This window comes from Aerococcus sp. Group 2, from assembly GCF_905125285.1.
Lineage (GTDB): Bacteria > Bacillota > Bacilli > Lactobacillales > Aerococcaceae > Aerococcus > Aerococcus urinae_E.
In genome coordinates this window covers 172750-288092 of the sequence record NZ_CAJHPA010000001.1, presented here as the reverse complement: position 1 = coordinate 288092, position 115343 = coordinate 172750, and the positions used below count along the sequence as shown (strand labels likewise).

The 115343-nt window shown below is 39.2% G+C and carries 109 protein-coding genes, 1 other RNA gene and 1 other annotated feature (2 of these 111 only partly in view); of the genes, 21 read left to right on the top strand and 89 right to left on the bottom strand.

Annotation, left to right across the window (positions count from 1 at the left end):
- The 3 genes from JFU01_RS01270 to folK all read left to right on the top strand — a co-directional run.
- Positions 1 to 121, top strand: the end of a protein-coding gene (locus tag JFU01_RS01270) for a GntP family permease (RefSeq protein WP_060778250.1). 1214 nt of this gene lie to the left of the window's left edge; 121 of the gene's 1335 nt are visible here — the last part of the coding sequence; its start codon lies off the left edge, out of view; the stop codon is at positions 119 to 121.
- A 246-nt stretch (positions 122 to 367) separates the two neighbouring features.
- A complete protein-coding gene (folP, locus tag JFU01_RS01265) occupies positions 368 to 1201 on the top strand; it encodes a dihydropteroate synthase (RefSeq protein WP_195855535.1) in 834 nt (277 codons plus the stop codon).
- Positions 1198 to 1671 (top strand): 2-amino-4-hydroxy-6-hydroxymethyldihydropteridine diphosphokinase, encoded by a 474-nt coding sequence (gene folK / locus JFU01_RS01260; protein WP_195855534.1) that lies wholly within the window; start codon positions 1198 to 1200, stop codon positions 1669 to 1671. The genes folP and folK overlap by 4 nt, the downstream gene beginning before the upstream one ends.
- Before the next feature lie 333 nt (positions 1672 to 2004).
- Here the strand turns inward: folK and JFU01_RS01255 are convergent, their stop codons facing one another.
- The 4 genes from JFU01_RS01255 to JFU01_RS01245 form a co-directional block, all read right to left on the bottom strand.
- Positions 2005 to 2421 carry a hypothetical protein gene (locus JFU01_RS01255; RefSeq protein ID WP_195855533.1) on the bottom strand — a complete coding sequence of 139 codons (417 nt, stop codon included), beginning with the start codon at positions 2419 to 2421 and terminating at the stop codon, positions 2005 to 2007.
- A 130-nt stretch (positions 2422 to 2551) separates the two neighbouring features.
- Positions 2552 to 3745, bottom strand: a complete 1194-nt coding sequence (locus JFU01_RS01250) for an ATP-binding cassette domain-containing protein (RefSeq protein ID WP_268016005.1) — start codon at positions 3743 to 3745, stop codon at positions 2552 to 2554.
- A gap of 30 nt (positions 3746 to 3775) precedes the next feature.
- The gene (locus tag JFU01_RS08860; RefSeq protein ID WP_230086922.1) at positions 3776 to 4141 is read right to left on the bottom strand and encodes a hypothetical protein; all 366 of its coding nucleotides are present in this window, start codon (positions 4139 to 4141) and stop codon (positions 3776 to 3778) included.
- 276 nt (positions 4142 to 4417) lie between these two features.
- Positions 4418 to 5287: an LD-carboxypeptidase gene (locus JFU01_RS01245; RefSeq protein WP_195855532.1), complete on the bottom strand. Its 870-nt coding sequence runs from the start codon at positions 5285 to 5287 to the stop codon at positions 4418 to 4420.
- A gap of 327 nt (positions 5288 to 5614) precedes the next feature.
- On the opposite strand from JFU01_RS01245, the gene JFU01_RS01240 reads away from it, so the two are divergent.
- Positions 5615 to 6154 carry a DUF924 family protein gene (locus tag JFU01_RS01240; protein WP_195855531.1) on the top strand — a complete coding sequence of 180 codons (540 nt, stop codon included), beginning with the start codon at positions 5615 to 5617 and terminating at the stop codon, positions 6152 to 6154.
- A gap of 446 nt (positions 6155 to 6600) precedes the next feature.
- Here the strand turns inward: JFU01_RS01240 and JFU01_RS01235 are convergent, their stop codons facing one another.
- From JFU01_RS01235 to JFU01_RS01175, 13 genes are all read right to left on the bottom strand, one after another.
- Positions 6601 to 7350 (bottom strand): alpha/beta fold hydrolase, encoded by a 750-nt coding sequence (locus JFU01_RS01235; protein WP_195855530.1) that lies wholly within the window; start codon positions 7348 to 7350, stop codon positions 6601 to 6603.
- A gap of 16 nt (positions 7351 to 7366) precedes the next feature.
- Positions 7367 to 8038, bottom strand: coding sequence for an ABC transporter permease (locus tag JFU01_RS01230; RefSeq protein ID WP_195855529.1), 672 nt, complete (start codon positions 8036 to 8038; stop codon positions 7367 to 7369).
- Positions 8039 to 8041: 3 nt separating this feature from the next.
- A complete protein-coding gene (locus JFU01_RS01225) occupies positions 8042 to 8998 on the bottom strand; it encodes an osmoprotectant ABC transporter substrate-binding protein (protein ID WP_195855528.1) in 957 nt (318 codons plus the stop codon).
- A gap of 2 nt (positions 8999 to 9000) precedes the next feature.
- Positions 9001 to 9642: an ABC transporter permease gene (locus JFU01_RS01220; protein WP_269775742.1), complete on the bottom strand. Its 642-nt coding sequence runs from the start codon at positions 9640 to 9642 to the stop codon at positions 9001 to 9003.
- 2 nt (positions 9643 to 9644) lie between these two features.
- The gene (locus tag JFU01_RS01215) at positions 9645 to 10820 is read right to left on the bottom strand and encodes an ABC transporter ATP-binding protein (RefSeq protein WP_195855526.1); all 1176 of its coding nucleotides are present in this window, start codon (positions 10818 to 10820) and stop codon (positions 9645 to 9647) included.
- 237 nt (positions 10821 to 11057) lie between these two features.
- Positions 11058 to 12194, bottom strand: coding sequence for a 5-methyltetrahydropteroyltriglutamate--homocysteine S-methyltransferase (locus JFU01_RS01210; RefSeq protein WP_195855525.1), 1137 nt, complete (start codon positions 12192 to 12194; stop codon positions 11058 to 11060).
- Positions 12195 to 12260: 66 nt separating this feature from the next.
- Positions 12261 to 12491, bottom strand: a binding site (T-box leader).
- Between the two features lie 238 nt (positions 12492 to 12729).
- A complete protein-coding gene (locus tag JFU01_RS01205; RefSeq protein WP_195855524.1) occupies positions 12730 to 13416 on the bottom strand; it encodes a hypothetical protein in 687 nt (228 codons plus the stop codon).
- 12 nt (positions 13417 to 13428) lie between these two features.
- Positions 13429 to 14163: a DUF5058 family protein gene (locus tag JFU01_RS01200; protein ID WP_195851163.1), complete on the bottom strand. Its 735-nt coding sequence runs from the start codon at positions 14161 to 14163 to the stop codon at positions 13429 to 13431.
- 34 nt (positions 14164 to 14197) lie between these two features.
- The gene (locus tag JFU01_RS01195) at positions 14198 to 15358 is read right to left on the bottom strand and encodes an ArgE/DapE family deacylase (RefSeq protein ID WP_195855523.1); all 1161 of its coding nucleotides are present in this window, start codon (positions 15356 to 15358) and stop codon (positions 14198 to 14200) included.
- 194 nt (positions 15359 to 15552) lie between these two features.
- The gene (locus JFU01_RS01190; RefSeq protein ID WP_195855522.1) at positions 15553 to 16023 is read right to left on the bottom strand and encodes a superoxide dismutase family protein; all 471 of its coding nucleotides are present in this window, start codon (positions 16021 to 16023) and stop codon (positions 15553 to 15555) included.
- A 75-nt stretch (positions 16024 to 16098) separates the two neighbouring features.
- Entirely contained in the window at positions 16099 to 16563 is a 465-nt protein-coding gene (locus JFU01_RS01185; protein ID WP_195855521.1) for a hypothetical protein, read from the bottom strand.
- Positions 16564 to 16598: 35 nt separating this feature from the next.
- On the bottom strand, positions 16599 to 18152 hold the full coding sequence (locus JFU01_RS01180) for a vWA domain-containing protein (protein WP_195855520.1): 1554 nt from the start codon (positions 18150 to 18152) through the stop codon (positions 16599 to 16601).
- A gap of 40 nt (positions 18153 to 18192) precedes the next feature.
- Positions 18193 to 19401 carry an ATP-binding protein gene (locus tag JFU01_RS01175; RefSeq protein WP_195855519.1) on the bottom strand — a complete coding sequence of 403 codons (1209 nt, stop codon included), beginning with the start codon at positions 19399 to 19401 and terminating at the stop codon, positions 18193 to 18195.
- Between the two features lie 177 nt (positions 19402 to 19578).
- On the opposite strand from JFU01_RS01175, the gene JFU01_RS01170 reads away from it, so the two are divergent.
- Together JFU01_RS01170 and JFU01_RS01165 are read left to right on the top strand one after the other, a co-directional pair.
- Positions 19579 to 20400 carry an HAD family hydrolase gene (locus tag JFU01_RS01170; protein WP_195855518.1) on the top strand — a complete coding sequence of 274 codons (822 nt, stop codon included), beginning with the start codon at positions 19579 to 19581 and terminating at the stop codon, positions 20398 to 20400.
- 67 nt (positions 20401 to 20467) lie between these two features.
- The gene (locus JFU01_RS01165) at positions 20468 to 21340 is read left to right on the top strand and encodes a fructosamine kinase family protein (RefSeq protein WP_198434172.1); all 873 of its coding nucleotides are present in this window, start codon (positions 20468 to 20470) and stop codon (positions 21338 to 21340) included.
- A gap of 4 nt (positions 21341 to 21344) precedes the next feature.
- Here JFU01_RS01165 and JFU01_RS01160 read toward each other — a convergent pair whose 3' ends face one another.
- Complete coding sequence (locus JFU01_RS01160; RefSeq protein WP_195855517.1) at positions 21345 to 21707, bottom strand: YbaN family protein; 363 nt, start codon at positions 21705 to 21707, stop codon at positions 21345 to 21347.
- A gap of 232 nt (positions 21708 to 21939) precedes the next feature.
- On the opposite strand from JFU01_RS01160, the gene JFU01_RS01155 reads away from it, so the two are divergent.
- Positions 21940 to 22491 carry an NADPH-dependent FMN reductase gene (locus tag JFU01_RS01155; RefSeq protein WP_195855516.1) on the top strand — a complete coding sequence of 184 codons (552 nt, stop codon included), beginning with the start codon at positions 21940 to 21942 and terminating at the stop codon, positions 22489 to 22491.
- 91 nt (positions 22492 to 22582) lie between these two features.
- Positions 22583 to 23221 carry an MBL fold metallo-hydrolase gene (locus JFU01_RS01150; protein ID WP_195855515.1) on the top strand — a complete coding sequence of 213 codons (639 nt, stop codon included), beginning with the start codon at positions 22583 to 22585 and terminating at the stop codon, positions 23219 to 23221.
- Between the two features lie 63 nt (positions 23222 to 23284).
- Here JFU01_RS01150 and pip read toward each other — a convergent pair whose 3' ends face one another.
- The 6 genes from pip to pnuC form a co-directional block, all read right to left on the bottom strand.
- On the bottom strand, positions 23285 to 24223 hold the full coding sequence (gene pip / locus JFU01_RS01145) for a prolyl aminopeptidase (RefSeq protein WP_195855514.1): 939 nt from the start codon (positions 24221 to 24223) through the stop codon (positions 23285 to 23287).
- A gap of 218 nt (positions 24224 to 24441) precedes the next feature.
- The gene (locus JFU01_RS01140; RefSeq protein WP_195855513.1) at positions 24442 to 26589 is read right to left on the bottom strand and encodes a PTS transporter subunit IIABC; all 2148 of its coding nucleotides are present in this window, start codon (positions 26587 to 26589) and stop codon (positions 24442 to 24444) included.
- A gap of 181 nt (positions 26590 to 26770) precedes the next feature.
- Positions 26771 to 27214, bottom strand: coding sequence for a hypothetical protein (locus tag JFU01_RS01135; protein WP_195855512.1), 444 nt, complete (start codon positions 27212 to 27214; stop codon positions 26771 to 26773).
- 65 nt (positions 27215 to 27279) lie between these two features.
- Positions 27280 to 29763, bottom strand: coding sequence for a bifunctional lysylphosphatidylglycerol flippase/synthetase MprF (mprF, locus tag JFU01_RS01130; RefSeq protein WP_198434171.1), 2484 nt, complete (start codon positions 29761 to 29763; stop codon positions 27280 to 27282).
- Positions 29764 to 29883: 120 nt separating this feature from the next.
- A complete protein-coding gene (locus JFU01_RS01125; RefSeq protein WP_230086921.1) occupies positions 29884 to 30777 on the bottom strand; it encodes a diacylglycerol/lipid kinase family protein in 894 nt (297 codons plus the stop codon).
- A 97-nt stretch (positions 30778 to 30874) separates the two neighbouring features.
- Entirely contained in the window at positions 30875 to 31501 is a 627-nt protein-coding gene (gene pnuC / locus JFU01_RS01120; RefSeq protein ID WP_195855509.1) for a nicotinamide riboside transporter PnuC, read from the bottom strand.
- Between the two features lie 178 nt (positions 31502 to 31679).
- Between pnuC and JFU01_RS01115 the strand changes: the two genes are divergently transcribed.
- From JFU01_RS01115 to JFU01_RS01100, 4 genes are all read left to right on the top strand, one after another.
- On the top strand, positions 31680 to 32108 hold the full coding sequence (locus JFU01_RS01115) for a universal stress protein (RefSeq protein WP_195855508.1): 429 nt from the start codon (positions 31680 to 31682) through the stop codon (positions 32106 to 32108).
- A gap of 15 nt (positions 32109 to 32123) precedes the next feature.
- Positions 32124 to 32558 (top strand): universal stress protein, encoded by a 435-nt coding sequence (locus JFU01_RS01110; protein ID WP_195855507.1) that lies wholly within the window; start codon positions 32124 to 32126, stop codon positions 32556 to 32558.
- Between the two features lie 86 nt (positions 32559 to 32644).
- Positions 32645 to 33292, top strand: a complete 648-nt coding sequence (gene nth, locus JFU01_RS01105; RefSeq protein WP_195855506.1) for an endonuclease III — start codon at positions 32645 to 32647, stop codon at positions 33290 to 33292.
- A complete protein-coding gene (locus JFU01_RS01100) occupies positions 33285 to 33884 on the top strand; it encodes a 5-formyltetrahydrofolate cyclo-ligase (protein ID WP_195855505.1) in 600 nt (199 codons plus the stop codon). The genes nth and JFU01_RS01100 overlap by 8 nt, the downstream gene beginning before the upstream one ends.
- On the opposite strand, the gene JFU01_RS01095 is transcribed toward JFU01_RS01100, so the two are convergent.
- From JFU01_RS01095 to JFU01_RS01070, 6 genes are all read right to left on the bottom strand, one after another.
- Positions 33850 to 34308, bottom strand: a complete 459-nt coding sequence (locus JFU01_RS01095; RefSeq protein WP_198434170.1) for an aminoacyl-tRNA deacylase — start codon at positions 34306 to 34308, stop codon at positions 33850 to 33852. The two genes, JFU01_RS01100 and JFU01_RS01095, sit on opposite strands and share 35 nt — an antisense overlap.
- Complete coding sequence (locus JFU01_RS01090) at positions 34301 to 35158, bottom strand: NAD(P)H-hydrate dehydratase (RefSeq protein ID WP_195855504.1); 858 nt, start codon at positions 35156 to 35158, stop codon at positions 34301 to 34303. Before JFU01_RS01090 ends, JFU01_RS01095 begins: the two co-directional genes overlap by 8 nt.
- Positions 35159 to 35255: 97 nt before the next feature.
- Positions 35256 to 36602: an NADP-specific glutamate dehydrogenase gene (gene gdhA, locus JFU01_RS01085; protein ID WP_195855503.1), complete on the bottom strand. Its 1347-nt coding sequence runs from the start codon at positions 36600 to 36602 to the stop codon at positions 35256 to 35258.
- Positions 36603 to 36721: 119 nt separating this feature from the next.
- Positions 36722 to 37234, bottom strand: a complete 513-nt coding sequence (locus tag JFU01_RS01080) for a ComE operon protein 2 (protein ID WP_195855502.1) — start codon at positions 37232 to 37234, stop codon at positions 36722 to 36724.
- 249 nt (positions 37235 to 37483) lie between these two features.
- Positions 37484 to 42118 (bottom strand): MucBP domain-containing protein, encoded by a 4635-nt coding sequence (locus tag JFU01_RS01075; protein ID WP_195855501.1) that lies wholly within the window; start codon positions 42116 to 42118, stop codon positions 37484 to 37486.
- Between the two features lie 586 nt (positions 42119 to 42704).
- Positions 42705 to 43127 carry a pyridoxamine 5'-phosphate oxidase family protein gene (locus JFU01_RS01070; protein WP_060778282.1) on the bottom strand — a complete coding sequence of 141 codons (423 nt, stop codon included), beginning with the start codon at positions 43125 to 43127 and terminating at the stop codon, positions 42705 to 42707.
- A 140-nt stretch (positions 43128 to 43267) separates the two neighbouring features.
- Between JFU01_RS01070 and JFU01_RS01065 the strand changes: the two genes are divergently transcribed.
- Together JFU01_RS01065 and lexA are read left to right on the top strand one after the other, a co-directional pair.
- Complete coding sequence (locus JFU01_RS01065; RefSeq protein ID WP_195855500.1) at positions 43268 to 44923, top strand: Rqc2 family fibronectin-binding protein; 1656 nt, start codon at positions 43268 to 43270, stop codon at positions 44921 to 44923.
- 148 nt (positions 44924 to 45071) lie between these two features.
- Positions 45072 to 45683, top strand: coding sequence for a transcriptional repressor LexA (lexA, locus tag JFU01_RS01060; RefSeq protein WP_013669601.1), 612 nt, complete (start codon positions 45072 to 45074; stop codon positions 45681 to 45683).
- Positions 45684 to 45767: 84 nt separating this feature from the next.
- Here the strand turns inward: lexA and JFU01_RS01055 are convergent, their stop codons facing one another.
- The 19 genes from JFU01_RS01055 to JFU01_RS00965 all read right to left on the bottom strand — a co-directional run bounded on the left by JFU01_RS01055 (position 45768) and on the right by JFU01_RS00965 (position 65212).
- Entirely contained in the window at positions 45768 to 46283 is a 516-nt protein-coding gene (locus JFU01_RS01055; RefSeq protein WP_195855499.1) for an adenine phosphoribosyltransferase, read from the bottom strand.
- Positions 46280 to 48598, bottom strand: a complete 2319-nt coding sequence (recJ, locus tag JFU01_RS01050) for a single-stranded-DNA-specific exonuclease RecJ (protein WP_195855498.1) — start codon at positions 48596 to 48598, stop codon at positions 46280 to 46282. Before recJ ends, JFU01_RS01055 begins: the two co-directional genes overlap by 4 nt.
- 39 nt (positions 48599 to 48637) lie before the next feature.
- On the bottom strand, positions 48638 to 49453 hold the full coding sequence (locus JFU01_RS01045; protein ID WP_195855497.1) for an SDR family NAD(P)-dependent oxidoreductase: 816 nt from the start codon (positions 49451 to 49453) through the stop codon (positions 48638 to 48640).
- The gene (gene rnz / locus JFU01_RS01040) at positions 49440 to 50363 is read right to left on the bottom strand and encodes a ribonuclease Z (protein ID WP_070560115.1); all 924 of its coding nucleotides are present in this window, start codon (positions 50361 to 50363) and stop codon (positions 49440 to 49442) included. Before rnz ends, JFU01_RS01045 begins: the two co-directional genes overlap by 14 nt.
- A 10-nt stretch (positions 50364 to 50373) precedes the next feature.
- Positions 50374 to 51708, bottom strand: a complete 1335-nt coding sequence (gene obgE, locus JFU01_RS01035) for a GTPase ObgE (protein WP_195855496.1) — start codon at positions 51706 to 51708, stop codon at positions 50374 to 50376.
- A gap of 30 nt (positions 51709 to 51738) precedes the next feature.
- On the bottom strand, positions 51739 to 53832 hold the full coding sequence (glyS, locus tag JFU01_RS01030; RefSeq protein ID WP_195855495.1) for a glycine--tRNA ligase subunit beta: 2094 nt from the start codon (positions 53830 to 53832) through the stop codon (positions 51739 to 51741).
- Positions 53825 to 54751 carry a glycine--tRNA ligase subunit alpha gene (glyQ, locus tag JFU01_RS01025; RefSeq protein ID WP_195855494.1) on the bottom strand — a complete coding sequence of 309 codons (927 nt, stop codon included), beginning with the start codon at positions 54749 to 54751 and terminating at the stop codon, positions 53825 to 53827. Before glyQ ends, glyS begins: the two co-directional genes overlap by 8 nt.
- 304 nt (positions 54752 to 55055) lie before the next feature.
- Positions 55056 to 55823, bottom strand: a complete 768-nt coding sequence (gene recO, locus JFU01_RS01020; protein ID WP_195855493.1) for a DNA repair protein RecO — start codon at positions 55821 to 55823, stop codon at positions 55056 to 55058.
- A 33-nt stretch (positions 55824 to 55856) separates the two neighbouring features.
- The gene (gene era, locus JFU01_RS01015) at positions 55857 to 56768 is read right to left on the bottom strand and encodes a GTPase Era (protein ID WP_195855492.1); all 912 of its coding nucleotides are present in this window, start codon (positions 56766 to 56768) and stop codon (positions 55857 to 55859) included.
- 18 nt (positions 56769 to 56786) lie between these two features.
- Complete coding sequence (locus tag JFU01_RS01010) at positions 56787 to 57212, bottom strand: diacylglycerol kinase family protein (protein WP_195855491.1); 426 nt, start codon at positions 57210 to 57212, stop codon at positions 56787 to 56789.
- On the bottom strand, positions 57187 to 57663 hold the full coding sequence (gene ybeY / locus JFU01_RS01005; RefSeq protein WP_064292488.1) for an rRNA maturation RNase YbeY: 477 nt from the start codon (positions 57661 to 57663) through the stop codon (positions 57187 to 57189). Before ybeY ends, JFU01_RS01010 begins: the two co-directional genes overlap by 26 nt.
- A 2-nt stretch (positions 57664 to 57665) precedes the next feature.
- A complete protein-coding gene (locus tag JFU01_RS01000; protein ID WP_146743578.1) occupies positions 57666 to 58655 on the bottom strand; it encodes a PhoH family protein in 990 nt (329 codons plus the stop codon).
- Between the two features lie 155 nt (positions 58656 to 58810).
- Positions 58811 to 59254 (bottom strand): GatB/YqeY domain-containing protein, encoded by a 444-nt coding sequence (locus JFU01_RS00995; RefSeq protein ID WP_013668809.1) that lies wholly within the window; start codon positions 59252 to 59254, stop codon positions 58811 to 58813.
- 36 nt (positions 59255 to 59290) lie between these two features.
- Positions 59291 to 59464 (bottom strand): 30S ribosomal protein S21, encoded by a 174-nt coding sequence (rpsU, locus tag JFU01_RS00990; protein ID WP_060778297.1) that lies wholly within the window; start codon positions 59462 to 59464, stop codon positions 59291 to 59293.
- Between the two features lie 157 nt (positions 59465 to 59621).
- Complete coding sequence (locus JFU01_RS00985; protein ID WP_195855490.1) at positions 59622 to 60554, bottom strand: nucleoside hydrolase; 933 nt, start codon at positions 60552 to 60554, stop codon at positions 59622 to 59624.
- A gap of 18 nt (positions 60555 to 60572) precedes the next feature.
- Positions 60573 to 61529, bottom strand: a complete 957-nt coding sequence (locus JFU01_RS00980; RefSeq protein WP_195851127.1) for an ABC transporter permease — start codon at positions 61527 to 61529, stop codon at positions 60573 to 60575.
- Between the two features lie 3 nt (positions 61530 to 61532).
- Positions 61533 to 62600 carry an ABC transporter permease gene (locus JFU01_RS00975; protein WP_230086920.1) on the bottom strand — a complete coding sequence of 356 codons (1068 nt, stop codon included), beginning with the start codon at positions 62598 to 62600 and terminating at the stop codon, positions 61533 to 61535.
- Positions 62593 to 64140 carry an ABC transporter ATP-binding protein gene (locus tag JFU01_RS00970; RefSeq protein WP_195855488.1) on the bottom strand — a complete coding sequence of 516 codons (1548 nt, stop codon included), beginning with the start codon at positions 64138 to 64140 and terminating at the stop codon, positions 62593 to 62595. Before JFU01_RS00970 ends, JFU01_RS00975 begins: the two co-directional genes overlap by 8 nt.
- A gap of 13 nt (positions 64141 to 64153) precedes the next feature.
- Positions 64154 to 65212, bottom strand: coding sequence for a BMP family lipoprotein (locus JFU01_RS00965; RefSeq protein WP_195855487.1), 1059 nt, complete (start codon positions 65210 to 65212; stop codon positions 64154 to 64156).
- Between the two features lie 265 nt (positions 65213 to 65477).
- Between JFU01_RS00965 and JFU01_RS00960 the strand changes: the two genes are divergently transcribed.
- A complete protein-coding gene (locus JFU01_RS00960) occupies positions 65478 to 66425 on the top strand; it encodes a 2-keto-3-deoxygluconate permease (protein ID WP_195855486.1) in 948 nt (315 codons plus the stop codon).
- Between the two features lie 117 nt (positions 66426 to 66542).
- Here the strand turns inward: JFU01_RS00960 and JFU01_RS00955 are convergent, their stop codons facing one another.
- On the bottom strand, positions 66543 to 66986 hold the full coding sequence (locus JFU01_RS00955) for a Fur family transcriptional regulator (protein ID WP_195855485.1): 444 nt from the start codon (positions 66984 to 66986) through the stop codon (positions 66543 to 66545).
- A 99-nt stretch (positions 66987 to 67085) separates the two neighbouring features.
- On the opposite strand from JFU01_RS00955, the gene JFU01_RS00950 reads away from it, so the two are divergent.
- Positions 67086 to 67913 (top strand): pyruvate, water dikinase regulatory protein, encoded by an 828-nt coding sequence (locus JFU01_RS00950; RefSeq protein ID WP_111822476.1) that lies wholly within the window; start codon positions 67086 to 67088, stop codon positions 67911 to 67913.
- A 145-nt stretch (positions 67914 to 68058) separates the two neighbouring features.
- Here JFU01_RS00950 and JFU01_RS00945 read toward each other — a convergent pair whose 3' ends face one another.
- The 4 genes from JFU01_RS00945 to hisS all read right to left on the bottom strand — a co-directional run bounded on the left by JFU01_RS00945 (position 68059) and on the right by hisS (position 72843).
- Positions 68059 to 68673 carry an RDD family protein gene (locus JFU01_RS00945; RefSeq protein ID WP_195855484.1) on the bottom strand — a complete coding sequence of 205 codons (615 nt, stop codon included), beginning with the start codon at positions 68671 to 68673 and terminating at the stop codon, positions 68059 to 68061.
- A 1-nt stretch (position 68674) separates the two neighbouring features.
- Entirely contained in the window at positions 68675 to 69700 is a 1026-nt protein-coding gene (gene sppA, locus JFU01_RS00940; protein ID WP_195855483.1) for a signal peptide peptidase SppA, read from the bottom strand.
- Positions 69701 to 69775: 75 nt separating this feature from the next.
- Positions 69776 to 71545 carry an aspartate--tRNA ligase gene (gene aspS, locus JFU01_RS00935; protein ID WP_195855482.1) on the bottom strand — a complete coding sequence of 590 codons (1770 nt, stop codon included), beginning with the start codon at positions 71543 to 71545 and terminating at the stop codon, positions 69776 to 69778.
- On the bottom strand, positions 71545 to 72843 hold the full coding sequence (gene hisS, locus JFU01_RS00930; protein ID WP_195855481.1) for a histidine--tRNA ligase: 1299 nt from the start codon (positions 72841 to 72843) through the stop codon (positions 71545 to 71547). The genes aspS and hisS overlap by 1 nt, the downstream gene beginning before the upstream one ends.
- Positions 72844 to 73282: 439 nt before the next feature.
- Here hisS and JFU01_RS00925 point away from each other — a divergent pair, with 439 nt between their 5' ends.
- Positions 73283 to 74665: an N-acetylmuramoyl-L-alanine amidase gene (locus JFU01_RS00925; RefSeq protein WP_230086919.1), complete on the top strand. Its 1383-nt coding sequence runs from the start codon at positions 73283 to 73285 to the stop codon at positions 74663 to 74665.
- A gap of 80 nt (positions 74666 to 74745) precedes the next feature.
- On the opposite strand, the gene dtd is transcribed toward JFU01_RS00925, so the two are convergent.
- The 4 genes from dtd to JFU01_RS00905 form a co-directional block, all read right to left on the bottom strand.
- Positions 74746 to 75192 carry a D-aminoacyl-tRNA deacylase gene (dtd, locus tag JFU01_RS00920; RefSeq protein WP_195855480.1) on the bottom strand — a complete coding sequence of 149 codons (447 nt, stop codon included), beginning with the start codon at positions 75190 to 75192 and terminating at the stop codon, positions 74746 to 74748.
- A gap of 73 nt (positions 75193 to 75265) precedes the next feature.
- Positions 75266 to 77512 carry a RelA/SpoT family protein gene (locus JFU01_RS00915; RefSeq protein ID WP_070560077.1) on the bottom strand — a complete coding sequence of 749 codons (2247 nt, stop codon included), beginning with the start codon at positions 77510 to 77512 and terminating at the stop codon, positions 75266 to 75268.
- 95 nt (positions 77513 to 77607) lie between these two features.
- Positions 77608 to 78558, bottom strand: coding sequence for a 50S ribosomal protein L11 methyltransferase (gene prmA / locus JFU01_RS00910; RefSeq protein WP_195855479.1), 951 nt, complete (start codon positions 78556 to 78558; stop codon positions 77608 to 77610).
- Positions 78559 to 78573: 15 nt separating this feature from the next.
- Positions 78574 to 79071 carry a hypothetical protein gene (locus tag JFU01_RS00905; RefSeq protein ID WP_195855478.1) on the bottom strand — a complete coding sequence of 166 codons (498 nt, stop codon included), beginning with the start codon at positions 79069 to 79071 and terminating at the stop codon, positions 78574 to 78576.
- Between the two features lie 218 nt (positions 79072 to 79289).
- Here JFU01_RS00905 and gpsB point away from each other — a divergent pair, with 218 nt between their 5' ends.
- The 3 genes from gpsB (at position 79290) to JFU01_RS00890 (ending at position 81322) form a co-directional block, all read left to right on the top strand.
- On the top strand, positions 79290 to 79655 hold the full coding sequence (gene gpsB, locus JFU01_RS00900; RefSeq protein ID WP_195855477.1) for a cell division regulator GpsB: 366 nt from the start codon (positions 79290 to 79292) through the stop codon (positions 79653 to 79655).
- A 65-nt stretch (positions 79656 to 79720) separates the two neighbouring features.
- Positions 79721 to 80076: RNase P RNA component class B (rnpB, locus tag JFU01_RS00895), an RNA gene on the top strand.
- Positions 80077 to 80179: 103 nt separating this feature from the next.
- On the top strand, positions 80180 to 81322 hold the full coding sequence (locus JFU01_RS00890; RefSeq protein WP_195855476.1) for a THUMP domain-containing class I SAM-dependent RNA methyltransferase: 1143 nt from the start codon (positions 80180 to 80182) through the stop codon (positions 81320 to 81322).
- A 139-nt stretch (positions 81323 to 81461) separates the two neighbouring features.
- Here the strand turns inward: JFU01_RS00890 and JFU01_RS00885 are convergent, their stop codons facing one another.
- The 6 genes from JFU01_RS00885 to JFU01_RS00860 all read right to left on the bottom strand — a co-directional run bounded on the left by JFU01_RS00885 (position 81462) and on the right by JFU01_RS00860 (position 88094).
- Positions 81462 to 81986: an AmiS/UreI family transporter gene (locus tag JFU01_RS00885; protein WP_060778315.1), complete on the bottom strand. Its 525-nt coding sequence runs from the start codon at positions 81984 to 81986 to the stop codon at positions 81462 to 81464.
- Between the two features lie 172 nt (positions 81987 to 82158).
- On the bottom strand, positions 82159 to 83004 hold the full coding sequence (locus JFU01_RS00880; protein ID WP_195855475.1) for an inositol monophosphatase family protein: 846 nt from the start codon (positions 83002 to 83004) through the stop codon (positions 82159 to 82161).
- Positions 83005 to 83046: 42 nt separating this feature from the next.
- Positions 83047 to 84309: a YkvI family membrane protein gene (locus tag JFU01_RS00875; protein WP_195855474.1), complete on the bottom strand. Its 1263-nt coding sequence runs from the start codon at positions 84307 to 84309 to the stop codon at positions 83047 to 83049.
- 188 nt (positions 84310 to 84497) lie between these two features.
- Positions 84498 to 86315 carry an FAD-dependent oxidoreductase gene (locus JFU01_RS00870; RefSeq protein WP_195855473.1) on the bottom strand — a complete coding sequence of 606 codons (1818 nt, stop codon included), beginning with the start codon at positions 86313 to 86315 and terminating at the stop codon, positions 84498 to 84500.
- A 113-nt stretch (positions 86316 to 86428) separates the two neighbouring features.
- Positions 86429 to 87313 (bottom strand): mechanosensitive ion channel family protein, encoded by an 885-nt coding sequence (locus tag JFU01_RS00865; protein ID WP_013669974.1) that lies wholly within the window; start codon positions 87311 to 87313, stop codon positions 86429 to 86431.
- 127 nt (positions 87314 to 87440) lie between these two features.
- Positions 87441 to 88094 carry a TetR/AcrR family transcriptional regulator C-terminal domain-containing protein gene (locus tag JFU01_RS00860; protein WP_195855472.1) on the bottom strand — a complete coding sequence of 218 codons (654 nt, stop codon included), beginning with the start codon at positions 88092 to 88094 and terminating at the stop codon, positions 87441 to 87443.
- A gap of 211 nt (positions 88095 to 88305) precedes the next feature.
- Here JFU01_RS00860 and JFU01_RS00855 point away from each other — a divergent pair, with 211 nt between their 5' ends.
- Complete coding sequence (locus JFU01_RS00855; protein WP_195855471.1) at positions 88306 to 89949, top strand: FMN-binding protein; 1644 nt, start codon at positions 88306 to 88308, stop codon at positions 89947 to 89949.
- A 125-nt stretch (positions 89950 to 90074) separates the two neighbouring features.
- On the opposite strand, the gene JFU01_RS00850 is transcribed toward JFU01_RS00855, so the two are convergent.
- The 25 genes from JFU01_RS00850 to mnmA all read right to left on the bottom strand — a co-directional run.
- The gene (locus JFU01_RS00850) at positions 90075 to 90482 is read right to left on the bottom strand and encodes a ribonuclease HI family protein (RefSeq protein WP_230086918.1); all 408 of its coding nucleotides are present in this window, start codon (positions 90480 to 90482) and stop codon (positions 90075 to 90077) included.
- Complete coding sequence (locus tag JFU01_RS00845; RefSeq protein ID WP_195855469.1) at positions 90463 to 91410, bottom strand: hypothetical protein; 948 nt, start codon at positions 91408 to 91410, stop codon at positions 90463 to 90465. The genes JFU01_RS00850 and JFU01_RS00845 overlap by 20 nt, the downstream gene beginning before the upstream one ends.
- 130 nt (positions 91411 to 91540) lie before the next feature.
- On the bottom strand, positions 91541 to 92350 hold the full coding sequence (gene accA, locus JFU01_RS00840) for an acetyl-CoA carboxylase carboxyltransferase subunit alpha (protein ID WP_195855468.1): 810 nt from the start codon (positions 92348 to 92350) through the stop codon (positions 91541 to 91543).
- Positions 92340 to 93221, bottom strand: coding sequence for an acetyl-CoA carboxylase, carboxyltransferase subunit beta (gene accD, locus JFU01_RS00835; RefSeq protein ID WP_195855467.1), 882 nt, complete (start codon positions 93219 to 93221; stop codon positions 92340 to 92342). Before accD ends, accA begins: the two co-directional genes overlap by 11 nt.
- Positions 93222 to 93233: 12 nt before the next feature.
- Positions 93234 to 94637, bottom strand: a complete 1404-nt coding sequence (gene accC / locus JFU01_RS00830; RefSeq protein WP_195855466.1) for an acetyl-CoA carboxylase biotin carboxylase subunit — start codon at positions 94635 to 94637, stop codon at positions 93234 to 93236.
- Between the two features lie 12 nt (positions 94638 to 94649).
- Entirely contained in the window at positions 94650 to 95108 is a 459-nt protein-coding gene (gene fabZ, locus JFU01_RS00825; protein WP_064292834.1) for a 3-hydroxyacyl-ACP dehydratase FabZ, read from the bottom strand.
- 99 nt (positions 95109 to 95207) lie between these two features.
- The gene (gene accB, locus JFU01_RS00820; protein ID WP_195855465.1) at positions 95208 to 95690 is read right to left on the bottom strand and encodes an acetyl-CoA carboxylase biotin carboxyl carrier protein; all 483 of its coding nucleotides are present in this window, start codon (positions 95688 to 95690) and stop codon (positions 95208 to 95210) included.
- Positions 95690 to 96934 carry a beta-ketoacyl-ACP synthase II gene (gene fabF, locus JFU01_RS00815; RefSeq protein WP_195855464.1) on the bottom strand — a complete coding sequence of 415 codons (1245 nt, stop codon included), beginning with the start codon at positions 96932 to 96934 and terminating at the stop codon, positions 95690 to 95692. Before fabF ends, accB begins: the two co-directional genes overlap by 1 nt.
- A 33-nt stretch (positions 96935 to 96967) precedes the next feature.
- Positions 96968 to 97699 carry a 3-oxoacyl-[acyl-carrier-protein] reductase gene (fabG, locus tag JFU01_RS00810; protein WP_195855463.1) on the bottom strand — a complete coding sequence of 244 codons (732 nt, stop codon included), beginning with the start codon at positions 97697 to 97699 and terminating at the stop codon, positions 96968 to 96970.
- 1 nt (position 97700) lies between these two features.
- Positions 97701 to 98645, bottom strand: a complete 945-nt coding sequence (fabD, locus tag JFU01_RS00805; protein WP_195855462.1) for an ACP S-malonyltransferase — start codon at positions 98643 to 98645, stop codon at positions 97701 to 97703.
- Positions 98646 to 98750: 105 nt separating this feature from the next.
- Entirely contained in the window at positions 98751 to 99704 is a 954-nt protein-coding gene (fabK, locus tag JFU01_RS00800) for an enoyl-[acyl-carrier-protein] reductase FabK (protein WP_256374787.1), read from the bottom strand.
- A gap of 41 nt (positions 99705 to 99745) precedes the next feature.
- Positions 99746 to 99973, bottom strand: coding sequence for an acyl carrier protein (locus JFU01_RS00795; RefSeq protein WP_013668481.1), 228 nt, complete (start codon positions 99971 to 99973; stop codon positions 99746 to 99748).
- Between the two features lie 54 nt (positions 99974 to 100027).
- Positions 100028 to 100996, bottom strand: a complete 969-nt coding sequence (locus JFU01_RS00790) for a beta-ketoacyl-ACP synthase III (protein ID WP_195855461.1) — start codon at positions 100994 to 100996, stop codon at positions 100028 to 100030.
- 255 nt (positions 100997 to 101251) lie between these two features.
- On the bottom strand, positions 101252 to 101614 hold the full coding sequence (locus JFU01_RS00785; RefSeq protein WP_064292829.1) for a DUF2187 domain-containing protein: 363 nt from the start codon (positions 101612 to 101614) through the stop codon (positions 101252 to 101254).
- Positions 101615 to 101863: 249 nt separating this feature from the next.
- Positions 101864 to 102916 carry a type III secretion system translocon subunit SctE gene (gene sctE / locus JFU01_RS00780; RefSeq protein ID WP_195855460.1) on the bottom strand — a complete coding sequence of 351 codons (1053 nt, stop codon included), beginning with the start codon at positions 102914 to 102916 and terminating at the stop codon, positions 101864 to 101866.
- Positions 102917 to 103122: 206 nt separating this feature from the next.
- Complete coding sequence (brnQ, locus tag JFU01_RS00775) at positions 103123 to 104448, bottom strand: branched-chain amino acid transport system II carrier protein (RefSeq protein ID WP_195855459.1); 1326 nt, start codon at positions 104446 to 104448, stop codon at positions 103123 to 103125.
- Between the two features lie 966 nt (positions 104449 to 105414).
- Positions 105415 to 105894: a transcription elongation factor GreA gene (gene greA, locus JFU01_RS00770; protein WP_060778338.1), complete on the bottom strand. Its 480-nt coding sequence runs from the start codon at positions 105892 to 105894 to the stop codon at positions 105415 to 105417.
- A gap of 82 nt (positions 105895 to 105976) precedes the next feature.
- Entirely contained in the window at positions 105977 to 107119 is a 1143-nt protein-coding gene (mltG, locus tag JFU01_RS00765; RefSeq protein WP_230086917.1) for an endolytic transglycosylase MltG, read from the bottom strand.
- A gap of 232 nt (positions 107120 to 107351) precedes the next feature.
- On the bottom strand, positions 107352 to 107648 hold the full coding sequence (locus tag JFU01_RS00760) for a DUF1292 domain-containing protein (protein ID WP_049776749.1): 297 nt from the start codon (positions 107646 to 107648) through the stop codon (positions 107352 to 107354).
- A gap of 1 nt (position 107649) precedes the next feature.
- The gene (gene ruvX / locus JFU01_RS00755) at positions 107650 to 108072 is read right to left on the bottom strand and encodes a Holliday junction resolvase RuvX (protein ID WP_060778339.1); all 423 of its coding nucleotides are present in this window, start codon (positions 108070 to 108072) and stop codon (positions 107650 to 107652) included.
- Between the two features lie 2 nt (positions 108073 to 108074).
- Complete coding sequence (locus JFU01_RS00750) at positions 108075 to 108338, bottom strand: IreB family regulatory phosphoprotein (RefSeq protein ID WP_013669229.1); 264 nt, start codon at positions 108336 to 108338, stop codon at positions 108075 to 108077.
- A 62-nt stretch (positions 108339 to 108400) separates the two neighbouring features.
- Entirely contained in the window at positions 108401 to 111052 is a 2652-nt protein-coding gene (gene alaS, locus JFU01_RS00745; protein WP_195855456.1) for an alanine--tRNA ligase, read from the bottom strand.
- Between the two features lie 317 nt (positions 111053 to 111369).
- Positions 111370 to 112188, bottom strand: coding sequence for a formate/nitrite transporter family protein (locus JFU01_RS00740; protein ID WP_195855455.1), 819 nt, complete (start codon positions 112186 to 112188; stop codon positions 111370 to 111372).
- A gap of 238 nt (positions 112189 to 112426) precedes the next feature.
- On the bottom strand, positions 112427 to 114892 hold the full coding sequence (recD2, locus tag JFU01_RS00735; RefSeq protein ID WP_195855454.1) for an SF1B family DNA helicase RecD2: 2466 nt from the start codon (positions 114890 to 114892) through the stop codon (positions 112427 to 112429).
- 280 nt (positions 114893 to 115172) lie between these two features.
- Positions 115173 to 115343, bottom strand: the 3' end of a protein-coding gene (mnmA, locus tag JFU01_RS00730) for a tRNA 2-thiouridine(34) synthase MnmA (RefSeq protein WP_195852855.1). Its footprint extends 954 nt past the window's final position; 171 of the gene's 1125 nt are visible here — the last part of the coding sequence; the start codon falls outside the window, past its right edge; its stop codon occupies positions 115173 to 115175.

The window sequence follows — 115343 nt, the reverse complement described above, 5'->3', positions numbered from 1 at the left end:
TAACAATATTAGTGGTTTAGACTTCAAACATGGTTTTAAAGAAGCATTTATAGTAAGTAACGGTGGCTTCTTATTATCCTTAATCGTTACTGTCATTGTGGCACAAATCTTCTACTTGTAAGATTTAACAAAATCAAATAGCCCCCAATTAAAGAACAGGATTAGAAAGTCCTGTTCTTTTTCTTTTTCTAAGGTGCGCCTGGTATGGGGGGACATCTCAGTGGTGAAATTCTAGCTTTTCGATCACACTATAAAAGTATTCCAAACGATATGCTTTATATGCTATTATTTTATAATACCTAGAAGTCAGTAGTTATTCAAAAAATGCTGAGTTAATGGTGAATATGCTAGTTAAGAGAGGGAAATTATGCATAGTTTTGTTTTAAGAGATGGTAGAAAAATCGATTTTCAACAAACTGAAATTATGGGGATTATTAATATTACTAAAAATTCATTTTACAAAGAATCTCGTGTTTCAGAAGAAAATTTAATGCAAAGGGTAGATCAGTTTATTCAAGAAGGTGCCCTTATTTTAGATATTGGTGCAGAATCAACACGTCCCGGCATTGATCCAGTCGACGAAGATACTGAAATTGAAAATATCCAAAGAGCAGTAAGTATGATTAGAGAAAAATATCCTAACATCTTATTGTCTATTGACACTTATCGGGCCACAACGGCGGAAGCAGCTATATTAGCTGGTGCGGATATTATTAATGATATTTCTGGGCTCACTTTTGATGAAAGAATGGCTGATGTAGTTGCTAAATATCAAGTGCCTATAATTATTATGCATATAAAAGGCAAACCTAAAGACATGCAAAATGATCCGCATTACGATGACTTAATTACTGAAGTAGAAGAATTTTTCGATCGCCAAATTCAATTAGCCCTTGATCACGGCGTTCAAAAAAATAAGATTATTCTAGACCCTGGTATTGGTTTTGGAAAAAATTATGAGCACAATGTTAGTTTAATTAAGAATATCGACTTTATGAAAAAATATCAGCTTCCTATCCTTCTGGCAGTATCCAGAAAGACCTTTATTGGTCAACGTCTGGGGGGATTAAAACCCGGTCAGCGTTTGGAAGGGACAATTGCTGTTTCCTGTTTTGCAGCCATGAAAGGAATAGAAATGGTGCGGGTTCACGATGTTAAAGAAAATTTACGCGCGATTCGCGTGATGGAGTTATTTAAATGAAAACAACAGTGTATTTAGCGATTGGTTCTAATATAGGAGAGCTCAGCAAGAATCTAGATCAAGCTGTGCAAGCCGTTGATGCCCTGGAAGGCACAAAAGTCACTAAAAGATCAGCCAATTTATCTAATGCCGCTTACGGGGTAACTGATCAAGATGATTTTCTCAATGGGGTTATCGAAATCATAACGGATTTAGCTCCTTTGGATTTATTAAAAGCTATAAAGCAGATTGAAAAAGAAATGGGGCGGACAGAGACTTATCGCTGGGGACCGCGTCTGATAGATATTGATATTATCTTTTACGGAGACATAGTCATGGATAGCCAAGAATTGACGATTCCACATATTGACATGGTCAATCGCGACTTTGTCTTAGGGCCTTTAAAAGAAATCGCTCCTAATAAAAAGCATCCCATCTACAAAAAGACGGTAAGCGAATTGTACCAAGACTTAATTGATCGTAATCAATAAAATATTAGAAGTAGCGTTTATTAGCTCAAATTGCAAAAGTAAGCTAATAAACGCTATTTATTGTCCTTGACTTAAAGAAGCAGGGAAAAATTATTAATTGATTACTCTCGATAATATATATTATGTTAACTAGAAAAGATAAAAAATAGATGAAGTATAATTTTATTGATATTCTCTTACTTTTACAGCTTATAGCATGTAAGGAATGTATAGATATATGCAACTTTTATACTGAACTTGCAGGAGAATCGCTCTCAATGAAGCTAATGAACAATAATAAAAAGCCTAGATTACTAAAAATACACCTAGACCTTTTATATCGTACAAATCAACTTAATGATTTAAACTTTCCTTTACATAAACATAAGCATACCATTCTAGACCAAATTCTCTTAACAATAATTTATAAATACTTTGCAAATGTTTATTATTATTCAGTAAATAGACTTGATCAAAAAATTCGTTATTATATTGGTCTGTACCAATAAAGTCATTCTTCATACCGACTAAATATTTTACGTAGCCATCATCTAACAAATCTAATATAGCTCTTAAATGGTTTGCTACAAAATAAGTGCCTGTATGATAAGGTAATTTTTTATTATCTTCAATGCCGTAATTTCCAAAAACACTATTTTGTGATTCTTTAAAGTCAGGATTAGACCAGTCTAAGGCCAAAATATGCCAGTCACCATATGTCTCTAGTTTGCAGGGAATATTTAAAGCAAACTGCCCACTAAGATATTTCATTATACTAGCCACCACCTTGTTTACACTATATTCTTAAGATAGATTACTTCACCCTAGCCTATTTTATTCTATCAATAAAAGCAATTTAACTAAATATACAAAATCTTATAAGAAGGTATTCAAATATTTCTTAGCTAACAAAATACTGGTTTAAATCAATCACTTCATCGAATTGTTTGCCTGCCCGATCAATATCAACATGGGTAACATAAATAAGTGTTTTATCTAAATTGATTAGTTTATTTTCTATCTTTAATAAGCTTTCATAGTCAATACCAGCAGAAAATTCGTCTAATAATAGAATATCTTTCTTCATCAATAAAGCTCGAGCGAGACAGACTCTTTTAGCCTCTCCGCCGGATAGACTGACTTCTCCACTAGAAATCATCATATCTAAACTGTCTTCGTTTGCCCATTGGCTTAACTCAACAAAATCTAATACTTCAAATAACTCATCGTTAGAATAATTATTTGAAAATAAGGTCAGATTATCCTTCAAACTAGCGCTAAAGACATGGGGTTGTTGTGGGACATAGCCAATATGTTCGAAAAGATTACTTTCCCTAATAGTCCTAACATCAAGGCCGTCTATTTCAACGCTGCCCTTATAGTTATTTTGCTCTCTTAAAATAGCCTTTAGGATTGTTGTCTTGCCAATACCGCTCTTCCCTTTTAGTAAATACTTTTTATTTTTCTCAAAGGAAACATTAAGCGCCTTACTGCCCTTTCTATTTTTTAAGGAAAATTGATGAAGGGAAATGACATTAAAGTCTTTCAGCGTATGACTTGCTTGATCGACTTCTATAAATTCTTGGGAAAGTGCATCTAAAGTCTTTTTACCACTAATATATTTTGCCAGTAAATCAGAAGAAGTATATATAGGAAAGGCAATTCTTGCTAGTAATTGAGAGAATGCAATCATTCCCCCTAGTGTGAGTTGACCATGGATAATAAATAGACCACCTATGATCCAAGTCCCAAAATAGAGAAGATTTGAAAATAATTGATTTAAGCTGACGACCATATATTGTGATTTTTCAACTTGGACTTGTTTATTTAAAAGATTTAAGGTACTGCTTTCAAATAATTTGAAAATGCTTAATTCTTTATTTGCAACGCGCCAGTCAGTTGCGCCTCCAATCAAATCTTGAATACTAGCTACCGTTGAATTGGTTTCTTCGATAAGCTCCCCTTGTTTCTTCTCTAAATTATTTTTAAATAAAAATGCCACAAATAAATTAGGAAGACTTAGAACAATCGATAAGACAGACAGGATAGGATTAAAGTATAAAGAAACAATAACCGCTACTAGTAGCTGGCAAATGAGATATCCACCCCAATAAATCGAGTAGAACTAATTGGCTTCGACTTGATCAATTTGTGTAGTTAGAGAAGCTAAAAGTTTATCATTCTTTTCTCCAGTTAGTAAATCAAGAGGTACTTTTTGAATGTTTGTAAAAACTTGTTTGCGAAAAACATAGGCTGACTTTTTACTTAATATAGCAGTTAAGGATTGCTGAAAATAATAGATCAAAGTTTGAATTAATATAAAAACAATGGTCAAAAGAGATACGATAATATATCTATTCCTACCTAAATTAATAGCATCAATAATAAATTGCATTAAATAGGCTTCACTGACCATGGCTAGAGATAATAAACATGTGAGAAAGGCATAGATAAAAATATCTTTTCTTAATATTCTGTAAATAGATTTCATTAAGCTCTCCTTTAATTTGATTGATTTATTTTGGCGCTGTAAAATCGCCTTGTCAATAAAAATATAACTTTTTAATCAAATTAATTATCAAGAAAGGTAGGATGGATAACTAGAAAAATGCTTAACTTAGCCCTTTTTTAAGGCAGATCTTTCCCATTTTATAATTATTTATGGTCATATATTAAAGTAAAAAAGCACAATAGAATGTATCTACTGTGCTAGATTCTCTGTTAATTTTATTTATGCCATTATAAAATATAGACGGTTTAACCAGTTTTAATCTAATTGGGCATTTAAGGATAGCTCTTGACCGATAATTAGGGGTAAGGAATCTTTTTGATGGCCAATAGATTCTGTTGATACTAATGGGAGTTCGGGGTTAGAATACTCCTTAACAATATCTAATAAATAATCTCTACCTATTTTACTATCAAATTCGGTAAAAGATCCTAATATTAAACCGCTGATTTCTTCAAAAACAGCTAATTGTTGTAATTGCGCAAAATACGTTCTTATTCGACCTTCCAAGCCAGAAAAACTTTCTAAAAATAAAATTTTTCCCTTTAAATCAGGCCAATAAGAGGTTCCTGCTAATTTTAAGAAACAGCGTATGTTACCACCTAATACTATCCCCCTTAAGGAACTGCCCTGAATAAATTCAGAATTTTCTTGGATATATCTGTTGACTTTCTTTTTTGCCTCAGTATCTTTTAAAAGACTGGTAAAAGCCTCAAATTGCTCGTTGTTACTTCTGTCAATTAAATGACGGGCCTGAAAAAGTACCGAGCTTTTACCTGTTTGGCTATAAATTGCGTTGATGACTGTAGTTAAATCGGAATAACCAAATAATTTGCTCGAAGAGCTATTAATTGCTTTATAATCCAAATAGCAAATCGTTTCATTTGCAATATCCCCGCCAGATAGGTCAAGGATATAGTCAATTGCTGGATTTTTAAAATATTGGTTGACAATTTCAGCGCGTCGTTTGGCATTAACTGCTCCAATTTTAGATTCACTAAATAAGGCATCTGCATGGTAATGCACCTTAATAGAAAGATTTTCTAACAGCCTGATTAGGTCTTCTAGTGAATTTTTTTGGTTATGGCTTAATCCATTGGATAAGGCAACTAAGGCAATTTCTTGCATAATACTCCCCTATTTCTTATTCTTATGATGATATGCATAGCTTAAACAAATGATTATTGAAAGGATTAAATATAAGACCATAAAACGACTATTTGGCACTCGTGATATTAACATTCCCCATAATATCAAAATTAGAGCTACAAAAAAATCTTTCAACATTTTCATCCCTTCTAATAATATTAAACATTTACAGCCATGAAAAGCTAATTTAATTATACCTAGGATCATATTTTTTCGCCAACTTACCAATAATATTCGTTTTATTCGCTTAAAAAAGCTTACTATGGTAAGTTTAATAAAAACTTAGTTATCTGAGAGGTGAAAAGAATGGATTATAAAGATGTACTCGATTTTTGGTTTAAAGAGCTCGATTCCAAACAATGGTTTAACGGTGGCAACCAAGTTGATCAATTAATTATAGATAATTTTTCTAAGCTACATGGACAAGTTGCTGCTGGTGAACACGCAGATTGGCGTCAAGAGGTTAAAGGTAGGCTTGCTGAAATTATTGTCTTAGACCAGTTCTCCCGTAATATTTACCGGAATAGTGGACAAGCCTACGCTTACGACAATATGGCCCTTGCTTTAGCTCAAGAAGGAATAAGGCATGCCGATTTAAGTGGTCTAACAGTTGAAGAACGTGGTTTCTTCTATATGCCCTTTATGCATTCGGAATCACTTAAAATTCATGAACAGGCTCTCAAACTCTTTGCTTCTGAGCCCGGTCTGAGCCATCGCTTAAAATACGAAAAAATGCACTATGATATCATTAAAGAATATGGCCGTTATCCCTACCGCAATGACTACTTAGGTCGTGAAAACACCCCTGAGGAAGAGGAATACTTAAAACATAAAAAAGGCTTTTAGAGCCATGAGCTGAATAAATTATAAGATACAACCAAAAGCCCTGATAAAAATCAGGGCTTCTTTTTATAGGACTTAAGTTAATGACTAGTTAATCCAGTTTTGAATTTATTATAAGTAAGAACGATACCAACACAGAAGTATGAGCACAAAGTTATGACTAATGAAAGATAGAAAACTAATATATCCACCCTACCCAATAGTTCATGTTGCACATTGGAAAAAGCAAAGAGAGATAGGCAGCCGTTTGACCAATAAATCGGGTCTGTAACAATATAATCGCTAATACCTATAAATAATCTAGTTGATAGAATTGAATTCTTAATGATTTTATGAATGCTTATCGCTTGGACAAGCAGAGTGACTATAGCTACTAAGATAGCAAAAACAGACAAGAAAAAGGACCTCACCCAATTGAAATGAAGTCCTTTTCTTGTTTGTTTTAGATCTTACAATATATTTTTTTGGATAAAGTCGACTGATTTTTCGATGATATCAAAAGGAACCCAGTGGTCTTCTTCCTCATAAATCTGATAAGCGATATTAACTTTTTCATTATCAGATTGTATTTTTGGAATAAGCTGGCGATTGATGTCTGTATTTATCCAATTATCCTTGCCCCCATTGTAAACAAAGAAAGGAAGGTCCTCTAACTGATCGAGATGGTTGGCTAAGTTCCAGCTACGGATAAAGGCTAAATCTTCATTGACACTTTGACTGGCTTGGTCTTGGTTATATAATTGCCCTAGTTGTTCAACTGCATCAATGGCAGCTATATATTGGACTGCCCCATCTAATTTTTGACCATACTTAGCAATGACTAAACCTGTTGTCAGTCCTCCCATTGAAGTTCCAAAAATAGCCAAGTGTTCAATACTATAAGTCTCTGTTATAGCCTGAACTAAGCGTGGGAATTCTTCTACATTATGCTTTAGAACGGATGCCAGGTCTTTTTCCATTTGGTATTGGTAATTATTGGGGCGCCGTTGTCCATGGAGATAGGCATCAGGGATAACCACATGAAAGCCTGCCTTAGCAAAAGCGATGGCTTGGGTTAGAATTGATTCTTTGACATTCGTCCAGCCATGATAGCCAATAATAAAGTCCTTTAATTTATTACCCTGCCCTTCCATAAATACCTCTAAGACAGGAATATCAGAAAAGATATTATAACGGACAGTATAATTTGTAGCCGTCATGCAATTCTCCTTTCACTTATTTATTCTTACTTGCATTAGGACTGAGCCGCCTTTCCAGCAATTCCATTAGGTAATCAGCCACGATAGACATTAAGGCGATCGGGATTACTCCAGCTAAGATAATACTGGTCCCTCCCGAAGCATTAACCCCTCGGGTTAAAATGGAACCTAGGCCCCCTGCTCCAACAAAGGTACCAATGGTAGCAATCCCAATGGCGGTAATGAAGGCATTGCGAATACCCCCTAAAATGACCGGGAAGGCTAAGGGAAATTCAACTTTCAGAATCACTTGCATCTTAGTCATTCCCATGCCCTTACCAACATCAATGATGCCGGCATCGATATTTCTAACTCCAGTATAGGTATTGCGCAAAATCGGCAATAAAGAATAGAGGAAAACGGTTAAAACTACCAGATTTGACCCTAGCCCTAAGTAAAGCATCAATACAGATAGTAAGGCCAAAGCTGGAACGGTTTGAATAATATTAGCGATACTAATCACAACATTGGCCAGTTTTTCCCGTCTAGCAATATAAAAGCCTAGGGGGATAGCCAATAAACAGGCAAATATAGTGCCGTATAAGGCCATTAGCATTTGTTGAAAGAATTGACTAATGACATAAGAACTATTTTCTGAATAATAATAGAGTAATTGTTGCCATACACTTAAATCCGTAATATCAGCCATGTCCTATTCAACCTCCTTTTTTCTGACTGGTTCCAAGTAAGGTTCTTTGTCTTCAAAATAATTATGACGTAGTAGCCATTCCTTAGCGACTGTACTTGGTTCTAATAAGTAATTATCAGCGGTAAAGTTTAGCCGTTGCATTTCTTCGTTACTGATGGCTCCTGCAAGTTTGGCCATGACCTTATCAAGATCGGGATACCTAGCACGGATCTCATTTGTAGCGACAGGACTAGCGTCATAAGGAGGGAATAGGTGTCTGTCATCTTCTAAGACCTTAAGATCTTCAGAGATAATTCTTCCATCGGTTGAATAGCCTAAGGCAACATCAATTTCTCCATTTGCTATAGCTGTATAAACCAAACCGATAGCCATTGGGTAAAGATTATCAAAGTCAAAACCGTAAGTTTGGACAAAGCCATCATAGCCGTCCCCTTCGCGTTCGAGCCAGGAGTTATCGACTCCCACCTTAAAGGTATCGGCATATTGTTCTAAATCGCTGACCTTTTCAAGACCTAGTTCCTCCGCATCTTCTCGCCTTACCATAAAGGCATAGGTGTTGGCAAAGCCATAAGTAGGATACCAGGTTTGGTCAAATTCTTCTTCAAAACCTTTAACGACCTTTTCTAAAGCGACTTGAGGATCTGTAATAGGTTCTTGTCCTAATTCACCAGTCAAGCTGGTCCCTGTATAACGGACTGAGGCCACGTTCGCATCTCCGGTTTGGAGGGCTGCATGGTTCATTGATGAGGATCCTAGGTTAGTAATTCGATTGGCATCAATCGGTATATAGTGTTCTACCATGCCTTCTACGATGAAGCCCATGATTTCAGCTTCTGTACTTCCTAGACTGGCAATGGTTATGGTATCCGAATCAGCAGCATTAGATAAACCGGGTAAGGAACAACTAGACAATAAGACGACACTGATCAGAGCGAGAATACTTTTAATAATACGTTTCATGCTTAAGCCGCCTCCTCTTTTGATGACATTTGAGGTGAGGACCATTGTTCAACTTTCCCCATGATAAAGTCAACCACTAAGGCGAGTATGGTTACTGGGATAGTTCCGCCAAAGATTAGATCTGCTCTAAAGAGGTTGAGACCATTAAAGATCATCTCTCCTAAGCCCCCACCACCGATATAGGCAGCTAGCGTGGTCCAGGCAATCACATAGACCGCTGATAAACGCACCCCAGCCATAATTACGGGTGTAGCTAAGGGAAGCTGTACCTTCCAAATTAATTGCCAAGGGGTCAACCCCATGCCCTTACCTGCATCTAAAAGATCAGAGCTAACCGAAGTCATTCCTAAATAAGTATTTCTAAGGATGGGTAGTAAGGAATAGAGAAATAAGGCAATAATCGATGGCGTCCTTCCCACACCAAAGAAAGGGATCATTAAGGCTAAAAGTGCCATTGTGGGAATGGTTTGTAAGATACTTACTAAACTAATAAAACCACCGGCATATTTTTGATGTTGAGATAGAAAGATCCCCAAAGGAATAGCAACGGCGATTCCCAAAGCTAAGGAAATGAGTGAAATACTAATGTGCTGGCCTAAAAGTCTTAAAATTTCATCGCCTTCTTGTTGTAAAAATTCTATCATACTCATTCAGTCCCCTCTTCTTGACTGGTGACTGTTTCTTCTGAATTATCTTCTTCACTATCATCGCCCCAGACACTATCATAAACAAAGTTAACTAAAGCACTGCGGGTGACAATACCGGTTAATTGCCGGTCACTATTGACAACTGGAATATTAGGCAAAGCCCCTTTTAGGATACGTTGCATGGTATCTTGTACCAAGTCATCCTCTTGGACTGGATAAGTCCTTTGGTCCATTACCGCACTGACAGAAGTATCACGGGATTGTTCATGGGTAATGGTTTCCAGGCTAATCCGTCCCATTAGATGGCGATAATCATCAATCACAAATAACGAATCGACACGGTTATTACGCATAACCCGAATAGCATCGCTAATCGATTTGCCCAAACTAATGGTTAAGGGATTTGTGTTCATAATTTCCTTAACCGTGATGATATTGGCCCGAGCCTGCATGAGACGGTCCTCACCCAAGAAATCGCGGACATAGTCATCTGCTGGATTTTGAATAATATTATCTGGAGTATCATATTGAACCAAATCGCCATCCCGCCAAATAGCAATTCGGTCAGCTAAAGCCAATGCCTCATCCATATCATGAGTCACAAAAACAAAGGTTGACCCATATTCTCTTTGTAAATCCTTAACGAGTTCTTGTAAGGAATCCCTAGTAATGGGGTCCAAAGCTCCAAAGGGTTCATCCATTAAAACAATTTCTGGATTCGCAGCTAATGCGCGGATAACCCCAACCCGCTGTTGCTGTCCTCCTGATAGTTCAGAAGGATAGCGGTCAAGGAAGTCTTCCGGTAATTCCACCCGCTTTAATAAGCGATGGGCGATTCTTTTGCATTCTTCTTCGTCTACTTTGAGTAAGCGTGGTACGGTAACAATGTTATCGTAAATCGTCATGTGGGGCATGAGTCCAATTTGTTGGATGACATAACCAATTTTACGTCTCAAATCAACGGGATTAAGGTCGGTAGTCTTTTGTCCATTAATTAATATGGCCCCAGAACTGGGGTCATGCATCCGGTTTATCATACGGAGTGCAGTAGTTTTCCCACTACCCGATCGTCCGATAAAACAAACAAACTCACCATCATTAATCGTTAGGGACGATTTCTTCAAGGCCTGGACATTGCCAGGATAAATTTTCTCAACCTGATCAAATTCAATCATAGAATCTCCTTCTTTTTGAATTATTATTCCTGTGAATATTTTTCATAGTTTTAATATATCAATAAAATAAAAAGAATACAATTCTATTAGATAAATACCTTTATAATCCAAAAAGCTGAAATTGACTAAAAAGTTCTTCTGTGGTAAATCAATTACCCCTTTCAACTTTTCAATCAATTTCAGCTTCTTAAGCGTTGTTGTAATTGCTAAGATTAGTAAATTTTTGTGAGCGGCTACTTAGGCATCTTCGCCCCATACTTCTTTTGCTACTTCGATTAATAATTTTATTTTCTTCCATTGTTCTTCTTCACTGATCTTATTGCCAATTTCATTGGAAGAAAAGCCACATTGAGGGCTAATACTTAAATGATCTAAGGGAACATATTGACTGGCTTCTTTAATCCGGACGATTAGGTCGTCTTTGCTTTCTAATTCAGCTGACTTTGTTGTGACTAAGCCTAAGACGACATGCTTGTCATCAGATACAGTCTTTAGAGGTTCAAAAGTTCCCGCCCGCTCAGAGTCATACTCTAGGAAGTAGGCATGGACATTTTCTTGATCAAATAAGGGACTTTGTACGGTGTCATAGCCTCCTGAAGCAAACCAAGTTGAGCGGAAATTTCCCCTGCAGACATGGGTATTTATCCTTAAATCGGAAGGTTTATTTGCGATAACTGCATTATTGACGCGGACATAAAGGGCTTTTAATTCTTCGATTTTCCCTTGGCTATATTCACTACCATCGTAATCTTTACCCCCAGCTAAACGTCCCCAAGTACAGTCATCAAATTGAACAGTCCGACAGCCTGCTTGATAGAGGTCTTCAATGACTTGGCTATAGGCTTGGGTAATATCAGCTAATAAGTCGTCTAATTGGCTATATATCCCCTGAGTATATTCCTTATTAAAGTCACGTAAAACCTCTTGCAAGAATTGAGCTGGCGCTGGAATGGTTTGCTTAACGTCAACATGATCAGAAGCATGCGATTGGGTAAATTTGAAATGATCCACAAAGGGATGGTTATCACCAGTTATTTTATCAACAATTCGGCTGGTCACGGCAAAGACTTGTTCTCCGGAGAATTGAGTTCCCGCTTCTACTTCAACACGGTCAACGCCATTGAGTCCCCAGAAGAAGTCAAAATGCCAACTTTTACGGCGAAATTCACCATCCGTGATGGTCTTTAAACCAACGGCTTCTTCTTTTTTGATCAGGTCAATAATCGCTCGGTCTTCTAAAGTTTTAAGTTCTGAATATTCAATTTCTCCGTTTTCAAATTTCGCTCTTGCATCAATGAGCTCTTGGGGACGTAGAAAAGACCCCACATGATCATAACGAAATGGTGATTGTTTTAACTGAGTAAATTCTGGCATAATTAGCACTCCTTTAATTTTTAATTAATGTCATAAAAAAATCCCATCCCTGGAACAATAACCTTTCCTAGGGACGGGATAACCGTGGTACCACCCTGATTACTCCTCTATTGCTAAAGGAGTCACTCATACAATCTTTATCAATTGCTGCAAAGTAACGGTTGCTACCGTTTAGAAAGCCAACACCTTCTAAAACCTCCGAGTTCATCTTCACTGATTCAATCGTTATTAGCTCTCATCCCTACTAATTTTCTGTAAACGCTTTGAATAAGTTACTCTTCTCATCACAGTTAATTTATTTATTTGTTTTATAGCATAGCAAGTCTTTATCCTAAAGGCAAATCACTTTATCATCATTCTAGAAAGATGGACCGGAAGATCGATCACTATTGATTGGTTAAAAGCTTGATAAATCAACAGGTCATTAACTAAAATTTGGTTAGTGATCGTTACACCCTATCTTATCAGATATATTTTTGATATCTATTGGTAATGCTTGGTCTCAATACCAAGAGGATGATAAAAACACATCAGCTTATGATTGCTTATTCTTATCTAAAAAGTAAGCAACTGCAAATGAAATTACCATGGCAGAAATTAAGATATAAGATTGATATTGACTATAGGCTGCAGGACCTAAAAATAAAAATAAAGCTGCCGTAAAAATTAAAGGGGCAATGGCTATCTTCTTATTATTCAGTAACTGAGGGACTGTTATGGCACCAAAAAGAGCTGGCGTAATATGGTCAAAACCTGGTTTAAGGACAGGATGGTTTAAGATAGGCACTAGCCAGGATCCAATTAAAAATACCCCAGCAGCTAAAACCACAATAGTCACCAGTGAAGAGATCCCTACACAAATGATGGCAATCACATCCCCCTTTTCGGTTCCTTGACTGACCCCAGCAATTTTTTGCCCGGCTACTGTCACTGGCATCTTCATGTTAGTAATATTTCCGGTAATGGAACTCAAATACATGGCTCCAGAACCAAAAATGGGATAAAAGGACAAGTTCTCTACCACAGCCATGGGTAGAAAAATAGCGATTAGACTACTCCCAGCCGCTAAAGCCTTAGTAAAGGATAAACCGACTCCATACCAATAAGCCGTCCCTATCGGTACCATAAACATGGCAATCAAGGCAATTATACTGGTGATCTTGCCTAGTCGATTGATTTCTTGAGAAAATTCTTTTGAAGTGCGTATTTTTTTATCATTCATAGGCTAAACTCCTTAAAATATTTGTGCTTGCAGGATGACGGCTCCCATCCCTACTATTAGAGCAACGGGGAGGGAATAATCTTTTAGGCTAGTCCAGCCAAAACGCTTAGCTAAGAAATCGATGATTAAAGTAGTCAGTCCGGCGGCTAAGAAAGCTACTAGGGATGAGATATTTTCCGTATTAAATACATAAGGTGTCGATAAGGTAATCAACATTGCCGTAAATAAAGCGCCTGATACTAAAGCAACTATGTTCGTATTATGGCTTTCTTCCTTAGCTTTTTGGGAGACTTGGTCTAGCTTACCCATAAAGAGGATGTTAAATAGTATCCCCCATATGATCCCAATAGTCATCACAAACATAATAATAATGAAGACCTCTGCTGTTAAGTTAGGGTCTGAAATATCGGTAAGTCCTTGACTTTGGGCAGCAATATTAGCCGCCATTCCCTCATAGCCAGCTGAACCAACAATCGATAGACGAAGCCAAGGAAAGTATTTTCCTAAAGGCACAGATAAGGCTAGCATCATCACGATAATAGGCAGGGAAGGAACTACAGACAGCATGGCACTATTTGTCATCGCTCTTTTTAAAGTTTTCTTGGTCATTCCCAATTCCAGACCTCGATTATAGGCTTTCTTGATAAACAAGATCGCTTGAACGCTCACAATTAAAATGACAATGGCACACAAGATGAAAACGATCGAGCTATTTGCAATTTCTAAGTAGTGAACTTCTTCGTTCATAGGCAGTCCTCTTTCATTTCGCTAGGATAGGTATTTATTTAAGGTAGTTTAGGGCTGTTTCTTTATAGATATCGACGAAAGCTAAAAATTTATCTAAGCAGACATATTCATTTTCTTGGTGAGCGACTGAGGGTTCTCCTGGCCCATAAACCGCTAAATCATAGTCTTCACCAATTTGACCGAAATTAGAAGCATCTGTTGCTCCACCGGTAACGGTCAGCTCTAATTCATGACTGACACTGGATTGGATGGCTTTAATTAAATCATTATCTTCTGTTGAGGTTGCTGGTGGATTGTTTTGAAGAAGATTTAATTCTAAATACCCCTCACTCTTAGCATTTAACTCTTCGATACAGTCATTAATTATCGATAAAACTAAATCATTGCCCGCTTCAGGAACTGTCCGGGTATTGGCTTTCATTTTTACTAAACCAGCCACACTATTGATCTGGGTTCCGCCCTCGATCACTGTATTGACATTTAAGGTCTTCCCTAGGTCAGCATTATAAGCGGATTCAGTATTAAAGCTTTCATCAAAACGTTGATTACTTAAGTTGATATAATCAACCATTAACTGCAAGGCATCAATGCCCACTTCTGGCATGGAAGAGTGAACAGTTTTCCCATGGGCAATAATTTCATATTGGATAGAACCTTTATGAGCATATACCACTGACTCACTGCCTGAGGGTTCTGCAATTAAAAAGCCATCGGCATCATCTAAATACCCTGCTTCGACTAATTGTTTGGACCCATACATGCCAATCTCTTCGCCAACCGTCAGAGCTAAGCGTAGGCAACCTTTAAAATTGGCGCCGGCTTCCTTTAATTCAATGGCAGCCAAAACCAAGTCAACCAAACCAGACTTCATATCTGAAGTCCCCCTGCCATAGATTTTTCCATCATGAATCTCTCCAGCAAAAGGCGGATAGGTCCAGTCACTAGGGTCGCCTGCAGATACGACATCGAAATGCCCTGAATAGACTAAGACCTTTCCTTCTCCATCTTCACTACCATAGATATTGGCAATAAGTGAAGAACGCCCAGATTGGTATTCAATAATCTCGCTCTCAATACCATATTTAGCCAGTAAGCGGCTAAAATATTCAGCGACCTCTGCCTCTTGATCATTTTCACTTTCAATTGCTAATACGTCGCGTAAAATTTGTAATTTTTCCTCATCCGTAAACAGCATAAGAATGCCTCCTTTATTATGTTACAAATTCTTATTCAAAATCGTTTATTTTTTTAATAATACCATAAAAAGAAAAAATTGGTTAGATATTCTTACATAAAAAATAGTTTAAAATGAATAAAATCTAGCTAAAAATAAAAAAAGAGCTCATGGCCTAACCATGAGCTCACAGTGTCTATAACCTACTTAATCGCTTATTTAGCTGGGAAGATTACGCCACCTAATTGACGACCACCAGCATCCCCTGTAGGTTGGGAAATATAGTCATCTGCACCAGTGTGAACAATTAGGGCTGTCCCGTTACCTTCATTATGAAGGGAATATTTAGCATCCTCTTTTAGAGAAAGGCCTTCAATTTCGTAGACCCCTTTAAAGTCACCACTAGCTGGAACTTCAATGTTTGGTAAGTCACCTAAGTGAGGACCATTTTCTGATTTTTTACCATGGTCAACACCTGTTGGGTTGAAGTGACTTTTTGCATCAGCAAATTCTTCTTCTGGAGATGCAGCACCATATTCGTGAATGTGCATTGCAAATTCACCTTCTGGTAAACCGTGAAAATCCACAGTAGCTTTTACCTTACCGTCGCCTTCTTCAAAAGTAGCGGTACCTGAATCTTCACCTTTTTGATTAAGCATGTTAACAACAACTTTTTCATCTGACATATGCAAAACTCCTTTCCTCTTTAACTATTCTTATCATATCATTTTTATTTGATAAAGAACAAATAATATGCTTTATTACCACTCTTGACTGGAAAGATAGCGCTGGCGTTTATTTTCCAGTTCAGGGATATTTTCTGCCATAAAGTGATTCCAAAGTTTTTGATTGTTACCGTGCCGGGCAATAATATTGTTATCTGGCTTATTTGCACTATCCCTGCTTGCTTCCATACGAACTTGGTAATCATCCCACACCACTTCGAGGAATCGGTCCAGATCTTCTACAGCAACATCATTATTAAGGCGATAATTATTGGCTTGCCGTATCAAGGTTTCCTTTTGCCGGTCACTATCAAATGCAGCTAAATAGCCATGAATGACCATGTAGAAGGCAATTTCATCGGTAATCCCTTTAAAATTGAAAGCAATACTAATCCCTGCCTGCGCTAGCTCATCATAAGTAATAGTTTTTACAAGTTCCAGATATTGACCGAATTGACTTTTTAAGATGACTTGCTTTTTTTTACTTGACCCTAATGTCAAAGTTCCTTCTCTCCTTTATGCCTATATACCTAGCGTTAATGCCCTTGCTTAATTATCCGGTGATTATATTTTTCATCTTGGCGTAAGTATAATAATTTTCCTCCGCTATCGGTAGATAATGGTGAAGGGTCCTTAGGATCTGCTGTTGTCAGCACCCAGTACATGTTCTGATAACCGTAACGCTCAAAACCGTCATCGCCGTAACCATCAGTAAAATAGACAGATACTGAATTTCTATCATTAAAACCATTTTCGTGTAACCATTCAAAGGCTGGTGCAAAACTGGTTCCTCCCCGACCCTCAAATTGGAACTGGTCGACATTACTTTGATCCAGTTTATTAACACCGACCACCTGGGTATCTACTTGGACCACCCAAATATCAGTCCCTAAAGTTTTATTAATATTAGCAAGCTCTGCTAAGCTGTAGGCTAAGGCCTCAGCATTTTGCGAAGCACTGGTATCAATGAAGGCCACTAATTGGGCAGCAGTGTCTAAAGTCCTTCCCGGTAGGTCGATCCGATAAGGTTGGCGGCGATTGACCCGGTTTTTGGAATAGCGATAAGGAATTGGTGCTTGACCCAAACCGCGCATGATAATGTCCTTCCAGTTCAGAGAACGTTGCTTAAAGAGAACTTGAACTTTTTCTTTAATATTACCGCTGAGGTGTTGGCGCATTTCTTCATCCATATTTTCATAAGCCTTACGTACAATGCCGTTAATAATTTTTCGGTGTAAGTCATTATTCTTACTCTGGGGAATTACAGGTTGCATGGAATGATTTTTCTTCATTTCATCATTTAATTGTTCTGCTGATTCTATCCGCAATTCCCGAGCTTTTTCAGGGTCAAAATTTTTACTGAGTTGACTATAGGTATCATTCATATCCCCACTGCCCTTCATCTTCTCAAAGGTTGACCATACCCGATCATGGCTATGGTGTTTGGGGTCATCGTGAGCAGCTTTCAGCTCTTGGTAGTAATATAAAGAACCCTGTTTCTCGTTAAGGGAGTTTTTAGACAGCAAATTCTTCATGCCTTCAAGACTAGCTGCGTGGTCTGGGAGGTCATCGATATATTGATTAACTTCAGTATCCATGGCCACGCTCATCATTTTGCCATCTTCTTCATTGAGGAAGGCCCAGTCATAGTCAGTCAAATGATTAAAAATAATATGGTAACAAATTTGACGGATGCCAGCTAACATTTGCTTCGGGCCCTGATAGTACATGAAAAACAAGACCGGATTGACTGATAGGGTTAAGCTAGTTCCCTCAACACTGACATTCAAAGGCTTTGCCAGGTCTTCAGACATCCTGCGGTCCATCTGGTATAAAACTCCAGCAAAAAGAACGTCTCCAGCGCCCTGATAAGAACGATTTGCCATGAGTTTAGCACATAAAAGACCAATAAATTCATCCATTAACTGAGAAAATTTATCATAGTCCTCCGACCATCCGAAATTCATATAGATGATGAAGGCATAATTTAGTTCACGAAAGAGCTGATTGATATCATCATAAAAAAGATCCGTCTTATGGCTTTTATCTACCTTTTCTTCCTGAATAGGTTGGCTCTGCATTCGATTCATCGCTCTCACCTCTTTTATTCCTTTTCTAGTCCCGGAAATATTAGTCCTTATCTTCTAAGTCAGAACCACTGGCCATGGTAATGGCATAGGATTTGTCAATAAATCGTTCATCTTCACTTAAGGCTGTCCTCAACTCTTCTAAAGCAGTCCCTGCTTCAGCTTGCATTAGGCGAGTGACTAAGGAATAGATTAAGTCAGGGTCAGCGAGTAAAAATAGATCAACATAGCGGCTAAGCAAATCCTGGTCCTTGATGATCTCCTTATGATCCAATAGCGATTGCGTTAAGTCTTGAATAATTCTTTTCTTCCTAATTGCAGGCATCTTTAAAAAGCGTTCTTTGATTGATTCAGGTAAGTTCGCACTATCTAAATCAATAATTTCTTTAGGACTAATATAGTCCCCTTGGTGATTTTCTAGATAAGACAAGAAGACCTGTCCGGCCTCTTCACCAATACAGCCGTCGATCCCTTCAACTAAGAAGGCGAGTAAGTCATCATCTTTAATTTGTGTCGGATCAATCCCCATGGCTTCATAATCATAAAGCAAGTGGGATAAACGTTCATATGCACGAGGAGTTGGGTTCTTATCACGTGTTTCATCAATAACAATGAAATATTGACGCCCTTCGGCTTGAAGATAGTCCCTGACTAGGGGATGGATGTTAGTCTGGCCTGACTCATTCTCTTGGTCAGCAAAGCTCTCAATCCAATGGTCTAAATTAGCTCCCATCCGAATGCGCATGGTCCGGTCATTAATAGCTAAATCACGTGCACTCGTTGCATAAGCGTTCCCTTCAAAACCTTCTGTATCACTAGAAGGGTTCTCTGCGGTAATAATAATGACATTATCGGGTAAGTGAATTCCCATTAGATGACGTTGTAATACCAAGTTCATGAGTTCGCTTTGAACCATGGCAATGGGACGGTTAAATTCATCTAAGAATAAGATCACCTTATGGTCAGGGTTTGCCTTGGCTTCATCCACTGCCCCTTGAATTTGGGGGTTGAGATAATATTCAATGCGGTCCGCTTTGGGGATGGGCATGGTTAAGTCACCTGGTTGCAGTAAGGAACAGGTCATTTCATAAAACCCATAGCCCAAGTCTCGGGCTAAATTTTGTACCAGTTGCGTCTTACCGATCCCGCCGTGTCCAACAATATCTACTACAATATCTGATTCAGCTTTTAATAGTAATCTCATTCCTTTATAAACGGCTTGATAAGTTAGTCCTGGTGTACGATCGGCCATTTCAAAACCTCTTTCTTCTTTAATCTCTATGGGATATTATAGCTAAAAGCCCAGCTTATTCCTATTGATGTGTTTAGCGAAGTTAACTTAAAGTGGCTAAACATATTTTTTAAGGGCATTGTGTGCTAGAGTTAAGATAAATAAATATCTAAGTGAAAGCAAAAGAAAGGAAAAATTATGACTGAAAGCTTTAAAGAAATCAAATTAATGGCTAGTGATATGGATGGAACCCTCTTAAATGACCAAGGTGAATTGCCTAAGCAACTTGGTTCCTATATGGACGACTTGCAGGCCCAAGGGGTTATTTTCGGGATTGCTTCGGGTAAACCCTATTATGCTCTAGAAGCAGTCTTTAAAGACCGGATGAAAGAAATGGCCTTAGTCTGCTCTGGTGGGACCTTCGTCAGCTATCAGGAAGAGACCGTTTATAATTCAACCATTCCCAAGGCTGGTTATAGGAAATTAGTTCGTTTAATTAAAGAGGCTTCTAAAGGAATTCCCGCTTTAATAGCTAATGATAAGGCTTATTTTGATTACCAAGCAAAACCTTACTACGATGATTTTAGCGACTATGTAAAGATTGAATTTGTTGAGGATTTAAGTCAAGTAGAAGCTGAAGTGAATAAAGTAACTGCTTACTTCCCTGACTATGACAATAAAGACTACCTCCAAGAGTATCAAGAGCAAATTTCCGGCTCTTACACCGTGATGCCTAGTGGCGCAAAGTGGATTGATATCACTATGGAAGACCAATCAAAGGGGCACGGTTTAGAAAAATTACTGGAAAAACTTAATTATTCTCCGCGTGAATTAGTCGTTATTGGTGATAGTGGGAACGATACCGAAATGCTCTCCTTAACCCCTCATTCCTTTGCCATGAAGAACGCAACTGACCAGGTCAAATCTTACGCCAGCTATACAACCAGCCAAAGCAACAATGATCAAGGCGTTCTTGAGGTCTATAAAAAGGTACTAGCTGCTAAAAATGAAAGCAAGTAGCACGCTTAAATATCATATAGAGTATCGATTAATTTATGAATAAAATATAGCGAAAGGAGTCCTATTAATGACGAATATTAACCGTCAATGGATCAGTCAATTACCAGTGAAGGACATTCAAAAGCTCCATCCCGTTTCAGGTGGAGACGTCAACGATGCTTATCGCATCGACAGTAATAAAGGCCCTTATTTTCTCCTGGTTCAAAAGAATACACCGGCTTCCTTTTATGACAGTGAGGTTGCTGGTCTTAAGGCCTTTGAAAAGGCGAGTATCACCGCGCCAAAAGTGATCAGTCAGGGGGAGATTAATGGTGACGCCTATCTTCTCTTATCTTATCTTGATGAAGGCTTTTCAGGAGACCAAAAGCGTTTGGCTGAATTAATCAGTAACTTACACCATGTCCACAGCGATAATGGTCAATTTGGCTTTGACCTGGATTATCAAGGGGCCAGCTTAACCTTCTCAAACGCTTGGAATGCCTCTTGGTCTGACTTTTTCATTAAACAAAGGCTAGATCCCCTCCATGATTATCTGATGGACCACCAACTATGGCAAAAGGCCGAAAGTGATGCCTACCAAGAAATTCGCGCCATCATTATAGATAGCTTGAGCCAGCATAAAAGTCACCCTTCCCTCCTACATGGCGACTTATGGTCAGGTAATTTTATGTTTTTAAGCGATGGTCGACCAGCTATCTTTGACCCTGCCCCTTTTTACGGCGATCGGGAGTTTGATATTGGGGTCTCCATGGTCTTTGGTGGTTTTACCCATGATTTTTATCAAAGTTACCAAGTGTTTTACCCCATGGATGAAGGTTATGAGTTTCGCTTAGAATTTTATCAGTTATATTTACTAATGCTGCATTTGGCTAAGTTTGGAACAGTGTATTATGACAGTGTCGATGCTACTATGAGAAGAATAAAAGTAAAGGCTAAATAGGCCTTTACTCTTTTTTGGTGGGCATTTTGAAAAATAACCATAACCCAAATATTATACCTATGACAATAATTAGTAATCTGACAGGCTTAAGTGGGACAAAATAAATGGATATAGCCATCACGGTATAGGTAATGAATATAATTTGTACTTTCTTTTTTAATGGAATCCCACCACCATCTTCAAAATCTGCTCCATAATATTGGTAGATTTTTGTACTTTTCAGCCATTGATCAAAGCGCTTAGAGCTACGCGCAAAGGCCCAGGCTGCTAAAAGCATGAATGGAGTTGTTGGTAATACAGGGATAAAGGTTCCCAAGGCACCTAGAGCGAAGGAAGTCCAACCTAAAATGAGATAAAAATAACGCATTCTACCAGCTCCTTTAAAATATAGGTTATATCTATAATAACAGTAAAAGCGACTGAAGATAAGAAATAATCCATAACTATTATATTCTATTTATTTTCTCAATAGTGTAGACATTTTGCCAAATTCATTTTACAATAATTAAGAAAGCGTTTAATTTTTTAATCACGCTATAAATCAAATAATCAAATTGTTAAACAGGAAATCCCTGGCTTAGCGAAAGGAGTTTTTTTAATTGAAAATTGTCGGTATTATTGGTAACAATGCTTCTAAGTCTCATAACCGTCTTTTAATTGAACATATGGCCAATAAATTCGGTGACGAAGTTGAATTTGAAGTTGCTGAAATTAATGAAATCCCTCTATTTAACGCAGATTACATGGGACAAGATGTTCCTGATGTGGTCAATGAATTAGCTGACAAAATTGAAGCTGCTGACGGCGTTGTTATTTCAACAGCTGAATATGACCACGCTATTACCGCTGCTCTTAAGAGTGTTATCGAATGGTTATCAAGTGTTCGTAAACCTTTCCAAAACAAACCTGTGATGATTGTGGGGGCTTCATTAGGTACCCTAGGTTCTGTTCGTGCTCAAGATAACTTACGTAACATTTTAACTTCTCCAGGTTTATATGCTAGAGTTTTCCCAGGTGCAGAATTTTTAATGGGACAAGCTGCTAACAAATTTGACGAAACCGGTCGCATGACTGATGAAGGGACAGATAAATTCTTAGACATGCTCTTCCATCAATTCCTTGATTTCGTTAAAGAACAACAAGAAGACTAATTAATCATTCACTTCTGTATGCCATAGCTGTTGGATTCCCAGCAACTATGGCTTTATTTTTATTTTTAGTATATATTCAGGAGGTCAACTTATGCTCAAAGTATCCCGAGTCGTTACTGAGGTGTTAGAGGCTAATACCTATCTAGTCTATAACGAGCAAAATAAAGAAGCTTTAATTATTGATCCAGGTTCTTCAGCGGACAAAATTCGTTCTGAAATCCAAAAGCTACAGCTAAAACCCCTAGCTGTCTTAATTACTCATGGCCATTGTGACCATATCGGTGCCCTAGACGATATCCGTCAATATTATCAAATTCCGCTCTATATTAATCAAGCTGAGGCGCCCTGGTTAAGTGATCCTATGTATAACATGAGTCCCTTTATTGGTTTAGGTCACTTGACTTTTCAAGCGGCTGATTCTTACTACCAAGATGACCAGGAGCAAAGTATAGGAAGTATAGACTTTACCCCCATCCATACACCAGGTCATACTCAGGGAAGTACTTGTTTATTCTTTAATAACAGCGACCATCCCTTTATGATGACTGGTGATACCCTCTTTAAAGGAACGATCGGTCGAACCGATTTTCCGGGTGGAGATAGTCAAGCAATTATGCAAAGTATTCCCCGAAAATTGTTTACTTTACCAGACCAGACCTTGGTTTATCCAGGCCATTACGAGTCTTCTACCATTGCTGAAGAAAAATTAACAAATCCCTTTTTTAATTAAATAGAAAAGCACCCTTCAAGGATCACTTATCCTAATAAGTCATCTTGAGGAGTGCTTTTTCTTTTATTGGGCTAATTGGTCCATAATAGCAACGATTGTTTTTAACATTTCAGGATCATATGGGCTATGACCACTGGCTTCTACCAGATGTAAATTTGATTTTGGACAAGCTTGGTGGAGTTGATGGGCTGAATTTGGTGGGCAAATGACATCATACCGGCCTTGGACAATTTCCATCGGGATATCATTAAAGCGGTGAACATTATTTAAAATATAATTATCTTCTTCAAAAAACATATGATTTTCAAAGTAATGCGATTCTAAAACGGCTGTCGCTTCTTCACTAGGACTAAGTTGGTCTTCTTCGGGAAAATGAGGCAGTAGGGTCAACAAGGAAGATTCCCACTTGGTCCAATACCTACATGCCGCTTGATGAGCTTCTTTATCTCCTTGATGGATTTTTTGGTAATAGGCATGGACGCAATTTTTCTGCTCTTCATCACTCAAGAACGACAGGTATTTTTCGTAAGCTTCGGGATAAAATTTTGCTGCCCCACCTTCATACAACCAATCGATTTCTTCTTGACGGCCTAGAAAGATCCCTCTTAGTATTAATTGTTCCACCCGTTCAGGATGTAAAATGGCGTAGACCAAAGCCAAGGTCGACCCGTAAGAGCCACCAAAAACAAACCAGTTGTCATAACCATAGTATTCACGGATCAATTCCATATCGCGGACGCTATCAAAAGGTGTATTATTCTCGGTAGATAAAAAAGGCTTACTCTTTCCAGTCCCTCGTTGGTCAAATAAAATAATATGATATTTTTCAGGATCGAAAAATAAGCGGCAACTTGGAGTAATCTCACTCCCAGGACCTCCATGTAGAAAAATAACTGGCTGGCCTTTTGTGTTTCCACAGTCTTCGACATACAATTTATGCTGATCGTCCACTTGTAAGTAAAAGCTTTGATTGACTGCTGTATTTTGGTAACCTGCTTCCATTGTCAAACCCCTTTCCTAATAACTGCACTAACTTTCTCTTTATAGTATACCCTAAAGCTTGTTTCGTCTATTAAAATAATTAAGTAAATTCATAAAGGAAGTAATGGTTTGGAACGTTTAAGCGAAACTCTGCCGAGCGATTAGTATATAAAAAGGCCTAGCAGTAGACGATTTGTTCCACTACTAGAACCTTTAGTTAAGTAATACTAATTAACATGCTATTCCTTATTTAATAAGGCTTCGCCGACCTTTTCGCCAGCTGTGACTTGTTTTTGATCAAGAACATCGAGACTATGAACTCTATCACTATTGGTTAAGACAACCATAATATCACAAGCTTTTCCTTTAGCTTCGATATTTGCTAGGTCCATTTGAGCTAACGGATCCCCAGCTTTAACACTTTGTCCTTCTTCAACCTGAATAGTGAAGCCTTCCCCTTTGAGTTCAACCGTGTCTAAGCCCATGTGCACGAGGATTTCAAGGCCTTCATCACTTTGGATACCAAGGGCATGCTTAGTTGGAAAGATATTTAAGATTTTCCCACTTACTGGCGCGACCACTTGGCCTTGACTAGGTTGGATAGCATAGCCGTCCCCCATCATCTTTTGAGAAAAGACCTCATCTTCAACCTTATCAATGCTAATGACCTCACCATCTGCAACCGCATAAAGTTCTACTGGGATACCATCTAAAATCGCTTGATTATTAACGACTTGAGCTGATTCCTTGAGATCTTCTGCTTGCTTTTCGTTCACGACTGTTGCGGCTGTTTTGGGGGCTTGGCCACTTTCGATGAATTCAGTGACTTGGGTCTTAATGGTTGACACCGTAGTTCCATAGATGACTTGGACACTATTACCACGGACCACAACTCCAGCTGCGCCAGTGGCTTGTAGGGCTTCCTTATTAACCTCATCACCGTTTTTGACCGTCACCCGTAGACGGGTGGCACAATTATCAACATCGACAAGGTTATCGGTACCACCCAAACCGCTAACAATTTGATAAGCTCTTTGGTCATTTTCACTCAAGCCATTAAGCGCATTTTTGTTTCGGAATTCTTCTTTAGTATGTAATGAAGTATCTGCTTTTCTTCCTGGAGTATCCAAGTCAAATTTCTTTATAATCCAATGGAAGAGGAAGAAATAGACAATGGCGTAAATAATACCGATAATAACCACTGGAATCCAATGTGTTCTTGCATTGCCTGGCAAGACGCCGTAAAGAATAAAATCAATTAAACCTCCTGAGAAAGTTAGTCCAACCCCTACTCCGGCAATATGGACTAAGATAGTAGATAAAGCAAAGAGAACACAATGCACCCCAAAATAAAGTAAAGGAGAGGCAAATAAAATAGTAAATTCAATCGGCTCCGTAATCCCCGTAACAATTGAGGTTAGGGATGCAGAAAATAATAGCCCCTTGACCATGGTCTTCTTATCTGATCTAGCGGCCCGGTACATGGCGTAGGCAGCAGCTGGTAAGGCAAAGATCATCTCTGGAAATTGGAAGGCAAAGAATCTTGCTGCATCAGGAGAAATAGCTTCTCCAGCCTTTAATTGGGCAAAAATAATATTTTGGGCGCCCACAACAGTGGTCCCATCAACGACAGCAGTCCCTCCTACAGCGGTTTGCCAAAATGGTAAATAAAAAATATGGTGCAATCCAAATGGGATTAAGGCACGATAAATATAACCGTAAAGGAAGGTCCCTAAGTGGCCAGTATTAGCGATAATCTGACCGAGATTAGCAATTCCAGCAGCGAAATACGGCCAGATAAAAGATAAAATAAGTCCACTAACGACTCCAGCAACTGCTGAAACAATTGGAACAAAATGAGTGCCGGCAAAAAATGACAAGGCATCAGGGAGTTCGATCTTGTAATAACGATTATGTAGCCAAGCCACTAGACAGCCAATAATAATCCCACCAAAGACACCGAGGTTCATGGTATGCTCAAAGCCAAGTAATGAAGTAATCAATCCCGGTATTTTTTCCAATTCTTCTAAACCACGGAGGTGGATGATGGAACTAGATAGTGAGGCGTACATCATAAAGTAGCCCACCACGGCTGATAAGGCTGCCACCCCTTTCTCGCTTTTAGCCAAACCTAAGGCAATGGATATAGCAAACAATAAACCTAGGTTATCAAAGACAACGGCTCCGCAGTCTCCTAAAACGCTTAAAATACTATGGAGCGGCATTCCCGGCGAAAGAATATTTTCTAAGTGATACATTTTCACAAATGTTTCACCTGTAAAAGAAGCTGATATACCTAGAAATAAACCAGCTAAGGGTAAAATTGAAATTGGTAACATAAAGGTTTTCCCTAAACGTTGCAAACTTTCAAAAAGTTTCTCTTTCATTGTTTTTTTCCTCCTTCTATCAATTGACAATTAAGAACACCCTAACTAGTTTAATCATAAAATTAAGCCTTTTCAATAACCCTTTTGTTATAAAGCGTTTCCAATACCCATATCTGGTCAAAAAAAGAGAGTCAAGTTCCTTTTATGGAGATTTGACTCTCTTTTGCCTTTAACTAAAATTTTATTGACCTAATTTTTTGATGAGTTGTCCGCGTTCGTTATAAATATATTGGCGAGCTTTTTGGCTGTCATTCATAGCTACAATCAGGCGGTCACGATAAGGTTCGGCTAACTCATCAAAAAGATAATAATCGTCATCGACATCATATTTGTTTCTTTCCGCCTCAATTTGACCAGCTTTCCTTAAAGTATAAGATTTTTTAGGCAGCTGGCCATCTAATAGTTCCTCCTCAATCCGATAGACATAATTATCATCTTCGTATTGGATTTCTAAGGCTCCGGTATTAGTGCGAACAGTTTGGACATTGTCATATTTGTCCTTTTGTAACTCCCACCAAGCTTTAATCCCTGCTAAAGCTTCTTCTTCACTCGCAAAGGTCCCGTGTTCTTTGCGGACGCCATCACGTTTATTTTCCCAGTATACGGTATAAACGGTTTGTGACATGATATCGCTTCCTTTCCTATCGTCGTTTCTATTTAGTGTAATCGAAATCCCTTAAAAAATAAACATTAATCCCTTGTCTTGTGGGTAATATCTAATAAACTAATTAAAATCTTGATTAAAGTGGCCTGATTAGGATAAATAATATAGCGGTTTTCCCACTCAGGACGGAATTTAGATTTGTAGGCACGTAATCCTTTAAAGCCATAAAAACGATTACCAAAATCATATACCAGATGTAGGGTCTTATCCCGAGGGCTGGCATATGATTTTGTTCCTACATTAGCCAAAGGCGCCATCCCCAAAACAAAGCGGTGGTAACCAAGGTCCTTGGCCCATTGCAATAACTGCAAAATTAGCATCTGCATGACATCCCCGGCATCATGACTGATATAACGCATTAAATCAATTGAAATCATATCTTCCGATATCGGCATAATACTTGCAAAAGCATAGATCGCCTCCTCATCTCTTAAGACGGCAATCCGCTCTCTGGCTAGATAGTCCTCATAGAAAGCCCCCATGGAAAAGCTCATTTCTTCTCGCTTATTAAGCCACTGATCAGAAATTTGCCGTAAGTCATGGATAAATTTATCATTATAAGGAGGTTGGTAAACTTCAAAATAGAGGCCGGCCCGGGTCATATCATTGCGAACGGAACGCCGGTTTTTATTCTTCTTCCCTTCAAAAGTAAAGTCATCTAAATCAATAATCGCTGACTCCCCTATTTTTAGGGTAGCGTAGCCTAAACTACAAAAGGCATCTAGGTAATGCGGGGTGACCTCATAAAAGCCAACCGCCATAACCATATGTTCAGCATATTCCAAAAATTCTTCTAAGGCGCTAGGAAAATCCTGACTGTTACCAATAGGGTCACCCAAGGCAATTAAATTATCTGATGAGGGGCGGTATAAAATAGCCACAGTTTGTTCCGTGTTAAAAAAGATCATCTTGTCTTTCAAATAGACTAAGTGGCTATATTCACTCCCCCCATATTCAGCGATAAGCTGTTCGTAAAGATCAATTTCATCTAGGGAAGGTGGTAGGAAGTCCAGTCGTTCACTGCGACTAAATAGCACTAAAATAGTCAACAAACTAGCAATCACCAGATAGAAGAAAATATGTAAAGGATTTAATAAATAGACATGACGAGTGAAAGGCATATGTCTAAAGTGCCCGGTGATTAAAAAGATGATTAACAAAAGACCTGCACAGGCGAAAAAGCTTAGTAAAATATTCTTACGGTTTAATGCCAAATGATTACGAGTAAAGAGAAAACGGGACTGATAAAGTAAATAAGTCGACAGGAGTAAGAAGATCGCTTCCTCATAGTCTAAGCCCTTAATCATACAAGCAATGGCTCCTAGGGGTAAGAGAATAAGTGTCAACCATAATGCCCTTCTGATCCGCTTAAATAGGCCAAACGATAAAATAAAGGCAGTACACCCAATTAAAAGGACCAAAAGAATGGAGACACTCTGTAAAGATCTGGGAATCAGGTATTTAAGCAAATGAATCCGCTCAGGAACGGCTGGTGAAATCACTGAAGAAATTAAAACCAAGCCGTTGACTGAGAGTAAAAAGGAAACAAAGCGAACAATCCACTTTCCCCAAGCCTTTATCTTCATATCTTCTTCGAATAGTTTACTGGTAAACCAGTTATGGAAAACATAGAAGCAAGCTAATAACCAGGGAATGACGTAGTAACATACCCGGAGGATAACAATGGCTGCTAATACTTGGTCGGGATTATAACCGGCATTTTGCATCATTAATAATACCGTCAGGTCAAAGGTCCCCAAACCTCCAGGAATAAAACTTAAAATCCCTACGACGTTAGCGAAGCTGTAGACCATCATGGCGAATATCGGTGATAAATGCGGCATAAAAATTAACATCACAATATAAAAATAGGTAAAAGAAGCAACCCAGTCACACAGCGAAGCAGATAGGTAAGCAAATTTCTTCTTCCAAGTGATAGCTTCTAGGCCAAATTTTTCACCCAATTTTCTGGCTAAAGGCAATTTATCATAGAAAAAATACAAAGGCAGGTAGAGTAAATAAATTACTGGAAGTAATAGTGAATAACCATCAATTTTTCCTGATAATAAGACGATTAATAATAAGACGCCTAAGCCTAGAAAACTGGCAAACCAAGTTTCTAAGGAAATTTGTATGGCTTGCTTAGGCTTCAGCCCATGCTTTTGATAAAAATTATTTCTGAGAGCAGCACCGGTAAAGCCACTTAAGCCGATAAATTCATTAAATGCTTGGCTTATCCACCCCATTTGTAAAATTTTATAGCTATGGGCAGTCACCGTGTAGTTACGGGTAGCAACATAGTCATACCACCCGTTAAAGCTAAAGCCTAATAATCCAAAGATTACTAAGGCCAGGCGTGTAAAGGCAGGTAGGTCAGCTAAGGAATCAAAAAACAAGGACCAATTAATTGACCGTAACTCATTTTGAATGAGATAGCCGAAAAATAAGATCAGTAAAATATAAAATACTATTTTAAACATTTTATGATAGCGATTATAAATATCTTTCATAATATAGGATGTTCCTTTATTTTTTATAATTAAAATAGGAGTCATACTAGACTCCTATTACTTTTCCTTAGTATACACTAAAGCCTTATTAAATTGTCTTAAATTTATTTAAATTAGCCTTTATTGAACTGCTTGGGTCTTAGGAACATAGAAATTAATGTGCTTAGGCAATAATTCAATTTCGCATGGGAGGTATGGTCCATCGTTACCATCAATATCGACCTGGGTTTCATTATCATCAGAATTCGTGATGGTTAACTTGGAACAGGCAAAGCTTTTGATCGAGTCATTATCTTCTAATTGACCAAAAAGGATATCCTTAAGGGCAGATAATTTTGACCCGGTTGATTCATCAGTTAAAATGTACACTTGAAATTGACCGTCTTGTAAATTACTTTGTTCATTAGAGAAGACCAAGTTTCCCACTTGGTTAGTTAATAGAACAAATACATGACTGGCTTTGCCCTCAAAACTTTCGCTATCAGATTCTATTTTAATAGGATGGGTATCATCTTTAGGTAGAGCTGATAGAATATTCTTCAGGTAAGCAAAGGAGCCGAATTGTGATTTCTCTTCGGAGCTGGTTCCTGTGGTTGCTTCAATTAACTTGCCAAAACAAACATAGTAGTTGAAATATTGATCATTACAGCGGCCAATATCTAAACTATGGCGTTCTTCCAAATCTAAGTCTTCGATGTACTGATCAATATCTTCAGAAATATTAAATAATTGGGCAAAAGTATTGTTAGTTCCTGCTGGGAAGAAACCTAAAGTGGGTCGGTAGTCCTGGCCGGCGAGCCCATTGACCGCTTCATTAATGGTTCCATCACCACCAACAGTAAATAAAGAATCATAATGGCCTTGACAGGCTTCCTGGGCAAACTTCAAGGCGTCATTGTCTCCTTCAGTCTTTTTTATATCGACTTGATCAAACTTACCGTTGAGAAAATCAGCTAGTCGTTTACCGTATTCCTCGCCTTGATTATCTCCAGATCCTGGATTGACAATTATCATAACCTTCCTCATCATTATCCCCCTCTTTTAACTATTGTAATTTAATTGTACAGATTATTTTGCCTATTTAACAGTCTAATCCCCTGTCTATGCTGGGCTAATTTTTCCAGTTAATAAAACCGCGGCAGGCATTGAGTGAAAAGACGAAATACATGATGGCCATTTGTGGTACCCCCTGCATGAGGAAAATATAAAGGGAGATAAGATTAGTGATTAACCATAAAATCCAGCTGGCCCGCTTTCTTTGCACCAATTGCATGTATTGAGCAATGATAGCTGTCGCATTATTAAATGCATCCCAGAAGATAAATACGCCACCGAGAAAATAAGAAACGGTTCCCAAACCAAAGAACCCCACTAAAACAGCGAAGCCTACTAAACGCCAATTCGTCTTTTCGTCTACAATAAGCTCCCCGGATTCATCTTTATGATGTTGCCATTGTTGAAAACCAAAAATTTGGGTAAATAAATAATAAATGCTGGTAAACATGTCACCAAAGATCCGATTACGGCCGGCAACTATAGCAGCAGAGATATTTTGAATTGCGTTAAAAATAAAATTTCCTTGCCACTTCTTAGCCAAACCAATAACTCCAATCAGCCCCATCCAGGAAACTAAGTTAGGTAAATTAAACCAACCATTTTGAAAAGACCCCCAGGCTGTGATGGCAACTAATAAAATATCAGTGATAAAATTAAGGCTTTGACGATATTCTTTTTTCACTCAATTGATCCTCCTATATATGTATTTTTATCGAATGATAGATAAACCTGTTAAATATCTTACCATGGAAAATTTACTCCTACTAGTCAAAGTTAGAGCCTCAGGCTATTATTGATTATAAGTGTTTAGATTGCTAAAATAATAATAAAGAAAACGTTTATATAAGGGAGGAATATTCATGTCAATAAAAAGAAAAATTTTAGTTGCTGTCGACGACTCTGACCAAGCTCGCGATGCTTTTGTTGAAGCGGTCACTATCGCCAAGGCTAAGGAAGCCAATTTGTACTTGGTATCTGTTATCGACGAAGATATCTTATCTAACCGTGAAGAAAGTGATTATTCTCACAGCCTCGTTGGGCAACGGCAAGAGTTACTCAATAATTACCGTCAACTTGCCAAGGATCAATTTGACTTTGATCAAGTCAATGCTGAGGTCTTTGTAGGCGAGCCTAAGCGACAAATCATTCACCTTTTAAAAGAAGATCCTGCCTTTGAATTGATTGTTGTTGGGGCAACTGGGAAAAACGCAAGAGAACGTCTCTTTATGGGTTCCGTTTCTCAATTCGTTGTCCGTCACTCCCCTGTTTCGGTGCTCATTGTACGCTAGTAAGGAAGGTTAATTATGCCAGAGAAAAGTATTCAAAAAATAATGGTACCTATTGATGGTTCTGAGCCCGCCAAGGCTGCCTTTGAACAAGCCCTTGAATATGCTCATATTTATCAAGCTAAACTCTATATTTTTAGTGTAGCTGCTGATTTCTTACGCTATGATTTTGATGACTTTAATTTAAAAGCCCATGATCATGAATTATGCGCCTACCAAGAATTATTAAAGAATTACCAAAAAGAAGCTCAAGAGGCCGGAATTACAGATATCAGCATTGAAGCCCGCCCTGGAGATCCTAGAAAAGAAATTCTTGACTTTGCCGAAGAACATGAAATTGATTTAATTATGATGGGTTCGACTGGTAAAGGCGTACTCGATCGTTTACTCATTGGATCTGTTTCTGAGTATATTATGATCCATGCGGCCTGTGATGTTTTCATTGCTAAATAATTCCTGCTTAATAAAAAGAAGCTGGCCACCCTGCCAACTTCTTTTTTTGTAAAATTTACTTATATTTAATAGAAAAGGTGTTTTTATTGCTTTTAACTGATTCAGAAACTTTATCCGTTCTGAAAGAAATTATGGCCCTCTTTCCCGACGCTGGCCCTAGCTTAAACTTCAATTCTGTTTACCAATTACTCGTCGCTGTGATGCTCAGTGCTCAATCCACCGATAAAAAGGTTAATGAAGTGACCCCTGATCTTTTTAAAGCTTTTCCTACGCCCAAACACTTAGCCAAAGCCAGCCCCCTGGATATTGAACCCTTTATCAACCAACTAGGCCTCTATCATAGCAAGGCGCGCTATTTGCATGCAATGGGCCAACAATTAATTGACCAGTACAGTGGCCAAGTTCCCAGTCAACGTAAAGATTTAGAAAGTCTAAGTGGTGTGGGGAGAAAAACAGCCAGTGTCGTCCTCAGTCTAGGCTTTGACCAGCCAGCCTTTGCTGTCGATACCCACATCAGTCGCATAGCAAAACATCATCACTTTGTCGATCCAAATGCTACGGTAAGAGAAGTGGAAAAACGAATTACTAAGGTCCTGCCTGCTAGTGAATGGAAGGATGCCCACCATGCTTTAATTGCCTTTGGCAGGACGATTTGTACTGCCCGTAACCCTCAATGCTATCGTTACCCGCAATTATTCCCCCACCAAGAAAAGGAGACAAAGCGAAATGACTGATGAAATCGATAAAGCAAAAGCTAGTCTACGCAAAAAAATAAAAAGCAAACGTCAAGCCCTTCCTCAGTCTTATTATCACTGGGCAAATGAAATCATTAGCCATAAATTAGTCAACTTTTCGATTTTTTATCAAGCTAAGTGTATATTTCTTTTTTCCAGTATGCCCTTTGAATTTAATACCCAAGAACTGATTAATTTTTGTTTTAAGCAAGAAATTCAAGTTGTTCTTCCCCGAGTTCAGGGAAAGTCACTAGATTTGCACTATATTGATGAATCGACCACTTATCAAAAAAGTAGATATGGTATTTTAGAGCCTCAAGCTAATAGTCCCCAAGCTGACATTAGTATGGTTGATCTCATCATTTTACCCTGCTTAAGTTGTAACCGCCAGGGTCAACGTTTAGGTTACGGTGGAGGCTATTATGACCGCCTCTTGGCTAATTTTAAAGGAATAACTATTATCCCTTACTTCGATAAACTAATGACCTCAGATATTCCTTGCAAAGACTATGACATAAAAGCAGATTACATTATAAGTGAAAGTGGTATCTTTTCGACTAACGAATCAAATGATCGACCTTTCCCTGAGTGACTTCTATTAGAGCCTTAGGATCCAGTCCGATTTGTTTGCCTCGTTCACCGGCACTGACAAATATTTTCTCTTCCTTAAGACAAGAGTCATTGTACCAAGTCCGATAATTTTTCTTCATACCTAAAGGCGAACAACCGCCCCTCATATAGCCGGTGAGGTCCAATAGTTCCTTAACATGGACTAATTCAACTCGCTTACTATTAATGACGCGAGCACATTGCTTAAGGTCAAGCTCTTGGTCAAGTGGTATCACAAATACAACGATTTCATGGTCATGGCTTCTAGCCACCAAGGTCTTGTAGGACGATTTCCCTGCTTGCGGTTGAAAACTACCATCTCTATATGGAATGGTGGCTTCTTCATAAGGGATCTTGGCTTGGTCTAAGAGGCGCATAGCATTGGTCTTTTTATGTTTTTTACTCACGTTCTGCCTCCATCTCTTTCATAACTCTGGGTAAGAGATCAGCGATTTGACTAGGACGAACAATATATTGATCTTGGTAAATGCGGTCTGCAATATAACTATGGAGAAAGGTCGCTGCCTTCAAAGCGGCTTCATGATCTGTATATTGGCCCATAAAGCCACAAACCATCCCAGTCAAGGTATCACCCATTCCACCAGTTGCCATACCAGGATTGCCGATAGCTAATTGATAAAAGTTTGAATGGTCAGCAAAATATAAACGGCTAGGGGCTCCTTTAAGGACCAAATTTAGTTGATATTGGTTAACGAATGATTGAATTCCTTCATTATCGTGATAGGGAATTTCACCATGCGATAAGCGTTCCCATTCCCCATAATGTGGAGTTAAAACGAGGTATTTTGCCTGGGATAATTGGTCTAAGCCCTGGTCTTTTTGACTGAGAATAGAAATCGCATCAGCATCAATGACCAATATTTTGTCAGCAATAACTTGTTTAATGAGTAACATAATCTGGTTAAAGCGTGAATGGTCGCGACCAAAGCCGGGCCCAATGCCAATCACATCAGCCTTTTCAATGGCCTTCTTCAAGCTATCTTGCCGACGCCAATCACTAACCATCACTTCAGGTAAAACGCTATGGATGGCAGGCCGGTTTACTGGATCGGTAAAGACAGTCGTCAGTCCTGCCCCACTATTGACACAAGCCATCGCGGCCATCTGAATTGCACCACCCATGGACTGATTGCCTCCGATCAAAACAATATTGCCGTAGTCGCCCTTATATGAATTGGCTTGGCGCTTGGGAAAATGTTGAATAATTTCAGATTTATCAATTTCAACTTTCTCCATTTGCTCATCCCTTTCTCTTTGCCCAGTATAATTTGATTACGAAAAAGAGCGATTTTAAACATCGCTCTTTTTCAACAATATACTCTTTTTAAAAGGATTAAACAAGTCCTTGAGATAACATCGCTTGAGCAACTTTACTAAAACCAGCAATGTTTGCTCCTGCAATTAAGTTATAAGGGTCATTGGTGTATTTTTCAGCGGCTGAAGTCGCTTGTTGATAGATATTGTCCATGATATCTTTTAATTTTTGGTCGACTTCTTCAAAGGTCCAAGATAATCTTTGACTATTTTGAGACATTTCTAAGGCTGATACGGCCACCCCACCTGCATTAGCTGCTTTAGCTGGGCCGACAAATACACCGGCTTCAAGAAGGGTATCTGTTGCAGCTTTATCTAAAGGCATATTGGCACCTTCAGAAACATATTTAACCCCATTCTTAACGGCTTGTTCAGCACCCGGTTTTTTCACTTCATTTTGCGTAGCACATGGCATCGCCACATCAACATCAATAGCGTGTTCCCAAACGACACCTTCATAATAAGTAGCACTTGGTCGTTCTTCAGCGTACACCTTGATCCGTTCACGTCTATTTTCCTTGACGTCTTTTAGTAAATCTATATCGATGCCTTCTTCATCAACAACATAGCCATTGGAATCGGAAACAGTAACAACTGTAGCCCCAAGTTCTTGAGCTTTTTCAGCCGCATAAATAGCCACATTACCAGCTCCAGAGACCATAATCCGTTTGCCTTCAATAGCTTCTCCCTTGGCAGCTAACATATTATTCAAGAAGTAAACTGCCCCATAGCCAGTGGCTTGGGTACGAGCGAGTGAACCTCCATAAGTTAAAGGTTTTCCGGTAATCACACCATTTTGGAAACCATTTAGACGTTTATATTGGCCGTATAAGTAGCCAACTTCACGGGCACCCACACCAATATCCCCTGCTGGAACATCCATATCAGGACCGATATATTTTTGTAATTCAGTCATAAAGCTTTGACAAAAGCGCATAATTTCTTGGTCAGATTTGCCCTTAGGATCAAAGTCAGAACCACCCTTACCTCCGCCAATAGGTAAGCCGGTTAAGCTGTTTTTAAAGATTTGTTCAAAACCTAAGAATTTTAAAATACTCTTATTAACGGTTGGATGGAAACGTAGACCACCTTTATATGGCCCAATTGCTGAATTAAATTGAACCCGAAAAGCGGTGTTAACTCGAGCCTTACCTTGATCATCCATCCAAGGCACTCTAAACTCAATGATACGTTCTGGAATAGCTAAAATTTGTAATAGGTTAGCCTCAATATATTCGGGATGTTCTTCAAAAACAGGTTCAACACTATCTACAAATTCATGAAGGACTTGTAAAAATTCTGGTTCCTGTTCATACTTCTTATCCCACAATTGACGTGTTTCTTGAAGATATTCTTTTGCGTTCATATTACATTCACACTTTCTATTGAGTATAGATATAAACTGATAAAACCTATTCCTATGGAGAACGATTAAATCATATGAAGATTATAGCAGATAATGAATTAGATGTCAGACAATTCTGATTATGAAAACGAATTCTTTTCTTTACTCTGTTTTTCCTTCTCACAATTGAGTAAATTTTGTTGGTGAAGTTGATGGAAGAAATCATCTTCTAACTGTCTCTTCCAGACCGTTACCCCGGTTTTTTGGTAGAGTTCCAGGGCGTAAGGATGATTATGATAGTCATAGAGATAAGATACTTTTTTTATTCCAGCTTGAATAATTTGCTTGGTACAAGGCAAGCAAGGAAAGTGCGTCACATAGATTTCAGCGCCCTCAGTAGAAACACCAAATTTAGCGCACTGAATAATTGCATTCATTTCAGCATGGATCGTGCGCACACAATGCCCGTCTTCTAGGTAGCATCCCCCGTCATTGCAGTGCGTCTCCCCACTGACAGAGCCATTATAACCTCCAGCGATGACACGATTATCCCTAACAATCACAGCTCCCACCATCAAACGGTCACAAGTGCTCCGCATCGATAAAACCAAGGCTTGTGATAAAAAATACTGATCCCAAGGTATACGCTTCATGGCTATCCCCCTATTTCTTGATACCCTCATTATACCAAAGCTTAGAGTCTTGAAAAGAAATGTAAACGTTAAATATCAATTTATGCTTCTTGTAAAAATGCTATAAAAAGTAAAGAAAAACCCTCCTAACTATTCGAAGTATAGTTGGGAGGGCTTGCTTTAACTAGCAATATTTCTATTTGAAACTTCACTTAAAACGAATTACTCAGTACAAGTAGTCATTAAATAAAGTATCTGGAAAGTAAAAAATTAAATCTTTCTTTTCTTAAAGACTCTAGCACCTACTAGAGTAAGAGCTAGCCCAAAAACTGATGTCAGTGAAGATGAGCCGATAGACCCAGTCGTAGGTAGAGTAGAGGAAACATTCGTTGGTGTAGTAGCTAATTTAGTATAATCACTTGGATTATCAAAAGAAGCGTCTCCTTCTTTTTCACTTTCCTTAGCTTGTGTGTTCTGAGTAGAAATTTTCTTGCTGGTTTCTGGTAACACTTCTACTACCTTGTCAACTGAATCTACTTTCTTAACCTTATCATTCGTTTGGCGGCTATTATGTTCTTGAACAGGTTTTTTAATATCCTGTAACTTCACATAGATATAGGTGACTTCTTGCTTGATATTCTCGATGTATTGGCCTTGCGTACTCTTACCTGCCTTATCAAAGTGTGCTCCGTTCTTAGCTTCCACTTTCACTAAGCGGTAACCGGACTTATCTTTTTTAGAAGTGATGTATTGTTCAGTTGATTTTCCACTAGTTTCTGGAATATCTACTAGCTCATCAATTGAAACAACTTTTCCTTCTTCATCAACTGTTTGATAGATATGGTGTTCTTGGAAGATTCCTTTTTCTTCTACTGGTAGCTCCTCTTGGACTTTTTCGTAGATATAGGTCACTTCTTGTTTGGTATTTTCAACATAGTTGGCTTTGGTTTCAGCACCATTCTTGTCGAATTGGCCACCATTTTTTGCTTCAACTCTAACCAGTTTATAGCCAGCTTTATCCTTCTTAGAAGTGGTGTAAGTTTCGTCTGATTTACCTTCAGTAGTCTTACCATTTTCTTTGGAATCTTCTGAAATCACATTGCCGTTCTTATCAACAGTTCTATAAATATGGTGTTCTTGGAAGGAGCCTTTCTTCTCAACTGGTGCTTCTTCTTGAACTCTTTCGTAGATATAAGTCACTTCTTGTTTAATGTTGTCAACGTAGTTGCCTTTAGTTTTGGCACCGTTCTTATTAAACTTGCCACCATTCTTACCTTCAATTTTAACCAGTTTATAGCCAGCCTTGTCTTTCTTAGAAGTAGTGTATTTTTCTGAAGATTTTCCTTCAGTGGTCTTACCATCTTCTTTGGAATCTTCAGAGACCACATTCCCGTTCTTATCTACGGTTCTGTAGATATGGTGTTCTTGGAAGGAACCCTTTTCTTCTTGGACTTTTTCATAAATATAGGTGACTTCTTGCTTGGTATTGCCTACGTAATTGGATTTAGTTTCGGCACCATTCTTATCAAATTGACCGCCATTTTTAGCTTCTACCTTAACTAGTTTATAGCCAGCTTTGTCTTTCTTCGAAGTGGTGTAAGTTTCGTCCGATTTCCCTTCAGTAGTCTTTCCGTCTTCTTTAGAATCTTCAGAAATAACATTCCCGTTCTTATCAACGGTTCTATAGATATGATGTTCTTGGAAGGAACCCTTTTCTTCTTGGACTTTTTCGTAGATGTAAGTTACTTCCTGTTTGGTATTGTCAACGTAGTTACCTTTGGTTTCAGCACCATTTTTATCGAATTGACCACCGTTTTTACCTTCTACTTTAACCAATTTATAGCCAGCTTTGTCTTTCTTAGAGGTAGTGTAAGTTTCGTCAGGTTTTCCTTCAGTAGTCTTACCATCTTCTTTGGAATCTTCAGAGATTACATTCCCGTTCTTATCTACGGTTCTGTAGATATGGTGTTCTTGGAAGGACCCTTTTTCTTCTTGAACTTTTTCATAAATGTAGGTAACTTCTTGCTTGGTGTTGTCAACGTAGTTTGCTTTGGTTTCAGCACCGTTCTTAGCGAACTTGCCACCATTTTTGCCTTCAACCTTGACCAGTTTGTAGCCAGGCTTGTCCTTCTTAGAGGTGGTGTAAGTTTCATCGGATTTTCCTTCAGTAGTCTTACCGTCTTCTTTTGAATCTTCAGAAATCACATTTCCATTCTTATCAACGGTTCTGTAGATATGATGTTCTTGGAAGGAACCTTTTTCTTCTTGGACTTTTTCGTAGATGTAGGTGACTTCTTGCTTGGTGTTGTCAACGTAGTTTGCTTTGGTTTCGGAACCATTCTTAGCGAACTTCCCACCATTTTTCCCTTCAACCTTAACGAGTTTGTAGCCAGCTTTGTCTTTCTTAGAAGTAGTGTAAGTTTCGTCAGATTTCCCTTCACTGGTTTCACCATCGGTAACCTCATCGGTTGAAATCACATTGCCGTTCTTATCAACGGTTCTGTAGATATGATGTTCTTGGAAAGAGCCTTTTTCTTCTTGAACTTTTTCATAGATGTAGGTCACTTCTTGTTTGGTGTTGTCAACGTAGTTTGCTTTGGTTTCAGCACCATTTTTATCGAACTGACCACCATTTTTCCCTTCAACTTTAACCAGTTTATAGCCAGGCTTGTCCTTCTTAGAGGTGGTGTAGTGGTCGGAAGATTTTCCTTCAGAAGTTTCACCATCGGTGACTTCATCGGTTGAAAGGACATTTCCGTTCTTATCAACGGTTCTGTAGATATGATGTTCTTGGAAGGAACCCTTTTCTTCTTGAACTCTTTCGTAGATATAGGTTACTTCTTGTTTGGTGTTATCAACATAATTTCCTTTAATTTCGGAACCATTCTTAGCGAACTTCCCACCATTTTTGCCTTCAATTTTAACCAGTTTGTATCCAGGCTTGTCTTTCTTAGAAGTGGTGTAAGTTTCTTCAGATTTTCCTTCGGTAGTCTTACCGTCTTCTTTGGAATCTTCAGAAATAACATTTCCGTTCTTATCAACAGTTCTGTAGATATGGTGCTCTTGGAAGGAGCCTTTTTCTTCTTGAACTCTTTCGTAAATATAGGTCACTTCTTGTTTGGTGTTGTCCACGTAGTTGGCTTTGGTTTCAGCACCATTCTTAGCGAATTTCCCACCGTTTTTACCTTCAATCTTAACCAGTTTATAACCAGGCTTGTCTTTCTTAGAAGTGGTGTAAGTTTCGTCTGATTTCCCTTCAGTAGTCTTGCCGTCTTCTTTTGAATCTTCAGAAATCACATTCCCGTTCTTATCAACGGTTCTGTAGATATGGTGTTCTTGGAAAGAGCCCTTAGGTTTATTAATCGGTTCATACCAATAAGTAATCTCTTTCCCTGCAGGTTGCCAGCCACTAGTCCAGTAGGATAATCTTTGCCCTTTTGACATATCGTTAAATTTATAACGAGTTTTTCCATCATTCGAGAATGATAGAATTCCTTTGTCATCTTTCCATAAGAAATTGACACCGATGTACTTAGCATCTGACTTCACCCCTGCCACTGATGAAGCGATTGGTTCTGAAACATATACTTGGTAATCTTTTTCTTGTACTTTTCCTTTGTTTACTAGTTCAACGACTTTTCCATCAACCGTCTTATAGTTTCTGATTGGAAGTTTAACTCCTGTAGCCTTATCCCACATTTCAATGACAATATCACCATTATCATTAACCACTGTACGACGAACAACAAATGTTCTAGAAACGCTAGCTGCGTTATTAACAATCGTATTGACTATTGAAAAACCCTTACCGGCCCAATAAGTACCATTGATTTTACCTTCAGGATAGTTCGATGCTTTGACCAAACGATAATCGTCTTTATTAAATTCTTTATAAAAACGCTCTTTCGAACTATTGGTAATGTAGCTGTCTCCTACAAAAGCAGGGAATTCTTGAGAAGGGGCTAATTGTTTTTTCGTTCCAACTTCTAAATAATTGACCAGAACCTTTGTCTTATGTGGCAATGATTGGTTATATTCGTCATGGGCACCGTTATGGTATTCATATTTATCAGGAATAACAGTCTTAACTGCAGCTGCATACAAACTCTTAGCAGAATATTTATTTGTCCGCTTCCAATCTTCGGCACGGTCAAATACTAAATATTCTCCGTTTTCATCCACTTTGAATTTTACTTTAGGTAAGTTGGCCTTAGAGAAGTTTGCATCCTGACCAAAGAGAGGAAGGGGTATCTCACCATTCTTATCTAATTTATAAGTATTAATCAGTTTCTTATTCTTGTCATAAACACTTCCTTCATATTCATTTGTCTTTAAATGAGTGTTCACAGCAATGTAATAAGCATCATTATTTCCCGATTGATCTGACAGGGCGAAAACATTAGTGACACGTTTATCTGCATCATCTGATTTTACAAAACCGACTGTTTCAGGTAATTTTGCGGGGCTTACCTTGTTATATTTTATAGGATCTTCATCATACTTCAATTCTTTATCTTTCACTTCAGGATCCCTTACAAAGTGCGTGACTTTTAAATTTGCATCACTTGCGGTTGGCATAGGATCTTTAGCATTTGTAGGTGCTGCTGTTTTAACTTCTTGAGATTTTTCAGCTTTGTTTAGAGAATTTTTATTAGTGTCTTTATTTTCTGGCGCTTCACCAGCATTATAAAAACTCACTTTATCAGGTAAGTTCTCATTTTTTTCACCAGTTAAAGACGGAGCTTCTTTCTCTCTAGCGTGGCTAGGTGTATTGTCTGTATTTGAAATTTCGTCCGCATAAACAGGCCCTCCTTGAGCAAACAAAAGAGTAGCAATTAGTACAGAACCAACACCCACAGATAATTTTCTGATAGAGAATCGCTGTCTTTTTTCATAATTATTCATATTTGTTTTATTCTCCTTTATATATTTATAAATTATGATTATATTATACACAATTAGGGTGTTTTTAAAAGCGGTTTTATAAGTCTTTGATGTCAAAATTTTTAAAAAATAATACACCGTAAAGAGCCTATCCCTTCGATGTGATTTCGTATAATTTATAAGGCTTACATTCTAATTCAGGGAATACTATTCACAAGTTTATAAATTGTGATTTTTCACCTAGTTTTAAAAAGACTCTGAGACTTTTGTCCTCAACTTATGAATATAAGCGGAGTATTCTTATTTCAGCTGAAAGCCTTACAGGCTGATCCAAAGCCCTGCTTGTCGTCTTTTATACTATTAATGGTCACTAAAGACTCAATAATGAAAGCAGTAGAGGTTTGCAAAGATGAATTATAAGATATTTTTTAATATTTATTCCTTGTGGTAAAAAAAGCGCTAGAGCTTTGGTATAAGCTTCTAGCGCAAAATATAATTTAAATTCGATCAATCTTATTTAGTATAAAAATTTTCACGTTCTTTTTATCAAAATAATAGCCAATAAAAAAGACTGTGATAGGGTCACAGTCTTTTCGAACGTTCTTAATTATTCACCAAAAGAAAATTCTTCTTTAACGTGATTTTGAAGGTGTTGGTAGGAACCTTCTCCTTCATATAATTGGAAGGCTTGAACGGTTGCACGTTCTTCTTCATCTGGGTAAACATCCTGTACAAATGGGTTATCTTTTAAGATTGCTTCAAGATGTTCTTTACCAATTTCACGAACAGTACCTTGTAAACGAATCACTTCAATGCCGTCTTCTTTTAACATACCAGTAATAGCAATCTTAGGATTATTGGTTAATTGTTTATAGAAGTTAGTGGTAGGAGCAGTCATGAAGAATACTCCATGTTCATTCGCTACACCAACATTAGCGTAACGTGCATCTGCTTCTCCGTCTTCATTTACTGTTGAGAATACACAAGCCCCGATATTTTCAAGAACATTCATATAATCTTTTAATTCCATATAATCATTCCTTTCTCATTACTTTATCATCATTATAGCATAATTAAGTTATAAACGAAAAGATAAGGCTTACAATCAAGGTTTTTAGCAATTTCTGGGCTTCTTTGTTATAATAATAAGTTATGAAAGTAGGTGATTCCATGTCTTATGATGGACTATTTATTCATGGACTTATACAAGAATTAAACGCATGCTTGGCTGGAGGAAGAATCTCAAAGGTGCAACAACCCTACGACCAAGAAATTCTTCTTACCGTTCGGTCAAATCGCAAAAATTATAAATTACTACTGGCAGCGACGCCACAAGCCCCCCGCGTTCAGCTTACTAATCATCAATATAGTGTGCCAGATACCCCACCCAATTTTTGTATGTTTTTACGTAAACATATTGATGGAGGAAAGATTATCAATTTCAGTCAATATGAAAACGACCGCATAATTATTATCAGTATTGAAAGCAAAAATGAATTGGGGATTAGTGAACCCTATAAACTCATTATTGAAGTCATGGGTAGACGCAGTAATATCCTAGTTCTTAATCAGGATGGTAAAATTGCCGACCTCATCACAAAAATAGATATTAGCCAAAACCGATTCCGTACCCTCCTACCAGGAGCTACTTACCATCTGCCTCCACAAGGAGATAAGGTCAATCCTTTCAGTATTAACCCCAATGAATATGACCTTAAGGCTGACGCTAAAAAAATACAGAAAACCTTTATGGGATTTGGCAAAGATAGCGCGATAGAATTAGCTCAGAGACTGACTGAATCCCAAGATAAAAGTGCGATTTTTACTGCCTTTCTCAATGCTTTTGACCAATCCCAACCAACCCTGAGTCAAAATGACGGTCAGGTCACTGCGACGGCTTTCCCCTATCAAAGCCTAGGCGGAACACAAACCAGTTACGAAACTTTTACCCAGCTCCTCGACGACTACTATGAAAAGAAAGCTCTCTTTTCACGGGTCAATCAGGTCAGTGAACAAATTAGCCAGGTTGTTGCTCAACGGATTAAGCATAATCAACGTAAATTAGCTAATCTTAAGCAAGATATGGAAAAAAGTAAACAGGCTGACGACTATCAAATAAAAGGTGAAATTTTGACCACTTACCTCTTTCAAGTGGAAAAGGGAATGACTAGTGTCCAATTACCTAACTATTACGCTAATAATAACTTCATCGATATTGCACTCGATCCTTTACTAGAACCTTCCCAAAATGCCCAAAAATATTTCCAACGTTATCGCAAACTAAATACGGCAAAACAGCATATTAAGGAACAAAGCCAAATTGCCCAAGCAGAATTAGATTATTTAGAAAGCGTTCAAGATCAAATTGAAATTGCTGAACCTAATGAATTAGAAGATATTCGTCAAGAACTTATCCGTGAAGGCTATATTAAACAACAAAAACATAATCACCATAAGCGCAAGAAACCTTTAAAACCGAGACAGTATCAAACAAGTTTAGGAACCACTGTCCTTGTTGGCCGTAATAATACGCAAAATGATGAACTAACCACAAGACGGGCTAACAAAAACCACTACTGGTTTCACGTTAAAGATATTCCAGGCAGCCATGTGATATTAGAAACTGACCAACCTAGTGATGAGGAGATCATCGAAGCAGCAACATATGCCGCCTATTTTTCTAAATACCGGCAGGCCAACAATGTCCCCGTAGATTATACACAGGTCAAGCATGTTAAAAAACCTAATGGAGCTAAACCTGGCTTTGTTAATTACTTTGAGCAAAAAACTGTCTTTGTAAGTCCTGATGCCCATTTACAAGCTTAATCAAGCAAGAAAAACGAACGCACGTTTGCACAAAGTTTCGAGCTATGCTACAATAAAAGCACGAATGAGAATCGCTTGAACCATTTTTATAGTAGATAAAAAATGAAATGACTCGGATAATATATATGGAAAGTTTCGGTGAAACAATATGAAAGAAAGACCCCTACAAGTCTTACAATGCATTTATGATAGTGTAAAAAATCAGGGCTATCCCCCTACGGTTAGAGAAATATGTGACCAAGTAGGATTAGCATCAACCTCAACTGTTCACGGACATCTTAATCGCTTGGAAGCAGGTGGTTATTTATTCAAAGATTCTACCAAACCCAGAGCCTTGGAAATTACCCATAAAGGTTTAAAGATGTTAGGCGTGGACCAACCCGGTATTCCTATTATCGGTACGGTTACTGCTGGACAGCCTATCGATGCTTATGAAGACGTTGACGGCTATTTCCCCACCCCACCAAGTCTTAATAGTCAAGATGGCGAATATTTCATGTTGCAAATTCGCGGAGAAAGTATGATCGAAACCGGTATCCTTGATGGTGACTATGTCATTGTTCGCCAACAAAGTTCGGCATCTAATGGTGATATTGTTATTGCTATGACAGATGATGACGAAGCTACCTGTAAACGTTTCTTCAAAGAAAACGGTCACTTCCGCCTCCAACCTGAGAATGCTAGTTTAGAGCCAATAATTCTTGATGACGTCACCATATTAGGTAAAGTCGTTAGCCTTTACCGCGAACATACTTTTTAAAGCAAAAACCGCTCTTTAAGTCATTTACACTGACTTAGAGAGCGGTTTTATTTGGATTATAAGCTTTATAGTATCTGGATACCATTATTCATAATTAATGAGGGACAGAATGTCTAAATCATTGATTAGTTGACGACCTTTAAGGCTTTCTAATTCAATAATAAAGGCAGCGCCAACGACTTCCCCACCAAGTTCTTCAACTAATTTTTTAGTGCCACGAATGGTCCCTCCAGTGGCCAAGAGATCATCAACAATGAGGACTTTTTGCCCAGGTTGAATAGCATCTTTATGAATTTCAATAGTATTGCTTCCATATTCTAAATCATATTCAATGCTGACTTTTTCACGAGGTAATTTATTCTTTTTGCGGGCAGGAACGAAGCCCTTGTTTAAAGCATAAGCTACTGGACAGCCAACGATAAAGCCCCTAGCCTCTGGACCAATGATTACATCTGCTGATTTTTCACGAGCAAAATCTGCAATTTTATCAACTGCATATTGAAAAGCCTCAGGGTCCTGGAGTAAAGACGTAATATCTCTAAAAATAATGCCTTCCTCAGGGAAATTAGGTATATCCTTAATGTAGTCTTTTAAGTTCATAAATTATCCTCCTGGAAAAAATACCGTGTTAAATTATCAATGGTTTCATTTAAAAGAAAGTTTTCTTTTTCGATTTGCCTTGCCCAATTTTTTAGGCTGGTTGACTCTTTTAAATCGATCTTATTCTGCCCTGGTCGAATACGATAAATCTGGCCATCTTGGTCTAAAAGCTCTGCTTCAACTAAAACTTTTAGCAATAAGTTAAGAAGAGGGAGCGGTAGCTTTAAATACCTAGCCAAGTCTGCTTTTTTTTCGGTCAAATCAAGTTCTTTATAGAAAATGAAATAACGATAAAGCAGAGCAAATTGATCGCGATTGGGCATACCAATTTTTCTTGCTGATATCGGACTATATGAAAATAGATAGATCGTTTCTATATTCTCATTATGAACGAAGTCTCTTAGCTTTTGCAAATTTTTTGGTAGTTCAAAAATAACTAACTGGCTATAATGTTCCCTGCTCTGCTTCAAGTCTTCTTCCCCTATTAAACAAGATTGACTAGGAATCTGCTCCTTATATTGAGCGATTAAGGACTTGCTTTCAAAATAATAATAACTTTGGGAAAGGGAGAAAATAAGGTCAGGATTTTTTTCTCTCCGCCAGTCAACGATTATTTTTTGGTCGCTAGCCATATCGAGTAAAATGGCTTGTGGCCGACTTTTTCCCTGCCAGGTATTAATTGATGCTTCGACAACCAGATCAACAATTTGACCAGTCTGTAAATAATTAGCCAAATTTCCCTTTTGAAAGCCGATAACTTCTAGCTGTTGATTTTCCTTAGTCAAAGAAAATTTTAAGGTGTTCTTATCTTTTCCTAATTGCTGTGGCGTTGAAATCGATTCATTTTCGATTAAAAATATAGGCTTGGGATTAGCTGTACCAAATGGTTTTAGGCGATTAAGCTCCTGAATATTTTCTAAGGTCAATTGATCGGCAGTAATCTTGGCGTCAATTGTTAAAGGAATCTTCCCTTGTAATTGCTCTTTGAAGGGCTCAACTGCCTGATAGATTGCCGCTTTCCAAGCTTCAAATTGGTCTTCAGCAATGGTCATACCAGCTGCCATGGCGTGTCCCCCGCTCTTAGGGGCATATTCCTTTGCAGCTTGGAGAAGCTTGAAGAGGTTGATCCCTGCAACTGAACGACCTGAACCCTTATATTCTGCCTTCTCCGCATTATAATTTAAAATGATACTAGGCCGCTGATAGCGCTCTACCAGTCGACTAGCCACAATACCTAGAACCCCCTCATGCCAATTGGAATGAGATAAAATGATAATTTCTGGTAATTCTTCCCAGTCTTCGACTGTCTGAATCGCTTGCTGACTAACCTGGTCAACAATTGCTCGTCGTTTTTGATTGGTCGTTTCAATGGTATTAACTAATTCCTGACAATAATCCGGGTCGAAACTCGTGAGTAGTTCAACTCCTGGTTTAGCCGAAGCTAAGCGACCTAAGGCATTAAGTCGTGGAGCTATGTTAAAGGCGATAGTTTCTTCATCGATATGGTTTAGATCAATGTTTTGACTTTTCATTAAAGTCATTAGACCGATTCTTTCACTATGAGCCATAATCTTTAAGCCTTGCTGAACAATGCTGCGATTTTCATCCTCTAAACGAACCAGATCAGCGATTGTTCCAATAGCACAGACATCCAAATATTCGACTGGTAAGCCACCAGTCATAGCTTGGGCTAACTTAAAGGCTACTCCAGCTCCACATAAATCATCAAAGGGATAATTTCCCTCAGGGTGTCTGGGATGAACAATAGCATAGGCACTAGGTAAAGTGTTTCCAATTTCATGGTGGTCAGTGATAATGACATTAACGCCAGAATCTTCGGCATATTTCACTGCCTCATGCCCGGCAACACCATTATCACAGGTTAAAATTAATTGGACCCCTTGCTTAATGTAGTAGGCATACACTTCCTTATTGGGACCATAGCCATCCACAAAGCGGTCTGGTAAGTAATACGTTACGTTAGCCCCTATAGATTCTAAAAGTTCATAGAGAATCGTGGTTGCGGTAATTCCATCGGCATCATAGTCGCCATAGATTAATATGAGCTCATTATTTCTAACAGCTTCTTCTAAACGATCAATGGCTTTCTGCATATCATGGAGTAGAAAGGGATCGTGAAAATGAGGTTTTTCACTCAAAAAATCATTAATTTCTTGAGTGTTTTGTTTCCCTCTCTGAAAAAGTAAATCGACTAGGAGTGGCGATAATTGAGTTTCCTTAATCACTTGCTCTTTTTCTAGGTCAGATTGATCAAAACTTGTTCTTAATTGCCAATCATAATTTGCCTTTAGCATAACTAACCCCTTTCTTTAGCATCTTGATGTCTCTTGTCCTTAACGCGATTTTATCCGAGCCATGGTCCAATGGATCAAACGATAGCCTAAAGGAACCGAAAGCGACAAGATCTTGTTTAAGTAGGCATAGTAATTAGGGACAACAACTTCCATCTTGTTTCGTTTTATCCCCTGGCAAATCGCTTGGGCAACTTCTTCTGCTTCAACCGTGAAGCTATCAACCGCCTGAATAAATTGCCCACTCGGATCTGCCTGGTCAAAAAAGGCGGTCTTTACTGGACCGGGTAATACAGTCATTACCTGGATAGGCGTTGACCATAACTCTTGTCTTAATCCATTTGCAAAGGCTAACAAACCAGCCTTACTTGCTGCATAGCTAGCATTGCCAGCGGTTTGAATGCGCGCGGCAATTGATGCCAATATCACCAAATAGGTCTTACTTAAGTCTTGGTCTAGCATTGCAATGGCGACGCGTTGGCAAAGATAGATGGCGCTTATCAAATTGGTATTGATCTGTTCCAAAGTATGGGCATCACTTTGTTGAATCACCCGTTCAAAATAGCCTAAACCAGCACTATGGATGACAATTTTTATAGAATAACGCTCAAAAGCATAGTGGACAAGACGGTCAACTGTTTCTAAATCATTTAAGTCAGCTGGAAAAATATCTACCGCTTTTGCACCAGCCTCTAAGCATAGCTGCTTACTTTCTTTCAAGCGTTCCTGGTGCCTAGCGGTTAGTAAGAGTGAGTAGCCTGCCTTAGCCAAAGCAATTGCAGTAGCGCGACCAATACCACTAGAAGCTCCAGTAACCAAGGCCCACTGTCCTTGCTTACCCTTATTACTTAATGGCATAGCTATCAAAATCCTTCACCACTTGGCTAGCAGGGAATATTTTTTCGGCACCTTTTTGCAATTCTTTAGCCATTGCCCCCACATAGCGAGCCGAAATATGGGTCAGGTAGAGCTGCTTAGCCCCGGCTTTTTTGGCCACCATGGCGGCCTGGCTAGCAGTGGAATGGTAATAATCATGAGCCATTTTCTCTTCACCAGCCTCAAAAGTCGCTTCATGGACCAAGACATCAGCATTTTGGGCTAAATCAATCCCAGCCTGGCAATAACGGGTATCCCCATAGATGCTGACAATTTTTCCGCGCTTATCTGGCCCAAGAAAATCTTTTCCTTGAAGTTCCCTACCATCTTCCAATTGAATGGTTAAACCTGCCTTTAATTGGCCTAAGAGCGGACCATTTGGTACCCCTGCTTCCCGGGCCTTATCAATTAATAATTCGCCTGCTGAATCGGCTTCTTCTACCCTAAAACCATAACTAGGAACAATATGGTCTAAAGTCGCATATTTAACCGTAAATTGCTGGTCTTTAAAGGCAATCCCAGATTGGTCTAATTCCTGGTAATAAATTGGATAGGTAAGGCGGGTTTTGGAAATACCTAAGCTGGTTTGAACATATTTTTTCACACCTTTGGGTCCATAAATAGTTAAGGGGACATTTTCTCCACCTTGGAAGCTTCGACTACTTAAAAAGCCGGGTAAACCATACATATGGTCACCATGGACATGGGAGATAAATATTTTAGTTACTTTTCTGGGTTTCAAAGTTGTTTTAAGAAACTGCTGTTGACTGCCTTCCCCACAATCAAACATCCACATTTCATTGCGCTCGTCTAATAATTTTAACAGGGTACAAGACACATTGCGGGCCTTGCTGGGTACCCCTGCACCAGTACCTAAAAAAGTTAACTCCATAAATATTCACCTAATCTAAAAATTCAAATTCATAGTCTAACAAGCGCACAATATCGCCTGATTTGGCTCCCTTTTCTCGCAAAGCTTCATCGACACCTTGTTTTTTCAAGCGACGAGCAAAGCGCATAGCACTTTCATCATATTCTAAGTTAGCCATCTTGAAATCTTTTTCTATGCGTCTACCGGAAAGGATAAAGGTACCATCACTATCCCGGTTAAGATAGAAGTAAGGTTCCTCTTCCTCAATTTGGTAATTGACGCTTTCCTTTTGATCTTCTGCCGCTTTTTCTGCTTCAAGAGCTTCTCTTCGTTCGGTTTCTTCGTTGATCAATTGGGCAGTATGATCCATTAAATCGTTAATCCCCGCATAGGTGAAGGCAGAAATAGGATAAATTTCAGGGACGCTTAAGTCAGGATAATTGTCTGAAAAGTAAGTTCTTAACTTCTCTTTAAATTCTTCTAAGTATAAGACTGCTTCTGGAATGTCCATCTTATTAGCAACAATAATCGTCGGTCTAGCGATAAGCTCCTCATCGTAGCTGCTGAGTTCCTTATTAATTTTTACATAATCCTCAAAAGGATCCCGGTTTTCATAAGCGCCCATATCAACCACATGTAAGATTACCTTTGTTCGTTCAATATGACGTAAAAATCGCATGCCAAGGCCAATTCCTTCCGAGGCGCCTTCAATTAATCCGGGGAGGTCAGCTAAGACAAATTCCTCATGGTTTCGTGTCGTTACCACACCTAAATTAGGATTAATGGTAGTGAAATGATAGTCCCCTACCTTAGGCTTTGCTGCACTGACAACAGATAGCAAGGTCGACTTTCCAACTGATGGAAAACCGACTAAACCGGCATCGGCAAGGAGTTTTAATTCCAGCTGCAGGGTTCTCTCTTGGCCGGGCTCGCCATTTTCAGCGATTTCTGGGGCAGGATTATTATGAGTGGCAAATTTGATATTACCTCGTCCGCCACGACCTCCCTTAGCGACTATGAGCTCCTGACCGTCTTCCACTAAATCGCCAATCAAGTCACCTGTATCAAAGTCGCGAACTGTTGTTCCAGGAGGCACTGGGACGACTAAGTCATCTGCCCCACGTCCATAACGGCCTTTGGTCATTCCATTTTCTCCAGGCTTGGCCTTAAAGTGACGATTGTAGCGGAAATCAATCAGGGTTCTTAAGCCTTCATCCACCTTGAAAATCACATCACCGCCACGACCACCATCACCACCAGCGGGGCCTCCATCAGGACGGTATTTTTCACGGAGAAAGGCAACTAAACCATCGCCTCCCTTTCCGGCTTTAACCCATATTTTGGCATAATCATAAAATGTTGACATGGTCCCCCTCCTTTCAAATTTTTTATATTATTACTTAGCTTGTAAGGCTTGGACATTATAATGCTTTGTGATCGCTTGGTCAATTAGCTTTAAGAGTGCTAAGCGGTTGTTGCGGATGTCTTGGTTATCGGTAAAGACCATGTTATCTTCAAAGAATTGAGTAATTATTGGCGTTAAAGCGGTAATTTCCTCATAAGCTTCTTCTACTCCTTCATCTAGTCTTAAATCTGACACCGCTTGGTAGAGATCACTTTCCGAATCGCTTTCAAATAAATTTTCATTTACGAGGGGAAGTTCAACCTCTTCTTGGCTAACTTTAAAGATAATATTATTGATCCGTTGCCATGCTTCGACATTATCTTTATAGTCTTCGTCTTCTTTGTGAGCATTTAATAATTCAGCAGATTGGATAATGGTTAATACATCGATATATTTAGCTTCCCTAGCGGCTTGAGAAATATCATAGCGAATTTCCTTGTCAGCCAGGTTATTCTTAAGCCGGTCAGATAAGAATTGGATAATGGCCTGACTCAATTCGACTTGCTTATCTTGGTCAAAATCATAAACCTGGTCAAAGATCTCTTTCAAGGCTTGATGCCATTCTAAAGGTAAGTGTTCAGCTTCTAAAATTGCTAAAATTCCAATCATTTGCCGTCTTAAGGCAAAGGGGTCGTTCGAACCAGAAGGAATTTTTCCAATAGCAAAGAAGGAAATAATTGATTCTAATTTATCACTAATAGCGAATAGTAAGCCTAGTGGGCTTTGGGGAAGCTCACTCGCGTTACCACTTGGTAAATAGTGTTCACGGATTGCTGTGGCTACTTGTGGATCTTCTCCCGCTTTTTTAGCATAAATTTCCCCAATAATCCCTTGCAATTCACTAAATTCATCCACGATTTGAGTCACCAGGTCAAATTTATAGATTGCTGAGGTACGGTCGATTTCTTGAGTAAAGTCAGTGGCTAATTGCCCAGCAAAAACTTCATGCATGGCCCAGTTTTCATAGAGATAGTGAGCAATTTTTCCGGTTCTTTCCATTTTTTGTTTCATAGAACCGATCTCCGCATGGAAAGTCACATCGGTTAGCTTTTGAGCGAAATCATCAATAGCATGCTTTTGGTCTTCTTCTACAAAGAACATGGCATCTTCTAAACGAGCCACTAGCACCTTTTCGTTACCATTTCTAACCGTTTCGATATGGTCATGGTTTCCATTTCTTAAAGCAATGAAATGAGGTAATAACTTACCTTCTTGGTCTTCCACCGCAAAATAGCGTTGGTGTTCCCGCATACTTGTAATCAAGACAGGGGCTGGAAGAGATAAGTATTTTTCATCAAAATCCCCTACAAAGGCTGTTGGATATTCAACAATTTGGGTCACTTCTTCGAGTAGGTCTTGATCAAGTGGCACCCGATAATTGTTCTCTTTGGCAAGGGCTTCAATTTGTTCCTTAATCATTTGTTTTCTCTTATCTTGATCAACAATGACAGCTGCTTTTTCCAGGCTTTCTTCATAAAGACTAGCATGGCTGATTTCAACACTTTCATTATGGAGAAAACGATGACCGCGAGAAAGATTGCCAGCTTCAACCGCTAGGACATTGAAAGGGATAACCTCTTTATCTAATAGGGATACAATCCAATGAACCGGACGGATGTAGCGGAATTCGTGAGAATCCCAATGCATAGAGACCGGAAAGTTCATCTCACTGACACAATTTTTAATATCTGCTAATACCTCTTCAACATTAAGACCTTCAGAGCGTACGGTAAGGTAGGCATAGTCTTCACCTTTTAATTCTTTAAAATAGATATCATCAACAGTGAGCCCCTTACCACGCGCAAAACCCATAGCCGCCTTGGTCCAGTTTCCAGCTTCATCTTGGGCAATTCTTTTGGCCGGACCTTTTGCTTCTTCTTCAAAGGTACTTTGGCGGTCAGCCAATTCTTTTACTAAAACCGCAAAACGTCTCGGAGTAGCAAAAGTTTCAATCGATCCATAGCTTAAACGATTTTCATCAAGAAAGTTTTCGACCCGTTCTTGAAATTGCTCACTGATACTACGAACATATTGGGCTGGCATTTCTTCTAAGCCAATTTCAATTAAATAGCTGTGATTATTCATGCTTACCGTCCTCCTTCAAATAGCTTTGGGCTTCTTCGCGCGATAATAAAGGGAAACCTAATTCTTTACGTTTTTCAACCATTAGACGTGCTACCCGTCTTGCCATATGGCGAACCCGAGCCAAGTAAGCCGCACGGTCGGTTACTGACACAACGCCTCGGGCATCCAGCAAATTAAAGGTATGTGAACATTTGAGGATATAGTCGTAGGCTGGGTGAACTAGGCCGTTATCGATCTGTTGATTGGCCTCTCTTTCATAGGCGTCAAAATTATCAAATAACATCTGTGTATTCGCTTTTTCAAAGGAATAAGTCGAATGTTCAAATTCAGGTTGTTTAAAGATTTCTCCGTATTTCACACCCCGAGACCATTCCAAATCATAGACGGAATCTACTCCTTGAAGGTAGGAAGCAAGTCTTTCAATCCCATAAGTGAGCTCAGAAGTGGTCGGATAACAATCTAAACCACCCACTTGTTGGAAATAAGTAAATTGAGTGATTTCCATTCCATCTAACCAAACTTCCCAACCTAAACCAGCACAACCCATCGATGGGTTTTCCCAGTTATCTTCAACAAAACGAATATCATGCTTCAAAGGATCGATTCCTAAGCTCTTGAGACTTTCGATATAGAGTTCCTGAATATTATCTGGATTTGGTTTCATGACCACTTGATATTGATGGTGTTGGTAAAGACGGTTAGGGTTTTGACCGTAACGGCCATCGTCGGGACGCCGTGAAGGTTCTACATAACAGGCATTCCAAGGTTCTGGACCAATGGCTCTTAAGAAAGTATATGGACTCATGGTCCCTGCACCTTTTTCGGTATCATAGGCATTTAACACTAAACACCCTTGATTAGACCAGAATTGATGCAAGGCAAGAATCATTTCCTGAACGGTTTTGGCAGTAGTTGTCATCTGACTTCCTCACTCTCATTTTTATTTCGAATCTGAAATTGACAATAGACTAATTGCTGGTTTTTTGCTAGCAAAGAAAAACCCTATGTATACAAAAAGGTATACATAGGGACGATGGTTTCGCGGTTCCACCCTACTTCTAGCTCAGGCTAGCTCTTTTTTAATAATGCTCTAGTACGCCCTTCCAAGCTTTATCTGGCCTTTTCTCACTATCAAGGCTCACTTTGCAGATAGAAAACTTGTACTCCTTACTAGTTATCACATTAGTATATTATCATACTTATAATACTTCACGACTTCTAAGCTAGTCAAGCGGATTGGAAAAATTCGCCAACTTATCGATAAAGCTTTTGCTTTTCAGGTGCAAGCCCACATATTCATCATATAAATCATCGATTGCTCGGCGAATCATAGCTTGACTTTGACTATTTAAATGAATGCTCTGGACATTAGAAAAGTTGATTTGACTGAATAGCTTGACGAAATGTGCTGCTCGAGCCGGCCAATGGAGTCTTCTAGGATCTCTATCGAAATGCTTTTGGCAAAGCAGACCATCAAAAGCAACGGAAAAATCAAAAACCCCCTGGTCCTCTTGGCAGATTTGACAGGCATGTAGTTGGGGCATGACCCCAAATTTAGCCAAGAGCTGAACTTCTAAAATATTAGAAATAATGGCGGGATTAAAACCTGTCTCAATCTTATCTAAGGCCTGTTCAAGTTGAGTAAAGAGGACCTGGTCGATTTCTCTATCCGGCATAGAGGCGTCCACTAAATGGCAGAGATAGCTGGCATAAGCCATCGCTTCTAAATCACTCATGGTATGCTTGGGAAAAGTCATCGACTTGACTTCTTTAAGAAAGGAAAAGCCCCGGTCATTGATCGTGCCAATATATTCCGCCCTAACAAAGGCAAAGCTAGGTTGCTTCAACACATTGTTAGGTTTATGAATATTACGAACAAAAAACATACGCTTGCCATAGGGTTGAGTAAAAATCTTAACCAGCAAATCTTTTTCCTTATAGGGCCTTTGGTAGAGAACAATTCCCGGAAAAGTTGCTTGATTGATGGTCATATTCTCACTCTTTCTAGCTACTCTTAAAGTTTATTAGTAATCGGTTTTTGGGCGGTAGCCAAAGTCATTGAGTAAATTACGTTTATCACGCCAATGGGGTTGGACTTTTACCCATAATTCCAGAAAGGCCTTAGAACCGAGCAAGGTCTCTATCTCACGACGAGCATTGGATCCAATTCTCTTAATCATGGAACCATTTTTTCCGATAATGATACCCTTTTGACTCTTTCGCTCAACAATAATATTGGCATAAACATGGACCTTATCATACTCATCTTTTTGCATCTTGTCGACGGTTACCGCCACCGAATGAGGGATCTCTTCACGGGTTAATTGCAAAATTTGTTCCCGAATCATTTCACTGACAACAAAATATTCAGGGTGGTCAGTGACTTGATCTTCAGGGTAATATTGTGGACCAAGTGGCATTTCCTTAGTTAATTCCTTGAGCAATTGGTCCACATTATCCCCTGTTAAAGCAGATAAGGGAATAATTTGATCAAAGATATCCTTATTAGGAATACTTTCTAAATAAGTCGCCAAGTCTTCCTTGTCTAATTGGTCGGTTTTATTCACTGCTAAGATCTTTGGCGTATCGTAAGCAGCAATTTTTTCCATAATGAAACGGTCACCTGGGCCAATTTTTTCAGTGGAATTGACCAGCATTAAAATGACTTCAACCTCATCCAATGCAGAATAGGCACTTTTAACCATGTATTCCCCTAATTCATGCTTAGGTTTGTGAATTCCTGGGGTATCGATAAAGACAATTTGAACCTCATCGGTGGTATAAATGGCATGGATTTTGTTGCGGGTAGTCTGGGCCTTGTCACTCATAATGGCTACTTTTTGGCCAATAATATGGTTAAGTAGGGTCGATTTCCCCACATTGGGACGTCCTACAATGGCTACAAAGCCTGAATGATAATTATTTTGATTGAACACAAGTAGTCCTTTCTAAATTTAAAAGAGAAGTGCTAATAGATAAGGCGTGAAAATAATTATACCAATCACTACCGAAAAAATAGATGTGAGCAAGACTAAACCAGCAGCCACATCCTTAATATGTTTTGCAATCGGATGATATTGGTAGTTTGTGGTTAAATCGACCATCCATTCAAAACAAGTATTAATCATTTCACAAGCCATAACCATAAGACAACAAAAAAGCAAAATGATAAATTCTAAGGGTTTAATTTTGAGCAAGAGTGCTAAACAAACCACTAAAAACAGTGAGGCAGTTTGAAATCGAAAATTACGTTCATGTTTAAAAGTGAATACAATTCCTTCACTAGCAAAGCCGAGTGACCGAATAAAAGACCGGTTTTTGAAGCGCTTATTCTTATAGTCTTCCTTGAGCTCTTTATTCTCTTTTGAGTCCATAGGCATCCAAAATCTCTCTTTGTAGGCCAAACATTACTTTTTCATCTTCTGGCTCGATATGGTCATAACCGTTCAAATGCAAAAAACCATGACAAGCTAGAAAACCTAGCTCCCGTTCTAATGAATGGTTATATTCCTCTGCCTGACGTTTAGCCGTGTCTAAAGAAATAATCAAATCTCCTAATTCATAAGGCAAATCTTCAGGCCACTCAGCAATAGGACTATCACCTTCGCTCTCATCATTGATGGCAAAACTAATCACGTCCGTTGGCCGGTCTTTACCACGGTAATCCCTGTTAATGGCGTGGATTTCGTCATCATGAACAATAGTCGCGGACATTTCCGTTTCTCGATTCAGCTCAAGTCGTTTTGCTGCTGCATCTAAGACCCCTAATATAATATTAACTTGATTTTCGCTTAGTTCTCCTGTTTTATCCTTGAATAAGACAGATAACATGCCTATTCACCTCCATGTTTCCTTTGCTCAGCTTCTTTATCGTAGGCTTTAATAATTGCTGAAACCACTGGGTGTCTGACGACATCATCGGTATCAAAATAAACAAAGCGGATATTGTCAACACCCTTGATAATGTTTTCGGCATCAGTCAGTCCTGACTTTATTCCCCTGGGGAGATCGATTTGAGTTTTATCGCCATTGACAATCATTTTTGACCCGAAACCTAAGCGGGTCAAGAACATTTTCATTTGCGCCTTAGTCGTGTTTTGTGCTTCGTCTAAAATCACAAAAGCATCATCCAAGGTCCTGCCTCGCATATAAGCTAAGGGAGCTATTTCAATGACCCCTCGCTCCAACAATCGTTCAGTATGGTCGGCACCATAGATAGTATATAGGGCATCATAGATAGGTCTAAGGTAAGGATCAACTTTTTCTTTTAAATCCCCTGGTAGGAAACCCAAACTCTCACCAGCTTCAACCGCAGGGCGAGTGAGTATAATACGTTTGACCTGACCCTTTTTTAAGGCAGAAACGGCCATAACTACTGCTAAAAAGGTTTTCCCCGTTCCGGCAGGTCCGATACCAAATGTTAGTGGATTAGCCTTAATAGCATCAATATATTGTTTTTGCCCAAAAGTTTTAGGTTGGATAATCTTGCCATCATAGCTTTTCCCAATTGCCTGGTCGTATAAGTCGATAAAAGTGTCGAGTTGACCATTATTAGCCATTTTGATGGCTGTAATAATGTCACGTTCTCCAATCGTTTTGCCCTTATTGATCAATACTTCAAGAGATTGAATAATTTCTGCTACTGTTTCAATCGTATCACTAGCGCCAATGAGTTCTAATTTATCACCACGAGCATTGATTTGTAAAGTATAGGATTCTTCGATCAAACGCAAATGCCGGTCATGGATTCCATATAAAGTTAGAGCTGTCGCTGGATCCTTTAATTGAATGGTCTTAGTAGTCAGTGACTGTGTCAAAAGCAATCTGCCCCCTTTTAATTGATAAGATTAGTATAGCAAAAGGCGTTTAAAAAATCGAATAATGAAACAAAACTTCTGCCTTTCATTCAGTAGAAGAATTACAGGAGCCTTGACCATATAAAAAGGAGTTGGATCAACGCTCCAACTCCCCTATACTTCTATGATAGCAAGGATTTTGCTATTTTTTGAATTTGATTACCATCCGCTTGACCTTTCAGTTTAGCTACGGCTGTTCCCATAACTTTTCCGAAGTCTTTCATTGAACTGGCACCTACTTGATCAATAACTTCCTTAACTGCTTGGGTAATTTCTTCTTCAGAAAGTTGTTTTGGTAGGTAGTTTTCAACGATTTCTATTTCTTTAGCGGTTTGGTCAGCTAAGTCATCTCTTCCAGCTTCATGAAATTCATTCACAGAATCTTTTCTTTGTTTCAATTCTCTAGATAAGATGCTTAGTTCTTCATCATCCGTTAACGCTTCTTCTTTGTCAATTTCGGCTTTTTGTAAAGCGCCCTTTAACATGCGAATAACGGATAAACGGAATTTATCTTTAGCTTTCATGGCTTCTTTCATATCTTGATTTAATTGATCAATTTTTGCCATGAGGCGCCTCCAATCTGTCCTTTAGGTTATGCACGATTAGAATTTACGTTTACGAGCAGCTTCCGATTTTTTCTTACGGCGAACTGATGGTTTTTCATAATATTCACGTTTGCGTGCTTCACGTAAGGTGCCGGATTTTGAAACCGAGCGTTTAAAGCGACGAAGAGCGTCATCAATAGATTCGTTTTTACGAACTACAGTCTTTGACATGGTATATACCTCCCCTCGTTTCATCCTTACCATTTCCTCCACTTTAGGAAATGTACAAAGTTGATTATAACGAATAATCGAAAGTCAGTCAATCTTAACTTTAATTAAAGTAAGGGTCAAAAGCTAAGTTATTGGCATAAAGAATAAATTTTTTTAATTATTGCCAAGCTAAATTAAAAATTGTTTGGAAAAATTCCGCATGTTTGACATCATAAACCACATCGACTAAACGACCATTTTCGTCTTCATAGGTTTGCCCTTGATTAATCCCTTTGGTAGCAACCTTGGCCTTTAAAGCATGCTTCTTTGTCAATGAAGGATCAATATAGGAAATGGCTGTCAACACATCCCAAAGATAATAAGTCGAATTTGAGACTTGGTGAACTAATGGCGGCACTAAGGCATAGCAGTTACCCAGAAAATCAATCCCTAAATTTTTCCGTTCTTTAGCCCACGCCTGACGTATCGGTATTGTTAGAGGCACCTTTTCGGTACTTTCTAAGGCAACGATATCAATAGGGAATTCTTCTTGAAATACCCGTTCGACTGCCTCTGGATCCCAAAAAGCATTCCATTCAGCTGAACCATCATGTTCAGGTTCGAGGACATTACCCTTTGCTTGAAAGGCGCCGCCCATCCAATATAATTTATTAATTTTAGCCGCGATACTTGAATCAGTATCCAGTGCTAGGGCTAAGTCAGACAAAGGACCTGTAAAGACAAGATCAATGGCTTGGTCAGCGGATTTAAGAATATCAACCAGTTGCAGGTGAGCTGCTTGATCAACTATTAATTTTTGACTGATTTCATATTCATTTAAAACGGGTAAGGCATCTACAGTAAAGGCGTGTTCACGCCATTCCTTAGGAAAAGGATTCTTAGGTCGAGCCACTGAGGGAGCGATTTTGATTGCTTTACCTGGCGCAAAACGGTTCAGAATCTTTTCAGAAGCAGATAAAGCAGGTTCTAAATAGCAATCACCTGGAACCACACCCACACCCAGGATTTCAATATCTTTAGCCTGACTTAATAAAAATAATGCTACTAAATCATCCACTGCACCGTCGTGATTAAAATATATTTGCCGCATTAATATCCTCCTTTTCATTTATTTACTCTTTACATAGGTTACTCCATTGGCTTTAGGACCAACCGATTTACCTATAAAGAAAACGACTGTCACTAAGGTAATTAAATAAGGTAATATTTGCAACCAAAGGTCTGGAATTCCTGAAAGTCCCGGAATATAGTTACTTGCATAGCCTAGAGCTTGGGCAAGTCCAAAAAATACCGCTGAGAGAGTCGCACCAATCGGATGCCAATGTCCAAAAATCATGGCTGCTAAAGCCATATAACCTTGACCAGAAATGGTCGTTACAGCAAACTCATTAGCAATCGCCTGAGACTGAATGGCACCACCGATGCCTCCCAGAAAGCCTGAAATCAAAACTCCAGCATACTTCATCGCGTAAACATTTATCCCTAAGCTTTCAGCGGTTAGAGGAGACTCCCCTACTGAACGTAAACGTAGGCCAAAGCGAGTCTTAAATAAGACTAGCCAAGCGATAAGCGCGAGGAAAAAACTAAACCAGGCAACTGGAGGAGTATTCACAAAAAGAATCGGTCCGATTAGGGGGATTTTACTGAGAAATGTAAGCGTTCGATTAATAAAAGGAACAGCCAAAGGTCCGGTTTGTGCTGACCCTGTAAGCGCCCGGCATAAAAAGACCGTTAAGGCTGGAGCAGCCAGATTTAACACAGTTCCTGATATGGTGTGGTCAGCGCGCAAATGAATAGTCGCTACTGCATGGAGAGCAGAATAAATCAGGCCAAATAATCCTGCGATGATTAAAGAAATCCACGGGGACCAAGAGCCAAATTGAGGGGCTAGGAAGAAATTCGCTAAGGCACCAGAAAAAGCACCAATGACCATAATCCCCTCTAAACCAATGTTCACTACGCCGGATCTCTCAGAAAAAGTGCCACCAATGGCTGTCAAGATTAAAGGGGCTGCGTATAACAAAGCATTAGAAACTAATAATTGTAGCATATCAATTAGTGACATTTTCTACTCCTTTCCCTTGGCTTGTTTAAGGGCTTGCAACTTATTTTTTGCCCAATCAACAATGTAGGCTGTCCCGACAAAAAAGATTATACATGCGATGACCACTTGGGCCATTTCATCAGGAACTCCTGCACTATTGGGCATAAAACGCGATCCCACATTTAGAATGCCAAAGAGTAAAGCGGATAGAAAAATGCCTAGTGGATGATTCATTCCTAACAGAGCAACAGCAATACCATTAAACCCTTCACTAGGAAGTGTTCCTTGAATCGTTATCCCTTGAAAAGTTCCTAAGCCAGTAATCACACCACCAACACCTGCACATAGGCCGGATAAAGTCATGGTTAAGATAATATTTTCTTTAATTGACATTCCGGCGTAACGACTGGCTTCCGGATTTAGGCCAATCGACCGGGTCTCAAACCCTTTTATAGTTTTATTTATATATAAGTGATATAAAGCCATAAAAACAAATGCAATAAATATTCCTAGATTTAACCGTGAGCCATTACTTAATTCACTGAGCCATTTTAAAGATAAACTAGCGTTTTCAGTCATTTCCGGCGTTTTCAATTGGCTTCCCAAAGGCCCTCTGATAATCCAGTTAGTAAGATACAGGGCAATATAATTCAGCATAATGGTAGTGATCACTTCATTACTGCCACGCCAAGCTTTGAAAGCGCCTACTAAACATCCCCAAAAACCTCCAGCTAAAGCCCCTACTAGAAAGCATAGTGGGACTAGGGCTATTCGCGGTAAATCAGGGTTGGCCAAGGCAAACCAAACGGAAGCAATCCAACCTAGTAAGTACTGACCTGGAATACCAATGTTAAAAAAATTAGCCTTAGCAGCTAGAGCAAATGATAAACCGGTAAAAGTTAAAACGGTCGCTTCACGAAAGGCCTCTCCTAAGAAATAAGGGCCAGTGATCACTTTTCCGATCATCGCTTGGTAAGCAAGGATCGGATTGTAACCGAAGAACAGCATTATTAAGGCCCCAACAAAAAATCCTAGAACAATCGATAACAAGGAAATAATTAAGGCATAGGACATCTTTTTACTATTATTCACCGTTTTCACCTACTTTTTCTAATTTGTCAATTGATTCTCCTGCCATCAATAAACCTAATTCGGTTTCATTAGTCTCCTGGCTGTCCACAATACCGGTAATTTGTCCTTGGTGAATAACAGCAATACGATCAGATAAAGACATCAACTCATCCAATTCTTGGCTGACTAAGAGAATAGCCTTCCCTTTACCTCTCTCTTCCAATAACCTTTCATGAACCTCTTCAACTGCGCCAATATCTAATCCTCGAGTAGGCTGAGCAGCAATCAAGACTTTGGGGTGGTTTTCAAGTTCACGGGCAATAACAATTTTCTGTTGGTTTCCTCCAGATAACTGACTAGCCTTTGCCGAAATATTAGGGATAGCAATATGGTACTTATTGACTAGGTCTTTAGCGTTATTTTCAATCACATCAGATTGCATTAACAAATTATTACTGAAGGGTTTTTGATAGTAATTACGTAAAATAAAGTTATCAGAAATAGGCATTGCTAAGATTAAACCGCGTTTATGGCGGTCTTCAGGAATATGTCCCATCCCCTTTTCAGCGATCTGGCGAGTATTATCATGGGTAATTTCTTCTCCATCTAGATAAATATGTCCCAGAGTCGCTTGGCTTAATCCGGTTAAAACATCGATCAATTCACTTTGACCATTACCATCAATACCAGCGATTCCCAGTATTTCGCCCGCAAACAAGTTTAAATTGATCCCTCTTAGGATCGGTTGATGGCGTTTTTCCACGACTAGATCTTTTATCTTTAGGACTTCATTACCTAGCTGGGAAGCTTCTTTATTTACATGGATTTGCACCTTACGACCTACCATCATATCGGCGAGTTCTTGTTCACTGACCTCGTCCACATCAACGGTGGCAATTTTTTTACCACGACGAATAATGGTGCAACGGTCTGCTGCAGCCTTGATTTCACTTAACTTATGAGAAATAAGAATAATTGCTTTTCCTTTAGCCGCTAAATGACGTAAAGTTTTTATCAATTCAGTGATTTCTTGCGGGGTTAAGACACCAGTCGGTTCATCTAATATCAGAATATCAACATCCCGGTAGAGTAATTTTAATATTTCTACTCTTTGCTGCATACCTACAGAGATGTCTTTAATTTTCGCTTTTGGATCAACTTTTAAATCATACTTCTCACTGAGCTCACTGACAATTTTTTCACTATCATCTTTCTTTAAAAAGCCATGCTGGGTGAGTTCAGCACCCAGCATAATATTTTCAGTCACAGTAAAATCATCAATAAGCATGAAGTGTTGGTGAACCATGCCGATTCCCTTTTCATAGGCAAGAGCCGGTGAGCTAATGGTCACAGGCTCTTGGTTGATAAAAATCTCACCACTAGTTGGGGTCAATAAACCTGTCAAAATATTCATCAAGGTTGATTTTCCTGCCCCATTTTCGCCCAATAGAGCATGAATTTCACCTTGCTTAACATTAAAGGAAATATGATCATTTGCAGTAAAATCACCAAATTTTTTACTGATATCTTTAATTTCTAATGCTAAATTCTGTTTTGACACGATATTCATCCTTCTATTTTAAATCAGCAAGCTTTTCAGGTACGGTAATTTTATCACTCTTGATGCCTTCACGCGCTTCATTAACGGCTGCCTTAGCTTCATCATCTAAGTTAGTATCCACTAAGTCAACTGCACCCTCTTTAACACCATTAAATTGACTTTGCCCACCAGGGAAGTCTCCTGACATGGATTGGTCAGTAACCTTTGCGATTGTCGTGCCGATGAGTTTTAAGGTAGAAGCAAGGGTAAAGTTACCTTGAGACCATTCTCCTTCACTCGATTGGTCACGGTCACAACCAATAATCCAAAGGCCCTTTTCTCCATTTTCCAAGCGGTTGCGGGTTTCAGTAAAGGCTCCATTCCCGGTTTGTCCTGCAGCTGTAAAGATAATATCAATGCCGTTTTGATACATTGAAGAAGATATTTGTTGACCGCGGGCAGCATCGCCAAAGGAATCCGCATATTGGACGTCAACTTCAACTTCAGGCTTGGTATCTTTTACCCCTTGTTTAAAACCAGCTTCAAAACGTTCAATGCCTGGAATTTTCATACCGCCAATAAAGCCAACTTTATCTTTCTTAGTCGATTTTGCAGCGGCGACACCAGCTAAATAAGCCGATTCGTTATCTTTAAAGGATAAGGAAACCACATTAGGCAGATCCACTTGTCCATCGACTAAGCCATAGTGTTGGTCAGGATTGTTTTCTGCAATTTTTTGAATAGGCTCAACCATAAAAGATCCAATACCAAACACGATATTATAATTATCAGCTGTTGCAGTCGATAAGTTAGGAATGAAATCTGCTTCTGAATGTGATTGATAAAATGAACGTGCATTTTCAGAAAAGCCATGATCCTTGGCCCATTTTTCCATTCCTTCCCAAGCTGACTGGTTGAAGGAGCGGTCATCTATCCCATTCCCATCAGTAACCATGGCAATACGATATTCATCACTAGCTGATTTGCCACTAGTAGAAGATCCACTGGTACCGGCATTTTGACCTTGACAACCAGCAAGCGCTAAACCTGCTAAAGCACCAATAACTAAAGTTTTAACTTTCTTTCCGAACATTTTGCACCTCTCTAATATAAAAAGTTCGTTTTAACTACAAGACAAGTATAACTCAGATTATAGCATAAAACAACAATTTTACGGACGAATTTATAAAAACATTTAATATAGTTCGTCTTTTACATAATATAAATATCAATACCCGCTCTTATATTATTTAATTGTAAATTTCATTTTTATTATCTTGTAATTAAAAAAAATAGGCTTATAATTGACTTTAATGCGCAATTAAACCTATTTATCATTAACTATAAGGAGTTATTCAATGTACGATTTTATGAAGAAAGTTCCTGGCGGCCTCTTACTGGTCCCTATGCTTATATCAGCATTATTTTGCACCTTTACCCCCGGTGTTTTTGAAATCGGTGGGGCTACGCAAGCTATCTTTACTGCCGATGGTTTGAATTACATTATCGGATTTGCTTGCCTTTGCTCGGGAGCTTCTATTGATCTCTCCCATTTAAGTGTGGTCTTAAGAAAAGAAGGCGTTCTTATCCTAGTAAAGGTCATCATTAATATTGTTTTAGGCCTTTTGTTTATTCAATTCTTTGGCATGGATGGAATTTGGGGAATATCAGCCATTGCTTATATTGCTGCTATTGCTTCCACCAATCCTTCTTTATTCTTAGCCTTGGAAAGTGACTATGGGACTAAGGATGACATCAGTGCCTTTGGGTTAGTTGGCTTGTTATGTACCCCAGCTTACCCTATGTTAGTTTTTAGTATCTCTCAAACCACTGCCATTAATTGGACCCCAATTATTTCAACCATTATTCCTGTCATCGTTGGAGCGGTACTAGGCAATTTAGACCCTAAGATGCGGGATTATCTAGCACCTGGAGCAGCAATTACCCTCCCCTTCATGGGCTTTGCTTTTGGGGCTAACATTAATTTAATCGACGCTATCAAAGCGGGGCCACAAGGCGTGCTCTTAACCATTCTCTTCTATATTCCTATGGTTCTTATCATGGTCTTAGTTGAACGTTATCTCTTAAAAGAAGATGGGGTCACCTCCTTAGCTATGTCTTCAATTGCTGGGATGTCTGTTTCCGTTCCTGCTATTATTGGTGCAGTAATTCCAAGCTATCAAGAATTTGTCGCCTCGGCTACTGCTCAAATTGCTTTTGGGGTAGTTATTAGCTCGATTATTACTCCAATTATTGCCCGCAAACTTTATCGTCCTAAAGAAACGGATCAAACAACCTTAGCCTAAAGTCTCCCAAAAAAACTATCACTACTAGAGTTAACTAAAAAACTCAGTCTCTTATCAATTTTTTCTACCTTGACTGGCAGAGAGTCCGATAAGAGACTGAGTTTTTCTTATGCTTTATTAAGACTGCTGTTTACTTTCAGCTAAGCAGTCAGGACAGAGCCCAAAAAGTTGAAAACTATGCCCGTTAATTTCATAGCCAGGAAGCTGTTGGCTATAGTAGGATAAATCACCTAAACGAACGGGAACGGTTTTTCCACAATGGTTACATACGAAGTGATGGTGGTGGCCTAAGATAGGATCACAATGTTGACGGAATACCATCTCCCCATCAATTTCATTTTCTTCTAATAGATCATAATCAGTAAATAAGCGCAAATTCCGGTAAATTGTATCAAAACTTATATTAGGATGGTCTTTTTTCATGGCTTGTTGGACATCCTTGGCTGATTTAAAATGATTAATATCTTGGTCAAAAACCGCTAACATATCCGCCCGTCTTTGCGTATACTTATAGCCTAAATCATTTAATTGGTTCATAGCATTTTTTACAAATTCAGACATAGAGACCCCTCCCAATTTAATTTATTATAGCATGCATTTGCTTTATGGCCATGTTATAATTTGTTTTAAAACATAATGGATGAAATAGGATGTGTAATAATGACTGAAGAAAAACAAATTAAAGATTTTTATTTACTATCTGATGCAGTCGGCCAATTAACAACTGATCTCTTAGATAGTGTAATGGTACAGTTTCCTGATGTTGAAATCAATATAAAGAGCTTTCCTTTCATTCTTCATGAGGACTCGCTAATCCCTGTTCTGGAAGCAGCTAAAGACAATCAAGCCCATGTCGTAGTGAGCTTTGTTAAAGAAGACCTTCACCAAACCGCTGCTCGCTTTTGTCAAGATCATGGGCTTTTTTATTATAACGTCCTTCATCCCATTATTGAACTGATTGGTGAAGAATCTGGTACTCCTTCTACCCAAAAGCCTGGACAGCGTCACAAATTAAATGACCAATACTATAAACGTATTCAAGCCCTTGAATTTGCGGTTCAAAATGATGATGGGCGTTACCCTAACCGTTTTGAGGAAGCGGATATCGTTCTATTAGGCATTTCGCGTACCAGTAAGACTCCCCTCAGTATCTATCTGGCCTTCCAAGGTTATAAAGTGGCTAATTTACCTTTAGTCCCAGAAGCACAATTACCTGAAGAAATTTTTAAAATTGAATCCAATAAAATCATCGGCCTCACCAATGATATTAATGTACTAAATAAATTTCGTCGTGAACGCATGCGTAGCTATGGGGTAGATGAATCAGGGCTTTATAGCGCCGATGACCGCATTGAAAAAGAACTAGCCTATGCCAATGAGGTATATGAGCGTCTGCAATGTCCCATTATCAATGTTGCCGACCGTAGCATTGAAGAAACAGCTACCCTCATTCTTATGTTCATGAACTTCAAGCCCCAACAAAAATAAGCTGACAAATTTTCTAGACAAATATACTTTGAAAAAATTGAAAAGAGGTTGCGACCGATACATCGCAACCTCTTTTGTATAATCCCATAAGGAGTTAATTGATGACACACTTGCTAATCACTATGATTGGTATTCTTCCAATAACTTAACTTTTGGAGGGACTAGGATAATTAATTAAGTCCATTTGGCTGAGCGAAAGTACCCGTGTATCGGTAAAAAAGTCGATAAAGTTTTCGCGTTTAGGCGTGAAAACAATAACTAGGGCTAGAATTGGAAACTGGCGCAGGATGACTTTCCCTAAACCTTCACGTATCAGACAGGTTCCCAATGATAAGCGACTTTCATCAGCCTTAACTACCCTTAAGCGACAGAAAAATTTGCCTAAACTTTGTCCATTAAGGAGATAAGTCGACAAGGTAAAGTATAAAACCCAGATAAAATTAACCGCTAGGAAATTCACTAAATCGCCTTGTTCAAGTAAGTCTCTACTTAAAAATAGACTAGCAAGTGCTAAAAGGATACTTACTAAGGCTTTAATAAATAGATAATCTAAGCAATAGGCCAATAAACGTTGCCAAAAACCTCCATAGACCTGGCGGGGCAATTGGTCAACTGACTCAGAATAACTAGGAAAACAAGTGGTCTTATAGCCTTCTCCTGGAACCGATTTATTTTCTAAGCTACCTTGGTAAAGTTCATCATTTAAACCAGAAATATCAATATTTTGCTTATCATCTGTTTTTTTCTTTTTACCAAACATCTTATTCACCTCCGTAGAGATAATATGGACGTGGAGCTTGGTCTGTTAATTCCTTAACCGCTTCAATTTCATTAGCTGGTGTATCTGCTTTCCATAACTTACTCAAAGGAATAGCTTGGCTAAAGCGACGAATTAAACTGCTAAATTGTTGTTGGTCTTCATCAGTACTTACTAAGTAAACCCGACTACCCTCTAAATCGTGGTCAGCCTTTAAGGCCGCTAAAGCATCTTGACGGTAACCAATGGCATCAATCAAGTGCTTATCCAAGGCTTGTTGGCCTGAATAAATGCGCCCGTCAGCTAATTTACGGACTTCATCTTCATTCATTCCCCGGCCCTCGGCCACAATTTTTACAAAGCGATCATAGGATTCTTTTAAAATATTATTGATAATTTCCCGATCTTCATCACTAGGGTCTCTATACATCGATAATAGGTCCTTATGGTCTCCCGATTTAAAGACTTCAGGTTTAATACCATGTTCCTCTAGTAACTTACTGATATTAAAAGTGGAAAGAATGACACCAATTGACCCAGTAGTCGTTTCAGTATCAGCAAAGATCTTATCTGCAGCCATTGAAATCATATATCCCCCGCTAGCTGCCATGGACTTCATGCTGACGTAGATAGGAATTTGGCGACTTTCCTTCAAGTCCTTTAAAGCCCGGTAGAGCTCAACACTCTCGTAAACGGCTCCACCTGGGGAATCAACTTCTAGAAGTAAAGCTTTAACTTTATTATCTTCTTTTATTTTTTTAATAGCAGACAGGGTTCCTTGGTGATCATAGCTTTGATTAGCTGAAAACAAAGAGTTTTGATCTCCCGTATCAGCGATAGTCCCATTGACCTGGAGGACGGCAACTTGAGAATTGCTATCGCCCTCTTCGATGGTTTTATCACTAGCAAAGAATTTATTTGAGATCGCATCATCCAAATCAGCTTCTTTCTCACGTACAGCTGCACTTTGGACACCAAAGAATAGGATTAGTGCGGCCACAATGACAACGATCCAGCTTTTTTTATTCATTTTCCTCACCTTTTCTCTCTGACTAAAAGTTACATTTATTTCTTACTTAATCAGGAATTTTCTTGCAAGCAGGGATTAGTCAAGGTCAATTTTAGTCACTTCTAAATTAAGTTCATCCAATTGCTTGTCAGAAACCGGACTTGGAGCATCGGTGAGCACATCCACCGCACGACCATTCTTAGGAAAGGCCATCACTTCACGGATATTGTCTTCTCCGGCTAAGAGCATCACTAAGCGGTCTAAGCCAATCGCTAAACCACCATGAGGAGGAAAACCATAATCCAAGGCATCTAATAAGAAACCAAATTGTTGGTAGGCTTTTTCTTCTGAGAAGCCTAGAGCTTTTAGCATAGCTAATTGAACTTCTTTTTGATGGATACGGATCGACCCACCACCAATTTCATAACCATTCAAGACAATATCATAAGCTTGGGAATAAACCGATTCAGGTTCACTTTCTAAGCGGTCAATATCTTCTTCGTTAGGCATAGTGAAGGGGTGGTGCATGGCAGTATAGCGTTTTTCATCAGGATTGTATTCTAATAAAGGCCAGTCAACTACCCAGAGGAAATTAAATTGATTCTTATCCATCAAGTCTAATTCACGACCAAATTTTAAGCGGACTTCCCCTAATGAAGTATTAACTACCGAAGCTTGGTCAGCAGAGAAGACTAAAATATCGCCAGCCTCAGCCTTCATCCGTTCCATTAATGGTTGTGGGTTTTCTTTAAAGAATTTACCAATTGGTCCAGTTAGCCCATCTTCAGTCACTTTAATCCAAGCGATCCCTTTTGAGCCAAATGGTTTGGTATATGGAGTCAAGCCATCAAGATCTTTTCTTGAGTATTGATCAGCAGCTCCTTTAATGTTAATTCCCTTAACAATTCCTCCATTTTCAATAGCCATATTGAAGACTTTGAAATCATATTGGTCAACGATATCTGATAAATCAACCAATTCTAAGCCAAAGCGAGTATCGGGTTTATCAGAACCATAGCGGCTCATAGCTTCATCATAAGAAATCACTGGGAAGTCTTCTGTTATTTCAAGTCCTTTAACTCGTTTCATGACTGCTTTTAACATGTTTTCGACGATATCACGAATTTCTTCTTGGCTCAGGAAACTGGTTTCCAAGTCGACTTGGGTAAATTCAGGTTGGCGGTCTCCACGCAAGTCCTCATCCCTAAAGCAACGCACAATTTGATAATAGCGGTCAAAGCCACTAGCCATTAAAAGTTGTTTTAACAATTGTGGGGATTGAGGTAAGGCATAGAATTCACCTGGATGAACCCGGGAAGGAACTAAATAGTCACGCGCCCCTTCTGGAGTTGATTTTGATAAGTAAGGTGTTTCAATATCTAAAAAGCCATCTTGGTCTAAGAATGAACGAATGGCGTGGGTCACTTGAGAACGTAAACGGATATTATCTTGCATTCTTTGACGGCGTAAGTCGATATAGCGGTATTGCATCCGTTTATCTTCATTAACATCGATAGTATCTTCCACTGGGAACGGTGGTGTTTTAGCACGATTGAGAATGGTCAAATCACTGGCCATCACTTCAATATCCCCATTTTTTATTTTTGGGTTAATTTCCCCTTCTGCCCGAGCAACAACTTGACCTTGAACTTCAATAACGTATTCAGAACGTAGTTTCTCTGCCCGGTTAAAATGGTCACCTAGGTTAGCTTCATTAAATACTACTTGGACAAAGCCTTCGCGGTCACGCATATCAACAAAGATAACTCCACCTAAGTCACGTCGACGTTGTACCCATCCTTTTAAGGTCACTTCTTGGCCGATCATTTCATTAGAAACGAGGCCACAATAATTTGTTCTTTTCATTAATCATTTCCTTCTTTCATTGCTTCTTTTACCTGGTCAAAGTGTTCAATCACATCATCAATAGCGAAATGACGCTCTTGACCAGAAGTCATATTCTTCACATTAATATTTTTTTCCGCTAGTTCGCTTTCACCCAAGGTTAAGGTATAGGCGGCACCATGGCGGTCTGCATCACGAAATTGTTTCTTAGGCTTACGTTGGTTGAGATCAAATTCAACATTTAAGCCTTGACGTCTTAAGGCTTGAACAATTTGTAAAGCTTCACTCACAACGCTTTGCCCAATGGTAACCATATAGATATCGAGAGGATTTTCAACTGCTAAATCTGATTTTTGTGCTTCCAGTAATAAAATCAAGCGTTCCATCCCAATCGCAAAACCAAATCCTGGCACATCTTCCCGACCTTCGGAAAGTTCTTTCACTAGTCCGGAATATGAACCCCCACCACAAATGGTGGTTTCCGCACCAAAGACTTCACTATTAGTCATAATTTCAAAAATAGTATCTTGGTAATAGTCGAGCCCCCGAACCATGTTAGAGTCAATTTGATAAGGAATATTAAGGGCTGCCAATAAGCTTTGAACTTGTTCAAAACGTTCTTTAGAAGTTTCTGATAAATAATCAAGAATCTTGGGCGCATCTTTAACAATTTCCTTATCCTTGGGGTCCTTACTATCAAGCACGCGCAAAGGATTTTGATAAAGACGAGTTTTTGAATCTTCGCTCAGTTCCTCTTCATAGGGTTTTAAGTAATTGATTAGGGCTTCCCGGTAGTTCAAACGCGCTTCATTATCACCTAAGGAATTAATCACTAATTTCAAGTCTTTAACGCCTAAGCTTTCAAGAATTTCCCACGCTAAAGCAATGGTTTCCACATCACTAAGGGCGGTTTTCCCATCAAAAACCTCAACACCTAGCTGATGAAATTGACGTTGCCGGCCACCTTGGGGACGCTCATAACGAAACATGGGACTAATATAATAGACCTTATAAGGTTTAATGTGTTCAGGGCCATACAGTTTATTTTCAATAAAGGCCCGCACAATGGGTGCTGTCCCTTCAGGTTTCAAAGCAATATGACGGTCACCTTTATCATAGAAATCATACATTTCCTTGGTGACGACGTCGGTTGTTTCTCCTACACCACGAGCAAAAAGATCATAAGATTCAAACATGGGCGTGCGAATTTCATTAAAGCGATATTTAGCCATAATATCTCGGGCTGTTTTTTCAATGGCTTGCCAAATTTCAACTTGACCCGGTAAAATATCCACAGTCCCTTTAGGTTTTTGAATCATATCCTGCCTCCTTTTAATATTTAGTGGTAATAAAAAACGTCCCTATTTCTATTAAGAAATAAGGACGATGACAATCGTGGTACCACCTTAGTTTAGTAGTCTTACTACCCTTGTCGACTAACGCGCGATAACGGAATAGCTTTGCACTATCCACCTCAGGGGTTGTCTAAAAGTGTACGGAGTGACTTTCAGCAACTATCACTCTCTCTAAACCACACTTATCTAATGCTTTACTTGCATCCCCGTCATAGGTATTCCTTAGTAAGATTACCTAATTGTCTTAAAAATGTCAACTGATTTAATAAGTTTCCGCTGTTTTTATTAGGAATTTTTATTATAATGAATCATATGTATTCTTTCCAATTATTATTTATTCGAAAATCTATCATCTCTTTAAAAAAGGCTAGACTTAAAAGAAAGTTCTAAGGGGGTTCAACTCTTGTCCAAAAATTCTCCTTCACAAACAAAAGATAAGAAAAAAAATACCTATTTAGTTTTCTCTATTATTATTCTGACCTTATTCATTATTGCTTTTGCCCTGATTTATCACGTTAAAGTTAAGTCGACCAAAGAAGTGACCACTGGTGTTATTAATATGAGAAATGGTCCTGGAATCACTTATGATATCTCCCAACAAATTGACCAAGGAAGTCAATACCAGGTGCTTGAGGAAAAGCACGATTGGAAGCATATCATTCTTGACAATGGTCAAAGCGGCTGGATTCCCAATTGGTTAGCTAATGATAGCTTAGCTAATAGTGAAGAAGAAGCGAAGGCAGGAACAGGATTTATTGCCACGGTTTTATCCGACCAGGTTAACGTTTATCAAGATGATTCCACCAATTCTCAAGTGATTGGCCAAGCCAATGATAATGAAAAATATAATATCCTCTACCAGTCAGGTGATATGATCAATATCCAATACAAGGACGACATTGGCTGGATCCCCCAAAATCAAATTGAAATCACTCCGGGAGTCATTACCCATTCACCAGGACACCAACAGACTAAGGAAGAAAAAGCAGCGACAGACGCCTTCCTAGCTAATTATGACGCCTCAGTGACCGCTACCGCTGCCGGTGTCCATATCCGTAGCCAGGCAAGTAATGATTCAGAAATTATCTATAAGGGTCAAATCCATGAAAAATTTGCCTATCTTGGTCAAGAAGGTGCCTATTACCATGTCAAAGCCCAAGACGGTACGGAAGGTTACCTAGCCAATTGGTTGGCAGAATCAGATTCAACCGCCATGGAAGATAAGGCAAAATCCTTAGCCAATACCTCCACCATTAAAGGAAAAACCATTGTCTTAGACCCTGGTCACGGGGGGAGTGATCCAGGAGCCATCCGCGGTGATAAACAGGAAAAAAATGTCACCCTAAAAACCGCCCAAGTGGTGAAGGGACTGTTAGAAGATTATGGAGTTAATGTCTTAATGACTCGGGAAGATGATACTTTCGTTGACCTAGCGCCGCGTGCAGACATCTATAATCAGGCTCAAGCGGATGCCTTCATTAGTCTTCACTATGACGCTGCTGAAGAAACGACAGTATCGGGAACCACCGTTTACTACTACGATGACGCTTCTATTCCTTTAAGTGAAAATGTCCAAGCTCAATTGATGGAAAAAATGCCCCTGGCAAGCAACGGCACTCGTTTCGGTAATTTCCAAGTCATTCGTGATTCAAGACCCCCTGCAATACTGATTGAATTGGGCTACATGAGTAATCCAAATGATGTCAAGGCCTTTAGCCAAGATGAATATTATCAAAAAGTTGCCCAAAGCATTCTCAATGCCTTAATTATTAATTACCAAGAATAAAGTAAATAGTGACAAAAAAACTCACTCAGGATTTAAAAACCTTGAGTGAGTTTTCATTTTACCGAATAAAATCGTGCAAGCTATTCATCTGAGTCTAAGATAATTGTTATTGGGCCATCATTAATTAATTGAACCTGCATATCAGCTCCAAACTGACCCGTTTCAACTTCTAAACCATAGCTATTGCGAAGTTCTTCATTCAGTTGTTGATAGATGGCATCTCCATGGTCTGCTTTGGCCGCATCGATAAAGCTTGGCCGGTTGCCCTTCTTGGTTCTAGCATAGAGGGTAAATTGAGAAATCGATAGGATTTTCCCGCCAACTTGCTTAATATCCAAGTTCAATTTATCATTTTCATCAGCAAAAATTCGCATTTTGGCAATCTTTTTAGCCATGTATTTAACGGTCTCTTCAGTGTCACTATCATGGACCCCCACGAGGAGCACAAAGCCATGGTCAATGTGACCGACTGCTTCGCCATCAATACTTACACTAGCCTCTTTAGCGCGTTGGATAACAATTCGCAAAAAATCTTCCTTTCTATAAATCTTAATTACTCATCTATTTTCTCACCGATCACAGAAATTTTAAAGACATTCACTAAACCCGTTCAACATCATAAACATCGGGAACATTTTTAATACGGTCAATAATTTTTTCTAACTGGTCTAAACTTTGAATAACAATTCTAATGCGTACCTTCAAGTTATTGGTCTTATGGTCGACATTTCCGTTAACGTTAGAAATATTGGTTACCAAAGGTGTAATAACCTGCAAGATATCGTTAAGAAAACCGTTACGGTCAAATCCATCGATCATAATTTCTACCGCATAGGAATTATTGTGGGTAGCCGCGTCTTCCCAATAGACTTCAATCAATCGTTGAGATTGGACCTCATTCATATTTTGGATATTTTGACAGTCTTGGCGGTGAATGGTTACCCCCCGTCCCATAGTGATAAAGCCAATAATGTCATCACCTGGTATAGGGTTACAGCAATGAGCTAGGCGGAAGAGAACATTATCTTCACCTTCCACCACAATTCCATCATTGTGGCGAACGGCCATCCGCTCGGACTTGCCCCCCCGGCTGGATTGACCGTTATTTTTACGCTCCTCTTCTTCTTGGAGGAAATCTTCCAGTTTCGACTGATGTTCTTCTTTATCACGGCGTTTTCGTTCATTTTCAGTGATCTTATTGGCAACAGCGGAAGCGGATAGTTCACCAAAGCCCACTGCTGCAAATAAGTCGTCGATACTTGAAAAATTAAAGCGTTCCAAACATTTAGCCTGCATATCCTTGTTGAACAATTCATTAAAGGAAAAGTCCATCTCTTTAACGGTTTTAATCACGGCTTCCCGGCCACGTTCAATATTTTCATCACGGTCTAATAATTTAAAATGCCGTTTAATCTTATTTTTAGCCCGATTAGTCACCACGAAATTCACCCAGTCCCGACTAGGACCAGCAGAATTCTTAGAGGTTAGGATTTCAACAATATCACCGGTATGTAAGCCATAGTTCAAAGGAACAATCTTTCCGTTAACCTTAGCTCCTACCGTACTATGTCCGACTTCGGTGTGGATTTGATAAGCAAAATCTAGGGGGCTGGCTCCTGAGGGCAATTCGCTCACATCACCTTTGGGGGTAAAGACATAGACCTTGTCTTTAAAGATATCCTCTTTAACGCTTTCCACAAACTGAGTGGCATCATCCGAATCGTCTTGTAAATCCTCTATTTGATGGAACCACTCTAATTGTTTATCTAAATCGTCTGTTTCTACCTTATCGGTAACCCCTTTTTTATAGGCCCAGTGTGCAGCCACCCCATACTCAGCTACCTCATGCATATCAAAGGTCCTAATCTGAATTTCAACGGGTTGGCCATGTTCACCTAAGACCGTGGTATGGAGAGATTGATAGCCATTGGCCTTAGGCATAGCGATATAGTCCTTAAAGCGTCCAGGTAGAGGCTTCCAGCTGGTATGGACAATGCCTAGGACTGCATAGCAATCCTTTACGCTGGGAACCAAGACGCGGATAGCTAGGAGGTCATAAATTTCGTCAAAGGTTTTCTTTTGCTGGTGCATCTTTTTATAGATGGAATAGATATGCTTAGGACGACCATAGATATCGTATTCGCCATCAATAATGGGCTTGACATACTTATTTAAAACATCAATCGTCGCATCAATATAAGCTTCCCGTTCTTCTCTTTTTGAGTTCATCAGGTGAACGATCTGGTAATAAGCCTCTGGATTAATATAACGTAAACAGGTATCCTCTAATTCCCATTTGATTTGGCTCATCCCTAGGCGGTCAGCTAAGGGCGCATAGATATCAAGGGTTTCTTCGGAAATGCTGACTTGCTTTTCAGGACGGTGCCATTTTAAGGTACGCATGTTATGTAAACGGTCAGCCAATTTGACCACAATTACCCGCAAATCATTGGCCATGGCTAAGAGGAGCTTTTGGTGGTTTTCAGCTAGCTGTTCCTCTTTCGAACGATACTTCACCTTCCCTAACTTCGTCACCCCATCAACCAAAGTGGCAATGGTTTTAGAGAAAAAGTATTCTATATCATCTAAAGTAATGCCAGTATCTTCGACCACATCATGCAAGAAGCCAGTGGCTACAGTATCCGGGTCCATTTGTAAATCAGCCAGAATACTGGCCACTTGGGTGGGATGGATAAAAAACGGTTCCCCCGATTTACGTTTTTGTCCTTCATGCGCCCTCTCCGCAAAAGCACAGGCTTTTTTTATCATAGCCACTTTATCTTCAGGCATATATTGTTCACAGGAAGCGATGACTTCTTCTTTACTTTTGTTTTTAATTTCTGACATAAGAAGCCCTCCATTCTACAAGATCTTTTAGACAAACATCTAAGTAATATAAGTTTTATTATAACGCGTCTGAATGAGTGCAGGCAATTACTTACCTACAAACTATTTTTATCCTTATGCTCTCTACCTTTCTTGGCTAGGATTCCAAACCAATCCCCAGCTCGCATAATCCAAGGTAAATAAAAATCCTTAGCGATTAATGCTTCCTTTAGCTTGTCAACTTCAGTATAGTAGATGCCAGATAAGATAAAGGATCCATTGTCTTTTAAGTTGTCATAGGCTTGGGGAATGAGCGGCAGGAGGATATCCGCTAAAATATTGGCAGTGATCACATCTACCTGGTCATGGATACCGTTGAGCTTATCGTTAGACTGAACCGTCACCTGATCCATGCCAGCATTGAGGTTGATATTAGCCTTAGCAGTTTCGATAATGCTCTCATCATAGTCATAGGCAGCGACACTTTGAGCCCCTAAGCGTTTTGCCGTAATCGCTAAAATACCTGAACCGGTCCCCACATCAATCACCCGGTCGCCCTTTTGTAAGACCAGACCCATTAAATGAATGGCTAACTGGGTCGTGGGATGGTCTCCTGTGCCGAAAGCCATGCCAGGATCCAAATAAATCGCATTGGAATCAGCCTGTTGACTATCTTTTTCCCAGACTGGAACAATGGATAACCAATGATTAACTTGAATCGGTTGATAATAGTCTTGCCAGTTCGACGCCCAAGATTGGTCTTCCAAGCGGTTAATGCTTAGTCCTTGTGAGGACCAAGCAGGATCAAGTGCCTGTAATTTTTCGGCAACCGCTTCTTTTAAGGCAGGTTGGTCCGTTTCGGCTGAAAAATAACCTTTTACAATGGGTGAGTCTCCATATTTTTCTAAGACATCATCGGTTTTAAAGACACCAAAGGCTGAGGGAAGCTTTAAATAATCTTCGATATCTTGGATAGCGACCCCATTAGAACCGAGCGCCATTAAACAATCCGATACTAAGTCAGAGGGAATATTTTGACAATGTATAATTATTTCTAACCAGTCCATAATCTCACTCCCCATCTAGAAACAGAGTAAGGAAGCATCGTAACGATTGGCTACCTTCAAGTTATCAATAATGGTTGCTAAGGCTTTAGTGGACCAATGAATTGTCATTTGCTGGCGTACATTAGCTTCTAAGCCCCGTAATTGGTGAGCGGTTTCGTTAACAAGTTGGTGAATAAGTTGTAAGCAAGCGTCGATATATGACTTTTCAAAAGCATTAGGCGCTTGATTAGCGGGAATGACAATGTGGTTACTTTGACTATCATTCTTCCTAGCATGTTTGGAAAATGAAAAGCTCAGGGCATAATAATCGAGATCATTGTAGTATTGGCCAAAATGATCCTCAAAAGTCACGGAAGCAGTACGGTATTCACCAGCTGGGTTAGCAATAAAAAATTGTAATAATAGTTCTCCTCGCTGGCCATCTTCAATTAGGCGCCAAGGAAAAGCGCTGGGTTCTTTTTCTAGTTGTTCTTGAAGGTACTTTGCTAAGGAATAAAAACGTGTATTTGGCATGTCAATCTCCTTTTTAACTATCCCTTGCTCCCCTATTTTAAATAAAATGTCTATTGATTAGGAAAGCGATTTTTATAATTAGATTCATTATAGCAGTAATTGGTCAATCAAAAAAATTTCTTAATAATTTTCTTAAACCCAAGAGACCCAGTCTTAATAAAAGTTCTTTTATGCTATAATGGTTTTATTACAATTATTACTAATTTGAGGTGTCTGGAATGTCTGCTCGTAACTTAACAACCAAAGATATACTACAAAAAGAATTTAAACCTGCCTTGCGTGGCTTTAATACCGAAGAAGTTGACGCGTTTTTAGATTTAATTATTCGTGACTATGAATCCTATGAAAAGGAACTAGCCTTTTTACGTCAAGAAAATAATCGCTTAAAACAAAATATCGAAAGTGGAAGCAAACAGACGAACAACACTAGTAGGAGTTCTAGTCAAGCGGCAACGACTAACTACGATATACTCAAGCGCCTTTCTAAACTGGAAAAAACGGTATACGGACAAAGCATTCGCAAACAAAATGAGAACTATCAGGAAGATCCTGTTGAAGAAACACGTATTTACCGTAGCGAATAAAAGTCAACAGAAAACACTAGCAATTTAATCGTATTTACGGTAGAATTCTAGAGTTGAACATTGTAAATTTCGGGTAATCGCGGGTACCAAGAGGTATCTGAGGAAAGTCCATGCTCGCACAAGCTGAGACGCTTGTAGTGATCGTGCTTAGCAAAACCATAAGCTAAGGCTCAGACGGCGGACAAAAAAGCTAAGGACTTAGTCTAAGCTTAAGTCATCCTGAAAAGTGCCACAGTGACGAAGTTGAATGGGAAACCATTCAAGTGGAACGCGGTAAACCCCTCGAGCGAGCAACCCAAACATTGGTAGGGGCACTTGACGAATCGGAAATGAACGAATTCGTCGGGGCAGTAATGCAGATAGATGATTACCGATCAAGTAGCTTCCTGACCTACTTGTGAACAGAACATGGCTTATAGAAATTTACATCAGGCAACATAAGAGGCTGGAACAATGTTCCAGCCTTTTTATCATAGCGATTTTCATGTTAAGATGTAACCGACTAACTAATAAAGGAGACTATTATGAAACAATATTCCTTAATTGCCACCTGCGCTAGCGGGATTGAGGCCTTAGTATCCAAAGAATTAAAAGATCTGGGTTACTCAAGGGAAAATGAAAATGGCAGAGTTCGCTTTCAAGGTGAACTTAGTGATATTGCTAAGACTAATATATGCCTAAGAACTGCTGACCGGATAAAAATTGTTATGGGAGAATTTAAAGCGACTACTTTTGACCAACTTTATGAACAGACCAAAGCCATTGCCTGGGAGGACATCCTCCCCCTCGACGCTGAATTCCCAGTTTCAGGAAAATCAGTAAAATCTAAACTCCACCATGTGCCGACATGCCAAAGTATGGTTAAAAAGGCGATCGTTGACCGCTTAAGTGAGGTATACCATCGTCGTGGACATTTACCAGAGACCGGTGCTCGCTACCCCATTGAGATCAGTATTCATAAGGATAAAGCCCTGCTGACCTTGGATAGTTCAGGAACTAGTCTCTTTAAACGAGGTTACCGTCAAGAAAAAGGCGGAGCTCCTCTAAAAGAAACTTTAGCTGCAGCCTTGGTTGATTTAACCACATGGTTTCCGGACCGCCCCCTTTATGATCCGACCACTGGCTCTGGAACCATCGCCATTGAAGCGGCTATGAAAGGGATGAATATTGCACCTGGTCTTAAGCGGTCATTTGTGTGTGAGGACTGGGATATTTTTCCTAAAGAAGTCTTTGACCAGGTCAGAGACCAAGCGCGGGCTGCTATTGACCATGAGGTTCAATTAGATATTCTCGCCTGCGATATTGACCATCGCATGATCGAGATCGCTCAGAAAAATGCTGAGGCTGCGGGTGTTAGTCACCAGATCCACTTTAAACAAATGCAATTAGCTGATTTTACCACCCAAAAAAGCTATGGCATTATTATCTCCAACCCACCCTACGGTGAACGTCTAAATGATGAAGACTATGTCCATGACCTTTATGAAAAGATGGGAGAAATTTACCGACCACTCAAAACTTGGAGTAAGTATATTTTAACCAGTGATGAAAATTTCGAAAGTTACTATGGCCAAAAAGCCACTAAAAAACGTAAGCTCTACAATGGGGCCCTTAAGGTGGACTATTATCAATACTGGGGCGAAAAACGTCCTCGTAACAAAGCATAAAGACTAAAAAAAGACTGTCATTACCGCTTTCTTCTTCACTTAGTAAAATTGACTAGGTGAATAAGATTGCTAATAACAGTCTTTTTATATGCCGTTAATTTTTTCTTTTAAAGTCAGACCATGCTTTTTTATTCTAAAACTATAAAGTACTTGGCCAGTTCCCGGTGAGAATGAGCAAGGCTGGAATCCAGCAAGTCACTACCCCGGCAAAAATAGTCAAATAATATAACCAATCGCCGTATTTACGACCTAGATTGTGACTAAAATAGTTAGTTGCCCATAGATAACCCCACATGATCCAGTTAAAGACATCCCAATAATTACCGCCATTCCCCATTAGAATCCAGACAGCAAAGAAAATCGAGTTAAAGGTAACAAATATGGAAAAGTAACCCAGATTTTTGTTATCCCATTGCTTTATCCGGTTGACACCGTAAGATAAGTAGGTGTAGCCAAATAAAAGACCTGAAATCGCAGTATAATAATAGGTGGAATCTTTTTCAGCAAAGATTCCATGGACACATATCATGACATTTAGAAAGATATACAAGAGCCCAGTAAAAATATTAATCAGTGCGTTGGAATTATCTTCAACCTTATCAAGGTAGTTTAACCCATTGGAAATCAGAACAATTCCAGAAAACATTAATGTTATCCCTGACATTTGGACATTCTCCTTTGCTTGTTAATGTATTTAACTTAACTATAGCAATTTGCCAATAACTTTCAATTGATAATTTGCCAGGGACGTACACTCTGATGATATTGTATCTATTGAAACTTCATTTAAAGTATATTTTATTGAATTATTGGAGCGAATCCTGTTAGGGATAATTTTAAATACTATAGTTGCCCGTATCTGTATAAGACTGAATGAGGGGCTCAAGCTCATTAAAACAAGCTGGACTAGCGATGATAAAATTAGAGGGCCTAGTGTAATCAGGCATTTGATTAGAAAAATTTGAAAAATGAAGCCCCATCTCCTGAGCCATCAAAATGAAAGGCGCATAATCCCAGGGTCCCCCACCAGGGTTGACAAAGGCGCCATATTGACCCTTGATCACACTGATTCCATCTAATGAAGAGCAGCCATAATTGCGGATATCGAAGGCATTATCAGCAATATAATAGAAATAGTCGCGTTTGATATTATGTTGGGGAGAAATACCAATAAGAGAGTCTCTTAAACTAAGGTCAGCCACTGGCTCTAAGCGCTTACCGTTACAATACACCCCACCCCCTAAGCTGGCAGAGTATAATTCATCTCGAAAAATATCATAAATATAAGCTAATTTAGCCTGTCCATGTGAAAAATAAGTGACCATCGTGGCGTAATTTTCTTTTTGCTTAACAAAGTTTGCTGTGCCATCAATCGGGTCAATAATCCATAGATGACTAGCCTTTGGATCTACCTCTGTTTGCCCATAAGTTTCTTCTCCGATAATGGTCTGATGGCCAGGTAATTGCTTAATATGCTCTTCAATTAATTCTTGAACGGCTATATCGATTTCAGTGGCTAAGTCACGAAAATCACGTTTTTCTTTGGTTTTGTAGCTGGTATTTTCTTGAATGAGGGCTTTGATTTCAGGAAACCAAGACTTTACTTCTTGGTCTAATTGGTCAATATTCATAGTGATCACTCCTTCATTTTGATGATCATTCGCTAGCTTCGTCTTCTTCATATTTGCTCCAAACAGCAACTCCTCCTAATAATGGTTAAAGGCTTATTCCTCCGTGTTATTTTCTTCTTCATAGATGGTTTTACCTAGCTCTTGAACTTCTGCTTTCAACTGTTTATTTTCAACATTAGATTCATCATACAAGCGCTCCATATGTTTCTTATCGCGAGTATCAAAGTCATATTCCTCATCAATACGATCAATTTCATGTTTTATCAATCGGTCTCTAATTTTATTTTCGCGATGAATTTTACGGTAACGTAGTAGCCATTGAATAATTAATAGTGCCATCACAAAAATACCTAAATAACCAATTAAGGGGAAGAGATAGGCCACCAAGGTTTCAAAGCCGATAAATGAAAGAGCAAAGCCAATGACTACTAAGATAATCATTGCTTTTGAAAAATATTGTGGCTTAGTACGAACCACCCGTTTAGCGAGAGCATAATAGGTCCCTATAGCTGTGTTATAAATCATTCCGAAAATAATCAAGGCCATGAGCGTTCCCAAAATCGGATGAACCTTGTTATATAGTTCCAATAGAGGCATAGAACTGCTTGCAACGCTATTAATATTTAAACTGATAGAAAAGAAGGAAGCAAAGAGTAATAAGGTGACCAAGGCTCCCCCAAAGAATCCGCCAACCCCAGCTTGTTTAGGACTATATTGCTCACCTCCGATGACCATAGCCATCGACATGGCTAGCATGAGGGCTAAACAGGAGTAATTAATAGTGGAAATAAACCAATTCGGTAAGGTCGTTTCCTGGGCCCAAGAAATAGCCATCGCTTCATCAAAGCTAAGCGGTTGTTGAATAAGGGTATATATGAGCAGTGCGATTAGAAAAATGATAACAAAGGGTGTTATCGCACCAATCAAGGTGGTCACCTTATCGACATCCAAATAAGCTGTCGCGATCACCAAAATGGACAAGAGTAACGCCCCGATCCAAATCGGCCAATCGAACTGCTGGTTGAGGTTAGTCCCTGCCCCAGCAATCATTACAAATCCAGTACAAAAGAGATTAAAGTTAATAATAAAGTCAATTACTTTAGAAACAAAGGGAGAAGAAATATTGTTAAAGACTTCACTGTGTTCTTGAGCCTTGTAGTAGGATCCAAATTGAAGGAGAATCACGCCACCCACAATAAATAAAAGCGCTGAAAGGCAGAGACCGACTATTCCCCACTTACCAAAAGAAACAAAATACTGTAACATTTCCTTTCCAGAAGCAAAACCGGCACCGATAATTACTCCTAAATAAGCAAGCCCAATATGGACCATATTTTTAATTTTCTGATTTTGCATTGCTAAATCCTTTCTTATTTTCGCTTGCTTTCTTTCATTTACTTGATGAATTCTTGCTTGCTATTTTGTTAACCAATCCCTTCTCATTCTAGAAATAAAGGGCAGAAGTAATTGTTCCTTTCCTTAGTCTTAATAGCTATCAGAAAGTAACCATCACTTCTGCCCGTAAAATGTAATAATTGACTTAATTAAGCCTTAGCCATGGCCTGGGCTGCTTTACGCCCCTGGTGAATGATCCCTGAAATTGCTGTACCAGAGCCAGGATAGTAAGGACCAAACCACTCACCGGCATTAAGCCCCGCTGCATATAAGCCGGGTATTACTTGGCTGAAAACATCCAGTACTTGACCATCGGTATTAATCCTTAGTCCCCCAAGCGATCCCAGATTACTTGCTGAATTTTGATAAGCATAGTAAGGTGCTTGATCAAGGGCTTGGACGCCAGTTTTTCTTCCATATAAGGGATCCAAGCCATCTTGAGCAAAACGGTTCCACTCTTCAATCGTAGCGAGTAAATTTTCATAAGGAATCTCTAGCTTTTGGGCTAAGTCTTCCAGACTATCTCCACTAATCACCAGACCAGATTCTATATCTGCCTGGATATTTTCTTCAGTCCAAGGACTTCCTGGAGCGCCTAAAGTTCCCTGGTTAAAAATCATATAGGTTGGCTTAAATAATTTTTTCTCTTCTTGGAAAATTGCCCGGTAGTGATAGGCATAAGTTGCATCTTCACAAACAAAACGATCGCCTTGACCATTAACCATAATCATTGGCAAAGTAGGGACCCGGTTATCCGTTGCGTTACCAGTTTTTCCACAAAAATCAATACATCCTCCAAATCCACCAATAGCGGCCCCTACAGACTGGCCTAAGAGAATTCCATCCCCGGTATTGGTTGCTGTTGAAAGGCAAGTATTATATTTTAAATCATGATAGTGTTGGGGGCTTAAGTCACGGGCTAAGGCTGGATTATGGTCAATGGAAGCCGTTGCTAAGACAATCCCCTTATTAGCCAGGTAAAACTGTCTTTCTCCTGCCGATTTAGCCAGCAATCCGACAACTTTTTTTCCTTTATGAACTAAAGAAACTGCTGTGGTATTATACTTAATCTCAGCTCCCGCTGCTAAGGCCGCTTGGAGGAGGTGTTGAGTTAAGACCACCCCTTGACCTCCGGCACCGCCCCCTTCATAGACATGGATCCGATCCGCATGGAGGTCTTCTTCAATATAAGGAATATGGCTATGCCCATAAACAGAGGTCCAGTGAATGCCTAAATCTTCTAACCACTTGATATTATCTGGAGCGCCTTGGGCTAAATCTTTAACCAATTCAGGGTCAAGACTCTCTTCGCCTGCCTTTAACCATAACTGATAATGTTTTTCCGGGCTGTCATCAGTAAATTCGGTAAATTCTTTTTGTTGGTCAGTACCAGCAGCCTGGATGACACCGCCTAAATAATTAGTAGTTCCGCCGGCTATGCCTGCTTTTTCACAAATTAAGACCTTAAGGCCCGCTTGACTGGCTTCACAAGCAGCTGCTAGCCCAGCTCCTCCAGCCCCAACCACAATGACATCATAAGTTTCAGCTGGATCAAGGTCATCACGGTATGAGATGGCTGGCTCTACTGGAGAAGTATTCTTAGGCCCGGATTTCGATTTTTGACTAGCCGAAGAAGTCGCATCTATTCCATCCTCAACCTTAGCAAAAATACTAGGGTCTAAGGCATCAGCTGTTGATATTTTTCCTTGAGCGAGTGCAACCGCTTTTTCAACCGCGGATCGCAAAGCCCGAGTTGAAAAACTGGCACCAGTTATGGCGTCAACACTACTCGATCCTTTGGCTAGGATATTTTTCTTCATTTGTTCAATTCCTAGACCACCCACTAGGGCCTGGTCACTATAATCCACATCAAGCGAATCGATTTTTCCTAGCTTTGGATCAATGCCTACTTCTACTTGAATCGGGCCATGGAAGCCCTCCACCACCGCTTTAAATTTATTACTCATAATCACATAACCCTTTCTTTTTTAATAGGAAAATCTTCTTATTGCTAGTGTACCATGAAAGCACTTTCCTACTAAAGCAAACTAAGAACGGCTTAAGAAAAACTAGTCTAAATCTAATTTTCAACCTTAACCACTGGAATAATTGGCACCTCAATACCTTTATTCATAAAGGTTTGGTAAAGAGCGTTCTGCATCAACATCTTATTTTGACCAATAGCATCATAACTGGTAAAGAATTCAACAAAAACCTTATAGGCGCTATTTCCTACCTCGATACGAATCTTAGGCTTTTTATCAGCTCCTAAACTCTCCATTTTTCGTTCAAAGATTTCTAGGGATTCATCGTCGCATTTATCCATAAACTTACTGTATTGTTCATAAGCTACCCGAGCGGTAATCTTCATCACTTCTTCAGTATCTTCTTTGAAATCAACCGGCACCATGACGTCAACCACAACAAAGGGACTGTCATGATTGTAATTATAGACAGCGTGGTCAAATATCCAACGGTTAGGTACCGAAACATAGCGCCCGGTATAGGAGCGTTTTTCAGTTAACTTGCCGATCTCAGCCAAGTTAATTTGTAAAAAGTCAAAATCGACTACTTCACCGGAAACGCCATTAATATCGATTGCACTACCTATTCTCAGGGGGGAGCGAACATAGATATAAATATAAGCAACCAAGTCAACGATAATGTCTTTAGACGCTAAGGCTGCAAAACCAACCACGATAATAATCATTACACCGAATAATTCCACTCGGGTAAACCAAATACTTAAAATAAAAAAGCTAATTAAGAGGATCAAAATTAAACGGGTGACCCGGATAAAGGCCTGCGCTGTACTGTCGCGTTTAAACAAGCGGGGTAAAAACCAACCCAAGGCCTTCATAAATAAAAACCCGATTAAAATAAGTCCTAAAGAAATCAAAACATTTTTGACAAATAAATCGGAATCAGATTGGTCACTGTTTAAATAATCTAAGAATTGATGCATGCCCTCACCCTTTAAACAAAAAAATTAGTCACACTACTTATGCTTAGTTTAGCATGTATTTATAGTTTTGTACCGTCCAATCTAGCAGGTCTATTTTACCTGTTTTCCAAGCGAAGAAAAGATCGAACTAAAATATTAACTTGCTTTTGAGGTAGTCCGGTCGTTCAGAGACTTCGAGCTGAACATCGTTTAAAATCTTTTGAATCTTTTCCTTAGTAATATATTGACGACTGGCTAGGTCTGAATCTTGAAACATTTCTAGAACCGCCCCGGGCGCATTCCTGAGTTCCCATTGAGTAATCTCGATCATTGGAATCCGCATCTCTTCCTTTACCCAACGACTAATCATCTCCAAACATCCCGCTGAAGCAAAAGAAAAAGCATAGAGATCTTCAGTAGACACATAGTCACTACCACTGGCTGCTTGTTTCATTTTAATTAGCCATTGATAAAAATTATCAAAAATGAAATGTGAAAAGGAATTTTGTCCTACTGTTTTAAAGGCTTCCTGGTAATAAAGCGGATCCTTAGCCACAATATAATAGTATTCAGCCACTGACCTGGCATAGAACTCTAAACTCTTCTCATAGGGTGAACTATTCTCAGCCAATTCTCTGACAAAGTAATAATTCATCACATCATACTTATCATGAAAGCGGCGGTAAAAAGTCGACCGGGCAACGCCGGCTTCCTTTAATATATCTTCAACAACAATATGATCAAAACCCTTTTCAACCATTAAATAACGAAAAGCATTGGTAATTCGATTCTTAATTTTCATTGACGGAGTCTCCCCTCACTTGCCTTTATTTTATAAGTAAGCTCTCATAAAAACAAAGGAAATATTTTGTATCGCTAAGAAGTCATCCCTTTATGATAAATTATAAGTAAACTAAAGAATTAGGGGGCAAGGAATCATAGATATTGTGAACAAATAGATAAGTAGTGATTTTCATGACTAAGATCATAATCTAAGAAAAGGAGAATCAATTATGGCTAAATATAAAGCAGGAGTTTATTCTGGCGATGCCCAGGGCTTTGCTGGGCCACTAAAGGTTAATGTTACAGTTAGTGAAGAAGCTATTGAAAAAATTGATGTCATTATTCAAAAAGAAACGCCTAATGTCGGCGGCAAAGCACTTCCTATTCTTATCGAGCGTGCTCTAGAAAATAATTCTGTGGATATTGATGGGGTTTCCGGGGCTTCAGGAACAACTAAGGCCTTTAAGAAGGCGGTCGGTAAGGCACTAAACCGGGCGCAAGGCATTGAAGAAAAAGAAATCACCTATACCCCAGGAACCTATACCGGTGAAGCCAAGGGGTTCTCAGCCCAAATTCAAGTCAATGTCACTGTTTCAAAAGATAAAATTGAAGACATTGAAGTTACCCAACAATATGACACGGCTGAAATTGGTGGGAGAGCCATGTCGATAGTCATTAAACGGATTCTTGAAGCGAATTCGACCGAAGTTGATGGCGTTTCCGGGGCTTCCCTCTCCTCAAACGGGATTAAAAATGCCGTTAACTTTGCCTTAGAGGTAGCTAGTGGTCAACGTGAACCTTTAGCTAAATACAAGGCCGGCAAGTATACTTCTGAAAGTGATGACATGCGTGTGACCATGACTTTCTCGAAAAACGCCATTGAGGACCTGCAGTATGACTTAACTAGCGATAAATTGGTGGATCAAAAACCTGCCATTGATAAAATGCGCCAACAAATTCTCGATCTGCAACAGTTTGAATTTGACTCGATTTCAGGGGCTAGTCAATCGAGTCAACAAATGCGTCAAAATACCATGCATATCTTAACCGATGCTTCTGATATTACTTATGAAGACCGCTTATCAGAATCCCCTATCAAAGATGAAATGCGGGTTAACTTTAAAAATGGTAGTTTGACCCTCGAACAAATTAACGCTATTTTGAATGCCATTGGAGAAGAACTGATCTTTGTTGGACCAGACTTACGCTTCCAATATTTTAATGAAGATGCTAAGACATATACCTATTCAACTTCTCACCTAGGCGAACTTTATACAGACTGCCACCCACCACAAGCCCGTGGCGTTTCCAGAAAATTAGCCTATGAATTAGCAACCAGACAAAGAAAAAGTTATTCATTCTGGTATGTCGACGGCAATGGCGATAAATTATTCATTACCTACCAGGCCTTGTTTGATAGCCAAGGGAAATACATTGGTTTATTAGGTTGGACCTATAACGGACAAGGTATCCTTGACACGATCGATGAACCTGTTCGTCGTGGCTCCTTTGGCGATCCAAATATTCCAAACAAATTATTAAATGAAACAGAAGAAGAATTAGAAGAATACTATGCAACTAAGGTTGAAAATGACCCTGGCCGCGATTACACGGTAAGAGAATTAAAACGCTTAGACCGTGTAGCAGCTATGGACGGCGAAAACCTGGATAGCATGTCAAGCCCAACTGTCAAGAAGAGTGGCAAAAATGAGGAAGCCAAGGCAAGTCCTAACGAAGATACTATCTCTAGTGCCTCCTTAAAAGCAGATGAAGTCCAAGCTGGAAAAGCTGAAATTGAAGGAAGTCAAAGCAAAGATAAAGAAAACGACAATAAGCAAACAGACACTAATTCCTCACCTTCAACCCTTTATTAAACTCATTTTACGCAACTAGGACCATATAAAAAAAGCGACCGGGAAATCGATTCCTGGCCGCTTTTTTATTTAGTGTTTAGTATTTATGTCAAGCGTTATCATTTTAACGCAAACTATTTAATTTGCTATTTATGGGCTTCTGACTGGTGCATGGCTTGTCGGGCCAAATGGTCAGCACCCTTAGTTTGGCTTTCAGGCACCCAGACTAAATTGAAATTTGCAAATTTATCTATTTGCTTTAAGCAAACTTTTAGCAAAGTCTTGTAGGGATCGCGCCTGTGATACTGTTTATTCACCGAATCTACCACAATACGGCTGTCACTTTGACAAAGAATCCACTCTGCCTCTCTCCCCTTCTCGAGCAGAGCATTTAGGGCATAGTGTAAGGCGTAAAATTCAGCCAAATGATTATCCATTCTCTCCGTCAAGCTATGTTTTAATTGGTATTGCTCACCATTTTCGAGCCATACGCAACCTATACCTGCATATCCCGTTTTCACATCAACGGATGCATCAATGGTTAAGCGGATCATTTTGACCTCCAATGCCATCATAAATTAAGTTTCGAATAGTTCGAATTTTTTGATATTTCATATCATTTACTGCTTTAACATGACCCATGATCTCGGTTAATCCCTTAATAACTTCCTTTACTTCCATGTTGAGAGTATCAAAAAAGGGATAAACCGCACAATAAAAGAGTAGCCACTCTTGGTGCATAATTTCCATCAAAAAAGGATCGTCTTGATAAACGCTATCAATATAACCGTCCCCTGACTTAAAAGCCGGCTCATCTGTAGCTAATTTCAAATCAGCAAAATCAACTAGCCGTTTTTCTCCTTGCCAGTCCCTTAAATAATAAGAACCTTTTTCTTGGTTTTCTAACAGAAGATGAATTAAGTCCGTCTGAAAAATAAGATGAATTCGTTTAGATTGGAGGAGAATATAAATCAAGTCTTTCGCTTCATTAAAAGGGAGTCTCTGTAAGTTTTGATAAATCAAAGTCTGTTCTTTAGCGTTTAATAAGTCAGTACTCATTATTTTCTCAGCAAATTCCTCAGGCGAAATAGGTAAGTCATCAGCTAGAGGAGAAAAATCAGCGGAGGTTAAAAGGTCTAAAAATTCATAAGGAATTTTACTAGCCTTTTCATTGTTATAAGCCTCTTCTAATCCACTATAGCTATCCGCCAGATCCTCAAAATATTGAATCCAATTATTGGTTGCATTGATACAATCTTGCTTAATAATTATCTCATCAAAAAGATCGATAGCTTCCTGGTAGCAGGCTTTTTCACAAAAAACTTCTAAAGCTGATTCTTGCAGGTTATTCAATGTATTAGCAATTTGTCGCGCTTGGTAAAAGAGATCGACCGCATCGTTATTGCGGTCGTCGAGATAAGCATCTACAGCTAGGCGTAAATACCGTTGTTCTTGTTTAGGAAATGATAGGGATTCCCCCATACGATTACCTCTTTCCGAGACTAAAAAATAGACTATATACAGTCCTAAAGCTCATTCATCATTGTAACAAATTCTAAAAGTAAAAAACAGACGAAAATTCGTCTGTTTTACTTCAGTTAAATGTTTATGTTTAAAATTTTCTAAAGCGATCATAACGTTCTTGAACTAGTACCTCTCTGTCAATAGCTTGCCATGCGCTTAATTGTTTTTCTAATTCCAGGCGGATGTTTTGAATAATAGCCTGCCAAGATAAATGTTCTTCCCCTTCAAAGACAGGAATCATCTTATCGATCACTTCATTTTCCAATAAATCATAGGCAGTCATTTTCATGACTTCGCAGGCTTCATCACGACGGCTAGCATCGCGCCAGAGTATGGAAGCAAAGCCTTCTGGACTAAGGATTGAATACATAGCATCCTCTAACATCCAGACCTGATTGGTTGAAGCTAAAGCGAGAGCCCCACCAGAACCGCCCTCTCCCATTAAGATAGCGATACTTGGGACTTTAAGGCTTGCCAAAGTTTGAATAGACTTGGCGATTGATTCACCAATCCCTCGGTCCTCGGCTTCAATATCACAAAAGGCTCCTGCAGTATTAATAAGAGTAATAATGGGTCGGTTGAACTTTTCAGCCTGTTTAAACAAACGTACCGCCTTACGATAACCTTCCGCATGGGGGGAACCAAAATTAGCCGTAATATTTTCCTCAACATCATGTCCCTTTTGGGTGCCGACAAAGCTAACCGCTTGCCCATTGATTTGTCCAATCCCCCCGCATATAGCCCCATCGTCGCCATATTTACGGTCACCATGAAGTTCATAAAATTTATGATCATCCGCTAAAGCGGTAAAAATTTCCCTTGCTGTGGGACGGTCGGATGAACGTGCTTCAGTTAAAATTTCCTTAGCCAAGAAATTTCTTTTAATACTAGTAGTCATGAATATCCCCTTCCCGGCTATGAAGTAAGAGTAGATCAGCTATCTCATCTCGCAATTGTTGACGGGGAACAATTCGGTCGACAAAACCATGTTCCAATTGATGCTCTGCCGTTTGAAAGCCTTCTTCAATCTTTTGATGGATAGTTTGCTCAATAACTCGTTTGCCCGCAAACCCTATAGTCGCTCCTGGTTCAGCTATAATGATATCGCCTTGCATAGCGAAACTAGCCGTAACACCGCCCGTAGTTGGATCGGTTAGTACAGTGAGGTAAAATAATCCCGCCTGACTATGCCGTTCGACGGCGATTGATATTTTAGTCATTTGCATCAGAGAAATAATTCCCTCCTGCATCCTGGCTCCACCACTGGCCGTAAAAAGCAAGACGGGTAAAGCATGTTCTTTGGCATATTCAAACAAACGCGTAATTTTTTCCCCAACTATACTACCCATTGACCCCATCATAAAGAAAGGATTCATAATTCCTAAGGCAAGTGGTTGCCCTTTAATTTTTGCAAGTCCACAAGTGACCGCTTCGTCATAACCCGTTCGTTCTTGATTGGAGCGCTTTTTAGCTTCATAGTCAGGGAAATCAATTGGATTAGTCATTTCATCTTGGTAAAAAAGTTCTTCTTCTAGCTGACCATGATCACAAATTAATTGAATGCGTTGCTTAGGAGAAATCCGGAAATGATAAGAGCATTGTGGGCAAATCTTAGTCTCAGCCAAATCAGCACTTAAAACGGTCTGCTTACAATCAGGACATTTTTGCCACATCCCATCAGGAATATGGGGTTTATGAGTCTGATCCTTTTCATTTTTGCTTTCTTTTTCAGGTACACTTAAATATTTTCTTCGTCTTAACAGCCGCACAAGGCTCACCTCCTAGACTTTTCCTTGCCTATCTTCTTCACTGGCCTCCGCTTGAACTTCGGCCAACCATTGAGGAAGAAATTGGCTTTCCAGGTATTCATTATTATAATTCCCTAACTGAAAGGCAGGAGCAGCTAACAAATCATAAAGAAATTGCTGGTTAGTATTAACCCCCTCGATGCATAATTCTTCTAAAGCCCGCTTCATTCTTAATAAGGCTGACTGGCGGTCACCGCCATAGGCAATAACCTTAGCAATCATACTATCGTAAAAGGCGGGCAAAGCACTGCCAGATAGGATGGCCGAGTCGACTCTCAAGCCTAAGCCACCCAGAGGCCAATGGATAAAATCAAATTTGCCCATCGAAGGCAAGAAGTTCTTTTCGGGTTGTTCAGCATTAATACGACATTCAATGGCATGTCCCGAAAAATGGACATCACTTTGCTGATAAGACAAGTCGTAACCATAAGCCACTCGAATTTGTTCAGCTACGATATCAATACCGGTAACTAATTCAGTAATAGGATGTTCCACTTGAATTCTTGTATTCATTTCCATAAAATAAAAGTTTTCATCGTCATCGACTAAAAATTCAATAGTCCCAGCCCCAGTATATTGAACATTTTCTCCAGCACGCACAGCCGCCTGGCAAATGGCTTGGCGGGTTTTATCACTGATAAAGGGACTTGGAGTTTCTTCAAGAACTTTTTGATGGTTCCTTTGCAAGGAACATTCACGTTCCCCCAAATGGATAACATGACCATTTTGATCGGCCAGGATCTGTACCTCAATATGGTGGGCCGGATGAATCACTTTTTCTAGGTACAACCTGGCATCGTTAAAGCCTTGTTGGGCCTCACGACTAGCTTCATCAAATTGTTTTTGTAAGTCTTCGGGGCAATCAACCTGACGCATCCCCTTACCACCACCACCTGAAGTGGCTTTCAGTAAAACTGGATAGCCTACTCGATCAGCTTCAGCTAAACCTTCACTAGCACTGTGAATGAAATCCTTAGAGCCAGGAATAACTGGGACATTAGCTGCCATCATGGTTTGTCTGGCGTGTTGTTTGTCACCCATTTTGTCAATAACTTCAGCACTAGGTCCGATAAAAGTGATATTCATTTCTTGACAGAGCCTGGCAAATTTACTATTTTCTGAGAGAAAACCAAAACCTGGATGAATGGCTTCAGCGTTAGTCACATAAGCTGCAGATAAAATGGCTTGCATATCTAGATAGGAATCCTTGGATTGAGGCCCTCCTATGCAAACAGATTCATCTGCTAATTGCACATGTAAGGCATCCTTGTCAGCAGTTGAATAAACTGCCACGGTATCAATGCCCATTTCCTTACAGGTTCTAATTACCCTAACCGCTATCTCACCCCGGTTAGCAATTAAAATTTTTGAAAACATAAGTCACCAGCTCTATTTCGCTTCTCCAACGGCAAAAGTCATTAAACAGGAAGAAACCACCTTACCATCTTCGCGACGGATTTCAGCCTTTGCGGTCCCTATCGATTTTTTCATCTTTAAAATATTGACTTCAACAGTCAAAACGTCCCCTGGGACGACTTTTTGACGGAACTTTACCTTGTCTACAGCCGCTAGGTACCCGGTCATTTTCTTGTCCTCAGTATTTAAGCCCTTCAGTAAGGCAATTGAACCGACCTGGGCCATTAATTCAACTTGAAGAACTCCTGGCATTACCGGTTCTCCTGGGAAATGCCCTACAAAGAAAGGTTCATTAATTGTCACATTTTTACGAGCAACGATTCGCTTGCCGACCTCAAGTTCATAAACCGCATCCACTAAAAACATGGGGTAGCGGTTAGGAATAATATCCATAACCTCTTGGGCGCTTAAAATTGGTTCTTGATTTTCCATTTTTTTCTCCTTTTACACTAGTAGTTGTCATCAGCTAGGAAGAAACGAATCTCTCCTTAAATCCTTTATCACGCCTATGTTCTAAAACAGGGACAGCCTTTAGCTAATTTCAAAAAGCTTTTGGCCGTACTCAACCACATCACCATCATTGACAAAAATATTAGTAATTTCTCCTGAGGTGGTAGCGTGAATTTCATTCATTATTTTCATGGCTTCAATGATGCATAAACTTTGGCCTTTTTCAACATGGTCGCCAATTTTAACAAAGTTGTCTTTATCTGGAGCTGGTGCTAAATAAGCAACCCCGACCAGAGGACTTTCTACGATTTCCCCCTGAACTTCATCAGTTTGGCTGACTTGTTGATTAGCTTGGCTGGAAGCTTCGGTAGATTCTTGAGCTTGATCAGCAGGAGCAGGTTTTTCTGCTTTTGTAATAGCTGGCTGAGTTTCATTAGTAAACACTTGTGGTGCTTGCTCATTTTTAGACAGGTGAAGCTTGAAATCGTCATCAACAAATTCAAATTCTCTTAGGCTTGATTGGTCAATTAAATGGATAAGTTCTTTTATTTCTTCAGGGGTCATTAGTCACTCACCTTTTTCATACATAAAACTGTGTTGTGGCCACCAAAGCCGAGCGTGTTGCTAATCGCTACATTGATTGCTTGTGAACGTCCTTGATTAGGTACATAATCCAGATCACAATCAGGATCACTGACTTGATAATTTAAGGTTGCAGGAATATAGGAGTCTTCCATGCCCTTCAAGCAGGCAATGGCTTCAACTGCTCCAGCTGCACCTAATAAGTGTCCTAGCGCTGATTTCGTTGAGGATACCGGAATCTTATGGGCCAATTCTTCCCCAAAGGCTAACTTAATTGCCATAGTCTCAGCTCGGTCATTAGCTGGGGTTGAGGTCCCGTGGGCATTAATATAGTCCACATCGTTCACAGCTAAAGCTGCTTCAGCTAAGGCTTGTTCAATAGCAGCTTTAGCTCCTTGCCCTTCTGGGGTAGGAGCAGTGAGATGATAGGCATCAGAACTTTGACCGTAGCCGACAATCTCACCGTAAATTTTTGCCCCCCGTTTTTGAGCACTTTCTAAACTTTCTAACACTAACATGCCAGCGCCTTCGCCCATAACAAAACCATTGCGTTCCTTGTCAAAAGGAATGGAGGCACGATCAGGATCTGTGGAAAGAGACAAGGCCGTTAAATTAGCAAATCCAGCGATGGCGATCTCACAAATAGCGGATTCACCTCCACCAGCAAGCATATAGTCAGCATAACCATGTTTTATATAGCGGAAGGCCTCTCCGATAGCATTGTTGGCTGATGCACAAGCAGTAACCATGGTCAAGGCTGGCCCGTGTAGACCAAGTTGCATGGAAATATTTGCTGCTCCCATATTGGAAATAGCCATTGGAACAAAGAGAGGGTTAACCCGTTTAGGACCACGTTCAACTGATTTTTTTACCCCTCTTTCAATTTCTTGAACGCCACCAATACCCGTACCAAAATATACTCCAAAGCGTCCCGTATCCATGTTGTGAGTATCTAAACCAGCATCCTTTACTGCTTCCATAGAGGCAACCACCCCATAATGAGCATAGGGGTCCATTCTTTTAACCGATTTACGATCAAGATAATCTTTGGGATCAAAATTTTTAACCTCAGCCGCCAAAGTCACTCCTGTAGCGCTGGCGTCAAATTGTGTGATTGGAGCAAAGCCATGTTTGCCTGCCTTTAAATTTTTCCAAAACTCACTGACATTATTTCCAATTGGTGTTACCGCTCCTAAGCCCGTAACAACTACCCTTCTAGTATTCATTAAGTTCCTCCTTCACCCTTCTCTATCTTTCATTTATTCCATATATAAACCACCATTAACATTTAAAGTGGTTCCAGTGATGTATGGGTTCTTGACTAAGAAGTAAACGGCATCAGCAATATCTTCTACTCGCCCAAAGTCCCCTAAAGGAATTTGCGCAATCATCTGCTCTTTAACCTTATCTGATAATTTATCCGTCATATCACTCGCGATAAAACCAGGGGCAACGGCATTGACCCGAATGCCGCGACTAGCTAATTCGCGAGCAGCCGTCTTAGTCATAGCTATCACACCTGCCTTAGCAGCAGCATAGTTAATTTGACCAGCATTACCTATTTGTCCAGATAACGAAGCAATGTTAATAATATTGCCGCTTTTTTGTTTTAACATCACTTTTGAAACATGACGCATGAGGTTAAAACAACCTTTTAAATTAACGTCAATTACTGCATCAAAATCAGCTTCCTTCATCCGCATGAGTAAAGTATCACGGGTAATCCCAGCATTATTAATTAATACGTCAATATGAGAATACTCTTCTTTACAACGGTTTATGATTGCTTGAGCTTGGTCAAAATCTTGGACTTCTGCTTTCAAATCGAGTACTTTAGCATCCCTTTCACTTAAGTCATCAAGATGAGCTTGGCTGGATCCTGACCGGCTTACCAAGGCCAAATTGTAACCCTTATTGGCAAATTCTCTAGCTATAGCTGCTCCGATACCACGGTTTCCGCCAGTAATTATTGCTGTAGGTTTTTCTGTCATTTTAATCTCCTTGTAAAATAGTCAATGCTTTATTTAAAGTGGCTTCGTCTTCAATATTTAAGGCTGTCACCGACTTATCGATTTGCCGAGTAAAGCTGGTGAGTGTTTTTCCTGGTCCAATCTCTATAAAGGTATCCACGCCTGCTTGAATGAGATAGTCAATCGAATCCGCCCATTTGACCGGTGATTGGATTTGTTGAAGTAAATCTTGCTTAATCTCACCATCTTCATGAACTTGTCCACTTGTGTTAGCGACAACTGGAATGTCTTGAGATGAAAACTCCACATCTTTAAGTACTTGGGCTAATCGTAGAGAGGCAGGATGCATCAGCTGGGTGTGAAAGGGCCCAGAAACCTTTAGAGGAATTAAACGCTTAGCCCCCGCTTCCTTCAATTCATCCCTAGCGAGATCGACTAAATCACTATTTCCCCCGATGACAATTTGCTTGGGAGAGTTGTAATTCGTTGGATAAACATAGCCAGAATGATGGTCCATAATATTTTCACAGACCCTCTCAATCAACTTGCGGTCAGTTTTCATGACAGCTAGCATCTTCCCTTGACCGGGAGCGACTGCCTGGCTCATATATAAACCACGTTTTCTCAGTAGTTTTAACCCGTCAACAAAGGAAAAGACACCGCTATAAGCTAAGGCAGTGTATTCACCTAAACTTAATCCAGCTAAATAGGCAGGGTTCTCAGGAAATAATTTTCTCCAGACGGCTAGAATAGCTAATGAGACTGTATAGATGGCAGCTTGGGTATATTCTGTTTGATTAAGCAGGTCATTTTCTTCAAAGCACATGGCCTTTAAATCATAGCCAAGAACTTTCTCAGCCGTTTCAAAATATGGTTCCATGACTTCAGCATGATGTTCAAATAAATCTTTGCCCATACCAGGGTATTGTGCCCCTTGGCCAGAAAAAAGATAAGCAATTTTTTTCATTCTTTGCCCTTTCCTTAATAAGGTTTTAATTTTTATCATTAAATAAAGTAATTGGGGTAAAAAAAAGCAGTGAAAAAATATTTTTCTTCACTGCATCTTATTTAATTATAGCCATTCGCTAGCTTTTTCTCGGATCGTTGCCTGGCATACATCCATATAGGATTGGAGTATTTCCTGGCAGCTCTCTTCCTTATTAATTAAGCCAGCAATCTGACCAGCCATCAGGGAACTATTTTGGGTATCCCCTTCTACAACTGCTCGCCGTAAAGCTCCTCTTCCCAAAGCTTCTAAGCGTTCCCAGTCTGGATTTTCTTTACCCGCTTCAATTCGCTCAACTCGTAAATACTCTTTGGTCAAACGATTGCGCAAAACCCGAACTGGATGACCTGTAGCTTCTCCTGTGGTGACGGTATCAATATCCTTAGCTTTAATAATCTTTTCCTTAAAGTTAGGGTGGGCATTGGATTCCTTGGCACAAACAAAGCGTGTACCCACTTGAATCCCACAGGCTCCAAGCATCAATGCTGCTGCCATTCCCCGACCATCACCGATTCCTCCTGCAGCGATTACGGGAATATTAACCGCGTCGACTACTTGGGGAAGTAAAGCCATGGTCGTTGTTTTTCCCACATGACCACCAGATTCCGTCCCTTCGACAACCACTGCATCAACGCCTTCTTTTTCCATGCGTCGAGCAAGTGCTACGGAAGCAACAACTGGGATAACCTTGATATTTGCTTCACGAAATTGCTTCATAAAGCGACCAGGTGATCCTGCTCCAGTAGTGACTGTTGAAATACCCGATTGACATAGGTAGTCAACAACTTCTTCAACATGTGGATTGAGTAACATTACATTAATTGCAAAAGGCTTATCTGTTTTTGCTTTCATGGTTTCAACTTTTTCTCGCACCACTTCAACAGGATCATTCCCCGTCCCTACAACTCCTAAACCACCAGCATTTGAAACGGCAGATGCCAGATCTGGATCTGCCACCCAAGCCATGGCTCCTTGAATAATAGGATATTTAACTCCCATTTGCTTCCATAGAGTGTTCAAAGCGATTCACTTCCTTCATTATCCCAAAACATTAGTAAGGATTATTTATTGTTGTCAACAAAGTCAACTAGGTCTTGGACTGTTTCCATATTCAATTCATCTTCATCGATAGTGACATCAAATTCGTCCTCAATATCATTGATAATTTGGAATAAATCTAAGCTATCAGCATCTAAATCCGATTGAAATTTAGTTTCAGGAGTAACTTCTTCCTTATCTAAATCAAGCTGGTCACAAATTAATTCTTGAATTTTTTCAAATGTACTCATTATAAATTCCTCCATTGTTTTTTATAGTGTCTTCCTCAATACTAACATTGTCGCTCAACAATTGACAATACAAGTCCCCCAAGTCAAGCCACCGCCAAAAGCTGATAATAGTACCTTCTGACTGCCATCCAATTTAAGCGCTCCTGATTTCCGTAAATCATTCAAAACAAGGGCTACCGATGCAGCGGAAGTATTCCCATAATTTTGAATATTTTGGACCAGGCGCTCCTCTGGTATTTTTAGCTTACGCTGGCAAACTTTTAATATTCTTGCATTTGCCTGATGTAAGGCAAAATAGTCAATATCATTAATAGTCAGATTGGCAGATTTTAAAACCGCTTCTATTTGCTTTGGCACTTGCCGGGTAGCAAAGTCATAAACTTGCCTGCCCTTCATCTTTAAACTAGGGTCTTGGTAATAAGAATCAGAACTGACTGATCGAGCTAGGCTAGTACCTCCAGCAACTATCGCCGCTCCTTGACTGCCATCACAAGCGAGTGATTCTTGGATAATAGCTGAATGACCATTCGCTTGAACCAGAATAGCTCCAGCAGCATCACCAAACAAAACACAAGTTGAGCGGTCTTTCCAATTCATGAGATTGGTCATTTTCTCCGCACCAATTACTATGGCATAACCGTTTCGATAATAAGCCTCTAATTTATCAGCTAGGGAGAAAGCTTGGACAAATCCGCTACAGGCAGCTGAAATGTCAAAACAGACTGCCTTAGTTGCTCCTAATTTAGCTTGAACTTGACTAGCTACACTTGGTGAAGAATGCTCTTGTGACATACTAGCAACAATGATTAAGCCAATTTCATTAGGAGAAATATTAGCTTTATTTACTAATTTTTGCGCAGCTGCTTGGGCCAAAGAAATACAAGATTCCTCAAGGGCAAGATAACGTTGCTTAATCCCCGTTCTTTTGCTTATCCATTCGTCACTAGTATCTACGAACTGCTCCAACTCCTCATTCGACATAACTTTCCGCGGTAGGGCGGATGCCGTTTCAACTATTTTCATAGCAATCACATCATTCTTAATTTTTAAATTTAAGTTAATCAAAGATCAACATGTATTGATAATAAGCTATACAAATTTAATTGTCAAACCTTTTTCGCTATTTTATGGGCAATACTATTTATTTTGTTAGTATTTATCATTTATTTTTGTATGTAATAAACCTTATTTTAGAAGGATTTTCTGTAAAAATATATAAAAAAAGAGAAATCAAATTGATTTCTCAAAAAAATAGCTTTTATAGTTATTTGTTATCAATTATTTGTCATCATCACTAGAAGCTATCGACACGTATTCTTCAATATCTTTAAAATTGACTACAGTTCTTTCTTCAAGGATATCTCTAGCTGGACGACTTGACTGACTCCAATCAATTTTTAAAATGGCAGAGTTAGTAAGAAGCTTTTCGATTTCTCCAATAATTGTATAGGTTCTGAATTGAAACTTTACAACATCACCTATATTAGGCCGAATAGATTCCTTAATAGTATCAATGATTTCATTTGCCTGTTCATAAGGCATATCTAATAAATTGGCTATCCGTGAATTACTGGTTCCTCGCCGAAGTTCAGTTTCCACTAGTGACTGCATTTCCGCCGTTATTTTTGGTTTACGACCCATACGCTCGTCTCTCCCATCTAATACAAGCTGGCTGGCTATGAAATTAAATATATGAATAATATTAACATACTATCGATTGCGGCACAATTTATAGCTGTTAATTCATTAAGCATAAGCCATATTTATTACAAAACCAGCTTAAATGCTTACTATTTAAAACAGATCACCATCCCTCTAATAATAAAGGAGTAGTGATCTGTTAGTTATTAATATCATTTTATTCTAAGGACATGGCGTCTTTAGATCAAACTACATATTAGTTTCATCAACCTTACCAGTAACTGATTTAGTACCTAATAAACCACCAAGGCATGATAGGACACAGCCTAGTAAGACACCAACAAATGCCCAGATTGAGCCTTGTGAGATGCCATCTGAAACATCATCAGCATCTTGACGTAATTGTTGAATATTACTGTCAAGTTGTTGTTGGGTACTTTGAATGGCATTATTAGCATTTTCAATTTGGTTACGTGCTTCATTAGCAGCTTGGTTATAACCATCAATAATATTTTGAGTAGTTTCTTCAGCTTCTTGTTGAGTTAGATCAGTGTTAGAAGCAATAGCGTTAGAAACAGCCTCTTGGTCTACGTTTTCTGAAATATTGTCAACACGGCTAGTTAATGAATCTGCCAAGTCGTTAAATACTTGTTCAGAATTTTCTGGATTAACGACAACTTCACGAGCTGCATTAGCAATATCGTTTACCGCGCCATTTAATTGGTCAGATAAATATTCTGGTTGTAATTCGCGAATATCAGTATCTCTTAAGACTTCTTGAACGTCTTGGTTAAGATTTTGAATATCTTGATTATTCACATCAATATTGTTTGCTAAAGCATTTACGCCTTCGCTTACAGCATCTCCAGCGTTTGAAGCAACACTTGTGACAGCGTCACCAGCAACACTAGCAGTTTGACCAATAACATTCCCAGCAAAACCTAGAACGGATGCAACAATTTGTCCTAATAATACAACTGTTACCACTAGGGAAATTGCCCATGATAAAAAGCCATGGACTGCGCCTACTCGACGTGCAGTTACCCCAGCAACAAAGCCTGATCCTAAAAATGATAGTGCTAATGAAATAACTGACCAGACCATAACACCGGTACCGACACCATCAAGTGGATTTTGTGCACTCGGTTGGATCATACCAAACCCAATGGCATTTCCAATTAAGGAAAAAGTAATTAATAAAGCAATAAAAGTTACTAGGCCAGCAAATACAGCTCCCCAGGATAAGTTATACCCGGCTTCTGCATCGTTAGCACCTAGATAGGTTCTAAAACGATTTCTCATAAAATCACTCCTTTTAAAATAATATATAATATTGTATTAAACAAAGCAAGCAAAAGCCCTTGAAATAACTAATATTCATACAATCAGTTTAAAATATTGTATTATCATTTCTAAACATCTATAAAAAGTTTAAAAACCGCCTAGCAAATAAATTTATTAATTACCTACAAAGAAAAAAGGCCAGATAAAAAATCTAGCCTTCTCGCTTATTTTGCATATCCTTTAATGATCTTTCCACGGTAACTACCACGCTGAATTTTCCACACCAGAGTACCAATACCCGCTCCCAATAGAGCCATAGTCACCCAGCCAAAACCTTGGGGGCCAAAGGGGACTATTCGAACAATTTCTTCGAATATTTTAGGAGCAAAGTCTAATTGAATAAGCGCTTCAACCACCGTATAGATACTGGTTAGTAAGACTGCTCCCTTAGTCGTTCCGTCATTAGGAATATATTTTCTAAATAAACCGATTAAAGTAACAATGATTCCTAATGGATAAGCAACTGCAAATAAGGGCTCACTTAATCCAACAATTTTCTCTACCCCGACAGTCCCTTGTACCACACAAAAAATACAAAAGACAAAAACGATAAAGGTATAGGGATATTTCTGACGAGTAAGCTCTTGGGTAAAGTTTGCCACTGAAGCTAATAATCCCGTAGCAGTTGTTAAGCAAGCTAAGGTTATAGCGATGGAAAGAATAATTTTCCCAGCGCCACCAATAGTTTGTTCAACAATGGCAATTAATAACTGGGTTCTTTCAATATCAGGGCTATAAACCGTTGACGCTGTAGCCCCTAACCATAACAAGCTACCATAAATGAACAATAATAAGCCACTAGCTATGACAGATGCCCAGATAGTCATCCGCATCCCTGCTTGGTGGTTATATTTTTTATGTCTAATTGTCATAATCATGACACTAGAAAAGAGTAAACCAGTTATTAAATCCCCCATTTGATAACCTTCGGTAAAAGCCCAACCGAAGCTATTATCGACTTGGGCAGCCGCCATATTGGGGCTGACGGGGTTAATCATCCCAAAAATAATAATTCCAATAACCATTGCAATCAAAGCAGGTGTAAGATAGCGTCCAATCTTATCAACCACGCCCAATTGATCAACAGTGAGGAAATAAACCACAATAAAGAAAATAATTAAAACGACATAGTTAGGTAACCAAGGGAACAAGGAACGAAAACCTACTTCGTAAGTCGTTGCACCAGTACGTGGAATTAAAATAAATAAGGCAATTAAATACATGGTAATGCAATTAAAGACTTTATAAAACCAGGGAGCAATTGGTTCGGAAACTGCTTTTACCGATCCCCCACCTTTAACAATAGCTACCATCGATAAGACCGGCACTAATATCGCGGTTAAAGCCAAACCAATAACGCTGGCAGACCAATTTTCTCCTACAATAATTCCCATATAAGGCGGGAAAACCAAATTACCTGCTCCAAAAAAAGTAGCAAACAAGGTAAAACCTACCACGATCGTATCTACAATAAAGCGCCTATTTTTCATAAAACCAAACCTTTCAGTATAAGTATAGGGCTGATCGTCAACTCATATAAAGTTGTCAAAAGAAGAACGATTAAAAGCATTATTCACCTACTAAAAGCTGATTTAAAGGACAAAATTTAACAAATCGATTTGCCCAGGTCGCTTTAAAAGTTCCCTATATCTATTAGTATTTTTATTTCATGTGAAATTTATAATACGCTATTTATTGTGAAATAATGAAGATTTGCGCCTTTTATACGCAGATATTATCTATCATAAAGTCTGCATCTCAGCGCCCATAAAATCGCTATTCACAAATAAAATATTTCATCTAAAGTTGTTTTTTCACATAAATTAATTAGACTAAATCTCCAATTTACCAATAGGAAAAGCGACTTCTTCTTATAAAGAAGTCGCCTTCAACAACTTATTCTATTATTATACCATTTTTGCTAAGCAGAGAAATATTTTATTTAATTATTTTATATACAATAAGGTAAGGATGTGAGGAAGGATCAGGGAGGGAGATTCCTTGGAAGAAAAGATGAAAAGGTCAGAAATAAGGATGTGAGATCGCCGTCAGAGACTTGAATTGCTGGAGGAAAATACCAAAAGCACAGCACGACTGTGCGTTGGAATTTTCTGAAGCAACTTCAAGGCTGGCGTTCGAACTCAACTTGCTGACCGTTCAACTTTTCTGAAAGGACATCCCCTCACCCTTCCGAACTCAACTGGGACTGTGCGTTGGTATTTTCTGAAGCATCTTCAAGTCTTGTGTCCGAACTTAACTAAAAGAATGTGAGGGCACCGCTAAGGACTTGAATGACAAGGCAAGTTATTACCTAACCGAGGAGGATTTGAACAGCTTTCGTTAAAGATCAACTGTTTAAAAGATATTTCAGATCAGCCCTTTGATAGGCTTTACTTCGAATGCGCACAAAGAAAAGGAGGCTAGATCTCTCGTCTAGCCTCCTTCAATTAACTTTATTAAGCAGTTTCTACTGCGAGTATTCTAACACTGAAAGCCCCGCCTGGAGTTTCAATTTCCACTTCATCGCCAACTTTTTTGCCAATTAAAGCATTTGCTATTGGTGACTCATTTGAAATTTTACCACCAAGAGGATCTGCCTCAGCTTTACCGACAATTTCGTATTCTTCCTCTTCACCATCAGGAAGCTCTTGAAATTTAACCCGTTTACCAATGCTTACTGTATCCTTGCCCAAGGCATCAGGGTCAACAATTTCAGCATAACGGATCATATTTTCGATTTTAGCAATTTGACTTTCCAAAATGGATTGTTCATTTTTAGCGGATTCATATTCTGAATTTTCTGATAGGTCCCCAAATGAACGAGCAACCTTGATTCGGCTAATCACTTCAGGGCGCTTATTTAATTTTAAATCTTCTAATTCCGCTTCTAAACGTTCCTTACCTTCTACGGTCATTGGGAAAGTTTGTTCTGACATCTAACATTCTCCTAACACATACGATTAAAATATACAAAATAATACCATATTACTAACTTTTTAGCAATGTAAATATGGCTTTTTATTGTTCTTGAAGCTTGGCATCCTCTGGACTAACGTATTCTTGGACTAATTGATCATGTTCTTCGTACGTTTTTGAGAAATAGACATTCCCAGTGCTTAAATCAGCTACGAAATACATATAATCATTAGGGGTAGGATTTAAGGCCGCTTGAATAGCACTTTCACTTGGGTTATTAAAGGGACCAGGTCCTAAACCAGTATTTTGGTAGAGATTATATGGCGAATCAATCATGGTATCTTCGATAGTCACATAGGTAGAATGCTCATTATGGGCATAATTCAAGGTAATATCCGATTGTAGGGGCATATTCTCGGCTAAACGGTTATAGAAGACTCCTGATACCATCTTACGATCTTCGTCAGTAGAAGCTTCTTTCTCAATAATTGAAGCCAGGGTTAAGATTTCATGCCAAGAAAGGCTCTGTTGTTTTAAAGCATCACTATACTTTTGTCGAATAGTCTCACTAGCTGCCAGCATTTTGTCGACAAAACTTTCTACGGTATCGGATTGAGTTAATTCATAGGTAGCCGGGAAAAGGTAACCTTCCAAAGGATAGCGTAATTGGTCATTATTCACCACATCTTTGAGTAATTCTGGGTACTTAGTCGCTTCTTCTGCCAATAAGTTCTCCGAATTAATCCGCTTCAAGGCTTCTTCCTGAGTAATTCCAAAATAATCTGCCATCACTTGAGCAATTTCTTCAACATTCATGCCCTCTTTGACTAAGACCGCTTGGGTAGCCGGACCTTGGGCATGTGAGAGTTGATTCATGACTTCACCAAAGCCAGACGAGGTTTTCAATTGATAGGTTCCTGCCTGAATTGGATCATGATTGGATAGACGGAGGTAGATCTTAAAGAGGCTTTCATTAAAAATGACATCATTTTCGTTAAGAATATGAGCAATTTGACTAGCACTTGCTCCCTGAGGAATGGTCACCTGAGTTTCTTTTTCCTCTCCAAAGCCGCCAGTAGCTACTAAGGTTCCCATTAGTAGAGCAAAGACAATACAGATAAGGAGTAAAGTAATAATAATCCAGCGGATAATCCGATTAGCCTGAACATTTTCTTGATTTTCTAAAGCATTGACCCTAGCCTGGTCTCGCTTTACTCTTTTTTTCTTTTCTTCATCATTAAACATCGTGCTTCCTCATTTCATAATAAAAAGACTCTGCCTTGAACAAAATAAGCTATTATGCATTTTACTGATAAAGATGCTATTTGTAAACTTAGAGCCAAAAATTTAACCAGAATGAAACATTTATCCTATCATCACATAAAAAGAGGCGGTGACCAAAGTCACAGCCCCGTATGTCAACTGCCATTAATAATAAAAGAGAATATGACCTCATATCATATTCTCTTTACTTGGCTTATTGATTTAAGTTTGGGTCTTGAACGAAAGTGTTAAACACTTCCTCTACCATATCCCATTCTTCTTCACTTTCAATTGGCAATAAGCTACCTTCTCCGTCTTCGCCCTCTTCATAGGCATAGGCTTCGATATTTAACTCTTCGCCTTCCTCTTCGGCTGGGTATACTAAGACGTAAGATTTATTCAGATCTTTCGAGTCGAAACTAAAGAGAATTTTATATAAACGCTCATTACCTTCTTCATCATATAAAGTAATTAAATTATCTAAATCTTCAGCCATACAATGCTCCTTCATACTAATGTGAATGACTATCTAAATAGTTCTGTAAAATGAGAACAGCAGCTAACTTATCGATTACCTTTTTACGTTTTTTTCGACTCACATCTGCCGCCTCAATCAGAAAGCGTTCCGATTGCTGGGTAGTTAACCGTTCATCCTGATAAAAAACTGGTAAGTCGAATAATTCAATAGCCATATCTCCATAGTGACGCGATGCTTCAGCTCGAGGGCCTTCTGTGTTATTCATATTTTTAGGCAATCCAATAACGATCTTTTCCACTTGATAATCTTCAATTAATTGCCTTAAGCGTGAAAACCCGAATTCCCCTGCTTCTTCGTCAATTTTAATGGTTTCGATTCCTTGGGCAGTCCAGCCAAAAGGGTCACTTATGGCTACGCCGACCGTTTTAGAACCCACATCCAAACCCATAATACGCATGCTTATTCTCGACCACTTTGCTTCATATAGCTTTTAACAAGTTCTTCTAATAACTCATCGCGTTCATGGTAACGAATAAGATTTCTAGCTTGATTGTGACGTGGGATATACGCAGGATCGCCAGATAATAAGTATCCTACAATTTGATTGATTGGATTGTAGCCCTTGCTTACTAGGGCGTCGTAAACTATTTCAAGTGTCTCTTTTACATCTTTTTCTTTACTTTCATCGAAGCGAAAGAGTACTGTTTCATCTTTTCCACTCATTTAGACACCTCCACATCATTTTGAATCTATTGTAACGAAAAATCTAGCGACTAACAAGCACTTTATTTATTCAGAACTTCCTCTAAAGCCTTAAGCGCATCAGGAATACCGGCTGGGTTCTTACCACCTGCTTGGGCAAGTTCAGGACGACCGCCCCCGCCACCATTAATATATGGAGCAAGTCCCTTAATGATGTCACCAGCCTTTAAGCCTTCTTTAACCTTGTCAGCTGAAACAGCAACTAACATGTTGGCTTTATCTCCGTTAGCTGTAGCGAGAACGAGGACATCTGAATAGTTATTTTGTTTCCATTCGTCACTAATCGCCCGCAAGTCATCCATGGTTTTGTGGTCAAGTTCTTCAGCAATGTAGCGTACCCCGTTGCTTTCTTTAACGGCATCAAATATTTGACTAGCAGCCATTTGGTTAGCCTTAGCATGGAGAGATTCTACTTCAGATTCTAGGCTCTTACGCTCACCTTCCAATTGTTGGAGACGGTGTGGTACATCTTCCGCTTTTTTAACCTTCAAATCATCGCGAACTTGGTTTAAGAGACCTAACTTAGCTTCATAGTATTCATAAGCAGCTTTTGAAGTCAATGCTTCAATTCGGCGTACTCCAGAACCAATCCCTGATTCGGAAATAATCTTAAAGAGGCCAATGAATCCGGTATTCTTAACGTGGGTCCCACCACAAAGTTCCATGGACCAGTCATCAATATTAATCACGCGAATTTCATCATGTAATTTAAGGTATTTTTCGCCGAAGAGCGCGATGGCCCCATGTTCCTTAGCCGCCTTAACCGTGGTAAAGATGGTTTCAACCGGGATTTGTTCCCAAATCTTTTCATTAACCCGTCTTTCAACTTCTTCAAGTTGGTCTGGACTCACTTGTCCAAAATAAGTGAAGTCAAAACGGAGATAATGGTCATCAAGTAAGGACCCTGCTTGGTTAACTTGTTCACCTAAGACATCTTTTAAGACCCGGTGTAATAAGTGAGTAGCGGTGTGATTATTACGGATTAAGCGACGACGAGCGCTGTCCACTTCTAAGCGAACTTCTTGGCCTACACTAATTGGTTGAACGGTGTCAATATAATGTAAGTTTTGGTCATTAGGAGCGTGTTTAGTATCACGGATATACCCTAATAATTCGCCATCCAAATTGTAAAGCTTACCTGAGTCACCAACTTGTCCACCACGTTCACCGTAGAATGGTGTCTTTTCAGCAATGAAATAGGCCTTGCTATTGGCTGGTGCTTCCTGACTGATTTCATCTTGGTAAACAATGGCGTTAATCTTAGTTTCTGTAACATCTTCTTCATAACCGGTAAAGTGAGAAGGCACATCAATTTCACCGAGCACAGTTGATTGAACCGCTAGGCCACCTTGGTCTTTTCTAGCCGCACGTGCCCGTTCCTTTTGTTCCTCCATGGCCTGATTAAAGCCATCAATATCAACAGAAAAACCTTTTTCAGCCAGGTATTCCTCAGTCAGTTCTAATGGGAAACCATAAGTATCGTATAATTTGAAGGCGGATTGGCCGTCAAGTGAGTTTTCACCAGATTCTTCTAATTCAGCGATTTTGTTTTTAATAATATTTTCACCATCAGCGATGGTTTCTTGGAAACGTTTTTCCTCACGATCAACGACTTCTTGAATAATGGCCTCTTTTTCTTTTAATTCTGGATAGTGTTTTTCCATCTTATCTGCCACAATTGGAACCAATTTGGCCAAGAAACTCCCTTGGATGCCTAAACGACGACCGTACATCACACTACGACGGATTAAACGGCGTAAAATATAGCCACGGCCTTCATTTGATGGTAAGGCGTTGTCCCCCACTGCAAAGCTAACAGCGCGGATATGGTCAGCAATAACCTTCATTGCAGTATCCGTTTCTTTACTTTCCCCATATTTTTTACCATCAGACAATTTTTCAACAGCTTCAATGAGTGGGAACAAAAGATCTGTTTCGAAGTTTGTTGGGGTTTCTTGTAGGACAGAGGCGATCCGTTCCAGTCCCATCCCAGTATCCACGTTATGTTGTTTTAATTTTTCATAGCTACCATCGGGCATGTGGTTAAATTCAGAGAAAACGATGTTCCAGATTTCTAGATAACGTTCATTTTCTCCCCCAGGAAACATTTCTGGATCATCATCGTCAAGATCTTGATAAGCTTTCCCCCGGTCAAAGAAAATTTCCGTATCGGGACCACAAGGACCGGCACCTAAATCCCAAAAGTTATCTTCTAAAGAAACAAAGTGATCTTCTGATAAACCAGTCACCTTTTGCCATAATCCATGGGAGACATCGTCATCTGGATAGTAGGTCATATAAAGTAGTTCTGGATCAAGTCCTAGCCATTTTTCATCAGTTAAGAATTCCCAAGCCCAAGGAATAACCTCTTCTTTAAAGTAATCCCCTACTGACCAGTTACCGAGCATTTCAAAGAAGGTTTGGTGGCGAGCGGTAACGCCTACATTTTCAATATCGTTGGTCCGAATACATTTTTGCGCATTAGCAATTCTTGGATTTTCCGGCACTTCTGACCCATCTAAGTAATGTTTTAGGGCAGCAACCCCGGAGTTCATCCAAAGTAAAGTAGGATCGTTGTCTGGAACTAAGGAAGCACTAGGGTAGATATCGTGTCCCTTGCCCTTCCAAAAATCCATCCACATTTGACGTATTTCTTCACCCGTTAATTTCTTCATGATGTATTAAAACCTCCTATAAAATAAAAAAGCACGTTGATGTTATTAGATGAGGGCGCCGTAGCACGGTACCACCTCATTTATAACATCAACGTGCGATATTATGTCTTCATTAAATACTGGATAACGCGAGTAGCGGCAAATTTTCATTTGCATTGTCAAAAGGGAGCATTTCTATTACTGAGTGCTTTCACCACAGATGCACTCTCTCTATCAACTAAATAGAAACATGTCCTTTTCAATCATTAAAGCGAATTTATTATACGCTTTTTAATTTTCATTTGTCAACTATTAATGATTCCTAGCGAATAAGAAAACTAGTCTACATAGGAAGTTTCTTTATCTCCCAACCAGGAATAAACATAGCCAATGACAAAGCCACCACCAACAAGGTTACCTAAGAAAGTAAAGACAAAGTTCTTAAGCACATTAGCCAAGGTCATCCCGTCAACAGGGCCTCCATTGGAGAAGAAAGCTAATGGGAAGGAAACAAAGTTAGCAATCACGTGTTCGTAACCTAAGAAGGCAAAAATAAAAATAATAAAGAGAATCGCATAAACCCGGCCATCAGCGTTAACCATCCGATTGCTAGCAACCACAGCACTATTAACGATAATATTAGCTAAAATCCCCTCAATAAAAATTGTAAGCGCTGATTTAACAAATTTTCCTGAAACTGCTGTAAATAAATAATGATCAGCAGGTAAATCTTGGAAAATCGTGGTTCTTGAGAAAATATAGGCACAAACAAGGCCACCAATAAAATTAAATAAAACACAAATCATTAAAATCGTAAAAGCCTTTTGCCAGCTGATGTATTTTTTTCGTGCTCCAACTACCAAAAAGTTCATATTAGCAGTCGCTAATTCACCATTCATATAAATAATAAGTACCAATGACCATGCAAAAAAGAAGGCAAAAGTAAATTTACCTAAGCCTGGCGCTACTAAGTTCGCTTGTTGGGCAGTCATCATAGCGATTGCTGTCCCAAAAGTTAAGAATAATGTTGCATATACACTCCTTAGCGCATATCTCCAAAAACTTTTATCAAAAAGTTCTGTCTTCTTCTCCACATTATCAAAAGTTAAAGGGCCTAGAATTCCTTTCTCAGGGCGCTTGCCATTAATATAAGCCATTGCCGTCAGTCCTTTCTAAATGAGCTAAATTTCTAGCCTAATTAAATAAATCCAATACTCACATTTTATCGATATTTTAAGAAATAAACAAGATTTTTGCAATATTTGAATAAATTTATTAGTTTTTATAAACTCATGATCAGCAAATTTAGCCTCTATCTGCTTTAATTAGACTTTTTCAGGTACTTTTAGCATGTGGGCAGTAAAAGAGAAAAAATAAAAAAGATGATCTCCTTGCTTAAAAATCATAGGGACTGATGCCTTCCATACAAATTAAAGGATCGATCTGACCACTTTCAAGTAAGGCAGGGGTTAACCAATCGACTTGCACATTCATTCCCGAGTTCCCAGGATCCTCTTGCTGGTCCCCTGACTTATCCCCTTGAGACCTGGTATTTTGATCCTGACTAGGACTTGCTTCACTTGGCTGCGAGTTCAGTTTAGGAAGTAATTCGTCTTCTTCAAGTAGGGAGCGGTAAAGGTTAGTATGGCGTTGGCTGGCCTGGGTTTGAATGGCAGATTGGAAGGCTTGGACTTCACCGCAGAGAATTAAGGATTGCTTAGCCCTGGTGATCGCTGTATAGAGCAAATTGCGTTGCAGCATGCGTTGATATTGGCTGATTAAGGGGAGGATAACGATAGGAAATTCGCTTCCCTGCGATTTATGAATTGAGACGCAATACGCCAAGGTTAACTGGTTAAAATCTTGCCGGTTGTATGTGACCTCATTGCCGTCGAAATCAACCACTATTTCATCACTTTGGCTGGTCGTTTCCTTGGCATAAAATATCGCCACGATTTCTCCCATATCCCCGTTAAATACATTCATTTCAGCTTGGTTTTGCAACTGCAAGACCTTATCACCTAAGCGAAAGAGACGGTTGAAGTGGCTAAGTTGGCGCTTACTTCCATCAGTATTTGGATTTAAGCTTTCCTGCAATTTCTGGTTAATCTGATCGATGCCGGCCTGACCCTTATACATGGGAGCTAAAACTTGAATATCTTTAACATCATATTCTTTTTCAAGAGCGCGTTTAGCCACCGCTGCGATAAAATCAGCTAAGTGGAAATAATCCACACGGAAAAATGACCGGTCAGCCTTATTTTGGGTAAGATCGACTGGCATTTCCCCATTTTTTATATCATGAGCCAATAGAGTGATGGTTGAATTAGCATCTTGACGAAATATTTCGTCGAGCTCACGCCAGGTGATTGTCTGACTTCTCAAGAGGTCAGAAAGCACTTGTCCTGGGCCGACTGAGGGCAGTTGATCTTTATCCCCTACCAAGATAATTTGCATATCATCAGGAACCGCTTCTAATAACTGAAAAAATAACCAGGTATCTACCATGGACATTTCATCAATAATCAGTAAGTCCCCTTCAATAGTCTCTTTATCAGATGTTATGATATTATTTTCATCTTCTTCACCGGTGAGACCGATTAAACGATGAATAGTGGTTGCTACTAGGCCAGTAGTTTCACTCATCCGCTTGGCAGCGCGTCCAGTTGGAGCTGCCAAACGAATAGGAAAGTCACTCGGATCATAATCCCCTAGGCGGATATCATTTAACCGGCAATAAATATCGATAATTCCTTCTAATACCGTGGTTTTTCCCGTACCCGGTCCCCCGGTTAGAATAAATAATTTCTCTTCTAGGGCTTCGATAATTGCCTTCCTTTGAGCGGGTCCATATTGAATACCTAATTTTGCTTCGGTTTCCTCTATTTCATTAGCCAAATTATCATTCTCATATTTAGGCTGAGTTCGTTCATTCTTGATACGTTTTAAACGTTTAACAATCCCTTTCTCTGCATAATAGAGACTAGGAAGAAAATAACCCTCTTCAGTCGCAATCACTTCATTGGTATCTACCAAGTCGCTCAAGCTATCAGCCACTTGCTGCATGTCAACCATTTGCAAATTCATTTGGCTTTTATTTAATAGATTGAGAACCTGCTGGAATAGTTCTTCCTTCTTAACATAAGTATCCCCATTGCTATAACAAATCGTTTCTAATGAAAAAGTAATCGCCCCTTGGATGCGTAAAGGCGAGTCATAGGCAAAGTCTAAACGTTGGGCCAGTAAATCAGCCTTTTGAAAACCAAAACCCTGAATATTTTTAACCAAGAAATAGGGATTTTCTTTAATCAATTCAACCGCTTCATCTTGGTATTTAGCATAGATCTTGCCTGCTAAATGGTTGGAAAAGCCCATCTCCGATAATTGAATAAAGGTATCCTCATTGCCACGATTAGCCTTTACTTTCTCATGAAGCATTTGCTGTTTATTTTTCGTCAGGCCCTTAACTTCTTTCAAACGTTCGGGTTGATTTACAATTAAGTCAATGGTCTTCTCACCTAAGGTATTGACCACACGTTCAGCCAGTATTTTTCCAATTCCTGGAAATTCATCGCTGGATAAATATTTGATTAATCCATCTTTACTGGTAATTTTTATCCCTTCATAATGGGAGACTTTAAATTGGACACCGTACTTAGGATGATCAACCAAGTTACCAAAGAACTGGTAAGTAGTCCCGTCCTGGATAGTCCCAAAATTTCCTGTCACGACAATATTTTTTTCGGAGTAAAGGGTGTTGGTGTCATCAACCGTAATCCGCATCACCCGATAATAATTATCTGGATTAGAAAAAAAGGTAGCTTCAACTTCGCCGATGAAATAATCTTCCGTTACTGTCATACCCTTATCCCTCCTAGTCATAATCTTTGGATATTATATCACAGAATTTCAGTGGATTTATCCTCCCCCCCAGTTTGCCTTCTGATCGCCTTTCTTCTATTAAAAGACTAACTATACCATTTTCGCTCTTTCACACCCTTAATAAAGAAAAAAGCTGTATCTTAGCTTCTAGCTTCCAAGTTAGATAAGGTCTTCCTGGATAAGCCAAAAACTAGTTACAGCTGTTTCTTGAAATCATCCTAATTTATAGCCTGCTTTTAGAAATGATTCATCTATTTTATTATTGGTATTGTAACTTTTTATCATCCTTATAGGCAGCGTCAATGGTTGCTCCCCCTAAACAGACTTCATCTTGGTAGAAAACTACCGACTGTCCTGGTGTAATAGCCCGAACTGGCTCTTCAAAATCTACCCTTAACTGATCATCAGACAAAAAGCTAACTTTTACTGG

Bases quoted from the DNA above. Each gene is read 5' to 3' on its own strand.
- folP (WP_195855535.1), top strand. From the start codon at position 368: ATGCATAGTTTTGTTTTAAGAGATGGTAGAAAAATCGATTTTCAACAA.
- folK (WP_195855534.1), top strand. From the start codon at position 1,198: ATGAAAACAACAGTGTATTTAGCGATTGGTTCTAATATAGGAGAGCTC.
- JFU01_RS01255 (WP_195855533.1), bottom strand. From the start codon at position 2,421: ATGAAATATCTTAGTGGGCAGTTTGCTTTAAATATTCCCTGCAAACTA.
- JFU01_RS08860 (WP_230086922.1), bottom strand. From the start codon at position 4,141: ATGAAATCTATTTACAGAATATTAAGAAAAGATATTTTTATCTATGCC.
- JFU01_RS01245 (WP_195855532.1), bottom strand. From the start codon at position 5,287: ATGCAAGAAATTGCCTTAGTTGCCTTATCCAATGGATTAAGCCATAAC.
- JFU01_RS01240 (WP_195855531.1), top strand. From the start codon at position 5,615: ATGGATTATAAAGATGTACTCGATTTTTGGTTTAAAGAGCTCGATTCC.
- JFU01_RS01235 (WP_195855530.1), bottom strand. From the start codon at position 7,350: ATGACGGCTACAAATTATACTGTCCGTTATAATATCTTTTCTGATATT.
- JFU01_RS01230 (WP_195855529.1), bottom strand. From the start codon at position 8,038: ATGGCTGATATTACGGATTTAAGTGTATGGCAACAATTACTCTATTAT.
- JFU01_RS01225 (WP_195855528.1), bottom strand. From the start codon at position 8,998: ATGAAACGTATTATTAAAAGTATTCTCGCTCTGATCAGTGTCGTCTTA.
- JFU01_RS01220 (WP_269775742.1), bottom strand. From the start codon at position 9,642: ATGATAGAATTTTTACAACAAGAAGGCGATGAAATTTTAAGACTTTTA.
- JFU01_RS01215 (WP_195855526.1), bottom strand. From the start codon at position 10,820: ATGATTGAATTTGATCAGGTTGAGAAAATTTATCCTGGCAATGTCCAG.
- JFU01_RS01210 (WP_195855525.1), bottom strand. From the start codon at position 12,194: ATGCCAGAATTTACTCAGTTAAAACAATCACCATTTCGTTATGATCAT.
- JFU01_RS01205 (WP_195855524.1), bottom strand. From the start codon at position 13,416: ATGAATGATAAAAAAATACGCACTTCAAAAGAATTTTCTCAAGAAATC.
- JFU01_RS01200 (WP_195851163.1), bottom strand. From the start codon at position 14,163: ATGAACGAAGAAGTTCACTACTTAGAAATTGCAAATAGCTCGATCGTT.
- JFU01_RS01195 (WP_195855523.1), bottom strand. From the start codon at position 15,358: ATGCTGTTTACGGATGAGGAAAAATTACAAATTTTACGCGACGTATTA.
- JFU01_RS01190 (WP_195855522.1), bottom strand. From the start codon at position 16,023: ATGTCAGATGAAAAAGTTGTTGTTAACATGCTTAATCAAAAAGGTGAA.
- JFU01_RS01180 (WP_195855520.1), bottom strand. From the start codon at position 18,152: ATGAATCGAATGCAGAGCCAACCTATTCAGGAAGAAAAGGTAGATAAA.
- JFU01_RS01175 (WP_195855519.1), bottom strand. From the start codon at position 19,401: ATGGCCGATCGTACACCAGGACTAACTTATCAAGCCGTTTATAAAGGA.
- JFU01_RS01170 (WP_195855518.1), top strand. From the start codon at position 19,579: ATGACTGAAAGCTTTAAAGAAATCAAATTAATGGCTAGTGATATGGAT.
- JFU01_RS01165 (WP_198434172.1), top strand. From the start codon at position 20,468: ATGACGAATATTAACCGTCAATGGATCAGTCAATTACCAGTGAAGGAC.
- JFU01_RS01160 (WP_195855517.1), bottom strand. From the start codon at position 21,707: ATGCGTTATTTTTATCTCATTTTAGGTTGGACTTCCTTCGCTCTAGGT.
- JFU01_RS01150 (WP_195855515.1), top strand. From the start codon at position 22,583: ATGCTCAAAGTATCCCGAGTCGTTACTGAGGTGTTAGAGGCTAATACC.
- pip (WP_195855514.1), bottom strand. From the start codon at position 24,223: ATGGAAGCAGGTTACCAAAATACAGCAGTCAATCAAAGCTTTTACTTA.
- JFU01_RS01140 (WP_195855513.1), bottom strand. From the start codon at position 26,589: ATGAAAGAGAAACTTTTTGAAAGTTTGCAACGTTTAGGGAAAACCTTT.
- JFU01_RS01135 (WP_195855512.1), bottom strand. From the start codon at position 27,214: ATGTCACAAACCGTTTATACCGTATACTGGGAAAATAAACGTGATGGC.
- mprF (WP_198434171.1), bottom strand. From the start codon at position 29,763: ATGAAAGATATTTATAATCGCTATCATAAAATGTTTAAAATAGTATTT.
- JFU01_RS01125 (WP_230086921.1), bottom strand. From the start codon at position 30,777: ATGATAATTGTCAATCCAGGATCTGGAGATAATCAAGGCGAGGAATAC.
- JFU01_RS01115 (WP_195855508.1), top strand. From the start codon at position 31,680: ATGTCAATAAAAAGAAAAATTTTAGTTGCTGTCGACGACTCTGACCAA.
- JFU01_RS01110 (WP_195855507.1), top strand. From the start codon at position 32,124: ATGCCAGAGAAAAGTATTCAAAAAATAATGGTACCTATTGATGGTTCT.
- JFU01_RS01100 (WP_195855505.1), top strand. From the start codon at position 33,285: ATGACTGATGAAATCGATAAAGCAAAAGCTAGTCTACGCAAAAAAATA.
- JFU01_RS01090 (WP_195855504.1), bottom strand. From the start codon at position 35,158: ATGGAGAAAGTTGAAATTGATAAATCTGAAATTATTCAACATTTTCCC.
- gdhA (WP_195855503.1), bottom strand. From the start codon at position 36,602: ATGAACGCAAAAGAATATCTTCAAGAAACACGTCAATTGTGGGATAAG.
- JFU01_RS01080 (WP_195855502.1), bottom strand. From the start codon at position 37,234: ATGAAGCGTATACCTTGGGATCAGTATTTTTTATCACAAGCCTTGGTT.
- JFU01_RS01075 (WP_195855501.1), bottom strand. From the start codon at position 42,118: ATGAATAATTATGAAAAAAGACAGCGATTCTCTATCAGAAAATTATCT.
- JFU01_RS01070 (WP_060778282.1), bottom strand. From the start codon at position 43,127: ATGGAATTAAAAGATTATATGAATGTTCTTGAAAATATCGGGGCTTGT.
- JFU01_RS01065 (WP_195855500.1), top strand. From the start codon at position 43,268: ATGTCTTATGATGGACTATTTATTCATGGACTTATACAAGAATTAAAC.
- lexA (WP_013669601.1), top strand. From the start codon at position 45,072: ATGAAAGAAAGACCCCTACAAGTCTTACAATGCATTTATGATAGTGTA.
- JFU01_RS01055 (WP_195855499.1), bottom strand. From the start codon at position 46,283: ATGAACTTAAAAGACTACATTAAGGATATACCTAATTTCCCTGAGGAA.
- recJ (WP_195855498.1), bottom strand. From the start codon at position 48,598: ATGCTAAAGGCAAATTATGATTGGCAATTAAGAACAAGTTTTGATCAA.
- JFU01_RS01045 (WP_195855497.1), bottom strand. From the start codon at position 49,453: ATGCCATTAAGTAATAAGGGTAAGCAAGGACAGTGGGCCTTGGTTACT.
- rnz (WP_070560115.1), bottom strand. From the start codon at position 50,363: ATGGAGTTAACTTTTTTAGGTACTGGTGCAGGGGTACCCAGCAAGGCC.
- obgE (WP_195855496.1), bottom strand. From the start codon at position 51,708: ATGTCAACATTTTATGATTATGCCAAAATATGGGTTAAAGCCGGAAAG.
- glyS (WP_195855495.1), bottom strand. From the start codon at position 53,832: ATGAATAATCACAGCTATTTAATTGAAATTGGCTTAGAAGAAATGCCA.
- glyQ (WP_195855494.1), bottom strand. From the start codon at position 54,751: ATGACAACTACTGCCAAAACCGTTCAGGAAATGATTCTTGCCTTGCAT.
- recO (WP_195855493.1), bottom strand. From the start codon at position 55,823: ATGACCATCAATCAAGCAACTTTTCCGGGAATTGTTCTCTACCAAAGG.
- JFU01_RS01010 (WP_195855491.1), bottom strand. From the start codon at position 57,212: ATGCCTATGGACTCAAAAGAGAATAAAGAGCTCAAGGAAGACTATAAG.
- ybeY (WP_064292488.1), bottom strand. From the start codon at position 57,663: ATGTTATCTGTCTTATTCAAGGATAAAACAGGAGAACTAAGCGAAAAT.
- JFU01_RS00995 (WP_013668809.1), bottom strand. From the start codon at position 59,254: ATGGCAAAAATTGATCAATTAAATCAAGATATGAAAGAAGCCATGAAA.
- rpsU (WP_060778297.1), bottom strand. From the start codon at position 59,464: ATGTCAAAGACTGTAGTTCGTAAAAACGAATCTATTGATGACGCTCTT.
- JFU01_RS00985 (WP_195855490.1), bottom strand. From the start codon at position 60,554: ATGCGGCAAATATATTTTAATCACGACGGTGCAGTGGATGATTTAGTA.
- JFU01_RS00980 (WP_195851127.1), bottom strand. From the start codon at position 61,529: ATGTCACTAATTGATATGCTACAATTATTAGTTTCTAATGCTTTGTTA.
- JFU01_RS00965 (WP_195855487.1), bottom strand. From the start codon at position 65,212: ATGTTCGGAAAGAAAGTTAAAACTTTAGTTATTGGTGCTTTAGCAGGT.
- JFU01_RS00960 (WP_195855486.1), top strand. From the start codon at position 65,478: ATGTACGATTTTATGAAGAAAGTTCCTGGCGGCCTCTTACTGGTCCCT.
- JFU01_RS00955 (WP_195855485.1), bottom strand. From the start codon at position 66,986: ATGTCTGAATTTGTAAAAAATGCTATGAACCAATTAAATGATTTAGGC.
- JFU01_RS00950 (WP_111822476.1), top strand. From the start codon at position 67,086: ATGACTGAAGAAAAACAAATTAAAGATTTTTATTTACTATCTGATGCA.
- JFU01_RS00945 (WP_195855484.1), bottom strand. From the start codon at position 68,673: ATGTTTGGTAAAAAGAAAAAAACAGATGATAAGCAAAATATTGATATT.
- sppA (WP_195855483.1), bottom strand. From the start codon at position 69,700: ATGAATAAAAAAAGCTGGATCGTTGTCATTGTGGCCGCACTAATCCTA.
- aspS (WP_195855482.1), bottom strand. From the start codon at position 71,545: ATGAAAAGAACAAATTATTGTGGCCTCGTTTCTAATGAAATGATCGGC.
- hisS (WP_195855481.1), bottom strand. From the start codon at position 72,843: ATGATTCAAAAACCTAAAGGGACTGTGGATATTTTACCGGGTCAAGTT.
- JFU01_RS00915 (WP_070560077.1), bottom strand. From the start codon at position 77,512: ATGTCAGAAATTAAAAACAAAAGTAAAGAAGAAGTCATCGCTTCCTGT.
- prmA (WP_195855479.1), bottom strand. From the start codon at position 78,558: ATGGACTGGTTAGAAATAATTATACATTGTCAAAATATTCCCTCTGAC.
- JFU01_RS00905 (WP_195855478.1), bottom strand. From the start codon at position 79,071: ATGCCAAATACACGTTTTTATTCCTTAGCAAAGTACCTTCAAGAACAA.
- gpsB (WP_195855477.1), top strand. From the start codon at position 79,290: ATGTCTGCTCGTAACTTAACAACCAAAGATATACTACAAAAAGAATTT.
- JFU01_RS00890 (WP_195855476.1), top strand. From the start codon at position 80,180: ATGAAACAATATTCCTTAATTGCCACCTGCGCTAGCGGGATTGAGGCC.
- JFU01_RS00885 (WP_060778315.1), bottom strand. From the start codon at position 81,986: ATGTCAGGGATAACATTAATGTTTTCTGGAATTGTTCTGATTTCCAAT.
- JFU01_RS00880 (WP_195855475.1), bottom strand. From the start codon at position 83,004: ATGAAGAAGACGAAGCTAGCGAATGATCATCAAAATGAAGGAGTGATC.
- JFU01_RS00875 (WP_195855474.1), bottom strand. From the start codon at position 84,309: ATGCAAAATCAGAAAATTAAAAATATGGTCCATATTGGGCTTGCTTAT.
- JFU01_RS00870 (WP_195855473.1), bottom strand. From the start codon at position 86,315: ATGAGTAATAAATTTAAAGCGGTGGTGGAGGGCTTCCATGGCCCGATT.
- JFU01_RS00865 (WP_013669974.1), bottom strand. From the start codon at position 87,313: ATGCATCAATTCTTAGATTATTTAAACAGTGACCAATCTGATTCCGAT.
- JFU01_RS00860 (WP_195855472.1), bottom strand. From the start codon at position 88,094: ATGAAAATTAAGAATCGAATTACCAATGCTTTTCGTTATTTAATGGTT.
- JFU01_RS00855 (WP_195855471.1), top strand. From the start codon at position 88,306: ATGGCTAAATATAAAGCAGGAGTTTATTCTGGCGATGCCCAGGGCTTT.
- JFU01_RS00850 (WP_230086918.1), bottom strand. From the start codon at position 90,482: ATGATCCGCTTAACCATTGATGCATCCGTTGATGTGAAAACGGGATAT.
- JFU01_RS00845 (WP_195855469.1), bottom strand. From the start codon at position 91,410: ATGGGGGAATCCCTATCATTTCCTAAACAAGAACAACGGTATTTACGC.
- accA (WP_195855468.1), bottom strand. From the start codon at position 92,350: ATGACTACTAGTATTAAAAGAAATTTCTTGGCTAAGGAAATTTTAACT.
- accC (WP_195855466.1), bottom strand. From the start codon at position 94,637: ATGTTTTCAAAAATTTTAATTGCTAACCGGGGTGAGATAGCGGTTAGG.
- fabZ (WP_064292834.1), bottom strand. From the start codon at position 95,108: ATGGAAAATCAAGAACCAATTTTAAGCGCCCAAGAGGTTATGGATATT.
- accB (WP_195855465.1), bottom strand. From the start codon at position 95,690: ATGACCCCTGAAGAAATAAAAGAACTTATCCATTTAATTGACCAATCA.
- fabF (WP_195855464.1), bottom strand. From the start codon at position 96,934: ATGAATACTAGAAGGGTAGTTGTTACGGGCTTAGGAGCGGTAACACCA.
- fabG (WP_195855463.1), bottom strand. From the start codon at position 97,699: ATGACAGAAAAACCTACAGCAATAATTACTGGCGGAAACCGTGGTATC.
- fabD (WP_195855462.1), bottom strand. From the start codon at position 98,645: ATGAAAAAAATTGCTTATCTTTTTTCTGGCCAAGGGGCACAATACCCT.
- JFU01_RS00795 (WP_013668481.1), bottom strand. From the start codon at position 99,973: ATGAGTACATTTGAAAAAATTCAAGAATTAATTTGTGACCAGCTTGAT.
- JFU01_RS00790 (WP_195855461.1), bottom strand. From the start codon at position 100,996: ATGAAAATAGTTGAAACGGCATCCGCCCTACCGCGGAAAGTTATGTCG.
- JFU01_RS00785 (WP_064292829.1), bottom strand. From the start codon at position 101,614: ATGGGTCGTAAACCAAAAATAACGGCGGAAATGCAGTCACTAGTGGAA.
- sctE (WP_195855460.1), bottom strand. From the start codon at position 102,916: ATGAGAAATCGTTTTAGAACCTATCTAGGTGCTAACGATGCAGAAGCC.
- brnQ (WP_195855459.1), bottom strand. From the start codon at position 104,448: ATGAAAAATAGGCGCTTTATTGTAGATACGATCGTGGTAGGTTTTACC.
- greA (WP_060778338.1), bottom strand. From the start codon at position 105,894: ATGTCAGAACAAACTTTCCCAATGACCGTAGAAGGTAAGGAACGTTTA.
- mltG (WP_230086917.1), bottom strand. From the start codon at position 107,119: ATGTTTAATGATGAAGAAAAGAAAAAAAGAGTAAAGCGAGACCAGGCT.
- JFU01_RS00760 (WP_049776749.1), bottom strand. From the start codon at position 107,648: ATGAAGGAGCATTGTATGGCTGAAGATTTAGATAATTTAATTACTTTA.
- ruvX (WP_060778339.1), bottom strand. From the start codon at position 108,072: ATGCGTATTATGGGTTTGGATGTGGGTTCTAAAACGGTCGGCGTAGCC.
- JFU01_RS00750 (WP_013669229.1), bottom strand. From the start codon at position 108,338: ATGAGTGGAAAAGATGAAACAGTACTCTTTCGCTTCGATGAAAGTAAA.
- alaS (WP_195855456.1), bottom strand. From the start codon at position 111,052: ATGAAGAAATTAACGGGTGAAGAAATACGTCAAATGTGGATGGATTTT.
- JFU01_RS00740 (WP_195855455.1), bottom strand. From the start codon at position 112,188: ATGGCTTATATTAATGGCAAGCGCCCTGAGAAAGGAATTCTAGGCCCT.
- recD2 (WP_195855454.1), bottom strand. From the start codon at position 114,892: ATGACAGTAACGGAAGATTATTTCATCGGCGAAGTTGAAGCTACCTTT.